This window comes from Blastococcus sp. SYSU D00868, assembly GCF_054050575.1.
Genome location: NZ_JBJGZO010000001.1, coordinates 229,129 through 341,826, shown reverse-complemented (window position 1 = coordinate 341,826; position 112,698 = coordinate 229,129). Strand labels below are relative to the sequence as shown.

The 112,698-nt window shown below is 73.6% G+C and carries 122 protein-coding genes, 4 tRNA genes and 1 pseudogene (1 of these 127 only partly in view); 97 read left to right on the top strand and 30 right to left on the bottom strand.

From position 1 onward, the window contains the following. The coding region (locus tag ACI79F_RS01725; protein WP_456578860.1) for a chorismate-binding protein at positions 1-844 on the bottom strand (844 nt) is incomplete at its 3' end. Between the two features lie 35 nt (positions 845-879). On the opposite strand from ACI79F_RS01725, the gene ACI79F_RS01720 reads away from it, so the two are divergent. From ACI79F_RS01720 to ACI79F_RS01625, 20 genes are all read left to right on the top strand, one after another. Continuing rightward, positions 880-1,599, top strand: a complete 720-nt coding sequence (locus ACI79F_RS01720) for a demethylmenaquinone methyltransferase (RefSeq protein ID WP_456546271.1) — start codon at positions 880-882, stop codon at positions 1,597-1,599. Between the two features lie 181 nt (positions 1,600-1,780). Continuing rightward, the gene (locus ACI79F_RS01715; protein ID WP_456546270.1) at positions 1,781-1,924 is read left to right on the top strand and encodes a hypothetical protein; all 144 of its coding nucleotides are present in this window, start codon (positions 1,781-1,783) and stop codon (positions 1,922-1,924) included. 29 nt (positions 1,925-1,953) lie between these two features. Further along, positions 1,954-2,598, top strand: a complete 645-nt coding sequence (locus ACI79F_RS01710) for a phosphoribosyltransferase (RefSeq protein WP_456546269.1) — start codon at positions 1,954-1,956, stop codon at positions 2,596-2,598. Positions 2,599-2,722: 124 nt separating this feature from the next. Further along, positions 2,723-4,006, top strand: coding sequence for a geranylgeranyl reductase family protein (locus tag ACI79F_RS01705; protein ID WP_456546268.1), 1,284 nt, complete (start codon positions 2,723-2,725; stop codon positions 4,004-4,006). A gap of 87 nt (positions 4,007-4,093) precedes the next feature. Then, entirely contained in the window at positions 4,094-4,456 is a 363-nt protein-coding gene (locus ACI79F_RS01700; protein ID WP_456546267.1) for an NADH-quinone oxidoreductase subunit A, read from the top strand. 22 nt (positions 4,457-4,478) lie between these two features. Beyond that, entirely contained in the window at positions 4,479-5,171 is a 693-nt protein-coding gene (locus ACI79F_RS01695; RefSeq protein ID WP_456546266.1) for a NuoB/complex I 20 kDa subunit family protein, read from the top strand. After that, positions 5,168-5,917 (top strand): NADH-quinone oxidoreductase subunit C, encoded by a 750-nt coding sequence (locus tag ACI79F_RS01690; protein WP_456546265.1) that lies wholly within the window; start codon positions 5,168-5,170, stop codon positions 5,915-5,917. Before ACI79F_RS01695 ends, ACI79F_RS01690 begins: the two co-directional genes overlap by 4 nt. A 10-nt stretch (positions 5,918-5,927) precedes the next feature. After that, entirely contained in the window at positions 5,928-7,250 is a 1,323-nt protein-coding gene (locus tag ACI79F_RS01685) for an NADH-quinone oxidoreductase subunit D (protein ID WP_456546264.1), read from the top strand. Continuing rightward, positions 7,247-8,296, top strand: a complete 1,050-nt coding sequence (gene nuoE / locus ACI79F_RS01680) for an NADH-quinone oxidoreductase subunit NuoE (RefSeq protein WP_456546263.1) — start codon at positions 7,247-7,249, stop codon at positions 8,294-8,296. Before ACI79F_RS01685 ends, nuoE begins: the two co-directional genes overlap by 4 nt. 1 nt (position 8,297) lies before the next feature. Continuing rightward, positions 8,298-9,626: an NADH-quinone oxidoreductase subunit NuoF gene (gene nuoF / locus ACI79F_RS01675; protein ID WP_456546262.1), complete on the top strand. Its 1,329-nt coding sequence runs from the start codon at positions 8,298-8,300 to the stop codon at positions 9,624-9,626. Beyond that, positions 9,623-12,091, top strand: a complete 2,469-nt coding sequence (locus ACI79F_RS01670) for an NADH-quinone oxidoreductase subunit G (RefSeq protein ID WP_456546261.1) — start codon at positions 9,623-9,625, stop codon at positions 12,089-12,091. The genes nuoF and ACI79F_RS01670 overlap by 4 nt, the downstream gene beginning before the upstream one ends. 73 nt (positions 12,092-12,164) lie before the next feature. Beyond that, positions 12,165-13,676, top strand: a complete 1,512-nt coding sequence (gene nuoH, locus ACI79F_RS01665) for an NADH-quinone oxidoreductase subunit NuoH (protein ID WP_456546260.1) — start codon at positions 12,165-12,167, stop codon at positions 13,674-13,676. Continuing rightward, on the top strand, positions 13,669-14,295 hold the full coding sequence (nuoI, locus tag ACI79F_RS01660) for an NADH-quinone oxidoreductase subunit NuoI (protein ID WP_456546259.1): 627 nt from the start codon (positions 13,669-13,671) through the stop codon (positions 14,293-14,295). The genes nuoH and nuoI overlap by 8 nt, the downstream gene beginning before the upstream one ends. Continuing rightward, positions 14,292-15,128, top strand: a complete 837-nt coding sequence (locus ACI79F_RS01655) for an NADH-quinone oxidoreductase subunit J (RefSeq protein WP_456546258.1) — start codon at positions 14,292-14,294, stop codon at positions 15,126-15,128. Before nuoI ends, ACI79F_RS01655 begins: the two co-directional genes overlap by 4 nt. Further along, positions 15,125-15,424, top strand: a complete 300-nt coding sequence (gene nuoK, locus ACI79F_RS01650; protein ID WP_456546257.1) for an NADH-quinone oxidoreductase subunit NuoK — start codon at positions 15,125-15,127, stop codon at positions 15,422-15,424. Before ACI79F_RS01655 ends, nuoK begins: the two co-directional genes overlap by 4 nt. Positions 15,425-15,443: 19 nt before the next feature. Beyond that, a complete protein-coding gene (nuoL, locus tag ACI79F_RS01645) occupies positions 15,444-17,357 on the top strand; it encodes an NADH-quinone oxidoreductase subunit L (protein WP_456546256.1) in 1,914 nt (637 codons plus the stop codon). A gap of 33 nt (positions 17,358-17,390) precedes the next feature. After that, a complete protein-coding gene (locus ACI79F_RS01640) occupies positions 17,391-19,064 on the top strand; it encodes an NADH-quinone oxidoreductase subunit M (protein WP_456546255.1) in 1,674 nt (557 codons plus the stop codon). After that, positions 19,064-20,602, top strand: a complete 1,539-nt coding sequence (gene nuoN, locus ACI79F_RS01635; RefSeq protein WP_456546254.1) for an NADH-quinone oxidoreductase subunit NuoN — start codon at positions 19,064-19,066, stop codon at positions 20,600-20,602. The genes ACI79F_RS01640 and nuoN overlap by 1 nt, the downstream gene beginning before the upstream one ends. Further along, positions 20,602-21,660, top strand: a complete 1,059-nt coding sequence (locus ACI79F_RS01630; protein WP_456546253.1) for a polyprenyl synthetase family protein — start codon at positions 20,602-20,604, stop codon at positions 21,658-21,660. Before nuoN ends, ACI79F_RS01630 begins: the two co-directional genes overlap by 1 nt. A gap of 12 nt (positions 21,661-21,672) precedes the next feature. Beyond that, a complete protein-coding gene (locus ACI79F_RS01625; RefSeq protein WP_456546252.1) occupies positions 21,673-22,884 on the top strand; it encodes a PQQ-dependent sugar dehydrogenase in 1,212 nt (403 codons plus the stop codon). A gap of 57 nt (positions 22,885-22,941) precedes the next feature. Here the strand turns inward: ACI79F_RS01625 and ACI79F_RS01620 are convergent, their stop codons facing one another. Together ACI79F_RS01620 and ACI79F_RS01615 are read right to left on the bottom strand one after the other, a co-directional pair. Next, the gene (locus ACI79F_RS01620; protein ID WP_456546251.1) at positions 22,942-24,033 is read right to left on the bottom strand and encodes a 2-oxoacid:ferredoxin oxidoreductase subunit beta; all 1,092 of its coding nucleotides are present in this window, start codon (positions 24,031-24,033) and stop codon (positions 22,942-22,944) included. Further along, positions 24,030-25,961, bottom strand: a complete 1,932-nt coding sequence (locus ACI79F_RS01615; protein ID WP_456546250.1) for a 2-oxoacid:acceptor oxidoreductase subunit alpha — start codon at positions 25,959-25,961, stop codon at positions 24,030-24,032. Before ACI79F_RS01615 ends, ACI79F_RS01620 begins: the two co-directional genes overlap by 4 nt. Positions 25,962-26,206: 245 nt before the next feature. On the opposite strand from ACI79F_RS01615, the gene htpX reads away from it, so the two are divergent. Continuing rightward, complete coding sequence (htpX, locus tag ACI79F_RS01610) at positions 26,207-27,085, top strand: zinc metalloprotease HtpX (protein ID WP_456546249.1); 879 nt, start codon at positions 26,207-26,209, stop codon at positions 27,083-27,085. A 19-nt stretch (positions 27,086-27,104) separates the two neighbouring features. After that, complete coding sequence (locus ACI79F_RS01605) at positions 27,105-27,902, top strand: SGNH/GDSL hydrolase family protein (protein WP_456546248.1); 798 nt, start codon at positions 27,105-27,107, stop codon at positions 27,900-27,902. Between the two features lie 8 nt (positions 27,903-27,910). On the opposite strand, the gene ACI79F_RS01600 is transcribed toward ACI79F_RS01605, so the two are convergent. Beyond that, entirely contained in the window at positions 27,911-28,333 is a 423-nt protein-coding gene (locus tag ACI79F_RS01600) for a cupin domain-containing protein (protein ID WP_456546247.1), read from the bottom strand. An 81-nt stretch (positions 28,334-28,414) separates the two neighbouring features. On the opposite strand from ACI79F_RS01600, the gene ACI79F_RS01595 reads away from it, so the two are divergent. Further along, positions 28,415-29,311, top strand: a complete 897-nt coding sequence (locus ACI79F_RS01595) for a sigma-70 family RNA polymerase sigma factor (RefSeq protein WP_456546246.1) — start codon at positions 28,415-28,417, stop codon at positions 29,309-29,311. Positions 29,312-29,362: 51 nt separating this feature from the next. Here ACI79F_RS01595 and ACI79F_RS01590 read toward each other — a convergent pair whose 3' ends face one another. Further along, complete coding sequence (locus ACI79F_RS01590) at positions 29,363-29,854, bottom strand: YajQ family cyclic di-GMP-binding protein (protein ID WP_456546245.1); 492 nt, start codon at positions 29,852-29,854, stop codon at positions 29,363-29,365. A gap of 91 nt (positions 29,855-29,945) precedes the next feature. Between ACI79F_RS01590 and ACI79F_RS01585 the strand changes: the two genes are divergently transcribed. Further along, positions 29,946-30,027, top strand: a tRNA-Tyr gene (locus ACI79F_RS01585). A 68-nt stretch (positions 30,028-30,095) separates the two neighbouring features. Here ACI79F_RS01585 and ACI79F_RS01580 read toward each other — a convergent pair. Then, positions 30,096-30,533 (bottom strand): pilus assembly protein TadG-related protein, encoded by a 438-nt coding sequence (locus ACI79F_RS01580; RefSeq protein WP_456546244.1) that lies wholly within the window; start codon positions 30,531-30,533, stop codon positions 30,096-30,098. 589 nt (positions 30,534-31,122) lie between these two features. On the opposite strand from ACI79F_RS01580, the gene ACI79F_RS01575 reads away from it, so the two are divergent. From ACI79F_RS01575 to ACI79F_RS01450, 26 genes are all read left to right on the top strand, one after another. Beyond that, positions 31,123-33,660, top strand: coding sequence for a putative bifunctional diguanylate cyclase/phosphodiesterase (locus ACI79F_RS01575; RefSeq protein WP_456546243.1), 2,538 nt, complete (start codon positions 31,123-31,125; stop codon positions 33,658-33,660). Between the two features lie 77 nt (positions 33,661-33,737). Then, positions 33,738-33,810, top strand: a tRNA-Thr gene (locus ACI79F_RS01570). Positions 33,811-33,841: 31 nt separating this feature from the next. Then, positions 33,842-33,915: transfer RNA gene (locus ACI79F_RS01565), tRNA-Met, on the top strand. A 97-nt stretch (positions 33,916-34,012) separates the two neighbouring features. After that, positions 34,013-34,177: a 50S ribosomal protein L33 gene (rpmG, locus tag ACI79F_RS01560; RefSeq protein WP_091941123.1), complete on the top strand. Its 165-nt coding sequence runs from the start codon at positions 34,013-34,015 to the stop codon at positions 34,175-34,177. 36 nt (positions 34,178-34,213) lie between these two features. Beyond that, positions 34,214-34,660 (top strand): FAS1-like dehydratase domain-containing protein, encoded by a 447-nt coding sequence (locus ACI79F_RS01555; protein WP_456546242.1) that lies wholly within the window; start codon positions 34,214-34,216, stop codon positions 34,658-34,660. Further along, entirely contained in the window at positions 34,657-35,085 is a 429-nt protein-coding gene (locus ACI79F_RS01550) for a MaoC/PaaZ C-terminal domain-containing protein (protein ID WP_456546241.1), read from the top strand. The genes ACI79F_RS01555 and ACI79F_RS01550 overlap by 4 nt, the downstream gene beginning before the upstream one ends. A 181-nt stretch (positions 35,086-35,266) precedes the next feature. Further along, a tRNA-Trp gene (locus tag ACI79F_RS01545) sits at positions 35,267-35,339 on the top strand. 111 nt (positions 35,340-35,450) lie between these two features. Beyond that, positions 35,451-35,996 carry a preprotein translocase subunit SecE gene (secE, locus tag ACI79F_RS01540; RefSeq protein WP_456546240.1) on the top strand — a complete coding sequence of 182 codons (546 nt, stop codon included), beginning with the start codon at positions 35,451-35,453 and terminating at the stop codon, positions 35,994-35,996. Positions 35,997-36,041: 45 nt separating this feature from the next. Continuing rightward, positions 36,042-36,929 (top strand): transcription termination/antitermination protein NusG, encoded by an 888-nt coding sequence (gene nusG / locus ACI79F_RS01535; RefSeq protein WP_456546239.1) that lies wholly within the window; start codon positions 36,042-36,044, stop codon positions 36,927-36,929. Between the two features lie 42 nt (positions 36,930-36,971). Beyond that, positions 36,972-37,403 carry a 50S ribosomal protein L11 gene (gene rplK / locus ACI79F_RS01530; RefSeq protein ID WP_091213447.1) on the top strand — a complete coding sequence of 144 codons (432 nt, stop codon included), beginning with the start codon at positions 36,972-36,974 and terminating at the stop codon, positions 37,401-37,403. A 136-nt stretch (positions 37,404-37,539) separates the two neighbouring features. Continuing rightward, positions 37,540-38,259, top strand: coding sequence for a 50S ribosomal protein L1 (gene rplA, locus ACI79F_RS01525; RefSeq protein WP_456546238.1), 720 nt, complete (start codon positions 37,540-37,542; stop codon positions 38,257-38,259). Positions 38,260-38,660: 401 nt separating this feature from the next. Then, positions 38,661-39,269 carry a 50S ribosomal protein L10 gene (rplJ, locus tag ACI79F_RS01520; RefSeq protein ID WP_456546237.1) on the top strand — a complete coding sequence of 203 codons (609 nt, stop codon included), beginning with the start codon at positions 38,661-38,663 and terminating at the stop codon, positions 39,267-39,269. Positions 39,270-39,287: 18 nt separating this feature from the next. After that, complete coding sequence (gene rplL / locus ACI79F_RS01515; protein ID WP_073421315.1) at positions 39,288-39,683, top strand: 50S ribosomal protein L7/L12; 396 nt, start codon at positions 39,288-39,290, stop codon at positions 39,681-39,683. A 289-nt stretch (positions 39,684-39,972) separates the two neighbouring features. Then, positions 39,973-41,100 (top strand): ABC transporter ATP-binding protein, encoded by a 1,128-nt coding sequence (locus ACI79F_RS01510; RefSeq protein WP_456546236.1) that lies wholly within the window; start codon positions 39,973-39,975, stop codon positions 41,098-41,100. Further along, on the top strand, positions 41,097-41,912 hold the full coding sequence (locus tag ACI79F_RS01505) for an MlaE family ABC transporter permease (protein ID WP_456546235.1): 816 nt from the start codon (positions 41,097-41,099) through the stop codon (positions 41,910-41,912). Before ACI79F_RS01510 ends, ACI79F_RS01505 begins: the two co-directional genes overlap by 4 nt. A 2-nt stretch (positions 41,913-41,914) precedes the next feature. After that, positions 41,915-42,781: an MlaE family ABC transporter permease gene (locus ACI79F_RS01500; RefSeq protein ID WP_456546234.1), complete on the top strand. Its 867-nt coding sequence runs from the start codon at positions 41,915-41,917 to the stop codon at positions 42,779-42,781. A gap of 5 nt (positions 42,782-42,786) precedes the next feature. Further along, positions 42,787-44,166 carry an MCE family protein gene (locus ACI79F_RS01495; protein WP_456546233.1) on the top strand — a complete coding sequence of 460 codons (1,380 nt, stop codon included), beginning with the start codon at positions 42,787-42,789 and terminating at the stop codon, positions 44,164-44,166. After that, the gene (locus ACI79F_RS01490; protein ID WP_456546232.1) at positions 44,163-45,200 is read left to right on the top strand and encodes an MCE family protein; all 1,038 of its coding nucleotides are present in this window, start codon (positions 44,163-44,165) and stop codon (positions 45,198-45,200) included. Before ACI79F_RS01495 ends, ACI79F_RS01490 begins: the two co-directional genes overlap by 4 nt. Beyond that, the gene (locus tag ACI79F_RS01485; RefSeq protein WP_456546231.1) at positions 45,200-46,231 is read left to right on the top strand and encodes an MCE family protein; all 1,032 of its coding nucleotides are present in this window, start codon (positions 45,200-45,202) and stop codon (positions 46,229-46,231) included. The genes ACI79F_RS01490 and ACI79F_RS01485 overlap by 1 nt, the downstream gene beginning before the upstream one ends. Then, on the top strand, positions 46,228-47,487 hold the full coding sequence (locus ACI79F_RS01480) for an MCE family protein (RefSeq protein ID WP_456546230.1): 1,260 nt from the start codon (positions 46,228-46,230) through the stop codon (positions 47,485-47,487). Before ACI79F_RS01485 ends, ACI79F_RS01480 begins: the two co-directional genes overlap by 4 nt. Then, the gene (locus ACI79F_RS01475; RefSeq protein ID WP_456546229.1) at positions 47,484-48,740 is read left to right on the top strand and encodes an MCE family protein; all 1,257 of its coding nucleotides are present in this window, start codon (positions 47,484-47,486) and stop codon (positions 48,738-48,740) included. The genes ACI79F_RS01480 and ACI79F_RS01475 overlap by 4 nt, the downstream gene beginning before the upstream one ends. Continuing rightward, the gene (locus ACI79F_RS01470; protein ID WP_456546228.1) at positions 48,737-50,023 is read left to right on the top strand and encodes an MCE family protein; all 1,287 of its coding nucleotides are present in this window, start codon (positions 48,737-48,739) and stop codon (positions 50,021-50,023) included. Before ACI79F_RS01475 ends, ACI79F_RS01470 begins: the two co-directional genes overlap by 4 nt. Positions 50,024-50,064: 41 nt before the next feature. Next, a complete protein-coding gene (locus ACI79F_RS01465) occupies positions 50,065-50,874 on the top strand; it encodes a hypothetical protein (RefSeq protein ID WP_456546227.1) in 810 nt (269 codons plus the stop codon). Between the two features lie 421 nt (positions 50,875-51,295). Further along, positions 51,296-51,814 (top strand): hypothetical protein, encoded by a 519-nt coding sequence (locus ACI79F_RS01460; RefSeq protein WP_456546226.1) that lies wholly within the window; start codon positions 51,296-51,298, stop codon positions 51,812-51,814. A 372-nt stretch (positions 51,815-52,186) separates the two neighbouring features. Next, positions 52,187-55,690: a DNA-directed RNA polymerase subunit beta gene (gene rpoB, locus ACI79F_RS01455; protein WP_456546225.1), complete on the top strand. Its 3,504-nt coding sequence runs from the start codon at positions 52,187-52,189 to the stop codon at positions 55,688-55,690. A 93-nt stretch (positions 55,691-55,783) separates the two neighbouring features. Continuing rightward, the gene (locus ACI79F_RS01450) at positions 55,784-59,689 is read left to right on the top strand and encodes a DNA-directed RNA polymerase subunit beta' (RefSeq protein ID WP_456546224.1); all 3,906 of its coding nucleotides are present in this window, start codon (positions 55,784-55,786) and stop codon (positions 59,687-59,689) included. 257 nt (positions 59,690-59,946) lie between these two features. Here ACI79F_RS01450 and ACI79F_RS01445 read toward each other — a convergent pair whose 3' ends face one another. The 3 genes from ACI79F_RS01445 to ACI79F_RS01435 form a co-directional block, all read right to left on the bottom strand. Then, a complete protein-coding gene (locus tag ACI79F_RS01445) occupies positions 59,947-60,990 on the bottom strand; it encodes an LLM class F420-dependent oxidoreductase (protein ID WP_456546223.1) in 1,044 nt (347 codons plus the stop codon). A 61-nt stretch (positions 60,991-61,051) separates the two neighbouring features. Next, positions 61,052-61,267 (bottom strand): hypothetical protein, encoded by a 216-nt coding sequence (locus ACI79F_RS01440; RefSeq protein ID WP_456546222.1) that lies wholly within the window; start codon positions 61,265-61,267, stop codon positions 61,052-61,054. 48 nt (positions 61,268-61,315) lie between these two features. Beyond that, a complete protein-coding gene (locus ACI79F_RS01435; RefSeq protein ID WP_456546221.1) occupies positions 61,316-62,308 on the bottom strand; it encodes a hypothetical protein in 993 nt (330 codons plus the stop codon). Positions 62,309-62,824: 516 nt separating this feature from the next. On the opposite strand from ACI79F_RS01435, the gene rpsL reads away from it, so the two are divergent. The 37 genes from rpsL to truA all read left to right on the top strand — a co-directional run bounded on the left by rpsL (position 62,825) and on the right by truA (position 86,097). Continuing rightward, entirely contained in the window at positions 62,825-63,199 is a 375-nt protein-coding gene (rpsL, locus tag ACI79F_RS01430; RefSeq protein ID WP_012950487.1) for a 30S ribosomal protein S12, read from the top strand. 1 nt (position 63,200) lies between these two features. Further along, positions 63,201-63,671 carry a 30S ribosomal protein S7 gene (gene rpsG / locus ACI79F_RS01425; RefSeq protein WP_091213426.1) on the top strand — a complete coding sequence of 157 codons (471 nt, stop codon included), beginning with the start codon at positions 63,201-63,203 and terminating at the stop codon, positions 63,669-63,671. A 97-nt stretch (positions 63,672-63,768) separates the two neighbouring features. Continuing rightward, entirely contained in the window at positions 63,769-65,868 is a 2,100-nt protein-coding gene (gene fusA / locus ACI79F_RS01420) for an elongation factor G (RefSeq protein ID WP_456546220.1), read from the top strand. A gap of 99 nt (positions 65,869-65,967) precedes the next feature. After that, positions 65,968-67,161, top strand: coding sequence for an elongation factor Tu (gene tuf / locus ACI79F_RS01415; protein WP_456546219.1), 1,194 nt, complete (start codon positions 65,968-65,970; stop codon positions 67,159-67,161). A 130-nt stretch (positions 67,162-67,291) separates the two neighbouring features. Next, positions 67,292-67,597: a 30S ribosomal protein S10 gene (gene rpsJ / locus ACI79F_RS01410; protein ID WP_014742859.1), complete on the top strand. Its 306-nt coding sequence runs from the start codon at positions 67,292-67,294 to the stop codon at positions 67,595-67,597. Between the two features lie 9 nt (positions 67,598-67,606). Next, positions 67,607-68,272 (top strand): 50S ribosomal protein L3, encoded by a 666-nt coding sequence (rplC, locus tag ACI79F_RS01405; protein WP_456546218.1) that lies wholly within the window; start codon positions 67,607-67,609, stop codon positions 68,270-68,272. Continuing rightward, positions 68,269-69,204 carry a 50S ribosomal protein L4 gene (gene rplD / locus ACI79F_RS01400; RefSeq protein ID WP_456546217.1) on the top strand — a complete coding sequence of 312 codons (936 nt, stop codon included), beginning with the start codon at positions 68,269-68,271 and terminating at the stop codon, positions 69,202-69,204. The genes rplC and rplD overlap by 4 nt, the downstream gene beginning before the upstream one ends. After that, positions 69,201-69,503, top strand: a complete 303-nt coding sequence (gene rplW / locus ACI79F_RS01395; protein WP_113838249.1) for a 50S ribosomal protein L23 — start codon at positions 69,201-69,203, stop codon at positions 69,501-69,503. Before rplD ends, rplW begins: the two co-directional genes overlap by 4 nt. 46 nt (positions 69,504-69,549) lie before the next feature. After that, positions 69,550-70,383: a 50S ribosomal protein L2 gene (gene rplB, locus ACI79F_RS01390; protein WP_456546216.1), complete on the top strand. Its 834-nt coding sequence runs from the start codon at positions 69,550-69,552 to the stop codon at positions 70,381-70,383. Positions 70,384-70,406: 23 nt separating this feature from the next. Continuing rightward, entirely contained in the window at positions 70,407-70,688 is a 282-nt protein-coding gene (rpsS, locus tag ACI79F_RS01385) for a 30S ribosomal protein S19 (RefSeq protein ID WP_456546215.1), read from the top strand. A gap of 18 nt (positions 70,689-70,706) precedes the next feature. Further along, a complete protein-coding gene (gene rplV / locus ACI79F_RS01380) occupies positions 70,707-71,171 on the top strand; it encodes a 50S ribosomal protein L22 (protein WP_456546214.1) in 465 nt (154 codons plus the stop codon). Further along, the gene (gene rpsC / locus ACI79F_RS01375; RefSeq protein WP_456546213.1) at positions 71,171-72,076 is read left to right on the top strand and encodes a 30S ribosomal protein S3; all 906 of its coding nucleotides are present in this window, start codon (positions 71,171-71,173) and stop codon (positions 72,074-72,076) included. The genes rplV and rpsC overlap by 1 nt, the downstream gene beginning before the upstream one ends. Before the next feature lie 3 nt (positions 72,077-72,079). Then, positions 72,080-72,496 (top strand): 50S ribosomal protein L16, encoded by a 417-nt coding sequence (gene rplP, locus ACI79F_RS01370; RefSeq protein WP_409328739.1) that lies wholly within the window; start codon positions 72,080-72,082, stop codon positions 72,494-72,496. Further along, a complete protein-coding gene (gene rpmC / locus ACI79F_RS01365) occupies positions 72,496-72,729 on the top strand; it encodes a 50S ribosomal protein L29 (RefSeq protein ID WP_091929105.1) in 234 nt (77 codons plus the stop codon). The genes rplP and rpmC overlap by 1 nt, the downstream gene beginning before the upstream one ends. Then, positions 72,726-73,037, top strand: a complete 312-nt coding sequence (gene rpsQ, locus ACI79F_RS01360) for a 30S ribosomal protein S17 (RefSeq protein ID WP_456546212.1) — start codon at positions 72,726-72,728, stop codon at positions 73,035-73,037. The genes rpmC and rpsQ overlap by 4 nt, the downstream gene beginning before the upstream one ends. A gap of 239 nt (positions 73,038-73,276) precedes the next feature. Continuing rightward, positions 73,277-73,645 (top strand): 50S ribosomal protein L14, encoded by a 369-nt coding sequence (rplN, locus tag ACI79F_RS01355; protein WP_029433456.1) that lies wholly within the window; start codon positions 73,277-73,279, stop codon positions 73,643-73,645. A 2-nt stretch (positions 73,646-73,647) separates the two neighbouring features. After that, positions 73,648-74,007: a 50S ribosomal protein L24 gene (gene rplX, locus ACI79F_RS01350; RefSeq protein ID WP_456546211.1), complete on the top strand. Its 360-nt coding sequence runs from the start codon at positions 73,648-73,650 to the stop codon at positions 74,005-74,007. Between the two features lie 5 nt (positions 74,008-74,012). Beyond that, entirely contained in the window at positions 74,013-74,597 is a 585-nt protein-coding gene (gene rplE, locus ACI79F_RS01345) for a 50S ribosomal protein L5 (protein ID WP_456546210.1), read from the top strand. 34 nt (positions 74,598-74,631) lie between these two features. Continuing rightward, positions 74,632-74,817 (top strand): type Z 30S ribosomal protein S14, encoded by a 186-nt coding sequence (locus ACI79F_RS01340; protein ID WP_012950469.1) that lies wholly within the window; start codon positions 74,632-74,634, stop codon positions 74,815-74,817. 173 nt (positions 74,818-74,990) lie between these two features. Continuing rightward, on the top strand, positions 74,991-75,395 hold the full coding sequence (rpsH, locus tag ACI79F_RS01335; protein ID WP_456546209.1) for a 30S ribosomal protein S8: 405 nt from the start codon (positions 74,991-74,993) through the stop codon (positions 75,393-75,395). Between the two features lie 15 nt (positions 75,396-75,410). Continuing rightward, a complete protein-coding gene (gene rplF / locus ACI79F_RS01330) occupies positions 75,411-75,950 on the top strand; it encodes a 50S ribosomal protein L6 (RefSeq protein WP_456546208.1) in 540 nt (179 codons plus the stop codon). Continuing rightward, a complete protein-coding gene (gene rplR / locus ACI79F_RS01325) occupies positions 75,950-76,357 on the top strand; it encodes a 50S ribosomal protein L18 (RefSeq protein WP_456546207.1) in 408 nt (135 codons plus the stop codon). The genes rplF and rplR overlap by 1 nt, the downstream gene beginning before the upstream one ends. Before the next feature lie 37 nt (positions 76,358-76,394). Beyond that, on the top strand, positions 76,395-77,009 hold the full coding sequence (rpsE, locus tag ACI79F_RS01320) for a 30S ribosomal protein S5 (RefSeq protein WP_026857030.1): 615 nt from the start codon (positions 76,395-76,397) through the stop codon (positions 77,007-77,009). A gap of 1 nt (position 77,010) precedes the next feature. Continuing rightward, on the top strand, positions 77,011-77,190 hold the full coding sequence (rpmD, locus tag ACI79F_RS01315; protein WP_409328745.1) for a 50S ribosomal protein L30: 180 nt from the start codon (positions 77,011-77,013) through the stop codon (positions 77,188-77,190). 13 nt (positions 77,191-77,203) lie between these two features. Continuing rightward, positions 77,204-77,647 (top strand): 50S ribosomal protein L15, encoded by a 444-nt coding sequence (rplO, locus tag ACI79F_RS01310; protein WP_456546206.1) that lies wholly within the window; start codon positions 77,204-77,206, stop codon positions 77,645-77,647. A 176-nt stretch (positions 77,648-77,823) separates the two neighbouring features. Continuing rightward, positions 77,824-79,134, top strand: coding sequence for a preprotein translocase subunit SecY (secY, locus tag ACI79F_RS01305; protein WP_456546205.1), 1,311 nt, complete (start codon positions 77,824-77,826; stop codon positions 79,132-79,134). Further along, positions 79,134-79,745, top strand: coding sequence for an adenylate kinase (locus ACI79F_RS01300; protein ID WP_456546204.1), 612 nt, complete (start codon positions 79,134-79,136; stop codon positions 79,743-79,745). The genes secY and ACI79F_RS01300 overlap by 1 nt, the downstream gene beginning before the upstream one ends. A 68-nt stretch (positions 79,746-79,813) precedes the next feature. Then, positions 79,814-80,617 (top strand): type I methionyl aminopeptidase, encoded by an 804-nt coding sequence (gene map, locus ACI79F_RS01295; RefSeq protein WP_456546203.1) that lies wholly within the window; start codon positions 79,814-79,816, stop codon positions 80,615-80,617. A gap of 223 nt (positions 80,618-80,840) precedes the next feature. Beyond that, entirely contained in the window at positions 80,841-81,062 is a 222-nt protein-coding gene (infA, locus tag ACI79F_RS01290; protein ID WP_012950459.1) for a translation initiation factor IF-1, read from the top strand. A 74-nt stretch (positions 81,063-81,136) separates the two neighbouring features. Continuing rightward, complete coding sequence (gene rpmJ, locus ACI79F_RS01285; RefSeq protein WP_012950458.1) at positions 81,137-81,250, top strand: 50S ribosomal protein L36; 114 nt, start codon at positions 81,137-81,139, stop codon at positions 81,248-81,250. Between the two features lie 15 nt (positions 81,251-81,265). Further along, positions 81,266-81,646 (top strand): 30S ribosomal protein S13, encoded by a 381-nt coding sequence (gene rpsM / locus ACI79F_RS01280; RefSeq protein WP_456546202.1) that lies wholly within the window; start codon positions 81,266-81,268, stop codon positions 81,644-81,646. Positions 81,647-81,749: 103 nt separating this feature from the next. Continuing rightward, on the top strand, positions 81,750-82,157 hold the full coding sequence (gene rpsK, locus ACI79F_RS01275; RefSeq protein ID WP_014377968.1) for a 30S ribosomal protein S11: 408 nt from the start codon (positions 81,750-81,752) through the stop codon (positions 82,155-82,157). A gap of 35 nt (positions 82,158-82,192) precedes the next feature. After that, on the top strand, positions 82,193-82,819 hold the full coding sequence (rpsD, locus tag ACI79F_RS01270) for a 30S ribosomal protein S4 (RefSeq protein ID WP_456546201.1): 627 nt from the start codon (positions 82,193-82,195) through the stop codon (positions 82,817-82,819). Positions 82,820-82,974: 155 nt separating this feature from the next. Beyond that, on the top strand, positions 82,975-84,039 hold the full coding sequence (locus ACI79F_RS01265; protein WP_456546200.1) for a DNA-directed RNA polymerase subunit alpha: 1,065 nt from the start codon (positions 82,975-82,977) through the stop codon (positions 84,037-84,039). A gap of 177 nt (positions 84,040-84,216) precedes the next feature. Further along, positions 84,217-84,861, top strand: coding sequence for a 50S ribosomal protein L17 (rplQ, locus tag ACI79F_RS01260; RefSeq protein ID WP_456546199.1), 645 nt, complete (start codon positions 84,217-84,219; stop codon positions 84,859-84,861). After that, on the top strand, positions 84,858-85,238 hold the full coding sequence (locus tag ACI79F_RS01255; RefSeq protein ID WP_456546198.1) for a hypothetical protein: 381 nt from the start codon (positions 84,858-84,860) through the stop codon (positions 85,236-85,238). The genes rplQ and ACI79F_RS01255 overlap by 4 nt, the downstream gene beginning before the upstream one ends. Before the next feature lie 4 nt (positions 85,239-85,242). Then, complete coding sequence (gene truA, locus ACI79F_RS01250; RefSeq protein ID WP_456546273.1) at positions 85,243-86,097, top strand: tRNA pseudouridine(38-40) synthase TruA; 855 nt, start codon at positions 85,243-85,245, stop codon at positions 86,095-86,097. Here the strand turns inward: truA and ACI79F_RS01245 are convergent. Together ACI79F_RS01245 and mobA are read right to left on the bottom strand one after the other, a co-directional pair. Continuing rightward, on the bottom strand, positions 86,084-86,746 hold the full coding sequence (locus ACI79F_RS01245) for an NAD(P)H-binding protein (RefSeq protein WP_456546197.1): 663 nt from the start codon (positions 86,744-86,746) through the stop codon (positions 86,084-86,086). The genes truA and ACI79F_RS01245 overlap by 14 nt on opposite strands. 30 nt (positions 86,747-86,776) lie before the next feature. Continuing rightward, positions 86,777-87,373: a molybdenum cofactor guanylyltransferase gene (mobA, locus tag ACI79F_RS01240; protein WP_456546196.1), complete on the bottom strand. Its 597-nt coding sequence runs from the start codon at positions 87,371-87,373 to the stop codon at positions 86,777-86,779. A 52-nt stretch (positions 87,374-87,425) separates the two neighbouring features. Between mobA and fdhD the strand changes: the two genes are divergently transcribed. Then, positions 87,426-88,253 (top strand): formate dehydrogenase accessory sulfurtransferase FdhD, encoded by an 828-nt coding sequence (gene fdhD / locus ACI79F_RS01235; protein ID WP_456546195.1) that lies wholly within the window; start codon positions 87,426-87,428, stop codon positions 88,251-88,253. A gap of 164 nt (positions 88,254-88,417) precedes the next feature. Here fdhD and ACI79F_RS01230 read toward each other — a convergent pair whose 3' ends face one another. Genes ACI79F_RS01230 through moeA form a run of 3 tightly spaced genes read right to left on the bottom strand, consistent with a single transcriptional unit; the run spans position 88,418 to position 90,572 of the window. After that, positions 88,418-88,912 carry a MogA/MoaB family molybdenum cofactor biosynthesis protein gene (locus tag ACI79F_RS01230; RefSeq protein ID WP_456546194.1) on the bottom strand — a complete coding sequence of 165 codons (495 nt, stop codon included), beginning with the start codon at positions 88,910-88,912 and terminating at the stop codon, positions 88,418-88,420. Further along, positions 88,909-89,382, bottom strand: coding sequence for a cyclic pyranopterin monophosphate synthase MoaC (gene moaC, locus ACI79F_RS01225; protein WP_456546193.1), 474 nt, complete (start codon positions 89,380-89,382; stop codon positions 88,909-88,911). The genes ACI79F_RS01230 and moaC overlap by 4 nt, the downstream gene beginning before the upstream one ends. Continuing rightward, positions 89,379-90,572: a molybdopterin molybdotransferase MoeA gene (moeA, locus tag ACI79F_RS01220; RefSeq protein ID WP_456546192.1), complete on the bottom strand. Its 1,194-nt coding sequence runs from the start codon at positions 90,570-90,572 to the stop codon at positions 89,379-89,381. Before moeA ends, moaC begins: the two co-directional genes overlap by 4 nt. A gap of 69 nt (positions 90,573-90,641) precedes the next feature. Here moeA and ACI79F_RS01215 point away from each other — a divergent pair, with 69 nt between their 5' ends. The 6 genes from ACI79F_RS01215 to glmS all read left to right on the top strand — a co-directional run bounded on the left by ACI79F_RS01215 (position 90,642) and on the right by glmS (position 96,763). Next, the gene (locus ACI79F_RS01215) at positions 90,642-91,130 is read left to right on the top strand and encodes a beta-class carbonic anhydrase (RefSeq protein WP_456546191.1); all 489 of its coding nucleotides are present in this window, start codon (positions 90,642-90,644) and stop codon (positions 91,128-91,130) included. Next, on the top strand, positions 91,127-92,326 hold the full coding sequence (locus ACI79F_RS01210) for a DUF7373 family lipoprotein (RefSeq protein ID WP_456546190.1): 1,200 nt from the start codon (positions 91,127-91,129) through the stop codon (positions 92,324-92,326). The genes ACI79F_RS01215 and ACI79F_RS01210 overlap by 4 nt, the downstream gene beginning before the upstream one ends. Positions 92,327-92,546: 220 nt before the next feature. Then, entirely contained in the window at positions 92,547-92,990 is a 444-nt protein-coding gene (gene rplM, locus ACI79F_RS01205; protein WP_456546189.1) for a 50S ribosomal protein L13, read from the top strand. Continuing rightward, complete coding sequence (gene rpsI, locus ACI79F_RS01200; RefSeq protein WP_456546188.1) at positions 92,987-93,406, top strand: 30S ribosomal protein S9; 420 nt, start codon at positions 92,987-92,989, stop codon at positions 93,404-93,406. The genes rplM and rpsI overlap by 4 nt, the downstream gene beginning before the upstream one ends. A gap of 19 nt (positions 93,407-93,425) precedes the next feature. Further along, a complete protein-coding gene (gene glmM / locus ACI79F_RS01195; RefSeq protein WP_456546187.1) occupies positions 93,426-94,778 on the top strand; it encodes a phosphoglucosamine mutase in 1,353 nt (450 codons plus the stop codon). Positions 94,779-94,873: 95 nt separating this feature from the next. Continuing rightward, positions 94,874-96,763, top strand: coding sequence for a glutamine--fructose-6-phosphate transaminase (isomerizing) (glmS, locus tag ACI79F_RS01190; RefSeq protein ID WP_456546186.1), 1,890 nt, complete (start codon positions 94,874-94,876; stop codon positions 96,761-96,763). A gap of 237 nt (positions 96,764-97,000) precedes the next feature. On the opposite strand, the gene rpsO is transcribed toward glmS, so the two are convergent. The 15 genes and pseudogenes from rpsO to rimP all read right to left on the bottom strand — a co-directional run bounded on the left by rpsO (position 97,001) and on the right by rimP (position 109,807). After that, a complete protein-coding gene (gene rpsO, locus ACI79F_RS01185) occupies positions 97,001-97,270 on the bottom strand; it encodes a 30S ribosomal protein S15 (protein WP_014742314.1) in 270 nt (89 codons plus the stop codon). Between the two features lie 117 nt (positions 97,271-97,387). Continuing rightward, complete coding sequence (locus tag ACI79F_RS01180; RefSeq protein ID WP_456543626.1) at positions 97,388-98,344, bottom strand: bifunctional riboflavin kinase/FAD synthetase; 957 nt, start codon at positions 98,342-98,344, stop codon at positions 97,388-97,390. Between the two features lie 2 nt (positions 98,345-98,346). Then, positions 98,347-99,486 (bottom strand): branched-chain amino acid aminotransferase, encoded by a 1,140-nt coding sequence (locus tag ACI79F_RS01175; RefSeq protein WP_456543627.1) that lies wholly within the window; start codon positions 99,484-99,486, stop codon positions 98,347-98,349. 106 nt (positions 99,487-99,592) lie between these two features. Continuing rightward, entirely contained in the window at positions 99,593-99,931 is a 339-nt protein-coding gene (locus ACI79F_RS01170; protein WP_456543628.1) for an antibiotic biosynthesis monooxygenase family protein, read from the bottom strand. Between the two features lie 82 nt (positions 99,932-100,013). After that, on the bottom strand, positions 100,014-100,931 hold the full coding sequence (gene truB, locus ACI79F_RS01165) for a tRNA pseudouridine(55) synthase TruB (RefSeq protein ID WP_456543629.1): 918 nt from the start codon (positions 100,929-100,931) through the stop codon (positions 100,014-100,016). A gap of 31 nt (positions 100,932-100,962) precedes the next feature. Next, a complete protein-coding gene (locus ACI79F_RS01160) occupies positions 100,963-102,246 on the bottom strand; it encodes an MATE family efflux transporter (protein ID WP_456543630.1) in 1,284 nt (427 codons plus the stop codon). Positions 102,247-102,340: 94 nt separating this feature from the next. Continuing rightward, positions 102,341-103,387: a DHH family phosphoesterase gene (locus tag ACI79F_RS01155; protein ID WP_456543631.1), complete on the bottom strand. Its 1,047-nt coding sequence runs from the start codon at positions 103,385-103,387 to the stop codon at positions 102,341-102,343. Next, entirely contained in the window at positions 103,384-103,629 is a 246-nt protein-coding gene (locus tag ACI79F_RS01150) for a hypothetical protein (RefSeq protein ID WP_456543632.1), read from the bottom strand. Before ACI79F_RS01150 ends, ACI79F_RS01155 begins: the two co-directional genes overlap by 4 nt. After that, positions 103,626-104,114 carry a 30S ribosome-binding factor RbfA gene (gene rbfA, locus ACI79F_RS01145; RefSeq protein WP_456543633.1) on the bottom strand — a complete coding sequence of 163 codons (489 nt, stop codon included), beginning with the start codon at positions 104,112-104,114 and terminating at the stop codon, positions 103,626-103,628. Before rbfA ends, ACI79F_RS01150 begins: the two co-directional genes overlap by 4 nt. 105 nt (positions 104,115-104,219) lie before the next feature. Then, positions 104,220-104,513, bottom strand: a complete 294-nt coding sequence (locus tag ACI79F_RS01140) for a DUF503 domain-containing protein (protein WP_456543634.1) — start codon at positions 104,511-104,513, stop codon at positions 104,220-104,222. A gap of 82 nt (positions 104,514-104,595) precedes the next feature. Then, entirely contained in the window at positions 104,596-106,428 is a 1,833-nt protein-coding gene (gene infB, locus ACI79F_RS01135; RefSeq protein ID WP_456543844.1) for a translation initiation factor IF-2, read from the bottom strand. Between the two features lie 1,005 nt (positions 106,429-107,433). Next, positions 107,434-107,580: pseudogene (locus tag ACI79F_RS01130) on the bottom strand (translation initiation factor IF-2 N-terminal domain-containing protein); the annotation flags it as partial. Positions 107,581-107,640: 60 nt separating this feature from the next. After that, the gene (locus tag ACI79F_RS01125; protein WP_456578864.1) at positions 107,641-107,979 is read right to left on the bottom strand and encodes a YlxR family protein; all 339 of its coding nucleotides are present in this window, start codon (positions 107,977-107,979) and stop codon (positions 107,641-107,643) included. 77 nt (positions 107,980-108,056) lie between these two features. After that, positions 108,057-109,163 (bottom strand): transcription termination factor NusA, encoded by a 1,107-nt coding sequence (gene nusA / locus ACI79F_RS01120; RefSeq protein ID WP_456578859.1) that lies wholly within the window; start codon positions 109,161-109,163, stop codon positions 108,057-108,059. A gap of 8 nt (positions 109,164-109,171) precedes the next feature. Continuing rightward, positions 109,172-109,807 carry a ribosome maturation factor RimP gene (gene rimP, locus ACI79F_RS01115; RefSeq protein ID WP_456543637.1) on the bottom strand — a complete coding sequence of 212 codons (636 nt, stop codon included), beginning with the start codon at positions 109,805-109,807 and terminating at the stop codon, positions 109,172-109,174. A gap of 206 nt (positions 109,808-110,013) precedes the next feature. On the opposite strand from rimP, the gene ACI79F_RS01110 reads away from it, so the two are divergent. The 3 genes from ACI79F_RS01110 to ACI79F_RS01100 all read left to right on the top strand — a co-directional run bounded on the left by ACI79F_RS01110 (position 110,014) and on the right by ACI79F_RS01100 (position 111,857). Further along, positions 110,014-110,505 carry a hypothetical protein gene (locus ACI79F_RS01110; protein ID WP_456543638.1) on the top strand — a complete coding sequence of 164 codons (492 nt, stop codon included), beginning with the start codon at positions 110,014-110,016 and terminating at the stop codon, positions 110,503-110,505. Positions 110,506-110,529: 24 nt separating this feature from the next. Then, the gene (locus ACI79F_RS01105) at positions 110,530-110,997 is read left to right on the top strand and encodes a ferritin-like domain-containing protein (protein WP_456543639.1); all 468 of its coding nucleotides are present in this window, start codon (positions 110,530-110,532) and stop codon (positions 110,995-110,997) included. Between the two features lie 128 nt (positions 110,998-111,125). Beyond that, positions 111,126-111,857: a hemerythrin domain-containing protein gene (locus tag ACI79F_RS01100; protein ID WP_456543640.1), complete on the top strand. Its 732-nt coding sequence runs from the start codon at positions 111,126-111,128 to the stop codon at positions 111,855-111,857. A gap of 10 nt (positions 111,858-111,867) precedes the next feature. Here the strand turns inward: ACI79F_RS01100 and ACI79F_RS01095 are convergent, their stop codons facing one another. Then, positions 111,868-112,698, bottom strand: the 3' portion of a protein-coding gene (locus ACI79F_RS01095) for a penicillin-binding transpeptidase domain-containing protein (protein WP_456543845.1). It continues 1,068 nt past the right edge of the window; only the last 831 of its 1,899 coding nucleotides appear in the window; its start codon lies beyond the right edge, outside the window; the stop codon is at positions 111,868-111,870.

The following is a 112,698-nucleotide window of genomic DNA, read 5'->3' as shown; positions in this document are numbered from 1 at the left end:
CCCCCCCCCCCCCCCCCACCGCCCCCCCCGGCGGGCGCGGGTCCTCGCGGTGCAGGGGCGCCGCCCCCCCCCCCCCCCCCCCCCCCCCCCCCCCCCCCCCCCCCCCCCCCCCCCCCGTCCCGGCGAGCACGCGGGAGGACAGCTGCCGGCCGGTGCGGCGCAGCAGCAGCTCCGGCGTCGCGCCGAGCAGGCCGTCGACGGCGAAGGTCCAGCAGTCGGGGAACCGGGCGGCCAGCCGGCCGAGCAGCCGGCGCGGGTCCAGCGGCACGTCGGCGGTCACCAGCAGGTCCCGCGCCAGCACCACCTTGTCCAGCTCGCCCGCGCCGATCCGGCGCACCGCCGCGGCCACCGCCGCGCACCAGTACACCGGGTCCAGCGCGCCGTCGGCGTAGCGCAGCCGGCCGGGCGCCGGCGCCGGCTCGTTGTGGACCGGCAGCGGGGCGGGGTCCGGGTGGGTCGGGGAGGCGATCGTCGTCATCCAGGCCACGCCCGCGCGCCGCCCGACGACGACCTCGGGGACGACGAACACCGACGTGCCGGCCGCGGGGTCGAACGCGACGCTGGCGAAGGCGACCGGCCCCGAGCCGGGGACGCCGACGGGATCCGCCGCGGACAGCTCCGCCGACAGCCCGGCCCACCACCGCGCCGCCTCGGCCAGCGCGTGCGGGCCGGAGACCTCCAGGCGGGCGGCCTCGCCCCACCCGACCAGCCCCTCCCCGCGGCGCACCCAGGACAGCCCGCCGGTCGCGGGCAGCAGGCGCAGCAGCTCCGGGGAGTCGGGCAGCTCGACGGTCGTGACCGCGGACGCCGCGGCGTCCGGGGAGGTCAGCGCCGCCGTCGTCACGGGTCCAGAGTAGGCAGCCGGGTAGCGTCCCCGCCGTGGCAGACCGGCGAGACGACGCACACACCGCCGGGCTGCGGGCCGGTCTGGACAAGGCCCCCGCCGAGGTCGCGGCCATGTTCGACCGGGTCGCCCGCCGCTACGACCTGACCAACACCGTCCTGTCGGGCGGGCTGGACGCCGGCTGGCGCCGGGCCACCCGCGAGGCGGTCGGCGCGCGCCCGGGGCAGACGGTGCTCGACGTCGCGGCCGGCACCGCCGTCTCCACGGTCGAGCTGGCCGCCGGCGGCGCGACCGCGATCGCCTGCGACTTCTCCCAGGGGATGCTGCGGGCCGGCGCCGCCCGGCGGGTGCCGAAGGTGGCCGGGGACGCGATGGCGCTGCCGCTGGCCGACGCGAGCGTGGACGCGGTCGTCATCTCCTTCGGGCTGCGCAACGTCGCCGACCCCGACGCGGCGCTGCGCGAGTTCCTCCGGGTCACCCGGCCGGGCGGCACGCTGGTGGTCTGCGAGTTCTCCAGCCCGACCTGGGCGCCGTTCCGCACGGTCTACCTCGAGTACCTGATGCGGGCGCTGCCGCGGATCGCGCGGGCGGTCAGCAGCAACCCCGACGCCTACGTCTACCTCGCCGAGTCGATCCGGGCCTGGCCCGACCAGCCGACCCTGGCGGCGCGGGTGGCGGCCGCGGGGTGGGCCGACGTGGCCTGGCGCGACCTCACCGGCGGCATCGTCGCCCTGCACCGCGCCCGCCGCCCCTAGGCCGCCGCGCGCGGGAGGTCCCGTCCGCGGGTGGTGACACGGGCGATGTGCGCCGGAGGACCACTCGGGACCCGGACCGGTCCCGGACCGCACAGCGCCCGTGCGCGGGGAGCCCGGGAACCCGGACCGCCGGCGGCCGACGGCCCTGGTCCGGGCCCGCGGGCCGCCGTAGCGTCGGTCCATGACGTCACCGCCGATGCCCGAACCGCCCGGGCCCTCGCCCTCGCCGGTGGACCCGCTGTCCCCGCCCGGCCCCGCGCCGCTGCCGCAGCCGAGCCCCACCGACCCGACCGCCCCGCCGCCGACCGGGCCGCAGCCGGTCTGACGGTCGGGCCCGACCCCACGGGCGAGCGCATGCGCTTCGCCGACCGCGCCGAGGCCGGCCGCGCCCTGGCCCGCCGGCTCGCCGGGCGGGTGGGGCCGGACGCCGTCGTGCTCGGGCTGCCCCGCGGCGGCGTCGTCGTCGCCGTCCCGGTGGCCGCCGCGCTGCGGGCGCCGCTGGACGTGCTCGTCGTCCGCAAGCTCGGCCTGCCCGAGCACCCCGAGCTCGCCATGGGCGCGATCGCGGCGGTGGGGGACGTCGTCGAGACCGTCCGCACCCCCGAGGTCCTCGGCCCCGCCGGCGTGGCCGATGCGGACTTCGCCGCGGTGCGCGACCGCGAGCTGGCCGAGCTCCGCCGCCGCACCGACGCCTACCGCACCGGCCGGGTCCCGCCGCCGGTCCGCGGCCGCACCGTCGTGCTGGTCGACGACGGGCTGGCCACCGGCTCGACCATGCGCGCCGCCCTGGCCGCGCTGCGGCGGCAGGAGCCGGCCCGCGTCGTCGTCGCCGTCCCGGTCGCCTCGCCCCGCGTCGCCGCCGAGCTGGCCGCCGAGGTCGACGACCTCGTCTGCCTGGCCGCGCCCGCCGGCTTCCGCGCGGTCGGCCAGGCGTACGCCGACTTCTCCGCCACCTCGGACGACGCCGTGCGCGCGGCCCTCGCCGGCGCCTCCTCCTGACGCGGCCGCGTGAGGCTCGTCACGGGGGGCTTGTTCCCTGGCTCACACCGCGGCGTAGGCTCGGACCCGACGACTTCGTGAAAATGTTCACAAGCGCACCGGGAACCGCGGGAGGGGGATCGACGTGCCGAGCACGCTCGCCGCGGCGCCGCGCGGGGACGCCCTGCGCGCCGACGTGGTCGTCGTCGGCGCCGGGCCCGCGGGCTCGGCCGCGGCCCGCACGCTGGCCGCCGCGGGCCGCGACGTCGTCGTCCTCGAGAAGGCCGACTTCCCGCGGGAGAAGGTCTGCGGCGACGGGCTGACCCCGCGCGGGGTCAAGGCGCTCGACGACCTGGGCGTGGACACCACCGGCTGGGTCCGCCACCGCGGGCTGCGGGTCTTCGGCGGCGGCCAGGTCGTCGAGGTCGACTGGCCGCAGCTGCGCTGCTGGCCCTCCCACGGGCTGATCCGCACCCGCAGCGACCTCGACACCCTGCTGGCCGACCACGCCGCGGCCGCCGGTGCCCGGGTGCACACCGGCGTCCAGGTGACCGACCCCGAGCTGGACGACGCCGAGCGGGTCGTCGGCGTGCGGACCCTCGTCGGCCCGGGGAGGGAGCCGGCCACCTGGCGCGCGCCGCTGGTGGTCTCCGCCGAGGGGCTGTCCGGGCGGCTGGCCAAGTCGCTCGGCCTGGTCCGCCGCGAGGACCGCCCGCTGGGCGTCGCGGTCCGCCGCTACGTGCGCACCCCGCGCTCGGCCGACCCCTACCTCGACATCTCCTTCGACCTGTCCGCCGACGGGCCCAGCGCCGACTCGATGCCCGGCTACGGCTGGTCCTTCGGCATGGGCGACGGCACCGCCAACGTCGGCTTCGGCCTGCTGGACACCCGTCGCGGCACGGGCGCCGAGCCGCGCACCGTGCTGCGCCGGTGGCTGGCCACGCTGCCGCCGGAGTGGCAGCTGGACGACGAGCACGCGGTCACCCCGCTGCGCGGCGCCGGCCTGCCGATGGCGCTGCACCGCCAGCCCGCCTACACCCGCGGGCTGCTGCTGGCCGGCGACGCCGCCGGGGTGGTCAACCCGTTCAACGGCGAGGGCATCAGCTACGCGCTGGAGACCGGCGCGATGGCGGCCGAGACCGCGGTCGCGGCGCTGGCGCAGCCGGAGGGGCCGGCCCGCGAGGCGGCGCTGCGCCGGTACCCCGCGCGGCTGCGCGAGGAGTACGGCCGCCACCACCGGCTCGGCATCGGCTTCCTGGCCCTCCTCGACCGCCCGGAGGTCGTCCGCTTCGCCACCGCGCACGGGCTCAAGCGGCCCGCGCTGGTGAACCGGGCGCTGCGGCTGATGGGCAACCTCTCCGACGGCCGCGACGGCGACCGCTTCGACCGGGCGCTGGCCCTCCTGACCCGACTGACCCCGGCGGTGTGAGGCCGACATGACGATCCGATACCGAATCGACACGACGAGTGCCGGACGCGCACGTCCGGTGACCTCCGTCACCGTAGGGTGCCGCTGATGCTCTCGTCCTACGTGCCGATCGTCGGCCTGTTCGCCCTGGCCGCCGCGTTCGCGCTCTTCTCCGTCACCGCCGCCCCGTTCGTCGGCCCGCGCCGCTACAACCGCGCGAAGCTGCAGGCCTACGAGTGCGGCATCGAGCCGGTCGACCAGCCGCTCACCGGCGGCCGCTTCCCGGTCAAGTACTACCTCACGGCGATGCTCTTCATCGTCTTCGACATCGAGATCGTCTTCCTCTACCCGTGGGCCGTTGCCAACGACGCGCTCGGCGTCTTCGGGCTGGTCGAGATGGTCGTGTTCATCGGCACCGTCTTCCTCGCCTACGCCTACGTGTGGCGGCGGGGCGGACTGGAATGGGACTGAGCATGGGGCGGGCGGTCTAGTCATGGGTCTCGAGGAGAAGCTGCCCAGCGGCGTCCTGCTGACGACGGTGGAGAAGCTGGTCAACTGGACGCGCAAGTCGTCGTTCTGGCCGGCCACGTTCGGCCTGGCCTGCTGCGCCATCGAGATGATGGCCACCGGCGCCGGCCGCTACGACCTGGCCCGGTTCGGCATGGAGGTCTTCCGGGCCTCGCCGCGGCAGGCCGACCTGATGATCGTCGCGGGCCGGGTGAGCCAGAAGATGGCGCCGGTCCTGCGCCAGATCTACGACCAGATGCCCGAGCCGCGCTGGGTGCTCGCCATGGGCGTGTGCGCCAGCTCCGGCGGCATGTTCAACAACTACGCGATCGTGCAGGGCGTCGACCACGTCGTCCCGGTGGACATGTACCTGCCCGGCTGCCCGCCCCGGCCGGAGATGCTGATGGACGCGATCCTCAAGCTGCACTACAAGATCCAGCACGAACCGCTGGGCCCGAAGCGGGAGAAGGCGCTGGCCCGCGCCCGCGAGGACGGCACCGCGAAGGACCTGCTGGTGGAGATGCCCTCCAGCGTCCGCGTGGACAAGGCCGCCCGGCGCGCCTACGAGCAGGCCGCCGCCGAGGGGCGCACCGGCCAGTTCGCGATCGACCAGCGCGGCGGCAAGGCCGTCCTGCTGCCCGAGCCCTACGTGCGGAGCGAGCCCGGAGTGCAGCCATGAGCAGCGACGGCGGCTTCCCGACCCCGGGCCCGGACGGCGGCCAGCAGGGCATCGGCGGCGGGCCGGCCGGCGGCTTCCGCCGCGGCGCGTTCGGCGTCACCGGCAGCGGCGACACCTCCGGCTTCGGCGGGCTGGTCCGCGTCGAGCCGGGCGGCGCCGTCGCGCTGCACTCGACCGAGCGGCCCTACGGCGGGTGGTTCGACGAGGTCACCGACGCGCTGATCGAGGCGGTCGGGGAGGCCACGTACGCCGTCGCCGTCTCGCGGGTGCTGGTCGACCGCGGCGAGATCACCTACTTCGTGCCCCGCGAGCACCTGCTGACCCTGGTCCGGGCGCTGCGGGACGACGAGGCGCTGCGCTTCGAGCTGTGCAGCAGCGTCTCCGGCGTCGACTACCTCGACAGCGGCGGCCCGGCGGTCGCCCCCGGCCGGCCGCGGCTGCACGTCGTCTACCACCTGACCTCGATGACCTACCGCCGCCGCATCCGGCTGGAGGTGGCGGTGACCGCCGAGGACCCGCACGTGCCCTCGGTGACCGGCGTCTACCCGACGGCGGACTGGCACGAGCGGGAGACGTTCGACATGTTCGGCGTCGTCTTCGACGGCCACCCGTCGCTCACCCGGATCCTCATGCCCGACGACTGGGACGGCTTCCCCCAGCGCAAGGACTACCCGCTCGGCGGCGTCCCGGTGGAGTACTACGACGCGACCATCCCGCCTCCCGACACCCGCAGGTCCTACCGATGAGGGGCCACCGATGACCACCACGCAGGACCCCTACGCCGGCTCCCGCGAGACCACCGAGGGCCGCGTCTACACGGTCACCGGCGGCGACTGGGACCAGACCTTCGGCGGCGACCTCACCGGCGAGGAGCGCCTCGTCGTCAACATGGGGCCGCAGCACCCCTCCACGCACGGCGTCCTGCGGCTGGTGCTCGACCTCGAGGGCGAGACGGTGACCAAGGCGCGGGTGGTCATCGGCTACCTGCACACCGGCATCGAGAAGAACACCGAGTACCGCAACTGGACGCAGGGCACGACCTTCGTCACGCGGATGGACTACCTGTCCCCGCTGTACAACGAGGCCGGCTACTGCATGGCCGTGGAGAAGCTCCTCGGCATCGAGATCCCGCAGCGGGCGCAGACCATCCGCGTCCTCGTCATGGAGATCAACCGGATCGCCTCGCACCTGGTCGGCCTGGCCACCGGCGGCATGGAGCTCGGCGCGCTCACCGCGATGACCAACGGCTTCCGCGAGCGCGAGCTGTGCCTGGACCTCCTCGAGGAGATCACCGGGCTGCGGATGAACCACGCCTACATCCGCCCCGGCGGGCTGGCGCAGGACCTGCCGCCCGGCGCGGTGGAGCACATCCGCGAGTGGCTGGAGGTCATGCCCAAGCGGCTGGCCGAGTACCACCGGCTGCTCACCGGCCAGCCGATCTGGCAGCGCCGGCTGAAGGACGTCGGCTACCTCGACGTCACCGGCTGCGTCGCCCTCGGCGTCACCGGCCCGGTGCTGCGCGCCGCCGGCCTGCCCTGGGACCTGCGCAAGGTCGAGCCCTACCTCGGCTACGAGACCTACGACTTCGAGGTGCCGACCGCCGACACCTCCGACGCGTGGGGCCGGTACCTGGTGCGCATGGCCGAGATGCAGGAGTCGCTCAAGATCGTCGCCCAGGCGCTGGACCGGCTGGAGCCCGGCCCGGTCATGGTCGAGGACAAGAAGATCGCCTGGCCCGCGCAGCTCTCGCTCGGCGCGGACGGCATGGGCAACTCGCTGGAGCACGTGCAGCACATCATGGCCGGCTCGATGGAGTCGCTGATCCACCACTTCAAGCTGGTCACCGAGGGCTTCCGGGTGCCGGCCGGGCAGGTGTACGTGCCGGTCGAGTCCCCCCGCGGCGAGCTCGGCTACCACGTGGTCAGCGACGGCAGCACCCGGCCGTGGCGCGTCCACGTGCGCGACCCCAGCTTCGTGAACCTGCAGGCCACGGCCGCGATGAGCGAGGGCGGCATGATCGCCGACGTCATCGCGGCGATCGCGTCGATCGACCCGGTGATGGGAGGTGTCGACCGGTGAGCGCACTCCCCGGATCGGCCGAGGGGACGGCGGTGACCGGGCTGGACTCCAGCCCGGTGGAGGCCGACCCGCAGACCCTGGCCGAGCTGCCGCCGCTGACCGAGCAGACCCGGCTCGAGGCGCGGGAGATCATGGCCCGCTACCCGCAGCCACGCTCGGCGCTGCTGCCGATGCTGCACCTGGTGCAGTCGGTGCAGGGCTACGTCTCGCCCGAGGGCGTCGCGCTGTGCGCCGAGGAGCTGGGCCTGACCAAGGCCGAGGTCGGCGCGGTCGCGACCTTCTACACGATGTACAAGCGCCGGCCGACCGGCCGGCACTTGGTCAGCGTGTGCACCAACACCCTGTGCAACGTCCTCGGCGGGCAGCGGATCTACGAGGCGCTGTGCACCGACCTCGGCGTGCACCACGACGAGACCGCCGCCGACGGCTCGGTCACCCTCGAGCACGCCGAGTGCCTGGCCGCCTGCGACTACGCGCCCGTGGTCACCGTCGACTACGAGTTCTACGACCAGCAGGACGTCGACAGCGCCCGCGAGCTGGTGGCCGCGCTGCGCCGCGGCGAGAAGCCGCACCCCACCCGCGGCGCCCCGCTCACCGACTTCCGCGGCGTCTCCCGCCAGCTCGCCGGGTTCTCCCAGTGGGCCGACGCCGAGGCCGCGGACGCCGCCGTCGACGCGCCCTGGGAGGCCGGCCCGACCCTGATCGGCGTCCGGCTGGCCGAGGAGCGCGGCGAGACCGCGCCGCCGATGGCCGGCGCGGAGCCCGAGCCCGCCGACGCCGGCGAGCCGCGGGAGACCGTCCGCCCGTCCGGCCGGTCCGGCAAGGCGCCCGGCCTGGAGGCCGCCGACGCCCGCGTCGCCGCTGCCGACACCCCGGCCGAGCGGGCCGGCGCGGCCGGCTCGCACCCCGACGCCCCGGAGCCCGCCGGACGGCGGCTGCCCGACGGCACCACCGGCACCGACACCCCCGCGGGATCCGAGCCGGGGACCTCCGGCCAGGGTCCTGCCACCTCCTCGCCCGGCCCGAATCCACCCGGGAAGGCCTGACATGCCCCTCACCCCCGTCCTCACCGCGCGCTGGGGCGCCGACCAGCCCTGGCGGCTGTCCACCTACGAGTCGCTCGAGGGCTACGCCGCGCTGCGCACCGCACTGACGATGGCGCCCGACGAGCTGGTCACCCTGGTCAAGGACTCCGGGCTGCGCGGCCGCGGCGGCGCCGGCTTCCCGACCGGCATGAAGTGGAGCTTCATCCCGCAGCCCAAGCCGGGGGAGACGCCGACCGGCCCGGCGGCCAAGCCCAAGTACCTCGTGGTCAACGCCGACGAGGGCGAGCCGGGCACCTGCAAGGACCTGCCGCTGATGATGACCGACCCGCACTCGCTGGTGGAGGGCGTGATCATCTCCGCCTACGCCATCCGGTGCCACTTCGCGGTCATCTACGTCCGCGGCGAGGCGGTGCACGCCCACCGCCGGCTGGTCAGCGCGGTCCAGGAGGCCTACGCCGCCGGCTACCTCGGCAGCGACGTCCTGGGCTCGGGCTACGACCTCGAGCTCGTCGTGCACGCCGGCGCCGGCGCCTACATCTGCGGCGAGGAGACCGCGCTGCTCGACTCGCTCGAGGGCTACCGCGGCCAGCCGCGGCTCAAGCCGCCGTTCCCGGCCGTCGCCGGGCTCTACGGCGCCCCGACCGTGATCAACAACGTCGAGACGCTGGCCAGCGTGCCGTTCGTCGTCCGCGGCGGCGCCGACTGGTTCAAGGAGTTCGGACCGGAGAAGTCGCCCGGCCCGAAGATCTACTCGCTGTCGGGCCGCGTCGTCCGTCCCGGCCAGTACGAGGCGCCGATGGGGACGACGATGCGCGAGCTGCTGGAGATGGCCGGCGGCATCCGCCCGGGCCACGAGCTCAAGTTCTGGACGCCGGGCGGGTCCTCCACGCCGTACTTCACCGCCGAGCACCTCGACGTCCCGCTGGACTTCGACTCGGTCGCCGCCGCGGGGTCGATGCTCGGCACCACCGCGCTCATGGTCTTCGACGAGACCGACTCGATCGTCGAGGCCACCCTGCGGTTCACCGAGTTCTACGCGCACGAGAGCTGCGGCAAGTGCACCCCGTGCCGCGAGGGCACCTACTGGCTGGTCCAGATCCTCGAGCGGCTCGTCGAGGGCCGCGGCACCGCCGCCGACCTCGACCTGCTCACCGACACCTGCGACAACATCCTGGGCCGGTCGTTCTGCGCCCTCGGTGACGGCGCCACCAGCTGCATCGCCAGCTCGCTCAAGTACTTCCGGGACGACTACGTCGCGCTGCTGCCCCCCGAGGAGCAGGCGCGGCTGGGCCGTTCGCTCCGCCTCGAGCCCGTGGGGGCCGCCTCGTGACACTGACACCCACCAGCCCCGAGCCGGCGGCCGCGGTCCCGCCGGGCGCGCCCGGCCCGCACACCCCGCCGGACGCCGTCCGCTGCACCATCGACGGCTTCGACGTCGCGGTGCCCAAGGGGACGTTGATCATCCGTGCGGCCGAGATGATCGGCGTGCAGATCCCGCGGTTCTGCGACCACCCGCTGCTCGAGCCGGTCGGCGCCTGCCGCCAGTGCCTGGTCGAGGTGGAGGGCCAGCGCAAGCCGGTGGCCTCGTGCACCATGCCGGTGACGGAGGGCATGGTCGTGCAGACGCAGCTGACCAGCCCGGTCGCCGACAAGGCGCAGCAGGGCACGATGGAGCTGCTGCTCATCAACCACCCGCTGGACTGCCCGGTCTGCGACAAGGGCGGCGAGTGCCCCCTGCAGAACCAGGCGATGAGCAACGGCCGCGCCGAGAGCCGGTTCGTCGACGTCAAGCGCACCTATCCCAAGCCGCTGCCGATCAGCAGCGAGGTGCTGCTGGACCGCGAGCGGTGCGTGCTCTGCGCGCGCTGCACCCGCTTCTCCCAGCAGGTCGCCGGCGACCCGTTCATCGAGCTGTTCGAGCGCGGCGCGCTGGAGCAGGTGGCGATCTACGAGGACGAGCCGTTCGAGTCCTACTTCTCCGGCAACACCACCCAGATCTGCCCGGTCGGGGCGCTGACCAGCGCGCAGTACCGGTTCCGCTCCCGCCCGTTCGACCTGCGCAGCGAGGACAGCGTCTGCGAGCACTGCGCCTCGGGCTGCGCGCAGCGCACCGACTACCGCCGCGGCACGGTGCTGCGCCGGCTGGCCGGCGAGGACCCGCAGGTCAACGAGGAGTGGAACTGCGACAAGGGCCGCTGGGCCTTCCGCTACGCCACCGCCAACGAGCGGTTCACCACGCCGCTGGTCCGCCGCGACGGCGTCCTGCAGCCGGCCTCCTGGCCCGAGGCCTGGGCGGCGGCCGCCGCCGGGCTGGCCGCGGCGCGCGCCGCCGGCGGCGTCGGGGTGCTGCCCGGCGGCCGGCTCACCGTCGAGGACGCCTACGCCTACGCCAAGTTCGCCCGCGTGGCGCTGGGCACCAACGACGTCGACGCCCGCGCCCGCGCGCACTCCGCGGAGGAGGAGGCCTTCCTCGCCGCGCGCGTCGCCGGCCGCTTCCCCGGCGCCGGCGCCGTCACCTACGACGAGCTGGGCGACGCCCCGGCCGTGCTCCTGGCCGGCTTCGAGCCGGAGGAGGAGTCGCCGATCGTCTTCCTGCGGCTGCGCCGCGCGGTGCGCACCCGCGGGCTGCCGGTCTTCGACCTCGCCCCCTTCGCCACCCGCGCCGCGGTCAAGCTGCAGGCCACCGTGCTCGGCACCCTGCCCGGCACCGAGGCCCGCTCGCTGGCGGCGCTGGCCGCCGGCACCTGGGGCGGGCCGGCCGTGGAGGCGCTGCGGCAGCCCGGCGCGGTCGTGCTGGCCGGCGAGCGGCTGGCGGAGGTCCCCGGCGCGTTCAGCGCGCTGGCCGAGCTGGCCCGCACCACCGGCGCGCGCGTGGCCTGGGTGCCGCGGCGGGCCGGGGAGCGCGGCGCGGTCGAGGCCGGCGCCCTGCCCGGGCTGCTGCCCGGCGGCCGCGTCGTGACCGACCCCGCGCACCGGGCGGACGTCGCCGCACTGTGGGGCCTCGAGGAGCTCCCGGCCGCCCCCGGCCGCGACCTCACCGGCATCCTCACCGCCGTCCGGGACGGCGAGCTGGGCGGCCTGCTGGTCGGCGGCGTCGACCCGGCCGACCTGCCCGACCCGCGGCTGGCCGAGGCGGCGCTGTCCGCGGCCGGCTTCGTGGTCAGCCTCGAGCTGCTGCCCAGCGCGGTCACCGAGCACGCCGACGTCGTCCTCCCGGTGGCCGCGGCGCCGGAGAAGGCCGGCAGCTACCTGGACTGGGAGGGCCGGGTGCGGTCCTTCGACGCCACCCTGCACGGCACCGGCCAGCTGACCGACGGCCGGGTGCTGCACGGGCTGGCCGAGGAGCTCGGCGTGGACCTGCGGCTGCCCGTCGTCGAGGCGGCGCAGGCCGAGCTCGGCGCCCTCGGGCTGCCGGCCACGGTCGCGGCCGTGACCGGGCTGGACGTCGCCCCCGCCCCGGACGCGGCGCCCGGCGAGGACGAGGCGGTGCTCGCCTCCTGGCGGCAGCTGCTCGACGTCGGCACGCTGCAGCGCGACGAGCCGGAGCTGGCCGGCACCGCGCGCCCGCCGGTGGCGCGGCTCGGCCGCGAGGCCGCGGCCCGCCTCGGGCTCGCCGACGGCGACCGGCTCACCGTGACCGGCGCGGCCGGTGCGGTGACCCTCCCGGTGCGGGTGACCGAGATGCCCGACCGCGTGGTCTGGCTGCCGATGCGCTCGCCCGGCAGCGAGGTGCGCAGCCAGCTGGGCACCTCGCCCGGCGGCGTCGTCCGACTGTCGGCCGGAGGTGCCCCGTGAGCGAGCTCGCGAGCTCACCGGAGAACGCAGCAGCACCGGGAACGAAGACGACGAGCGCCAGCGAGGAGGCGAAGTGAGCGTCCTGGCCAGCCCCGAGCAGCCGACCCTCGAGGACTTCGGCAACGACGTCTGGTGGATCGTCCTCATCAAGATCGTCGGCGTCTTCGTCGTCCTGGTCGTGATGACGCTGTTCGCGATCGTCTTCGAGCGCAAGGTCGTCTCGCGGATGCAGCAGCGGATCGGCCCCAACCGGGTCGGCCCGCGCGGCTACCTGCAGAGCCTGGCCGACGGCCTGAAGCTGGCGTTCAAGGAAGACATCATGCCGGCGCTGGCGGACAAGCCGGTCTACTTCCTGGCGCCGGTGATCTCCGCCGTCCCGGCGTTCCTGGCCTTCTCGGTCATCCCGATGGGCCCGACCGTGAGCATCTTCGGCGAGCGGACGCCGCTGCAGCTCACCGACGCCCCCATCGGCGTGCTCGTCGTCCTGGCCTGCTCGGCGATGGGCGTCTACGGCATCGTGCTCGCCGGCTGGGCCTCGGGCTCGACCTACCCGCTGCTCGGCGGCCTGCGCAGCGCCGCGCAGATGGTCAGCTACGAGATCGCGATGGGGCTGTCGATCGTCGCGGTGTTCCTCTACGCCGGCACGATGTCGACCTCCGAGATCGTCGCCGCCCAGGCCGACGGCAACCAGGTCTCCTTCTTCGGGCTGGACTTCACCGGCCCGAGCTGGTTCGCGGTGCTGCTGCCGGTCAGCTTCGTCATCTACGCCATCGCGGTGGTGGGGGAGACCAACCGGGCGCCGTTCGACCTCCCCGAGGCCGAGAGCGAGCTCGTCGGCGGCTTCCACACCGAGTACTCGTCGCTGAAGTTCGCGCTGTTCTTCCTGGCCGAGTACATCAACATGGTCACCGTCTCCGCCCTGGCCGCGACGCTGTTCCTCGGCGGCTGGCGGGCCCCGTGGCCGCTGTCGATCTGGGACGGCGCCAACTCCGGCTGGTGGCCGATGCTGTGGTTCTTCCTCAAGGTCGTGCTGGCGCTGTTCGTCTTCATCTGGCTGCGTGGCACGCTGCCCCGGCTCCGCTACGACCAGTTCATGCGGTTCGGGTGGAAGGTCCTGGTCCCCACCGCGCTGCTGTGGATCCTCGCCGTCGCCACCATGCGCACCGTCTCCCGCGAGGCCGACCTCTCCACCGGGCAGGTGGCGCTGTTCGTCGGCGTCCCGATGGCGCTCGTGGTGCTCGGCGTCCTGTGGGCCGCCGGCCGGGTGGCCAACCGCGACACCCGGGTCATGGCGGAGGAGGCCGCGGCCGGGGCCGTCCACGCCACCGAGCCGGAGCCGGAGGTGCTGCCCCCGGTGGGCGGGCCGCGCCGCCGGCCGGCCCAGCGCACCGGCCCCAGCCGCGCCGAGGGCGGGTTCCCGATCCCGCCCATGGACCTGCAGGTCCCGCCGTCGCCGCGGCTGCGCCGCGGCGAGCCGGTCGGGGCGGCCAGCCGCGCCGACGGCGGGGTGGTCGCCACCGGCCGCCGCGGCAGCACCCGCACCGACGCCCCATCGACCAACGGCCTGGAGGACGGCGATGTCTGAGCCCACCACCGGCGGGACGGAGAAGGGCCTCGCCCAGGCCGCCCGCGGCGGTGAGGTCGAGCGGGCCGGGCGGCGGGCCGACGTCGTCCCCGCCGGCCGCCGCAGCCTGCTGCCGGCGCCGGGCCAGGGCTTCGGCGTCACCTTCGCGCAGATCTTCCGCAAGGTGACGACCGAGGAGTACCCCGAGGTCCCGAAGGTGACCAAGCCGCGCTACCACGGGCGGCACGTGCTCAACCGGCACCCCGACGGGCTGGAGAAGTGCGTCGGCTGCGAGCTGTGCGCCTGGGCCTGCCCGGCCGACGCCATCTACGTCGAGGGGGGCGACAACACCGAGGACGCCCGCTACTCGCCGGGCGAGCGCTACGGCCGCGTCTACCAGATCAACTACCTGCGCTGCATCTTCTGCGGGCTGTGCATCGAGGCGTGCCCGACCCGCTCGCTGACGATGAGCAACGACTTCGAGCTGGCCGACGACAACCGGCAGGACCTGATCTACACCAAGGAGCAGCTGATGGCCCCGCTGCTGCCGGGCATGGAGCAGCCGCCGCACCCGATGCGCCTGGGCGAGGACGAGAAGGACTACTACCTGGCCGCCACCCAGCGCGGGGAGCGGGCATGACGCCGCTGGCGGCGGCCGCCGACACGAGCGTCTCGCTCGGCACCGGCGAGGCCGTCGTCTTCTGGGTGCTCGCGCCGGTCGCGCTGGCGGGGGCCCTGGGCATGGTGTTCTCCCGCAACGCCATCCACTCGGCGCTGTGGCTGGTGACCACGATGCTCAGCCTGGGCGTCTTCTACGTCGTCCAGGAGGCGCCGTTCCTGGGCGCGGTGCAGATCATCGTCTACACCGGCGCGATCATGATCCTCTTCCTGTTCGTGCTCATGCTGGTCGGCCGCGACTCCTCGGACTCGGTGGTGGAGACGCTGCGCGGGCAGCGGGTCGCCGCGATCGTCCTCGGCGTCGGCTTCGCCGGCCTGGTCGGCGCCGGGATCGCCCGGGCCACGCAGGACCTCGTGGGCGACGGGCTGGCCGACGAGGGCGGCAACGGCAACATCCAGGCGATCGCCGAGCTGCTGTTCACCCGCTACCTGCTGGCCTTCGAGGTGACCAGCGCGCTGCTGATCACCGCGGCCGTCGGGGCCATGGTGCTCGCCCACATCGAGCGCGAGCCCGGCAGCCGGCGCACCCAGAAGGAGCTGTCGCGGGCCCGCTTCCTCACCGGCGACCGCCCGCAGACGCTGCCCGGCCCCGGGGTGTTCGCGCGGGCCAACTCCGTCGCCGCGCCGGCGCTGCTGCCCGACGGGCGCCCCGCCGAGGACAGCTTCGCCACCGGCATCGAGCCGCAGGAGGTCGACCAGATGCCGCGTCCGACCGGCCGCGCCCAGCTGGGCAGCCCCGACCACGCCCTCGGCACCCAGGACGGCGCCGCGCACGACGGGCGGGAACTCCGGTGACCCTCGCGCACTACCTGGTCCTCGCCGCGATCCTGTTCACCATCGGCGCCGTCGGCGTGCTGGTGCGGCGCAACGCGATCGTCGTGTTCATGTGCGTCGAGCTGATGCTCAACTCGGTGAACCTGACGCTGGTCACCTTCGCCCGGGCCACCGGCACCGTCGACGGCCAGATCATGGCCTTCTTCGTCATGGTCGTGGCCGCCGCCGAGGTCGTGGTCGGCCTCGCGATCATCATGTCGATCTACCGGACCCGCCGCTCGGCGTCCGTCGACGACGCCAACCTGCTGAAGTACTGACGAGACGGGACCCGCGTCGATGGACACCGTGCCCGCTGACGGGCTGATCTCCGCCTCCTGGCTGCTCGTCGCGCTGCCCCTCGCCGGCGCCGCGGTGCTGCTGCTCGGCGGCCGGCTCACCGACCGCTGGGGCCACCTGCTGGGCACCGGCACGGTGGTCGCGGCCTTCGTGGTCGCGGTGGGTTGCGCGCTGCAGCTCGACGGCCGGCAGGTCGCGGTCGACCTGTTCACCTTCGTCGACACCGGCTCCCTCGACGTCTCCGCCGGGCTGCTGGTCGACCCGCTGTCGGTCATGTTCGCGCTGCTCATCACCGGCGTCGGCGCGCTGATCCACGTCTACTCGATCGGCTACATGGCGCACGACCCGCGCCGCCGGCGGTTCTTCGCCTACCTCAACCTGTTCGTCGCGGCGATGCTGCTGCTGGTCCTGGGCGACAACTACGTCGCGCTGTACGTGGGCTGGGAGGGCGTGGGCCTGGCCTCCTACCTGCTCATCGCCTTCTGGCACGAGCGCCCGGCCGCGGCCACCGCGGCGAAGAAGGCGTTCATCATGAACCGGGTCGGCGACGTCGGCCTGGCCCTGGCGATCTTCATCATGTTCGCCCAGCTGGGCACCGTCTCCTACGAGGGCGTCTTCGGCGGGGCGGGGCTGCTGGCCGGCGGCACGGTCACGGCGATCGGGCTGCTGCTGCTCCTCGGCGCCTGCGGCAAGTCCGGCCAGTTCCCGCTGCAGGCGTGGCTGCCCGACGCGATGGAGGGCCCGACCCCGGTCTCGGCCCTGATCCACGCGGCGACCATGGTCACCGCCGGCGTCTACCTGATCGCCCGGTCGGCGCCGATCTACGACCTGACCGAGACCGCGCGCACCGTCGTCCTGGTCGTGGGCGCCGTGACGCTGATGATCGGCGCCATCGCCGGCTGCGCCTTCGACGACATCAAGAAGGTGCTGGCGTACTCGACGGTCAGCCAGATCGGCTACATGTTCCTGGCCGTCGGGCTGGGCCCGGCCGGCTATGTGGCGGGCCTGGCGCACCTGCTCACCCACGGCTTCTTCAAGGCCGGGCTGTTCCTCGGCGCCGGGTCGGTCATGCACGCCATGGACGACCAGGTGGACATGCGCCGGTTCGGCGGGCTGGCGCGCACGCTGCCGGTCACCTTCGTGACCTTCGGCCTGGGCTACCTGGCGCTGATCGGCTTCCCGTTCCTGTCCGGCTACTGGACCAAGGACGCGATCATCGAGGCCGCGCTCGACCACGGCGGCGCCTCCGGCTGGGTGCTCGGCGGGGTCGCGGTGCTCGGCGCCGGGCTCACCGCCTTCTACATGACCCGGCTGATGTTCATGACCTTCCTCGGCAAGCCGCGCTGGGCGCCGTCCGCGCCGGGCCGCCCGGTGCCGCACCCGCACGAGTCGCCGCCGGTGATGACGGTGCCGATGATCGCGCTGGCCGTGGGCTCGGTGGCCGCCGGCTTCCTGCTGGTGCAGGCCTTCCCGCTCGAGGAGTGGCTGGCGCCGGTGTTCGGCGAGCCCGAGGAGGCCGAGCACGTGGTCGCGCCGGCCGTCGTCGGCGTCGTCGTCACCGCGGTGATGCTGCTGGGGGTCCTCGCCGCCTGGCTGTTCGTCGGCCGCCGCGAGGTCCCGGTGGTCGCGCCCGCCCGGGTCTCGCCGGTCACCCGGGCCGCCCGCAGGGCGCTGTACGCCGACGCGATCAACGAGTCGCTCTTCATGCGCCCCGGCCAGTGGCTGACCCGGGCGCTGGTGTGGGTGGACAACCGCGGGGTGGACGGCGCGATCAACGGCCTGGCCGCGGGGCTCGGCGGCTCGTCGGCGCGGCTGGGCCGGGCGCAGACCGGCTTCGTCCGCACCTACGCGCTGGGGATGCTCGGCGGCGCGGTGCTGGTCGCCGGGGCGCTGCTCGCGGTGACGGCGGGCTGAGCGGGATGACGACGTACGGAGGGGCGCACGCTCGTGGATGACTTCCCGTTCCTGCTGCTCATGATCGCGGTGCCCGCGGTCGGCGCCGCGGTCGTGGCGGCGCTGGGGCGCGGCCGCGAGCTGCTGGCCAAGCAGGTCTCGCTGGGCGTGAGCCTGCTCGTGCTGCTGCTCGCCGTGCTGGCCACGGCCGCCTTCGACACCGACGGCCCGCGCTTCCAGTTGACCAGCTCGGTCTCCTGGATCGAGGACTTCGGGGTCTCCTTCGCCCTCGGCGTCGACGGCATCGCCCTGGTCATGCTGCTGCTGGTCGGCGTCCTGGTGCCGATCGTCATCGGCGCCTCCTGGGAGGACGAGCCCACCGGCGAGCGGTCGATGACGACGTTCTTCGCCTGGCTGCTGCTGCTCGAGGCGATGATGGTCGGCGTCTTCGCCGCGACCGACGTCTTCCTCTTCTACGTCTTCTTCGAGGCGATGCTCGTCCCGATGTACTTCCTGATCGGCAGCTTCGGCGGGCCGCGACGGCAGTACGCGGCGGTCAAGTTCTTCCTGTACAGCCTGGTCGGCGGGCTGATCATGCTCGCCGCGGTGATCGGCCTGTACGTGGTCAGCGCGCAGCAGGGCGAGGGCAGCTTCGCCTTCGAGGTGCTCAACGCCATCGACATCGACCCCGACGTGCAGAAGCTGCTCTTCCTCGGGTTCTTCGTCGCCTTCGCGATCAAGGCGCCGCTGGTGCCGCTGCACACCTGGCTGCCCGACGCCGGTGCCGAGGCGCCGATCGGCGGCGCCGTGCTGCTCGTCGGCGTCCTGGACAAGGTCGGCACCTACGGGTTCCTGCGCTACTGCCTGCCGCTGTTCCCCGACGCCTCCCGCGACCTCGCACCGTTCGTGCTCGTGCTCGCCGTCGCCGGCGTGCTGTACGCCGCGCTGCTGGCGATGGGCCAGAGCGACATGAAGCGGCTGGTCTCCTACACCTCGGTCGCGCACTTCGGCTTCATCGCGCTGGGCATCTTCGCGTTCACCACCGAGGCCCTCAGCGGCGCCGTGCTGTACATGGTCAACCACGGCATCGCGACCGGGCTGCTGTTCCTGGTCGTCGGCATGCTCATCGCGCGCGGCGGGTCCCGGCGGATCGCCGACTACGGCGGCGTCGCCGCCCAGGCGCCCGCGCTGGCCGGGGTGTTCCTGATCGCCGGCCTCGCCTCGCTGGCGCTGCCGGGCACCAACAGCTTCGTCAGCGAGTTCCTCGTGCTCATCGGCTCGTACCCGACCCGGCCGGTGTTCACGATCCTGGCCACCGCCGGGATCATCCTGGCCGCGCTCTACGTGCTGCTCATGTACCAGCGGACCATGCACGGCCCGCCGCGCGGGCTGATGGACGGCCGGGGGCTGGCCGGCGCCGGCGAGCCGCCGGCCGGTGCCCCGGCGGCGGACCCGGCCGGCCACGGCGCGACGGCGACGGCGACGGCGACGGAGACGGCCACCGCCGCGCCGGCCGAGGGGCGGCGCTGGCGTGACCTCAGCCGCCGGGAGGTCGCCGTGGCGGCCCCGCTGGTGGCGCTGATCGTCGTGCTGGGCGTGTACCCCCAGCCGCTCATCGACCTGGTCGAGCCGGCCGTCGCCGCGACGGTCTCCGACGTCGGCGGGGACCCCGGCGGGACGACGCCCGAGGTCGACAGCACCGGTGCCGAGACGGAGGCGGGGAACTGATGATCGAGGCACCGGACCTCTCGCTGGCGGCCCTGGCGCCGCTGCTGTTCGTGTTCGGCGCGGCCTGCATCGGCGTGATCGTCGAGGCCTTCGCGCCGCGCGACTCCCGCCACCCGGTCCAGGTCGCCCTCGCGCTCGTCGGCACCGTGGGCGGCTTCGTGAGCACGCTGCTCCTGGCCGGCACCGAGGAGGTCACCGCCGCCGGGGCGCTCGCCGTCGACGGCGCCGGGCTCTTCCTGCAGGCCACCATCGCCGGGCTCGGCGCCCTGTCGATCCTGCTGTTCGCCGAGCGCGCGCTGGACCCGGCGCGCTCGTCGTTCGTCGCCGAGGCCGCCGTCCCGGCCGGGAGCGTCCGCGACCGGGAGCTGCTCACCGCGACCCGGGTGCAGACCGAGGTCTACCCGCTGACCACGTTCGCGATCGGCGGCATGATGCTGTTCGTCGCGGCCAACGACCTGCTGGTCATGTTCGTGGCGCTCGAGGTGCTCAGCCTCCCGCTGTACCTGATCAGCGGCCTGGCCCGGCGCCGGCGGCTGCTGTCCCAGGAGGCGGCGGTCAAGTACTTCCTGCTGGGCGCCTTCGCCTCGGCGTTCTTCCTCTACGGCCTCGCGCTGGTCTACGGCGCCGCGGGCAGCGTCCGGCTGTCGACGATCTCCGAGGCGGTGACCGCCGAGGGCGGCGACGTCCTGCTCGTCCTCGGCCTGGGGCTGCTGATCGTGGGCCTCATGTTCAAGGCCAGCGTCGCGCCCTTCCACACCTGGACGCCGGACGTCTACCAGGGCGCGCCCACCCCGGTGACCGCCTTCATGGCCGCCTGCACGAAGGTCGCCGCGTTCGGCGCCATCCTGCGGCTGCTCTACGTCGGCTTCGGCACCGACGAGTGGACCTGGCGGCCGCTGGTCTACGGCATCGCGATCGTGTCGATGATCGTCGGCGCCGTCCTGGGGCTCACGCAGACCGACCTCAAGCGGATGCTCGCCTACTCCTCCATCGCGCACGCGGGCTTCCTGCTGACCGGCGTCATCGGCTTCGACGCCACCGGCGACAGCCCCGGCCTGGCCGCCACGCTCTTCTACCTGCTGGTCTACGGGCTGACCACGCTGGGCGCCTTCGCGGTGCTCACGCTGGTCCGCGACGGCGACGGGGAGGCCACCCACCTGTCGGCCTGGGCCGGCCTGGCGCAGCGCTCGCCGCTGGTCGCCGCGATCATGACGCTGTTCCTGCTCGCCCTGGCCGGCATCCCGCTCACCAGCGGCTTCACCGGCAAGTTCGCGGTGTTCCGGGCCGCGATCGACGACGGCGCCTGGCCGCTGGCCGTGGTCGCCCTGCTGGCCAGCGCCGTGGCCGCGTTCTTCTACCTGCGGGTCGTCGTCCTCATGTACTTCTCCGAGCCGGCGGCGGACGGCCCCACGGTCGGCGTGCCCGGGCTGCCCACCACGATCGTGCTCGCGGTGACCGCCGCGGCCACCCTCGTGCTGGGGATCGTGCCCGGGTCGGTGCTCGACCTCGCAGGCCAGGCGGCTAGATTCGTCGGCTGATGACCGGAGCCCGCGCCGCAGTCGACGCCACGCCGCCCGCCCAGGTGTGGCACCGGGCGTCCGCCCCGGCGTCCACGATCGGCACCTGGCTCCCCGAGGGAGCGCTGGGCGAGTCCCTCGCCGACGGGCTCGCCCGGGTGGAGGCGGCGCTGACGGCGTCCGTCGACAGCCAGCACGCGTTCGTGCGGGAGGCCGCCGCCCACCTCATGGCCGCCGGCGGGAAGCGCTTCCGGCCCGTGCTGACGCTGCTCGCCGCCCAGCTCGGCGACCCCGCCGCGCCCGGCGTCACCGAGTCGGCGGTCGTCTGCGAGCTCACCCACCTCGCGACGCTGTACCACGACGACGTCATGGACGAGGCCGCCGTCCGGCGCGGCGCCCCCAGCGCCAACACCCGCTGGACCAACAGCGTCGCCATCCTGACCGGCGACTTCCTCTTCGCGCGCGCCTCCGACCTGCTCGCCGACCTCGGCCCGGAGGCCGTCCGGGTGCAGGCGCGGACGTTCGAGCGACTGGTCACCGGGCAGATCCGGGAGACCGTCGGCCCCGCGCCCGACGACGACCCCATCACCCACTACCTCGAGGTGCTGGCCGACAAGACCGGGTCGCTGGTGGCCACCGCGGCCCGCTTCGGCGCCTCGTTCGCCGGTCTGGACGCGGCCCTGGTGGAGTCGCTGACGGCGTTCGGCGAGGAGGTGGGCGTCGCCTTCCAGCTGTCGGACGACCTGCTGGACATCGTCAGCGAGGGCGGCGCCTCCGGGAAGTCGCCCGGCACCGACCTGCGGGAGGGCATCGCCACGCTGCCCGTGCTGTTCGCGCTCGCCGGCGACGACCCGGCCGAGGCCCGGCTGCGCGAGCTCGTCGCCGCCCCGGTGACCGACGACGCCGAGCACGCCGAGGCGCTGGCCCTGCTGCGCTCGTCGGCCTCCCTGGCGCGCGCCACGCAGGTGCTGGGGGAGTACGCCGACCGGGCGCGGGCCCGGCTGGACGAGGTGCCCCCCGGCGAGGTCCGCGAGGCCCTCTCCGCGCTGTGCGACTACGTGGTGACGCGCACCAGCTGAGGAAGGACCCCCATGCCCCCCACCGCTCGCAGGCTCGCGGTGGGCCCCTGCATGGCGGCCGCGCTCCTGCTGGCCGGGGCGTGCACGGGGGACGGCGGCGGGTCCGGCGCCGCCGACGGGTCGGCCACCGGCGGGGCGCCGGGCACCGCCGAGCCGGGCGCGCCCGCCCTGCGCGTCGAGACCGTCCTCGAGGGCCTCGACCACCCCTGGGACGTCGCCCAGGCCCCCGACGGCACCCTGCTGGTCGACGAGCGGTCCGGAGGGCTGACCGCCGTCCGCCCCGACGGCGAGGTCGTCGAGGTCGCCGCCGACTTCGACGACCTGTACGCGCAGGGGGAGACGGGCCTGATGGGCCTGGTGCTCGACCCGGCGTTCGACGCCACCCGGCGGCTCTACACCTGCCAGGGCGTCGAGGAGGACGGCGGGGTGGAGATCCAGGTGATCGCCTGGACGATCGACCCCGCGTGGACGGCGGCCACCCGCGTCGCCGACCCCCTGGTCGGCGACCTGCCCGCGAACGCCTCCAGCGGCCGGCACGGCGGCTGCCGGCTGCGGTTCGACCCCGACGGGGCGCTGCTCGTGGGCACCGGGGACAACGCCGTCGGCTCCTACGCCCAGGACCTCGCCGTGCTCGGCGGCAAGGTGCTGCGCGTGGACCCCGCGACCGGCGGGCCCTGGCCGGGCAACCCGTTCGCGGGGCGCCCCGGCGCCTCGCCGCTGGTGTGGACCTACGGGCAGCGCAACGTGCAGGGACTGGCCGTGCGGCCGGGCTCCGGGCAGGTCTACGCCGTCGAGCAGGGCACCGACCGCGACGACGAGGTGACCCTGCTGTCGCCGGGCGCCAACGGCGGCTACGACCCCGACGGGGAGGACGGCGGCTACGACGAGAGCGTGCCGATGACCGACCCCGCCCTGCCGGGCGTCGTCCCGGCGACGTGGGCCTCGGGCGACCCGACGATCGCGACCTCGGGCGCCACCTTCCTCGCCGGTGGGCAGTGGGGCGGCTACGAGGGCCTGCTCGTCGTCGGCGTGCAGAAGGACACCGGGCTGCTGGCGCTGGAGATCGACGCCGACGGCGGGCTCGTCGCGCAGTTCCGCGTCCCCGAGCTGGAGGACGCCCACGGCCGGATCCGCACCCCGCAGCTGGGCCGGGACGGCGCCCTGTACGTCACCACCGACAACGGCGACGGGGAGGACCGGCTGCTGCGGGTCACGCCCGCCTGAGACGACGCAGGGCCGGACCCCCGAGGGGGACCGGCCCTGCGTGTGGCGCCGCGACCGTCAGGCGCTGACGGTCCAGGTGTCGCCGCCGGCGAGGAGCGCGTCGAGGTCGGCCGACCCCTCCGCGGTCGCGGCGTCCAGCTGCTCGGTCATCATCCGGTCGTAGGTCGGCTTCTGCACGGAGCGGAAGACGCCCATCGGCGTGTAGCGCAGGTCCTGGCTGGACAGCCGGGACAGCGCGAACGCGTACGCCGGGTCCTCCCGGTGCGCATCGTGGACGACGATCTCCTCCGGGCGCACCTGGTTGGTCTCGGCGATCCGCAGGCCGCCCCACTCGTCGCGGACGACGCAGGAGGCGCCCTCGGGCCCGAACACCAGCGGCTGGCCGTCGACCAGCGGGATCGACCACTGCACCCCGGTCGACGGGTCCTTGAGCAGGTCGAAGGCGCCGTCGTTGAAGATGTTGCAGTTCTGGTAGATCTCCACCAGCGCCGTGCCCTGGTGCTCGGCCGCCTGGCGCAGCACGTCGGTCAGGCCCTTGCGGTCGGAGTCCATGGCCCGGCCGACGAAGGTGGCCTCCGCGCCGATCGCCAGCGACACCGGGTTGAACGGGTGGTCCAGCGAGCCCATCGGCGTGGACTTGGTGACCTTGCCGACCTCGGAGGTGGGCGAGTACTGGCCCTTGGTCAGCCCGTAGATCCGGTTGTTGAACAGCAGGATCTTGATGTTGACGTTGCGGCGCAGCGCGTGGATCAGGTGGTTGCCGCCGATCGACAACGAGTCGCCGTCCCCGGTCACCACCCACACCGACAGGTCGGGGCGGGAGGCGGCCAGGCCGGTGGCGATCGCCGGCGCGCGGCCGTGGATCGAGTGCATCCCGTAGGTGTTCATGTAGTACGGGAAACGGGAGGAGCAGCCGATCCCGGACACGATGACCATGTCCTCGCGGGCGATGCCCAGGGCCGGCAGGAAGCTCTGGACCGCGTTGAGGATGACGTAGTCACCGCAACCCGGGCACCAGCGCACCTCCTGGTCGGTCTTGAAGTCCTTGGCCTTGAGCGCGGTCTGCTTCTCCCCGTTGGTCGCCACCGATGACGCGATGGCGTCGGCGATGGGGCCCTCGAGCGGCATGCCGAGGTCGATGGTGCTCACTGGGTGCCTCCGGTGCTGGCAGACGGAGTGGTGGAGTCGATGACGTCCTGGACGACGGCGGCGAGCTCGGCGGCCCGGAAGGGCAGCCCGCGCACCTGCGTGTGGCTCTGGACGTCGACCAGGTACTTCGCGCGCAGCAGCATCGCGAGCTGGCCGAGGTTCATCTCGGGGCAGATCACGCGGTCGTAGCGCCGCAGCACCTCGCCGAGGTCCGCCGGGAAGGGGTTGAGGTGGCGCAGGTGGAGCTGCGCGACCTTGCGGCCGGACCGCCGGATCCGCCGGCAGGCGGCCCCGATCGGCCCGTAGGTCGAGCCCCAGCCGATGACGGCCACGCGCGCGTCGCCGTCGGGGTCGTCGACGTCGGTGGGCGGGATCGTCGCGGCGATGCCGTCGATCTTCGCCTGCCGCGTGCGGGTCATGAAGTCGTGGTTGGCGGGGTCGTAGGAGATGTTGCCGGTGCGGTCGGCCTTCTCCAGCCCGCCCACGCGGTGCTGCATGCCCGCGGTGCCGGGGATGGCCCACGGCCGGGCCAGGGTCTCCTCGTCGCGCAGGTAGGGGAGGAACTCGCCGTCCTCGCCGTTGGGCGTCGTGGCGAACTCCACCCGCAGGTCCGGCAGCTCGTCGCTCCTGGGGACCGCCCACGGCTCGGCGCCGTTGGCCAGGTAGCCGTCGGACAGCAGGATCACCGGGGTGCGGTAGGTGAGCGCGATCCGCGCGGCCTCGATGGCGGCGTCGAAGCAGTCGCCGGGGGAGCGCGGGGCGACGACGGGCAGCGGCGCCTCGCCGTTGCGGCCGAACATCGACTGCAGCAGGTCCGACTGCTCGGTCTTGGTCGGCAGGCCGGTGGAGGGCCCGCCGCGCTGCACGTCCACCACGACCAGCGGCAGCTCGATCATCACCGCCAGGCCGATGGCCTCGGACTTGAGCGAGATGCCCGGGCCCGAGGTCGTCGTCACGCCGAGCGCGCCGCCGAAGGAGGCGCCGATCGCCGACGCGACGCCGGCGATCTCGTCCTCGGCCTGGAAGGTGCGGACACCGAAGGCCTTGTGCTTGGACAGCTCGTGGAGGACGTCCGACGCCGGCGTGATCGGGTAGGCGCCGAGGAAGACCGGCAGGCCCGAGCGCTGACCGGCCGCGACGAGGCCGAGGGACAACGCCTGGTTGCCGGAGATGTTGCGGTAGGTCCCCGGCGCCATCGGGGCGGGCTTGATCTCGTAGGAGACCGCGAACGCCTCGGTGGTCTCGCCGTAGTTGTAGCCGGCCCGGAAGGCGGCGATGTTGGCCGCGGCGATCTCGGGCTTGCGGCGGAACTGGCGCTCGAGGAAGCGGATCGTGCCCTCGGTCGGCCGGTGGTACATCCACGAGAGCAGGCCGAGCGTGAACATGTTCTTGCTCCGCTCGGCCTCCTTCTTGCCCAGGCCCGAGTCGGCGAGCGCGTCCAGCGTCATGCTGGTCAGCGGCACGCTGACGGTCTGCCACCCCTCGAGCGACCCGTCCTCGATCGGGTTGGTCGCGTAGCCGACCTTCGCCAGGTTGCGCGGGGTGAACTCGTCGGAGTCGAGGATGAGCAGCCCGCCGCCGGGCAGGTCGGCGAGGTTCGCCTTGAGCGCGGCCGGGTTCATCGCCACGAGGACGTCGGGGGCGTCGCCCGGCGTCATGATGTCGTGGTCGGCGAAGTGCAGCTGGAAGCTGCTGACCCCCGGCAGGGTCCCCGTCGGCGCGCGGATCTCGGCGGGGAAGTTGGGCAGCGTCGACAGGTCGTTGCCGAAGGACGCGGTCTCGCTCGTGAAGCGGTTGCCGGTCAGCTGCATCCCGTCGCCCGAGTCACCGGCGAGCCGGATGACCACACGGTCGAGTTCGACGACGCTCTTCACGAGGCCGCCAGGAGCCGAGCTGCCCGCCGTCACGGCCGGGTCGGTCGCAGTCATCAGTGGTCTACCTCCACCGGGCGAGGTTACGTGTAGGTGACGTACCGGAGGTGTGGAATCGCACACTCTCGATCGCTGCGTCACGCATGGCGAGATCCTGTCACGCGAACCGAGACAACGGGAGTCCCTCTCCTGATTCTATGCGCAGATATCCGTGCTGGGGAGGGGTGGCGGCGCACGGGAGAGCGGTACCCCGGGGCCGGTCGGCGGGGAACGGCGTCCTCCCGGACGGCGTTGACCCGGGCGTGCACCGCTGGAACAACGCGCTGAAGACGGCCCTGTTGCTGGGCCTCATGGGCGGGCTCATCCTCGCCGCCGGCGCCCTGATCGGCGGCCGCGGGGGGTTGGCGATCGCCCTGGTGATCGCCCTGGCCGTGAACGGCTTCGCCTACTTCAACTCCGACAGACTGGCGCTGCGCGCGATGCGGGCGTTCCCGGTGACCGAGACCCAGGCCCCGCAGCTCTACGCCATCGTCCGGGACCTGGCCACCGAGGCCCGCCAGCCGATGCCGCGGCTGTACGTCAGCCCCACCGACCAGCCCAACGCCTTCGCCACCGGGCGCAACCCGCGCAACGCGGCGGTCTGCTGCACCCAGGGGATCCTCGAGCTGCTGGACCGGCGGGAGCTGCGCGGGGTGCTCGCGCACGAGCTGTCGCACGTCTACAACCGCGACATCCTGATCAGCTCCGTCGCCGGCGCGATGGCCACCGTGATCACCTACCTGGCGCACATGGCGATGTTCGCCTCGCTGTTCGGCGGCCGGTCCGAGGACGACCGCGGCGGCGGCAACGCCCTCGGCGCGCTGCTGCTCGTGTTCCTCGGCCCGCTGGCCGCCGGGCTCGTGCAGATGGCCGTCAGCCGCAGCCGGGAGTACCAGGCCGACGCCACCGGCGCCCAGCTCTCCCAGGACCCGCTGGCGCTGGCCTCGGCGCTGCGCAAGATCGAGCGGGGCGCGGGTGCGCGGCCGCTGCCGCAGGACGACCGGCTGGTCACCCAGAGCCACCTGATGATCGCCAACCCGTTCCGCGGCCAGGGTCTCGCCTCCTGGTTCTCCACCCACCCACCGATGCCCGAGCGGATCGCCCGGCTGGAGCAGATGGCCCGGGAGCAGGGCCAGCTCTGACTGCCTACCCTGGCTCGCCGTGCGGACGGCGGACGGTGCGGTGCGGTACGTGGCGGTCGGGGACAGCTTCACCGAGGGGGTCGGGGACGAGCTCGCCGACGGCGCCGTCCGCGGCTGGGCCGACCTGGTCGCCGGTGGGCTCGCCGCGGCCACCGACGGGCCGGTCGGGTACGCCAACCTCGCCGTCCGCGGCCGGCTGCTCGAGCCGATCGTCACCGACCAGGTCCCCGCGGCGCTCGCGCTGGAGCCGGCTCCCACGCTGATGACCTTCAACGGCGGCGGCAACGACATCATGCGGCCCGGCGTCGACGCCGCCCGGCTGGTCGAGCTGACCGAGCAGGCCGTCCGCCGGGTCGTCGGGGCCGGGGTCCGGCTGGTGCTGGTCAGCGGCGCCGACCCCTCCGACCGGTTGCCGTTCGGCCGGACGATGCGCCGCCGCGCCGCCCAACTCACCGACGCGCTGGAGGACGTCGCGGCGCGGCCCGGGGTGACGTTCGTCAACGCCTTCGCCGACACCGAGCTGCACCGTGCGGCCTACTGGTCGCCCGACCGGCTGCACCTGGGCCCGGCCGGCCACCGCCGCGTCGCCTCGCTGGTGCTCGCCGCGCTCGGCCACGACGTCGCCGCCTCCGCCGTCGACCCGGGCCCCGACGCGCCGCGCCGGGTGCTGGTCGAGGCCCGGTACTACCGCGAGCACGTGCTGCCGTGGGTGGGGCGCCACCTGCGCGGCCGGTCCTCCGGCGACGCCCGCACCGGCAAGCACCTCGGCTGGGTGCCGGTCACGCCGGTGCCCGCCGACGCCGCGCCGCTGGCCTGAGCCCCGGGTCACCCCAGCCGGTCGAGGAGCTCGCGGGGGATCGGCGGCCCGAGCGGCACCACCTCCGGCAGCGGCCCCAGCGCCCACGGCGGCGGCTCGGTCCCCGTCGCGCGCGCGGCCGCCCGGGCCAGGGAGCGCTCGAACCCCGCGGGCGTGCACACGAGCAGGTACCGCGCCGGCTCGTCGCGGCGGTTGGCGAGCGCGTGCGGGACGCCGCGCGGGGCGAAGGCCAGCTGCCCCGCCGTGCGGGTCAGGAGCTCGTCGCCGACCCGGAAGACGAGCTCGCCGCGGAGCAGGTAGAAGGCCTCGTCGAAGTCGTGGCGGTGCAGCGGTGGCCCCGCGCTGAGCGCCGGGACGACGTTCTCGGCGACGGCGACGGCGCCGCCGGAGTCCTCGCTGCGCAGGAGCACGGTGCTCTGGAGGCCGGGCACGGCGGTTCTCCTCTCCTCGATCGTGACGGGCCGGGCGGCGCCGTCACCTCCCTGACGCGCCGCGGCGCGAGGATGTGACGGGTGGGCGCAGACGCGACGCGGGCCGACCGGCTGCTCGCCGAGCAGTTCGAGGCGCACCGCGCGCACCTGCGGGCGGTGGCGCACCGCGTGCTCGGCTCCCCGGACGAGGCGGACGACGCCGTGCAGGAGGCGTGGCTGCGCCTGCAGCGGACGGGGGCCGAGGGCGTCGTCGACCTCGGCGGCTGGCTGACCACCGTCGTCGGCCGGATCTGCCTGGACGTGCTGCGGCGCCGCGGCGCCCGGCGCGAGGAGCGGCTGGGCCCGGGGGCGGCGGACGCGCACGGCGGGCCCGAGCCGGAGGCCGAGGCGGTGCTCACCGACTCCGTCGGCCGGGCGCTCGCCGTCGTCCTGGACGCCCTCACGCCGCCGGAGCGGCTCGCCTTCGTGCTGCACGACCTCTTCGCCGTGCCATTCGAGGAGGTCGCCGGCGTCCTCGACCGCAGCCCGGCCGCCGTCCGGCAGCTGGCCAGCCGCGCCCGGCGGCGGGTGCAGGCCGCGGCACCGGACGGGCGGGCGGACCCGGCCGGCCCGGCCGACCTCCGGCGCCGGCAGGAGGTGGTCCGCGCGTTCCTGGCCGCGGCGCGCGGTGGCGACCTCGCGGGCTTGCTGCGCGTGCTGGACCCGGGCGTCGTGCTCCGCGCCGACGGCGCCATCCCGGCCCTCGGCGGGGTCGACCGGCTGCGCGGCCGCGACGCGGTCGCGCGCGCCTTCCTCGGCGCCGCGCGGGCCGCTCGCGCGGCCCTGGTCGACGGCGCCCCCGGCGCCGTCTTCACCCCGGACGGCCGGGTGCGCGGGGCGCTGGAGTTCGTCGTCACCGGCGGGACGGTCACCGCCGTTGAGGTGGTCTCCGACCCGGCCGTCCTCGAGGCGCTCGACGTGGTGCTGCTCGAGCCCTGAGCGGGCCGCCGGCCCGGGCGCCCCGTCCGCGGGGGCCCGGGCCGCGCCGGCTCAGCGGTAGTTGTCGAACTGCAGGGCGACGTCGAGGTCCGCGCCCCGCAGCAGCTGCTGCACCGCCTGCAGGTCGTCGCGCTTCTTGCCGCTGACCCGCAGCTGGTCGCCCTGGATCTGGGCCTGGACGCCCTTGGGGCCCTCGTCCCGGATCAGCTTGGCGATCTTCTTGGCGACGTCGGACTCGATGCCCTGCTTGATGCGGGCGGAGATCTTGTACGACTTGCCGGAGGACTGCGGGTCGCCGGCGTCCAGGGACTTCAGCGAGATGTTCCGCTTGACCAGCTTCTCCTTGAACACCTCCAGCGCGGCGGTGACGCGCTCCTCGGTGTCGGCGCTGAGGGTGACGCCCTCCTCGCCGGCCCAGGCGATGGTGGCGTTGGTGCCGCGGAAGTCGAACCGCTGGGCGAGCTCCTTGCCCGCCTGGTTGAGCGCGTTGTCGACCTCCTGGCGGTCGACCTTGCTGACGACGTCGAAGGACGAGTCGGCCACGTCCCCTCCTCCCTCCTGCGGCCGGCGACCCGCCGGGAGCACCCGGCGGACGGGCCCGGCCCGTCTTGTACTCTCTTCCCGGTACCACCACGGCGGGTTGCCCGAGTGGCCAATGGGAGCGGACTGTAAATCCGTCGGCTTAGCCTACGAAGGTTCGAATCCTTCACCCGCCACCGGTACGTCAGCGGCCCCCGACCCTCGCGGTCGGGGGCCGCTCGCCGTCCGTGGCCGGCCGCGCCGCTCAGGGGACCGTCGGCGCCCGCGCGCTCGCCACGGCGGAGCGCTCCAGCGGCCGCCCCCCGAGGAACAGCCAGCCGAACGCGATCTCCACGTGCCGCGTGCACCGCACCGTGACCTCGACGCCGTCGGTCTCCGCCGACCAGGAGTCCAGGGCGGTGTCGCCGGCGGCCAGCGAGTCGGCGACGGCAGCCTGCGCACCGGCCCGCGTGAGGGGCAGCGTGCCGCCCCCGAGTCCGGCCGCGTAGACGGCGGCCTCGTCGGCCCGGTTGGCGGCGGCGAGGGCCGCCGCGTCGCAGACCGCCTGCACCGACTGCTGCTCGAGGAACGCGTCCGACGCGGCGACGGCGCCCAGCGCCATGAGCGCCGCGACCAGCCAGCAGACGAGGACCAGCGGCAGCGACGACCCGCGTTCGCCCGCCGACCCTCCAGCCTCCCGCACGCAGCGCAGCGTAGGTCGCCGTCCCCGTCCTGTGGATCCCGCTGGGGAGGGATGTGGACGGCCGCCGGCCACCCGCGGCGCCCCGCGGCGGGGCCTGTGGACGGCGGCCGGGACACAGGGGCACCACCCGTCACGCCAACGGGTGACCGATCCGTGAATATCCGTGACACACCGTGACGACATAACGGCGCGTCACGCCATCGTGATCGACGGTGCTTGCCCCGAACGAGTGACGGGAAGCAATGTCCCGGGTGCGGTCCGTACACCGACTGACGCTCTGCCCCCGCGCCCCGGGTGAAGCCCGCATCGAAGAGAGCCAAGTTCTTCATGCCTGAGGAGGCGTCATGAGCAGCAAGCGTGCGATGGGTTCGGCGTGGGGTCGCGGGTCGGCCTGGGGCCGGGGGTCCGCATGGGGCCGCGGGTCGGCGTGGGGGCGCGGGTCGGCCTGGGGTCGCTGACCGCCACCACATGAGTGCCCGGGGTGGGCGGCCGCCGGCCGCCCACCCCCTTCGGGTTGGATCCGTTCCTGGACCCCCGGAGCGCTGTTAGCCTCGGCGCCGCTCTCTCCCCTCCTCGCGAGCAGGTGCCGGTGACCAGGTTCGAGGCTGCGTGGGCGCGCCTCCCGGCGCCGCTCCCGCCTTCCGTGATCGCGGGTGGCGGCAGCGTGTTCGCGGCGCTGGTCTGCCTGCTCGTCTTCTCCGGCGCGCCCGGCGAGTTCCGCCTGGTGCCCTTCCTCTTCGTCGTCGTGGCCTTCGTCGTGGCCGAGCGGTGCGAGCTGCACATCGAGGTGCGGCAGCAGACGCACCGCTGGCAGGTCAGCGAGTTCGGGCTGGCGATCGCCCTCGTCGAGCTGGGCGGGGTGTGGGTCGCCCTGGCCCGCGCCGCGGCCCTCGCCGTCCTCTACGCGCTCCGGCCGTACTCGCCGGCCAAGGCCGTCTACAACCTGGCGGTCTACGGCGTCGAGGCCGCGGTCGCGGTGGCGCTGCTGCAGCTGCTGCCCTTCACCGAGCTGACCGACCCGGTCTCCTGGCTCTCGCTGGTCGTGGCGGTCGGCGCCGCGGACGTGGCCAGCACGGTCATGGTGGCCGCGGCCATCCGGCTGAGCGGCGGCCCGTCGGCGGCCAGCGTCCGCACCGAGCTGCTGCTGCCGATCGCCGTCGTGGGGCCCTTCGCCGTCTCGGTCGCGGTCGTGACGATGCTGCTGCTGCCGCTCACGGCCTGGGCGGCCCTGCTCATGCTGCCGGTGGTCGCCGCCGTCGTCCTCCTCTTCCGGCGGTTCGCGGCGGTCTCCCACGAGCGGCGGACGGTCGAGCAGGTCTACGACTTCGCCCGGCGGGTGGAGGCGCTCAGCCCCGACGATGCCGGCGTGCGGGAGATGGTCGCGGCGGTGCGCGAGCTGCTCAACGCCGAGCGGGTGGCCCTGTGGCTGCCGCCCTACCTGGAGCAGGAGCCGCGGCTGATCGTCGACGCCGAGGACGGCGCGGCCTGGTACGACGGCCCGGGGGACTCCGAGGACCTCGTGCGCCGGCGCGCGGTCGACCCGCGCTCGTCGGGAGCGGTGCTCATCTCCGCGGCCCGCGCGGACGAGGCGGAGATGGCGGCCCTGGCGCGGCGCGGCGCCGCCGAGGTGCTCGGCGCGCCGATCGTGACCGCGGCGGGGGAGCCCGGCTACCTCGAGGTGTGCGACCGGCGCAGCGACCTCGTCACCTTCGCCGACGGCGAGCGCGCGGCGCTGGACTCGATGCTCACGCACGTCAACGCGGCCATCCGGCAGCAGCAGCTGCTCATCCAGATCCGCTACGACGCCGACCACGACCGGCTCACCGGCCTGCCCAACCGCCAGCGGCTGGTCGCCGAGATCGACCAGCTGCTGGCCGCGGACCCGGCGACCACGCGCGCCGGCCTGATCCTCGCGTCGCTGGACAACCACACCGAGATCGTCGACACCCTCGGCCACGCGGCCAGCGACGAGCTGCTGCTGGTCACCGCGGGGCTGCTGCGCGAGCACGCGCCGCCGTCGGCGGTGCTGGCGCGGATGGAGGGCGAGCAGTTCGCCGTCCTGCTGCCCGGGCTGTCGCTGGCCGCGACCGAGCGGGCGGCGCGCCGGCTGCGCGAGGCCACCTCCACCCGGGCCCGGGTCGCCGGGCTGGACCTGGAGGTCACGCTCACCATCGGCGTCGCCGCCGCGCCGGTGCACGGCGCCGACTCGGGGACGCTCATGCAGCGGGCCGACGTGGCGCTGCTGGCGGGCGCCCCCGGCAAGGGCGTCGCCAGCTACCACCCGGTGCTGGACCAGCAGAGCCTGCGCCGCCTGCAGCTGGGCACCGAGCTGGAGCAGGCGATGGCCGAGGGGCAGATCAGCGTCGTCTTCCAGCCGATCATCGACGCGCGGACGTCGGACATCGTCTCGGTGGAGACCCTGGTCCGGTGGGCCCACCCCCGCTACGGCGCCGTCGCCCCGGACGAGTTCATCCACCTCGCCGAGCAGATCGGCCGGATCGGCCCGCTGACCGACCACGTGCTCGACCTCGCCCTGGCCCGCTGCCGCCGGTGGCTGGACCAGGACATCTCGCTGTCGGTCGCGGTCAACCTCTCCGCCCGCTGCCTCACCGAGCCCGACCTCGTCGAGCGCGTCGCCCGCGCGCTGCGCCGGCACGGCGTGCCCGGCGAGCTGCTCACCCTGGAGCTCACCGAGGGCAGCGTGGTCGACGACTCGGTGCGCAGCAGCACCGTCCTGGCCGACCTGCACGCGCTGGGCCTGCGGCTGTCGATGGACGACTTCGGCACCGGCTACTCGTCGCTGTCCCAGCTGCGGCAGCTGCCGATCGACGAGGTCAAGATCGACAAGTCCTTCGTGCTGAGCATGTCGACCAGCCAGGGGGAGTCCTTCATCGCCCGGTCGATCATCGAGCTGGCGCACAACCTCGGGCTGCGGGTGGTCGCCGAGGGCGTCGAGGACGAGCTCACCCGCAACGCGCTGGCCGAGATGGGCTGCGACAAGCTGCAGGGCTTCCTGGTGAGCCGGCCGCTGCCCGACGACCGGCTGGAGAGCTGGCTGCTGGCCCGGGCGGGTGTGCGCTCGGCCGCCCCGGGCGCCACCCACCGGCGGCTGTTCGTCCGCGCCTGACGCGCCGGACCCGCCGGTGCCCCCCGCCGACAGGGCCCCCGCGGCGTCGGGTACAGTTCTCGCTGGCTCCGGCCACCGCCCCTTTAGCTCAGTCGGCAGAGCGTCTCCATGGTAAGGAGAAGGTCTACGGTTCGATTCCGTAAAGGGGCTCGCAGCAAGACCAGGACCGCATGGTCCTCCCGGCGGTGTAGCTCAGCCTGGTAGAGCAAGCGGCTCATAATCGCTGTGTCACCGGTTCAAGTCCGGTCACCGCTACTCCTGACGGACCCCACCCCGGGGTCCGTCGTCGTGTGGGCACCCCCGCCCGCACCCGGGCCCACCGGCCCGCCCGACAAGGCTGGGAGAGCACCCCATGGCAGCCACCGACGTCCGTCCGAAGATCACCCTGGCCTGCCAGGAGTGCAAGAACCGGAACTACATCACCCGCAAGAACCGGCGCAACGACCCCGACCGGCTCGAGCTGAAGAAGTACTGCCCGCACGACCGCAAGCACACCGTGCACCGCGAGACCCGCTGACGCGGTAGCTCGAGCACTGCCGGGAGGGCGGGGAGCATGGCGCTGGACGCAGGACTGGTCGGGCGCAGCTACCCGCCCTCCGCCGTGTACGAGGTCGGGCGGGTGAAGATCGCCGAGTTCGCCGCCGCGCTCGGCTCGGCCGACCCGGTGCACACCGACGTGGACGCCGCCCGGGCCGCGGGCCACCCCGACGTGATCGCCCCGCCGACCTTCGCCATCGCGCTCACCCTCTCCGCCGCCGGCGTGGTCGTCGAGGACCCCGACGTGGCCCTGGACTACAGCCGGGTCGTGCACGGCGAGCAACGCTTCGTGCACCACCGGCCCATCCGCGCCGGGGACCGGCTGGTCGCCACCCCGACCATCGAGGCCGTGCGCAGCGTCGCCGGCAACGACCTGCTGACCACGCGGGTCGACGTCGCCACCGAGGAGGGCGAGCCGGTCTGCTCGGCCACCTCGATGCTGGTCGCCCGGGGCACCGCGTGACCGCCCGCGTCCGCGCGGCCGACGTCGCCGTCGGCACCGAGCTGCCCGAGCGCGTGTACCCGGTCACCCGCGCCGACCTGGTCCGCTACGCCGGCGCCTCCGGCGACCTCAACCCCATCCACTGGAGCGACCGGGTGGCCATGGCGGTCGGCCTGCCCGGCGTCATCGCCCACGGGATGCTCACGATGGGGCTGGCCGGCCGGGCGGTCTCGGACTGGGCGGGGGACCCGGGCGCCCTCGTGGAGTACCAGGTGCGGTTCGGCCGGCCGGTGGTGGTCCCCGACGACGACACCGGTGCCGAGGTCACCGTGCGGGGCCGGGTCGCCGCCGTGCTGGACGAGCAGCGGGTCCGCGTCGACCTCACCGTCACCAGCGGCGGGGAGAAGGTCCTGTCGCTGGCCCGGGCCGTCGTCCGCCTCGGCTGAGGGTCGCGGACGGGCCTCCGGCAGCGGGGTGTTCGCCCGGCCCCTCCCCGGTCCCGTACACTTGGTGTCCTGGGGTGATCGACCCCGCCACCGGCGTGCCCCGGGATCCCCTCGGGGGCCCGGTACCCGTCCGGGGCGAGGCGCTCCCCGGGCCCAGCTCAGGGCAGCCGTCCCGGGCACTAGGGGTGTAGCTCAATTGGCAGAGCAGCGGTCTCCAAAACCGCAGGCTGCAGGTTCAAGTCCTGTCACCCCTGCCCGTGCCGCCGGCGACGTCGCCGGCGATCAGCACACATGACCAGCACCACCGCACGACACCGGCCGCGGCCCCGCGGCCCGGGCTCCGATCACGAGGGCAGCGAGGCGCAGTGAGCGACGAGAAGCGCGGACGCGAGGACGACTCCCGCTCCGTCTCCGACGCGACCGACGAGCAGCTCGACCGCGAGGCCCCCGGGGTCGACGACGCCGCCGAGCTGGAGGCCGCCGAGGCCGCCGTCGCCGAGGAGGCCGAGGCCGAGGAGGACAAGGTCGTCCCCCGCTCCGCGCGCCGCCGGGGTGGCCGGATCACCGCGGCCTCCGACGACGAGGACGACGACGAGCCGGTCGCCCGCCGCACCCCCCGCCCGGCGCGCGAGCGGAGCTCGAGCCGTCCCGCCGGCCGCTCCGCCGAGACCCAGGGCACCCGCTCACGGGCCGCGGCCGAGCGCGCGCGAGCGTCGGAGCTGCGCGAGCGGCGCAACCTGCGCCGGTTCCTCCGCGAGGTCGTCGCCGAGCTCCGCAAGGTCATCTGGCCCGGCCGTCGCGAGCTGATCACCTACACGACGGTCGTCATCGTCTTCGTGGCCTTCATCGTCGCGCTGGTGGCGGGCCTGGACCTCCTCTTCGCGCAGGGCGTGCTCGCCGTCTTCGGCTGACCGACCCCCGCCCCGCCGCATCCGAGCCGCAAAGGAAGCAACCCCGTGACCGACCCCCGCGAGCCCTTCGAGGCCGACTCCGCCGTCCCGTCCATCGACCTCGACGACGCCCGTGTCGACGAGTTCGGCAGCGTGGACCTGGAGACCGGCGTCGGCGAGACCGGTGCGGCCGAGGGCAGCTCGGACACCGTCGACCAGGACACCGCCACCGAGGTGGCCGACGAGGTGCCCGCCGTCGAGGACGGCGACCCCGACACCCTCGCCTCCGACCCGCTGGCCGCCCCGGCGGTGGACGCCGTCGCGGCCGCCGACGAGGAGACCGACCCGGTCGAGGCGCTGCGGAGCCGGCTGCGCGGCCAGTTCGGCGACTGGTACGTCATCCACTCCTACGCCGGCTACGAGAACAAGGTGAAGACCAACCTCGAGTCGCGCATCCAGTCGCTGGACATGGAGGACTACATCTTCCAGATCGAGGTGCCCACCGAGGAGGTCACCGAGATCAAGAACGGCAAGCGGACGCAGGTCAACCGGAAGAAGCTGCCCGGCTACCTGCTGGTGCGGATGGACCTGAACGACGAGTCGTGGGGCGCGGTGCGCAACACCCCCGGCGTGACCGGCTTCGTCGGCGCCACCTCGCGGCCCTCCCCGCTGTCGATCGACGAGGTCGTCAAGCTGCTCGCCCCGCCGGTCGCGCCGCAGGCCGCCAAGGTCGCCGAGACCGGTGCCCCCGCCGGTGCCGCCGCCGCGGCCCCGACGACGCTGGTCGACTTCGAGATCGGCGAGTCGGTGACCGTCATGGACGGCCCGTTCGCCACCCTCCCGGCCACCATCAACGAGATCAACGCCGAGCAGCAGAAGCTCCAGGTGCTGGTCTCGATCTTCGGGCGCGAGACGCCCGTCGAGCTGTCGTTCACCCAGGTCAGCAAGATCTGACCCGGGTCCCCCGTACCTGACACACCAGAGAAGAAGGAAGCCATGCCCCCCCGGAAGCGGTTGACCGCGGTCATCAAGCTCCAGATCAACGCCGGTGCGGCCACCCCCGCGCCGCCCGTCGGTCCGGCGCTGGGCCAGCACGGCGTCAACATCATGGAGTTCTGCAAGGCGTACAACGCCGCGACGGAGTCGCAGCGCGGCAACGTCATCCCGGTCGAGATCTCGGTCTACGAGGACCGGTCGTTCACCTTCGTCACCAAGACCCCGCCGGCGGCGCGCATGCTGCTCAAGGCGGCCGGTGTCGAGAAGGGCTCGGGCGAGCCGCACAAGACCAAGGTCGCCACGGTCACCCGCGACCAGGTCCGCGAGATCGCGCAGACCAAGATGCAGGACCTCAACGCCAACTCCCTGGACGAGGCCGAGAAGATCATCGCCGGCACCGCCCGGTCGATGGGGATCACCGTCCAGGGCTGATCCCCGCCCGGCCCTCTCCAGGGCTTCGCCCCGAGCGTGCGAGGGGTGGGGAGGAGAGGGTCCTTCATCTGTGGGAGGGCCCGCCAGGCCCGTGGACCACACGAACCCCGCCCGCGGGCGGAGGAGAGGAACCACCATGGCGAAGCACGGCAAGAAGTACCGCGAGGCGGCCGCGAAGGTCGACCGCGAGGCGCTGTACAGCCCGCTGCAGGCGGCGGGGCTGGCGAAGGAGACCTCGCCGACCACCTACGACGCGACCGTCGAGGTGGCCATGCGGCTGGGTGTCGACCCGCGCAAGGCCGACCAGATGGTCCGCGGCACGGTCAACCTGCCCCACGGCACCGGCAAGACCGCCCGCGTCATCGTCTTCGCGACCGGTGACCGCGCGGCCGAGGCCGAGTCGGCCGGCGCCGACGTCGTCGGCTCCGACGACCTGATCGAGCGCATCCAGGGCGGCTTCCTGGACTTCGACGCGGCGATCGCCACGCCGGACCAGATGGCCAAGGTCGGCCGGATCGCCCGCATCCTCGGCCCCCGTGGCCTGATGCCGAACCCGAAGACGGGCACGGTGACCGCCGACGTCGCCAAGGCCGTCAACGACATCAAGGGCGGGAAGATCAACTTCCGCGTCGACAAGCAGGCCAACCTGCACCTGGTCATCGGCAAGACCTCGTTCGACGAGGCCAAGCTGGTGGAGAACTACGCCGCGGCCCTCGACGAGGTGCTGCGCGCCAAGCCGGCCGCCGCCAAGGGCCGGTACCTGAAGAAGGTCACCATCTCCACCACCATGGGCCCCGGCATCCCGGTCGACCCGAACCGCACCCGCAACCTGACGGTGGACGAGCCCACCGCCTGACGCGAGTCGGCCCCCGAGGGCCCCGCAGCGCACCGCGCTGCGGGGCCCTCGCGCGTCCGGGGTCCGGGCCGCCCCGCCGAGATCTGCACACTCGTCGGCATCAGCGGTCGATCGCGACGAGTGTGCAGATCTCGTCGACGCAGGGGGGTGCGGCGGGGGCGGCGCTGAACGCGTGTACCCTTGTCGACGTTCCCCCCACGACCGCTGGTCGTCGCACGTCCGCGTGCGATCGAAGGTCCCGGATCCCCGGGCGGCCCGCGCAGGAGGACGGTTCGATCGCGGGCGCCCGTCGCGCCTGCCCTCGCCCCGTGCGCCTGCGCCGGGGCGTTCCTCGTCTCCGGGCCCCGATCGCCCGAGGTCGCGCACCGGCCGGTGGTCGCCCGTCAGACGAGAGGAGGCCCATGCCCACGCAGGCCAAGGCCGCGGTGATCGACGAGATCACCGAGCGGTTCCAGAAGTCCAGCGCGGCCGTGCTCACCGAGTACCGCGGGCTGACCGTGGCGCAGCTGACCCAGCTGCGTCGTTCCCTCGGTGCGGGCAGCAGCTACGCCGTCGTCAAGAACACCCTGACGAAGCGGGCGGCGGACTCGGTCGGGCACACCGACCTCGGCCCGCTGCTGAACGGCCCGACCGCCATCGCCTTCATCGAGGGCGACGTCGTCGAGGCCGCCAAGGCCATCCGTGACTTCGCGCGCGCCAACCCGCTGCTCGTCGTCAAGGGCGGCGTGGTCGAGGGCCGCACGGTCTCGCCCGCCGAGGTCACCGCCCTCGCCGACGTCGAGCCCCGCGAGGTGCTCCTGGCCAAGCTGGCCGGCGCGATGAAGGGCAACCTGACCAAGGCCGCCGGCCTGTTCCAGGCCCCGTTGTCGCAGGTCGCCCGCCTGGCCGCCGCGCTGCAGGAGAAGAAGGAGTCCACCGAGGACGCCGCCGCTCCGGCCGCCGACACCGCTGCTGCCGACACCACCACCGACACCGCTGACGCCGCCGACGCCGCGGCCAGCACCGACTGACCCCCAGAAGGAGAGATCATGGCCAAGCTGTCCACCACGGAGCTGCTCGACGCGTTCAAGGAGATGACGCTGCTCGAGCTGTCCGACTTCGTGAAGCAGTTCGAGGAGACCTTCGAGGTCACCGCTGCTGCCCCGGTCGCCGTCGCGGCCGCCCCGGCCGCCGGCGGTGCCGGCGACGGTGGCGCCCCCGCCGCCGAGGAGCAGGACGAGTTCGACGTCATCCTCGAGAGCGCCGGCGACAAGAAGATCCAGGTCATCAAGGAGGTGCGCGGCCTGACCTCGCTCGGCCTCAAGGAGGCCAAGGACCTGGTCGACGGCGCGCCGAAGCCGGTCCTGGAGAAGGTCGCCAAGGACGCCGCCGAGAAGGCCAAGGCCGCCCTCGAGGGCGCCGGCGCCACCGTCACCGTCAAGTGACCCCCGCCCGGCGGCGGTCCGCCGCCGGGTAGCGCCACCGCGCCACCGCACCACCGCACCACCGCAGAGGCCGTCCTCCCCCCGGGGAGGGCGGCCTCTGCGCGTCCCGGGAGACCCGCGTCACGCGCTCGGCGTGAGCCACGTAACCTCTCGCCCGGCCGCTCGTTACTCGCTGGTAGGTCCGGGATGTTGGGCGTCTGACGTGCGGAGCGTCACCCCAGGCCCCACAATCTCGGAGCCCGGTGATCTTGACCGGGTGCCGGCAGCGCAGCTGGGAGAGGGAGGTCGCGTGGGCGTCGAGGTCCGGGTCGAGGGGCTGACGAAGTCGTTCGGCAGCCAGAACATCTGGAGCGACGTCACGCTCACCCTGCCCCCCGGCGAGATCTCGGTGCTCCTGGGCCCCTCGGGCACCGGCAAGTCGGTCTTCCTCAAGTCGCTCGTCGGGCTGCTCAAGCCCGAGCGCGGGTCGATCGTCATCACCGACACTGACATCGTCCGGTGCAGCGAGCACAAGCTCTACGAGGTGCGGAAGCTGTTCGGCGTCCTCTTCCAGGACGGCGCCCTGTTCGGCTCGATGAACCTGTTCGACAACATCGCCTTCCCGCTGCGCGAGCACACGCGCAAGAGCGAGAGCGACATCCGCCGCATCGTCCTCGAGAAGATGGACATGGTCGGCCTGCAGGGGGCCGAGGGGAAGCTGCCGGGGGAGATCTCCGGCGGCATGCGCAAGCGCGCCGGGCTCGCCCGGGCCCTGGTCCTCGACCCCGAGATCATCCTGTTCGACGAGCCGGACTCCGGGCTGGACCCGGTCCGCGTCGCCTATCTCAACCAGCTGATCGTCGACCTCAACGCGCAGATCGACGCCACCTTCCTCATCGTCACCCACGACATCGGGACGGCGCGGACCGTGCCGGACAACCTCGGCCTCCTCTTCCGCCGGCACCTGGCCATGTTCGGCCCGCGCGAGCAGCTGCTCACCAGCCAGGAGCCGGTGGTCCGGCAGTTCCTCAACGGCCGGCGCGAGGGCCCGATCGGGATGAGCGAGGAGAAGGACGTCGCCCAGGTCGAGGCCGAGATGGCCGCCCTGGAGGCGCGCGGCGGCGACCAGCACAACGGCGTCGGCCCCAAGGGCGCCACCGGCGGGGACGCCGTCCCCCCGCAACTGGACCCCTCCCCGGGGCTGCCCGAGCGGCGCGCGCAGCGGCGCCGGCAGGAGCGCGTCGCGCGGATGCTGCACGAGTTCGACCCGACCACCGCCGAGGCCATCCGTGCCTCCCTGCCCGAGGACCTGCTCGCCCAGGCCGACGCCGGCGTCTTCGCGCCCTCGCCCGGCGCCGACGGCCGCCCCTGGGACCCGCAGGCCTCCCCGGTCGGGGCGCACTCCGCGGCGCTGCCCGGGCCGCGGGGCCGGTCGTGACGGCGGCGGAGAAGCCGAAGGCCCCCGGGCTCCTCGACGGCAAGCTGTCGCCGCTGCGGCCCCTGCGGGCCAGCGGCAACCTGTTCGCCTTCGCCCTCGACGTCGCCCGGTCGCTGCCGCGGCGCCCGTTCCAGTTCCGCGAGTTCGTCCAGCAGACCTGGTTCGTCGCCAGCGTGACGATCCTGCCGACGGCGCTGGTCGCCATCCCCTTCGGCGCCGTCATCGCGCTGCAGCTGGGCTCGCTGACCCGCCAGCTCGGCGCCCAGTCGTTCACCGGCTCGGCGTCGGTGCTCGCCGTCCTCCGCGAGGCCAGCCCGATCGTCACCGCGCTGCTGATCGCCGGCGCCGGCGGCTCGGCGATCTGCGCCGACCTCGGCGCCCGCAAGATCCGCGACGAGATCGACGCGATGGAGGTGCTGGGCATCAGCCCGATCCAGCGCCTGGTCGTGCCCCGCGTGCTCGCCGCGATGCTCGTCGCCACGCTGCTCAACGGGCTGGTCAGCGTCGTCGGCGTGGCCGGCGGCTACTTCTTCAACGTCGTCCTGCAGGGCGGGACGCCGGGGGCCTACCTGGCCTCCTTCGGCGCGCTCGCGCAGGTGGAGGACTTCTGGTCCGGCGAGATCAAGGCGCTGGTCTTCGGGATGATCGCGGGCATCGTCGCCTCCTACAAGGGGCTGCGGGCCGGAGGTGGGCCCAAGGGCGTCGGTGACGCGGTGAACCAGTCGGTGGTCATCACCTTCCTGCTGCTGTTCGCGGTCAACTTCGTCATGACGGCCGTGTACTTCCAGCTCGTGCCGCCGAAGGGGCAGTGACGATGGCGCTGCTCAACCCCGTCGACCGCCTCCGGGTGGGGGTCCGCAAGGCCCGCACGCTGTACCGGCGGCCGCTCACCACCCTCGACGACCTCGGCGACCAGCTCGGCTTCTACGGCCGTGCCCTGGCCTGGACCCCGCGCACCCTGCGCCGCTACAAGAAGGAGGTCGCCCGGCTGCTGGCCGAGGTCACCTTCGGCACCGGGGCGCTCGCGGTCATCGGCGGCACCGTCGGCGTCATCGCCTTCCTGTCGTTCTTCACCGGCACCGAGGTGGGGCTGCAGGGCTACGCGGCCCTGGACCAGCTGGGCACCTCCGCCTTCACCGGCTTCCTCTCGGCCTACTTCAACACCCGCGAGATCGCGCCGCTGGTCGCCGGGCTCGCCCTGTCCGCCACGGTCGGCTGCGGCTTCACCGCCCAGATCGGCGCCATGCGGATCAACGAGGAGATCGACGCCCTGGAGGTCATGGGCGTCCCGTCGCTGCCGTTCCTCGTCACCACCCGCATCGTCGCCGGCTTCATCGCGGTGGTCCCGCTGTACGTGATCGGCCTGCTGAGCTCCTACTTCGCCACCCGGACGATCACCACCCAGGCCTACGCCCAGTCCGCGGGCACCTACGACCACTACTTCAACCTGTTCCTGCCGCCGCAGGACGTCCTCTGGTCGTTCGTCAAGGTGCTCGTCTTCGCCGTCGTGATCATCCTCAGTCACTGCTACTACGGCTACCGCGCCGCCGGCGGCCCGGCCGGCGTCGGGCTGGCGGTGGGCCGCGCCGTCCGCTTCTCGATCGTGGCGGTGATGGTCATCGACCTGTTCCTGTCCCTGGCCATCTGGGGCTCGACGACGACCGTCCGGATCGCGGGGTGAGCGGCATGGCACGGGGAGCGGTGGTCCGCCGGCGCCTGCAGGGGCTGGCCTTCCTGGTCGTGCTGGCCCTCCTGCTCGGGCTGACCGTGGCGCTCTACAACAAGGCGTTCGTCGACGTCGCCCGCGTCACGCTGGAGACCGACACCGCGGGCAACCAGCTGCAGGAGGCCTCGGACGTCAAGGTGCGCGGGATGATCGTCGGCGAGGTCCGCGACGTCCGGGCCAGCGCCGAGGGCGCCACCATCGAGCTGGCGATCCGGCCGCAGTACCTCGAGCAGATCCCGGCCGACGTGACCGCCCGGCTGCTGCCCAAGACCCTGTTCGGCGAGCGGTACGTCTCCCTCGTGCTGCCCGAGGACGCCTCGGGGGAGCGGCTGGCCGACGGCGACGTGATCGGGCAGGACCGCACGGAGAACGCCATCGAGCTGCAGCGGGTGATCGACGACCTGCTCCCGCTGCTGCAGGCCGTGGAGCCGCAGGACCTCAGCTACACGCTGGCCGCGGTGGCCGACGCGCTGCGCGGGCGGGGGGAGTCCCTCGGCGAGAACCTGGCCTCGGTCGGCGACTACGTGGAGGAGATCAACACGGTGCTGCCGGACCTGCAGGCCGACATCTCCTCGCTGGCAGACTTCGCCGACACCTACGAGTCGGCCGCCGAGGACCTGCTCGCGGTGCTGGACAACATCTCGGTCACCGCCGACACCCTGGTCGACCAGCGGGAGCAGCTGCGGCGCACCTTCACGGTCGTCGACAGCTCCTCGACGACCGCGGCGGAGTTCCTCGAGCGCAACGAGTCCGACCTCATCTCGCTGGCCGCCACCTCCCGGCCGGTGCTCGGGCTGTTCGCCGAGTACTCGCCGGTCTACCCGTGCCTGCTCAACGGGCTCGCCCGGTTCAACCCGATGATCACCGAGGCGTTCGGCGGGGACGGCGACCCCGCGCTGAACCTGAACATCGTGGTGGCCCTGCCGCCGCGCAACCCCTACCAGCCCGGCGACCAGCCGGAGTACCTGGACTCCTCCGGCCCGGACTGCCAGGGGCTGGACGACATCGACGCCATCATCGCCGCGGCCGAGCAGGGCGAGTACTACTGCCCGACCCCGCCCGAGGACGGCGTGGACTCCGTCGACAACCCCTACTCGGGCAACCCGAACTGCCTCGGCGGCCGCGGCCCCGACGACGTCCCGGACGGCGCCGGCGACCCCAACCCCGGCGGGACGGCGGGGGACACGGTGCCCGACCAGATGTCCGGCTCCACCGCGGAACTGGACTTCGTCCGCAGCCTGCTCGGCTACCAGACCGGCACCGACCCCGACGACGTGACCGACCTGGCCGCCTCGGCCCTGGCGCCGCTGCTGCGGGGGAACCAGGTGCTGGTGCCGTGAAGTCACTCGCCGGGCCGCTCACCAAGCTGGCCGTCTTCGCGCTGGTCACCATCCTGGCCAGCTACGTGCTCGTCGCCACGATCACCAACGCCGGCTACGGCGAGCAGGTGGCCTACCGGGCCCAGTTCACCGACGTCGCCGGGCTGGTCGAGGGCGACGAGGTGCGCATCGCCGGCGTCCGCGTCGGCCAGGTCACCGGCATCGGGCTGGCCGAGGGCCGGGAGACGCCGGTCGCCGAGGTGGAGCTGGAGGTCGACGCCGACATCCCGCTGCCCTCGGGCGTGCAGGCCACCATCCGGTACCGCAACCTCGTCGGCCAGCGGTACGTCGCGCTGACCGAGGGCGAGGGTTCCGCCGGGGGCCGGCTGGACGAGGGCGACACCATCCCGCTGGCGCAGACCCGCCCGGCGCTGGACCTGACCACGCTCTTCGGCGGCTTCCAGCCGCTGTTCCAGGCGCTGTCGCCGACCGACGTCAACCGGCTGTCCTACGAGATCATCCAGGTCTTCCAGGGCGAGGCCGGCACGGTCGAGAGCCTGCTCGGCCACGTCGCCTCGCTGTCGAGCTCGCTGGCCGACCGGGACGCGGTCATCGGCAGCCTCATCGACAACCTGACGACGGTGATGGGCACCGTGGCCGCGCGCGACGAGCAGCTGTCCTCGCTCGTGGTCAGCCTGCAGCAGTTCGTCACCGGCCTGTCCGAGGACCGCGACGCGATCTTCGACTCGCTGCAGACCATCGACACGCTCGCCGTCGCCACGACCGACCTGCTCGAGCAGGCGCGCCCGCCGCTGGCGGCCGACATCGAGGCGCTCGGCGACCTGGCCGGCAACCTCGCCGACACGGGGGACATCGTGGAGGACTTCCTGCAGCTCGCCCCGACCAAGATCGACCTGATCACCCGCACCGCGGTGAACGGCAGCTGGTTCAACTTCTACCTGTGCGGGGCGTCGGGCTCGGTCGTCCTGCCCGGGGAGACGGAGCCGTCGGAGATCCCCGCCGGCGGGTTCTCCAGCGGATCGGAGGGCTGCTGATGGCCCGCCACCCGAAGCCCTTCCGCGACCGCAACCCCGTCGTCATCGGGGCGGTCAGCCTCGGCGTGATCGCGGCGCTGGTGCTGCTGGCGTTCAACGCGCAGTCGCTGCCGTTCATCGGCGGGGGCACCGTGTACTCCGCGCAGTTCTCCGAGGCGGCCGGCCTCAAGCCCGACGACCCGGTCCGCATCGCCGGCGTGAAGGTCGGCCAGGTGGAGGAGCTGCGGCTGGAGGACGGCGCGGTCACCGTCGAGTTCCGGGTCGAGGACGCCTTCGTCGGCGACCGGTCGCAGGCGGCGATCCGCATCGAGACGGTGCTCGGCGCGAAGTACCTGGCGCTCGTGCCGCGGGGGAGCGAGGAGCTCGACCCCGACGACCGGATCCCGCTGGAGCGGACCGCCTCGCCCTACGACGTCGTCGAGGCGTTCGCCGACCTGTCCAGCACGGTGGAGCAGATCGACACCCAGCAGCTGGCCACGTCGTTCGAGGTGCTGGCCGACACCTTCGCCGAGACGCCGGACGAGGTGCGCACCTCGCTGCAGGGCCTGGCCCGGCTGTCGGACACCATCGCCTCCCGCGACGCCGAGCTCGAGCGCCTGCTGTCGGCCACCCGCGACGTCACCGACGTCCTCGCCGACCGCAACGGCGAGTTCACCCGGCTGATCATCGATTCCAACACGCTGCTGCAGGAGGTGCAGGAGCGCCGGCAGCTGATCGACGCCATCCTCACCAACACGCAGCTGCTGTCCGACCAGCTGACCGGCCTCGTCGCCGACAACCGCGAGGCGCTGACCCCCGCGCTGCAGCAGCTGGCCACGGTCACCGACATCCTGTCCCGCAACCGCACCGCGCTCGGGGAGACCGTGCAGAACCTCGCGCCGTTCGTCCGGGTCTTCACCAACACGCTCGGCAGCGGGCGCTGGTTCGACAGCTTCGTGGAGAACCTGCTGCCCGGCTCCGTCGCCTCGGTGGTCTGCGGCGGCACCGAGCAGGTCCCCGGTGGCCTCATCACCTGCGACGGTGGCGCATGAGCGGGTCGCTGCAGCGCGGGGTGGCGCTGGCCGCGGCGCTGGTGCTGGTCGGCGCGATCGGCTGGACGGTCCTGCGGCCGGCCGACCAGTACCGGGTCACCGCGTACTTCACCCAGGCGGTCGGCATCTACGAGGGCGGCGACGTCCGCGTCCTCGGCATCGACGTCGGCGAGATCACCGGCGTCGTCCCGATGGGCGACCGGGTGCGGGTGGAGATGCTGGTCGACGAGGGCTACGACATCCCGGCCGACGCCGACGCCGTCATCCTGGCGCCCTCGCTGGTCTCCGACCGGTACGTGCAGTTCGCCCCCGTCTACAGCGGCGGGCCGACGATGGCCGACGGCGCCGAGCTCGGGCTGGACCGCACCGGCACGCCCGTCGAGCTGGACGCGGTCTACGGCGCGCTCGACGAGCTCTCGGCGGCCCTCGGCCCCACCGGCGCGAACGCGGACGGCGCGCTGGACGACCTGCTGGAGACCGGCGCGGCGAACCTGGACGGCAACGGCGAGGCGCTCAACCGCACGCTCACCGGCTTCTCCCAGGCGGTCGAGACCCTCGCCGAGAACCGGGACGACCTCTTCGGCTCCATCGACTCGCTGCAGACGTTCACCACGGCGCTGGCCACCATCGACGCCCAGGTCGGCCAGTTCAACGACAACATGGCGGCGGTGGCCGACCAGCTGGAGGCCGAGCGCGCGGACCTCGCCGCCGCGGTGCAGCTCCTGTCCTCCGCCCTCGGGGAGATCGCGACCTTCGTGCAGACGAACACCGACCTGCTCACCACGAACGTCGACCGGCTGGCCGACGTCACGCTCACCCTCGTGCAGCAGCGGCAGGCGCTGGCCGAGGTCCTCGACGTGGCCCCGGCGGCGCTGGGCAACATCGCGCACGCCTACAACCCCGACTACGGGACCCTCGACACCCGCGACAACTCGCTCGGGTCGACCAGCCCCGAGGTCGTCGTCTGCCAGCTGCTGGGCGCGGCGGGCCGGCTCAACGTCGCGGGGACCCCGCTGAACACCCTCCCCGACTTCCTGAGCCTGCCGCCGACCGACCAGATCTGCCTGCGGCTGCTGTCCGGCGACCCCGGCAACGACGGCACCCTCGACGACCTCAACGGCAACGGCGTGCCCGACCTCGAGGAGCTGCTCGGCGAGCTGTTCGGCGGCGGCGCCGCCGGCGGCGGGACCGGCACGCCGGGCGCGGCCGGCGGCGGGGTGCTGGGGCTGCCCGTCCTCACCGGGAGCGGGCAGTGAGGGCCGGCGTGCGGCGGGCGTCCGCGCTGGCGGCCGGCGTGCTGCTGCTGTCGGGCTGCGGTTTCCGCGGGGCCTACTCGCTGTCGCTGCCCGGCGGCGCGGACCTCGGCGACGACCCGTACACGGTGCAGATCCAGTTCCTCGACGTCCTGGACCTGGTCCCGCAGGCCGGCGTCCGGGTCGCCGACGTGGCCGTCGGCCGGGTGGAGGACATCGAGCTCTCCGACGACTGGACGGCGCTGGTCACCGTCGAGGTCAACGGCGACGTCGAGCTCCCCGGCAACGCGGTGGCGATGATCCAGCAGTCCTCGCTGCTGGGGGAGAAGTACGTCGAGCTGGCGGCGCCGGGCACCGAGGAGCCGCAGGGGCGGCTGGAGGACGGCTCCCTCATCACGCTGGACCGGACCAACCGCAACGTCGAGGTCGAGGAGCTGCTGGGCGCCCTCTCCCTCGTGCTCAACGGCGGCGGGCTGGCCCAGCTGCAGACCATCAGCCGCGAGCTCGGCGTCGCCCTCGAGGGCCGCGAGGAGGCCATCCGCGACACGCTGGACTCCCTCGACGTGCTGATCGGCGGGCTGGACCAGCAGCGCGAGGAGATCGGCCGGGCGCTGGACAGCGTGAACGCGCTCGCCGAGACGCTGGCCGGGCGGACCGCGACGATCGAGACGGCGCTGGACAGCATCGGCCCGGGCCTGGACGTCGTGAACCAGCAGCGCGACCTGCTGGTCTCGATGCTCGACAGCCTGGCCCGGCTCGGCGAGGTCGGCACCCGGGTCATCAACCAGGCCGGGCAGAACACGGTGGAGGACCTGCGGCTGCTGCAGCCGGTCCTCAGCCAGCTCGCCGCGGCCGGCCCGGACCTGGCCAACTCCCTCGACCTGCTGCTCACGTATCCCTTCCCGGCCAGCTCGGTCGAGGGCTGCCTCACCGGTGACCCGTGCGCGTTCAACCCGCGCTACGACGCCCGCACCGGCGGCTACGGGCTGTTCACCAACATGACGGCGAGCCTGTCGTTCGACCTGCGCGAACTGCTGTGCCGCTACGTCGTCGACCCGGTGACCGGCGGCCTGGAGGTCCTCGACCCGCAGACCCTGGTCGGCACCTCCTGCGGCGTGCCCGGCACGCCGCCGGGCAACCAGGCCGGGGCCGCGTCGACCGGTCAGCCGGCGTCCGGCGGGCAGGCGCCGCCGGCTCCGGACGGCGGGTCCTCCGTGGCCGGGGACCTCCCCGGGATCGTGGGGGGCACGCCGTGATCACCCGCAAGACCAAGCTGCAGCTGATCGCCTTCGCCGCGGTCGCCCTGCTGGGCATCTCCTACGTCGGCTTCAACTACGTGGGCCTGGACCGGCTGCTGCTCGGCACCGGCTACGACGTGGACGCGGACTTCGCCGACTCCGGCGGCATCTTCGTCAACGCCGAGGTGACCTACCGCGGTGTCGCCGTCGGCCGGGTCAGCGACATGCAGCTGACCGAGGACGGCGTCCGGGTCACGCTCACCATCGACCCCGACGCCCCCGACATCCCCGCCGACACCGAGGCCGTCGTCGCCACCCGCAGCGCGGTGGGCGAGCAGTACGTCGACCTGCGTCCCGCCGACGACGACGGCCCCTACCTGGAGGACGGCGCGGTCATCCCGGTCGAGCGGACGGCGATCCCGATCCCGGTCGAGCAGCTGCTGCTCAACGTCGACGAGCTGGTCAACTCGGTCGACCCCGAGGACCTGCGGGTGGTCGTGCAGGAGCTCGGCGACGCCTTCGAGGGCGCCGGCGACGACCTGGCCCGGCTGATCGACAACGGCGACCTGCTGCTGGCCCGCGCCGAGGAGTCGCTGCCGCAGACCCTGGCGCTGATCACCGACGGCCGCACGGTGCTCGACACGCAGGTCGCCAGCCGCTCGGCCATCGAGCAGTGGGCGAGCGACCTGCGGGCCGTCAGCGACACCCTGGTCGACATCGACCCGGACCTGCGCGGGCTGCTGGTGAGCGCCCCGGACGCCGGCGACGCCCTGCAGCAGCTGGTCGACCGCGCCGGGCCGGGCCTGGGCTCGCTGGTGAGCCACCTCGACGTCCTCAACGGGGTGTACATCCCGCGGCTGGGCGGGGTCGAGCAGCTGCTGGTCACCTACCCCGACGTCGTCTCCGGCGGGTTCACCGTCGTGCGCAACGACGGCGGGGTGATGCGCGCGCACTTCGGGTTCGTGCTCAACTCCGACGACCCCCGGGCCTGCACGAGCGGCTACGTCTCGACCGGCGCCGCCGGCAGCCCGGACGACATCCTGCGGATCGACACCGACGCCGTCCGCTGCGACGTCGTCAACGGCGTCGACCCGAACCCGGGCGACGGCGTGGACGAGACCGGCTCGGACCTGCGCGGCGAGCAGAACATCGGCCGCAGCGGCGGCGTCGGCTCGCCCGGCCCGCAGGGGCAGCAGGGCTCCCTGCCCCCGGCCCTGGCGACGATCGACGACGTGCTGACCGGCATCCTGGGGGGCCTGCCGTTCGCCGACACCCTGGGCGCCGTCCCGGGGGCCGGATGACCGCCGCCCGCCCCGCCCCGACCGACCGAGAGGACCCGCCCGTGAGCGACACCGACCGGCCGCGCCCCAGCGCGCGCCGGCGTGCGCCCGCCCCCGGGACGGAGGACGCGGAGACCGCCGGCGCGCGGACCACCACCGTCACCGAGCCCGCCCCCGCGGGACCCGGCGGCCCGGAGGACGCCGCCGACCGGACCGTGGCCGACGAGGACGCGGCCGGGGCCCCCGCCCGCCGGTCCCGGCTGCGCCGGCGGCACGCCGCCCCGGAGGCAGAGGACCGGCCGGCGCCCACGGCCCCCGCGGGCCGGACGGACGACGACCCGGCCGACGACGACCCGGAGCCGGCGCACGCCCGGCGGCGGATCAGCGTGCCGCTCGTGCCCGCGCTGGCGGTGCTGCTGTTCCTCCTGCTGGTGCTGAACGGCGTCCTGCTCGCCCCGTGGCTGTCCCGCGAGGAGTCCCCGGTGCGCACGGACACCTACGTCGACGTGCTGCAGGCGGCGCGCTCCAACGTCGTCGACCTGACCTCCTTCGACCACCTGACGATCGACGCCGACATCGAGCAGGCCCGCCGGGTCACCACCGGCGACCTGCGCGAGGAGTCGGTCGCCGGGCTCGAGCGGGTCCGCCAGCAGCTCGTCGACGGCCAGGCCGTGAGCAGCACGGAGGTGGTGGGCGCGGGGGTGACCCGGGCGACCGAGGACGAGGCGACGGTCGTCATGGTCATCGCGACCACGCGCCAGGCGGCCGGCGTCCCGGCCCAGGTGCGCCGCGACCGCATCGAGGTGGACCTGCAACGGGAGGGCGAGCGCTGGCTGCTCTCCGCGATCCGAGGGACGGGACCCGATGACTGACGGCCCCGACGAGCGGCCCCGGCCCACGCCGCGGCCCCGGCCCGCCGCCGGCCCGCGGCCCAGCCCCCGGCCCCGCGTGGCCGGCAGCCGCCGGGAGCGCGACGAGGCGCCGGCGCCGGAGGCCGGCACCCCGCCGCGGGCCCGGGCCCCGCCCCCCCCCCCCCCCCCCCCCCCCCCCCCCCCCCCCCCCCCCCCCCCCCCCCCCCCCCCCCCCCCCCGGACCGGTGCCCGGGCCGAGGACGGCCCCGAGACCCGGGCCGAGGCACGCACCGAGACCCGGGCCGAGGCACGCACCGAGACCCGGGCCGAGCGACGCACCGAGACCCGGACCGAGGCACGGGCCGACCGCGCGCCTGCGGCGCGCCGCCGGGGGAGCGCACCCGCGGTGCCGGCGGCAGGCCGGCGGCTCCTGTCCCCGGTCGTGGTGACCCTGTCCGTGCTGTGCCTGCTGGCAGCTGGCGCCGCCGTGGGCCTGTACCTGCTGCTCTGGACCCAGGGCCGCGACTTCGTGGACCCTGACATCATCGACGCGGCCGAGGAGAACGTGCGGGCCGTCTACGCCTACGACTACCGCGACTCCGACGGCAGCGTCGCCGGCCAGCTCGCCGTCCTCACCGGGGACCTGCGCAGCCAGTACGAGGCGGAGGCCGAGGGCGCGCTCATCGACACCTACGAGCAGGTGTCGGCGACCATCCGCTACGACGTGCGCGACGTCGCCGTGCAGCAGGTCGACGACGAGCAGGACGAGGCGACGCTGGTCGTGTTCGGGCAGCTGGTCGCGAAGTCGGTCACCACGGGCACGGAGCCGGCGCCCGAGGGCAGCGAGTGCGTCGTCACGCCCGAGGGCGAGCAGTCCTGCGTGCGCACCGTGCAGATCCGGATGGTCCAGGTGGAGGACGACTGGCGGATCAGCGAGCTGACGGTGCTCACCACGGGCTGAGATCGCCGGCCCCGCGAGGGGGCCGGCCCGGCGTGGCGGCTGACCCGGAGCCCCCGGAGTGGCATCATGGCCGCGTCGGTCCCGCCCCCCTCGGGCGCCGCTGTTCCTTCCCGGGCGTCGTGTCGGCCGTCACGACCCCCGACGTGGACAGTGCGCTGGAGCAGGGGTAGGGTTCCCTGTTGCGCTGCCTCCTTACTGCATGCCCGCCGAGACGGGTCACGAGGGGTGCCCGGGGGAACCCTCCCGAGCCTCCTGCCGACCGTACGGCCGGGCCTCGTCGCAGGCCAGGGGCAGCCCCGCCGATACCGACGACGACCCAGGACGACCCGCACCCACCGCCCGCACGTCGTGAGGTCCTTGGAAGGACGCATCTTGGCAGGCTCTCGCCCCACCAGCATCTCCGCCAGCACCACCGAGTCACCCACCCCGCAGAGCACCACCCCGCAGTCCGGCCCCCGCACCGGCGAGGCCGACCAGCAGAAGATCCCCGGCGCCCCGCTCCGCGTCTCCTTCGCCAAGATCAACGAGCCGCTCGAGGTCCCGGACCTGCTGGCCCTGCAGACCGCCTCGTTCGACTGGCTGATCGGCAGCCCCGAGTGGCGGGCCACCCTCTCGCCCGAGGAGCAGGCCGCGGCCGTCGGCGGCCTCGCCGAGATCCTCGAGGAGATCTCCCCGATCGAGGACTTCAGCGGCTCGATGTCGCTGTCCTTCTCCAACCCGCGCTTCGAGGACGTCAAGGCGTCCCTCGAGGAGTGCAAGGACAAGGACATGACCTACGCGGCGCCGCTGTTCGTCACCGCCGAGTTCATGAACAACACCACGGGCGAGATCAAGAGCCAGACGGTGTTCATGGGCGACTTCCCGATCATGACGAGCAAGGGCACCTTCGTCATCAACGGGACCGAGCGCGTCGTCGTCTCGCAGCTGGTCCGCAGCCCGGGCGTCTACTTCGACAAGACCCTGGACAAGACGTCGGACAAGGACGTCTTCAGCGCCAAGGTCATCCCCAGCCGTGGTGCGTGGCTGGAGTTCGACGTCGACAAGCGCGACACCGTCGGCGTCCGGATCGACCGCAAGCGCCGCCAGCCGGTCACCGTGCTGCTCAAGGCCCTCGGCTGGACCGAGGACCGCATCCGCGAGCACTTCCAGTGGTCGCCCACCGTGCTGGCCACCCTGGAGAAGGACCACATCGCCGGCCAGGACGAGGCGCTGCTGGACATCTACCGCAAGCTGCGGCCGGGCGAGCCGCCGACGCGGGAGAGCGCCCAGGCGCTGCTGGAGAACCTCTTCTTCAACCCGAAGCGCTACGACCTGGCGAAGGTCGGCCGCTACAAGGTGAACAAGAAGCTCGGCGTCGAGGTGCCGCAGAGCACCCTCACGCTGACCGAGGACGACATCGTCGCGACCATCGAGTACGTCGTCCGGCTGCACGCCGGCGAGCCGGACCACGGCGTCGACGACATCGACCACTTCGGCAACCGCCGCCTGCGCACCGTGGGCGAGCTGATCCAGAACCAGATCCGGGTCGGCCTCTCCCGCATGGAGCGCGTCGTCCGCGAGCGGATGACGACCCAGGACGTCGAGGCGATCACGCCGCAGACCCTGATCAACATCCGGCCGGTCGTCGCCTCCATCAAGGAGTTCTTCGGCACCAGCCAGCTGTCGCAGTTCATGGACCAGACCAACCCCCTCGCGGGCCTGACCCACAAGCGCCGCCTGTCGGCGCTGGGCCCCGGCGGTCTGTCCCGTGAGCGGGCCGGCATGGAGGTCCGCGACGTGCACCCGAGCCACTACGGCCGGATGTGCCCGATCGAGACCCCCGAGGGTCCGAACATCGGCCTGATCGGCTCGCTGTCGTCGTTCGGCCGGGTCAACGCGTTCGGCTTCATCGAGACGCCGTACCGCCGCGTCGAGAACGGCCGGGTCACCGACCAGATCGACTACCTGACCGCCGACGAGGAGGACCGCTTCGTCGTCGCCCAGGCCAACTCGCCGCTGGACGCCCAGGGCCGGTTCGCCGAGGACCGCGTCCTGGTCCGCACCAAGGGCGGTGAGGTCGACTACCTGTCGCCCGAGAACGTCGACTACATGGACGTCTCGCCGCGGCAGATGACCTCGGTCGCGACGGCGATGATCCCGTTCCTCGAGCACGACGACGCCAACCGCGCGCTCATGGGCGCCAACATGCAGCGCCAGGCCGTCCCGCTGCTGCGCAGCGAGGCCCCGCTGGTCGGCACCGGCATGGAGCTGCGCGCCGCCGTCGACGCCGGCGACGTCGTCGTGGCCGAGAAGGCCGGCGTCGTGGAGGACTCCACCGCCGACTACGTCACCGTCATGGCCGACGACGGCACCCGGCAGACCTACCGGCTGCTGAAGTTCCGCCGCTCGAACCAGGGCACCTCGATCAACCAGACCCCCGTCGTCGACGAGGGCCAGCGGGTCGAGGTCGGCCAGGTCATCGCCGACGGGCCGTGCACCGACCAGGGCGAGATGGCGCTGGGCAAGAACCTGCTCGTCGCCTTCATGCCGTGGGAGGGCCACAACTACGAGGACGCGATCATCCTGTCGCAGCGCCTCGTGCAGGACGACGTCCTGTCCTCGATCCACATCGAGGAGTTCGAGGTCGACGCCCGCGACACCAAGCTCGGTGCCGAGGAGATCACCCGGGACATCCCGAACGTCTCCGAGGAGGTCCTCGCCGACCTCGACGAGCGCGGCATCATCCGCATCGGTGCCGAGGTCGTCCCCGGCGACATCCTCGTCGGCAAGGTGACGCCCAAGGGCGAGACCGAGCTGACCCCCGAGGAGCGGCTGCTGCGCGCGATCTTCGGCGAGAAGGCCCGCGAGGTCCGCGACACGTCGCTGAAGGTCAAGCACGGTGAGTCCGGCAAGGTCATCGGCGTCCGCGTGTTCTCGCGCGAGGACGGCGACGAGCTGCCCGCCGGCGTCAACGAGCTGATCCGGGTCTACGTCGCCCAGATGCGCAAGATCTCCGACGGCGACAAGCTCGCCGGGCGCCACGGCAACAAGGGCGTCATCGCGAAGATCCTGCCGCAGGAGGACATGCCGTTCCTCGAGGACGGCACCCCGGTCGACATCGTGCTCAACCCGCTGGGCGTGCCCGGCCGGATGAACGTCGGCCAGGTGCTGGAGACCCACCTCGGGTGGATCGCCAAGCAGGGCTGGGAGGTCGAGGGCACCCCGGAGTGGGCGGCCAAGCTGCCCGAGGGCGCCCGGGCCGCGGCGCCGGGCACCCGGACCGCGACGCCGGTGTTCGACGGAGCCAAGGAGGACGAGATCATCGGGCTGCTGGGCTCGACGATCCCGAACCGCGACGGCGACCGGATGGTGCAGGAGACCGGCAAGGCGCGGCTGTTCGACGGCCGCTCGGGGGAGCCCTTCCCCGAGCCGATCTCGGTGGGCTACGTCTACATCCTGAAGCTGCTGCACCTGGTGGACGACAAGATCCACGCCCGGTCGACCGGCCCCTACTCGATGATCACGCAGCAGCCGCTGGGTGGTAAGGCGCAGTTCGGTGGCCAGCGCTTCGGCGAGATGGAGTGCTGGGCGATGCAGGCCTACGGCGCGGCCTACGCGCTGCAGGAGCTGCTCACCATCAAGTCCGACGACATCCTCGGCCGGGTCAAGGTCTACGAGGCCATCGTCAAGGGCGAGAACATCCCCGAGCCGGGCATCCCCGAGTCGTTCAAGGTGTTGCTCAAGGAGCTCCAGTCGCTCTGCCTCAACGTCGAGGTGCTGTCCGGCGACGGGCAGGCGATCGAGCTGCGCGACACCGACGACGAGGTGTTCCGGGCCGCGGAGGAGCTGGGCATCGACCTGTCCCGCCGCGAGCCCTCCAGCGTCGAGGACGTCTGATCGGCCGCCGGCCGGCCCGGGGCACCGGGCCGGCCGGCGCCATCCACTCGACAAGACAAACAGCAGTAACCGAGCCCCGGGAAAGGGGTCCCCTTGCTCGACGTCAACTTCTTCGACGAGTTGCGCATCGGTCTGGCCAGTGGCGACGACATCCGCCAGTGGTCGCACGGTGAGGTGAAGAAGCCCGAGACCATCAACTACCGGACCCTCCGTCCGGAGAAGGACGGTCTCTTCTGCGAGAAGATCTTCGGTCCCACGCGGGACTGGGAGTGCTACTGCGGCAAGTACAAGCGGGTCCGGTTCAAGGGCATCATCTGTGAGCGCTGCGGCGTCGAGGTGACCCGGGCCAAGGTCCGCCGCGAGCGGATGGGCCACATCGAGCTCGCCGCGCCGGTCACCCACATCTGGTTCTTCAAGGGCGTCCCCTCGCGCCTGGGCTACCTGCTCGACCTGGCGCCCAAGGACCTCGAGAAGATCATCTACTTCGCGGCCTACCTGATCACCTCGGTCGACGACGAGTCGCGCCACCGCGACCTGCCGACCATCGAGGCCGAGATCAGCGCCGAGAAGTCGAACCTGGAGAACCGCCGCGACGCCGACGTGGAGGCCCGCCAGCAGAAGCTGGAGGCCGACCTCGCCGAGCTCGAGGCCGAGGGCGCCAAGTCCGACGTGCGCCGCAAGGTGCGCGAGGGCGGCGAGCGCGAGATGCGCCAGATCCGCGACCGCTCGCAGCGGGAGATCGACCGCCTCGAGGAGGTGCTCGACACCTTCCGCAAGCTCGAGGTCAAGCAGCTCATCGCCGACGAGGGCCTCTACCGCGAGCTGCGCGACCGCTTCGGTGAGTACTTCGAGGGCGGCATGGGCGCCGCGGCGCTGCAGAAGCTGCTCGCGGACTTCGACCTCGACGCCGAGGCCGCCTCGCTGCGCGACACCATCCGCAACGGCAAGGGCCAGCGCAAGCTGCGCGCGCTCAAGCGGCTCAAGGTCGTCGCGGCGTTCCAGCAGACCCGCAACTCGCCCATGGGCATGGTGCTGGACTGCGTCCCGGTCATCCCGCCGGACCTGCGCCCGATGGTGCAGCTCGACGGTGGCCGCTTCGCCACCAGCGACATGAACGACCTGTACCGCCGGGTCATCAACCGGAACAACCGGCTCAAGCGGCTGCTGGACCTCGGCGCGCCCGAGATCATCGTGAACAACGAGAAGCGGATGCTGCAGGAGTCCGTGGACGCGCTGTTCGACAACGGCCGCCGCGGCCGGCCGGTCACCGGCCCGGGCAACCGCCCGCTGAAGTCCCTGAGCGACCTGCTCAAGGGCAAGCAGGGCCGGTTCCGGCAGAACCTGCTCGGCAAGCGCGTCGACTACTCCGGCCGGTCGGTCATCGTCGTCGGCCCGCAGCTGAAGCTGCACCAGTGCGGTCTGCCCAAGCAGATGGCCCTGGAGCTGTTCAAGCCGTTCGTCATGAAGCGGCTCGTGGACCTCAACCACGCGCAGAACATCAAGTCCGCCAAGCGGATGGTGGAGCGCGCGCGGCCGGTCGTGTGGGACGTGCTCGAGGAGGTCATCACCGAGCACCCGGTGCTGCTGAACCGCGCGCCGACCCTGCACCGCCTGGGCATCCAGGCCTTCGAGCCGCAGCTGGTCGAGGGCAAGGCCATCCAGATCCACCCGCTCGTCTGCACCGCGTTCAACGCGGACTTCGACGGTGACCAGATGGCGGTGCACCTGCCGCTGTCGGCCGAGGCCCAGGCCGAGGCCCGGATCCTGATGCTGTCGAGCAACAACATCCTCAGCCCGGCCGACGGTCGCCCGATCACCGCGCCGACGCAGGACATGGTGCTCGGCCTGTACCACCTGACGACCCTGGTGCCGAGCCGGCACGAGGCCGACGGTGGCCGCCCCGCGGCGTTCGCCTCCGCGTCCGAGGCCGTCATGGCCTTCGACAAGGGCGCGCTGGGCCTGCAGGAGCGGGCGCTGATCCGCCTCGACGAGGTGTTCGGCGTCGACAACGGCAAGGTCAACCCCGCGTGGGAGCAGCCGGAGGACTGGACCCCCGGTGCGCCGGCGCTGGTCGAGACCAGCCTGGGCCGGGTGCTGTTCAACGAGGCCCTGCCCGAGGACTACCGCTTCGTCAACTACCAGGTGCCGAAGAAGGAGCTCGGGGCGATCGTCAACGACCTCGCCGAGCGCTACCCCAAGGTGCAGGTCGCGGCGACGCTGGACGCCCTCAAGTCGGCCGGCTTCCGCTGGGCCACCCGCTCGGGCGTGACGATCGCCATCGACGACGTCGTCACCCCGCCGGCCAAGCAGGAGATCCTCGACCGGCACGAGGCCGAGGCGCGCCAGATCGAGAAGCAGTACGAGCGCGGCGTCATCACCGACGCCGAGCGTCGTGGCGAGCTCATCGAGATCTGGACCCGCGCGCGGGCCGAGGTCAGCCAGGCGATGGTGGACAACTTCCCGACCACCAACCCGGTCTGGGTCATGGTCAACTCGGGCGCCCGAGGCAACATGATGCAGATCAGCCAGATCGCCGGCATGCGCGGCCTGGTGGCCAACCCGAAGGGCGAGATCATCCCGCGGCCGATCAAGGCCAACTTCCGGGAGGGTCTGTCCGTGCTGGAGTACTTCATCTCCACGCACGGTGCCCGCAAGGGTCTGGCCGACACCGCGCTGCGGACCGCCGACTCCGGGTACCTCACCCGCCGGCTGGTCGACGTCTCGCAGGACGTCATCATCCGCGAGGAGGACTGCGGCACCGACCGTGGCGTGATCATGCCGATCGGCACGGTCGTCGACGGCAAGGTCACCCGGGACGCGCACGTCGAGACCAGCGTGTACGCCCGTGCCCTGGCCACCGACGTGGTGGCCGAGGACGGCACGCTCGTCGCGCAGGCCGGTCAGGACCTCGGTGACGTGCTCATCGCGGCGCTGATCGACGCCGGTGTCGCGGAGGTCAAGGTCCGCTGCGTCCTGACCTGCGAGTCGCTGCTGGGCACCTGCGCCACCTGCTACGGCCGCTCGCTGGCGACCGGCAAGCTGGTGGACGTCGGCGAGGCGGTCGGCATCATCGCCGCCCAGTCGATCGGTGAGCCCGGCACCCAGCTGACGATGCGCACCTTCCACACCGGTGGTGTCGCGGGTGAGGACATCACCCACGGTCTGCCGCGTGTGGTGGAGCTCTTCGAGGCCCGCGTCCCCAAGGGCAAGGCGCCGATCGCCGAGCTGGCCGGCACCGTCCGCATCGAGGACGGCGAGCAGTTCCGGAAGCTCACGATCACCCCGGACGACGGCTCCGACGAGGTCGTCTACGACAAGCTGTCGCGCCGGTCGCGGCTGCGGGTCGAGGACGGTGCGCACGTCGAGGTCGGCGAGCAGCTCACCGAGGGTGCGGTGGACCCGCACGAGGTGCTGCGGATCATGGGCCCGCGCGAGGTGCAGCTGCACCTGGTCCGCGAGGTCCAGGAGGTCTACCGCAGCCAGGGCGTGTCGATCCACGACAAGCACATCGAGGTGATCATCCGCCAGATGCTGAAGCGGGTGACCATCATCGACTCGGGCGCCACCGAGTTCCTGCCCGGTGCGCTGGTCGAGCGGACGCTGTTCGAGACCGAGAACCGCCGCGTCGTCGCCGAGGGCGGCGAGCCGGCCTCGGCCCGTCCGGTGCTCATGGGCATCACCAAGGCCTCGCTCGCGACCGAGTCGTGGCTGTCGGCCGCCTCCTTCCAGGAGACGACCAAGGTGCTCACCGACGCCGCGATCCAGGGCAAGAGCGACAGCCTGCTCGGCCTCAAGGAGAACGTGATCATCGGGAAGCTGATCCCGGCCGGTACCGGCATCAGCCGCTACCGGAACATCACGGTCGAGCCGACCGAGGAGGCCCGCGCCGCCGTCTACACGATGGCCGGGTACGACGACGGGCAGTACTACAGCCCCGACGTCTTCGGCTCGGGCTCCGGCGAGGCCGTGCGCCTGGAGGAGTACGACTGGCGGGGCTGACGCCCCGGTAGACGCGAAGGGCCCCGCAGGTCACCGACCTGCGGGTCCCTTCCGCGTCCGGAGCCGGGATCAGGTGACCTGATCGTGCGGCGTCTCCCCTCAGCTCCTGCGGTGAGGGAGGACGCGTCCCGGTGAGGGAGGACGCGCCACCGCGGGGGAGGACGCCGGCGCCGGCCCCGACACGCTGAGGGCCCCGCAGGTGTCCCACCTGCGGGGCCCCCTGCGCGTCACGTGACGCAACGACCGGGACGCCGGGGTTACCGGTCGCAGAGCTCGCGCATCTTCGCCACCGTCTTCAGCCGGTTCTCCCGGCTGTCGTCCAGCGGCTGTAGCGCCAGCGTGGTGACGCCGGCCTCCGCGAACGCGGCGATCCGCTCGGCCACGTACCCCTCGGGGCCGATGAGCGAGACCGCCCGCACCAGTTCCTCGGGGAGCGCCGCCGCGGCCTCGTCCTTGCGGCCCGACAGGTAGAGGTCCTGCACGGTCTCCGCGGCGTCGGCGAACCCGTAGCGGCGGGCCAGGTCGTTGTAGAAGTTCTTGCCCCGCGCACCCATGCCGCCGACGTAGAGGGCCAGGTGCGGCCGCACCAGGTCGTGCAGCCCGTCGACGTCCTCGCCGATCGCCACCGGGACCCCGGTGACGACCTGCAGCTCACCGAGCGAGGGGTCCCGTTTGGCCCTGCCGGCCGCGAGGGCCTCGCCCCAGACGTCGGCGGCCCGCTCGGGCATGAACCAGATGGGCTCCCACGCCTCGGCGATCTCGGCGGCGAGCTCGACGTTCTTCGGCCCGAGCGCGGCCAGCATGACCGGCACCCGCTTCCGCACGGGCGTGTTGATGAGCTTGAGCGGCTTGCCCAGGCCGGTGCCCTGGTCGGCCGGCAGCGGGATCGTGTACTTCTGCCCGGCGTGCTCCAGCCGCTCCCGCCGCCACACCGTGCGGCAGATCTCGACGATCTCCCGCGTGCGCTGCAGCGGCGCGTCGTAGGGGACGCCGTGCCAGCCCTCGATCACCTGCGGCCCGGAGGCGCCCAGGCCGAGGGTGAACCGGCCGTCGGAGACGAAGTCGAGGCCCGCCGCGGTCATCGCCAGCAGCGCCGGGGTGCGGCTGTAGATGGGGAAGATCGCGCTGAGCAGCTCGACGCGCTCGGTGACCGCGGCGAGGTAGCCCAGCTGGCTCACCGAGTCGAAGGTGTAGACCTCGGCGACCGTCGCCACGTCGAGCCCGGCGGCCTCGAGGTCGCGGATCTCCGCGGCGGTCTCGCGGAAGCCCCCGCTGTAGCTGGCCTGGATGCCGATGCGCACGTGCCCTCCCGGGGTCGTCGGCGCCCTCGTCGGCGCCGGGGAGGACCGTATCGGCGCGCTCTCAGAGCGGCCGGACCACCCCGACCACCTGGGTCACCACGCGCACGCCGTCGACGTCGCTGGGCACGCGCCGGGCGGCCCCCGGGTCGGCGAGGTCCACCTTGACCACGTAGCCGGACCCGCGGCGGGCGAGGCCGATGCCGACCACCTCCGGCACCGCCGAGAGCTGCTGGCTCAGGGCGCTCTTCGCGGCGCGGGCGGAGGCTCGGTCGGACACCCCTCCATGGTGCGCCACTCCCGGCTCCGGGGACAGGCCCCGGAGGGGTCAGATCGCGCCGGACAGCCACTCCGCGCCGAGGACGTCGAGCACCGTGGCCAGCGGACTGGCGAAGGTGACCCCGCCGCCCTGCGCCCCGCCGACGTCGCTGCCGGCGAACAGCAGCGCCAGGGGCGTGCGGTCGCTGCTGCGCCAGATGACCGAGCCGCTGTCCCCGCCGGCGCTGAACGCCCCGGCGGTCCCCTCGATCTCGACCTGCCCGTCGAAGGTGTGCACGGCGTCGTCGTACTGCACCGCGACGCCGTCGACCTCCACCGCGGTCACCCGCCCGCGGGTGTGCCCTGTGGTGCGGCCGACCTTCTCCACGAGCTCGTCCGGGTCCACCTCCTCGCCGGTGGCCGGCGTGGCCCCCAGCGGCCCGCCCGGGTACGCGCCGGGGTCGGCCTCCACCCCCTCGTCGAGCGCGGCCACCGCGGCGTCGACGAGGTTCGCGCCGTCGGTGAACCGCTCGAACGCGGTGAGGGTGGCCACGCGGTCGTCGGCGCGGCCGCCGTCGGCGGGGCCGGGCTGCAGCACCGGGTCCCCGGGGACGGCGGCGTCGCTGGCCGCGAGGACGTGGTTGTTCGACAGGATCGCGGGCCGCCCGCCGACCCGGACGAAGCCGCCGAGCGTCCCCGCGGTCACCGCGGGGTGGGCGACCGAGAGGCCGGGCCGCAGCGGCCGCACGCGCCGCTGCAGGTCCGCGGGCGCGACCGCGGGGGCGCCGGTGGGGGAGTGCAGCGCCCGGACCGGCCCGATGACCCGCACGTCCACCTCGGCGCGGACGGCGTCGGACACCCCGTCGAGCAGGATCGCGGCGTCGGCCGGCGTCGCGACGCGGATCGCCAGCCGCACCTGCCCCGGCACCAGCGGCGCGAGCCCCAGGGCCGGGCGGAACCACGCCCGCCCGGGCGCCAGCCCGTGGGCGCTCACCGGCCCGGTCCAGCCGGCCATCCGGGCCCCCAGCCGCGCCTTCAGCTCCCGCGCCGAGTCGACCTGCACCGTCCCCCCTCGCTCCCCGGCCCGTCGCCGAGGGTGTTCGTCCTGGCACCGACGGTAGGCCGCGGGTGCGACAGTCCGGGAGCTCCCGCCGGGCGGCCGCGCCCGGTACAGTCGCCGCCGACCCACCGTGCCGGCCGGTCCGGCGCCCGGGGAATGAACCGGCGGGCGGGGCGTTGGTACCGGTGGTCGCTGCTGTGAGCGGCGCCGCCTGGTCGACTTGGGGACCCGGTTTGCACCGGTCTCCGAGGCGCGGGTATCGTGGTCAGCCGTGCCCAGGGTGCCCTGGGCCTGCTCCCGTTCGCGGTGCGCTCGCCGACAGGTAGGTGGCGCCGAGTCGCGGGGGGCGACCGATCCGGTTGGCAACGCCGACCGGTCCCGGGAAGGGCGACACGCCCGACCGCGGGGACCGGTGGTGGACCACGGCCTGGACGGGCTCGACCCGAGCAGGACCGGCACCCGGCACGACAGAGACCGACCACAGCACGACCCAGCGCAGGTAGGAGATCCAGGCCCCCCATGCCCACGATCAACCAGCTGGTCCGCAAGGGCCGCGAGGACAAGGTCGAGAAGACCAAGACCCCGGCGCTGAAGGGTTCCCCTCAGCGCCGTGGCGTGTGCACCCGCGTGTACACGACGACGCCGAAGAAGCCGAACTCGGCGCTGCGGAAGGTCGCCCGCGTCCGCCTCACCAGTGGCATCGAGGTCACCGCCTACATCCCGGGCGTCGGCCACAACCTGCAGGAGCACTCGATGGTGCTCGTGCGCGGTGGTCGCGTGAAGGACCTCCCGGGTGTGCGCTACAAGATCATCCGCGGCTCGCTGGACACCCAGGGTGTCCGCAACCGCAAGCAGGCTCGCAGCCGGTACGGCGCGAAGAAGGAGAAGAGCTGACATGCCCCGCAAGGGTCCCGCTCCCCGCCGTCCGCTCGTCGCCGACCCGGTGTACCAGTCGCCGCTGGTCACCCAGCTGGTGAACAAGGTCCTGGTCGACGGCAAGCGCTCGGTCGCCGAGGCGATCGTCTACGGCGCCCTCGAGGGCTGCCGCGCCAAGACCGACACCGACCCGGTCGTCACGCTCAAGCGCGCGCTGGACAACGTCAAGCCGGCCCTCGAGGTCCGCAGCCGCCGTGTCGGTGGCGCGACCTACCAGGTCCCGGTCGAGGTCCGCGCCTCCCGCAGCACCACCCTCGGGCTGCGCTGGCTGATCCAGTACAGCCGGGCCCGCCGCGAGAAGACGATGACCGAGCGCCTGATGAACGAGCTGCTCGACGCGAGCAACGGTCTGGGAGCCGCGGTCAAGCGCCGCGAGGACACCCACAAGATGGCCGAGTCGAACAAGGCCTTCGCGCACTACCGCTGGTAGTCGCCCCCCGCTGGTGACACCCGTCCACCAGCACGCCGCGGCCCGTCCCGGGCCACCCCCGGGACGCCGACGCGGACCCAAGCACTGAGGAGTGGAAATGGCCGACAGCAAGGGCCAGCTCGCCAAGACCCGCAACATCGGGATCATGGCGCACATCGACGCCGGCAAGACCACGACGACCGAGCGCATCCTCTTCTACACCGGTATCAACTACAAGATCGGTGAGGTCCACGACGGCGCGGCCACGATGGACTGGATGGAGCAGGAGCAGGAGCGCGGCATCACCATCACGTCGGCCGCGACGAAGTGCACCTGGAACGACCACGACATCAACATCATCGACACCCCCGGGCACGTCGACTTCACCGTCGAGGTGGAGCGGTCCCTGCGGGTGCTCGACGGTGCGGTCGCGGTCTACGACGGCGTCGCCGGCGTCGAGCCGCAGACCGAGCAGGTGTGGCGGCAGGCGGAGAAGTACGGCGTCCCGCGCATGTGCTTCGTCAACAAGCTGGACCGCACCGGCGCGGACTTCTTCCGCTGCGTCGACATGATGGTCGAGCGGCTGGGCGCCAACCCGGCCGTGCTGCAGCTGCCGATCGGTGCCGAGGCCGACTTCATCGGCGTCGTCGACCTGGTCGGGATGCGCGCGCTCACCTGGCGCGGTGAGACCAAGATGGGCGAGGACTACGCCGTCGAGGAGATCCCCGCCGAGCTCGCCGACCAGGCCGCCGAGTACCGCGAGAAGCTGCTCGAGACCATCGCCGAGACCGACGACGACCTCATGGAGGCCTACCTCGGTGGCGAGGAGATCTCCGTCGAGCGCCTGAAGGCCGCGATCCGCAAGGCGACCATCGCCGCGCAGGTCAACCCGGTCCTCACCGGCACCGCGTTCAAGAACAAGGGCGTGCAGCCCCTGCTCGACGCCGTCGTCGACTACCTGCCCAGCCCGCTGGACATCGAGGCCATCATCGGGACCGCCCTCGACGGCGAGACCGAGGTCATCCGGCACGCCGACGAGGACGAGCCGTTCTCGGCGCTGGCGTTCAAGATCCAGACCGACCAGCACCTGGGCAAGCTGACCTACGTCCGCGTGTACTCCGGGAAGCTCTCCTCCGGTTCGCCGGTGCTCAACAGCACCAAGGACCGCAAGGAGCGGATCGGCAAGATCTACCAGATGCACGCCAACAAGCGCGAGGAGCGCGAGGGCGTGGGCGCCGGCCAGATCGTCGCCGTCGTCGGCCTGAAGCAGACGACCACGGGTGACACGCTCTCCGACCCGCAGAACCCCGTCATCCTCGAGTCGATGACCTTCCCCGCCCCGGTCATCTCGGTCGCCATCGAGCCGAAGACCAAGGGCGACCAGGAGAAGCTCGGCACCGCCATCCAGAAGCTCGCCGAGGAGGACCCGACCTTCCAGGTCCGCCTCGACGAGGAGACCGGCCAGACGGTCATCTCCGGCATGGGCGAGCTCCACCTGGAGATCCTCGTCGACCGCATGCGGCGCGAGTTCAAGGTCGAGGCCAACGTCGGCAAGCCGCAGGTGGCCTACCGCGAGACGATCCGCAAGGCCGTCGAGAAGGTCGACTACACGCACAAGAAGCAGACCGGTGGGTCGGGCCAGTTCGCGAAGGTCCAGGTCACCCTGGAGCCGCTGGAGATCAGCGGCGACTCGGCGACCTACGAGTTCGTGAACGCCGTCACCGGTGGTCGCATCCCGAAGGAGTACATCCCCTCGGTCGACCAGGGCATGCAGGACGCCATGCAGTACGGCATCCTCGCCGGCTACCCGATGGTCGGCGTCAAGGCCACCCTGATCGACGGCCAGTACCACGAGGTCGACTCCTCGGAGATGGCGTTCAAGATCGCCGGCTCGATGGTCTTCAAGGAGGCCGCCCGCAAGGCCAGCCCGGCCCTGCTCGAGCCGATGATGGCCGTCGAGGTCGTCACGCCCGAGGACTACATGGGTGACGTCATCGGCGACCTGAACTCCCGGCGCGGCACCATCCAGGCGATGGAGGAGCGCTCCGGCGCCCGCGTCGTCCGGGCCCTGGTCCCGCTCTCGGAGATGTTCGGCTACGTGGGCGACCTGCGCAGCCGCACCCAGGGGCGGGCGAGCTACACCATGGTGTTCGACTCGTACGCCGAGGTCCCGCAGAACGTCGCCAAGGAGATCATCGCCAAGGCGACCGGCGAGTAACCGAGACCGACCCCGCCGGCGGGCGAGCCAGCCCGCCGGCCCCAGCAAGCCCACCCCAGAGTTCGCGCACGACAGCGACACCACGAGGAGAGGAACCCAGTGGCCAAGGCCAAGTTCGAGCGGACCAAGCCGCACGTCAACATCGGCACCATCGGGCACATCGACCACGGCAAGACGACGCTGACCGCGGCGATCACCAAGGTCCTGCACGACAAGTACCCGGACCTCAACGAGGCGTCGGCCTTCGACCAGATCGACAAGGCGCCCGAGGAGAAGGCCCGCGGCATCACGATCTCGATCGCCCACGTCGAGTACCAGACGGAGAACCGTCACTACGCGCACGTCGACTGCCCCGGGCACGCCGACTACATCAAGAACATGATCACGGGTGCGGCGCAGATGGACGGCGCCATCCTCGTGGTCGCCGCCACCGACGGCCCGATGCCGCAGACCAAGGAGCACGTCCTCCTGGCCCGCCAGGTCGGCGTCCCCTACATCGTCGTGGCGCTCAACAAGGCCGACATGGTCGACGACGAGGAGATCCTCGAGCTCGTCGAGCTGGAGGTCCGTGAGCTGCTGTCCGAGTACGAGTTCCCGGGCGACGACGTCCCCGTGGTCCGCGTCTCGGCGCTCAAGGCCCTCGAGGGCGACGCCGAGTGGGGCGACCGCCTCATGGAGCTGATGAACGCCGTCGACACCGCGATCCCGGAGCCGGAGCGCGACATCGACAAGCCGTTCCTCATGCCCGTCGAGGACGTCTTCACCATCACCGGCCGCGGCACCGTCGTGACCGGTCGCGTGGAGCGCGGCATCGTCAAGGTGTCGGAGGAGGTCGAGATCGTCGGCATCCGCCCGTCCTCGACCAAGACCACCGTCACCGGCGTCGAGATGTTCCGCAAGCTGCTCGACCAGGGCCAGGCCGGTGACAACGTCGGTCTGCTCCTGCGCGGCATCAAGCGCGAGGACGTCGAGCGCGGCCAGGTCGTCGTGAAGCCGGGTTCCATCACCCCGCACACGAACTTCGAGGCCTCGGTCTTCATCCTCTCCAAGGACGAGGGTGGCCGGCACACGCCGTTCTTCAACAACTACCGTCCGCAGTTCTACTTCCGGACGACGGACGTGACGGGCGTCGTGACCCTGCCCGCCGGCACCGAGATGGTCATGCCCGGCGACAACACCGAGATGACGGTCGAGCTGATCCAGCCGATCGCCATGGAGGAGGGCCTGAAGTTCGCCATCCGCGAGGGTGGCCGGACCGTGGGCGCCGGTCGCGTCACCAAGATCCTCAAGTAACACCCCGCGGACGGGCGGCGGCCGGATCGGCCGCCGCCCGTCTCCCGGGTCCGGACTCGGATCCGGACCCACGGGGCCCGCACCCGGGCCTCCCACAGACATTCACGATCGGCAGGAGCGAGAACAGGCGATGGCGGGACAGAAGATCCGCATCCGGCTGAAGGCCTACGACCACGAGGCCATCGACGCCTCGGCGCGGCGCATCGTGGACACGGTGACGAAGACCGGAGCGCGCGTCGTCGGCCCGGTGCCGCTGCCGACGGAGAAGAACGTGTACTGCGTCATCCGGTCCCCGCACAAGTACAAGGACTCGCGGGAGCACTTCGAGATGCGCACGCACAAGCGGCTCATCGACATCCTCGACCCGACGCCGAAGACGGTCGACGCGCTCATGCGCATCGACCTGCCGGCCTCGGTCGACGTCAACATCCAGTAAGGGGGAGTCATGGCGAGCAACTTCCGCGGGCTCCTCGGCGAGAAGCTGGGCATGACCCAGGTCTTCGACGAGAACAACCGCATCGTGCCGGTGACCGTCGTCAAGGCGGGGCCGTGCGTGGTCACCCAGGTGCGCACCCCCGAGGTCGACGGCTACTCGGCCGTCCAGCTCGGCTTCGGTGAGATCGACCCGCGCAAGGTCAACAAGCCCGAGGGTGGCCACTTCGCCAAGGCCGGCGTGACGCCGCGCCGCCACGTGGTGGAGCTGCGCACCAACGACGCCTCCACCTACACCGTCGGCCAGGAGCTGACGGCCGAGGTGTTCGACGGCGTCGCCAAGGTCGACGTCATCGGCACCAGCAAGGGCAAGGGCACCGCGGGTGTCATGAAGCGGCACGGCTTCAAGGGCCTCGGCGCCGCGCACGGCACCCAGCGCAAGCACCGGTCGCCCGGTTCCATCGGCGGGGCCTCGACCCCGGGCCGCGTCTTCAAGGGTCTGCGCATGGCCGGCCGCATGGGCGCGGTCAAGACGACGACGCTCTCGCTGGCGGTCCACAAGGTGGACACCGAGCGCGGGCTGCTGCTGATCAAGGGCGCGATCCCCGGTCCGAAGGGCGGCCTCGTGCTCGTCCGCTCGGCCGTCAAGGGCGGCCCCGTGGGGAGTGACACGAAGTGACCCAGTCCACCGAGGCGCGGGCCGACCGTCAGGTCGACGTCCGCACGCCGGCGGGGGAGACCTCCGGCAGCGTGACGCTGCCCGGTGAGCTCTTCGACGCCAACGCCAACGTCTCGCTCATGCACCAGGTCGTGGTGGCCCAGCTGGCCGCCGCGCGCCAGGGCACGCACGCGACCAAGACGCGCGGCAAGGTCAGCGGCGGTGGCGTGAAGCCCTACCGCCAGAAGGGCACCGGCCGCGCCCGCCAGGGCTCGATCCGCGCGCCGCAGTTCACCGGCGGTGGCACGGTCCACGGCCCGCAGCCGCGCGACTACACCCAGCGGACCCCGAAGAAGATGAAGGCCGCCGCCCTGCGTGGTGCCCTCTCCGACCGGGCCCGCGAGGACCGCGTGCACGTCGTCACCACCTTCGTCGAGGGCGACGCCCCGAAGACGAAGGAGGCGCTCAAGGCGCTGGACGCCGTGACGCAGGCCAAGCGGGTGCTCGTGGTCCTCGACCGCGACGACGTCCTCAACTGGATCAGCCTGCGCAACGAGCCCCGGGTGCACCTGCTCGAGGCCGGCCAGCTGAACACCTACGACGTGCTGCTCGCCGACGAGGTCGTCTTCACCGAGGCCGCGCTCGCCGAGTTCGTCGCGGGCCCGGCGCGCGGCTCGGTCAAGCCCGACCTGTCGACGCACGAGACGCCGGGCGGCGTCCCGTCCATCGCCCCGGCCGAGGGCGAGGGCACCGTCGAGGTGTCCGGCTCCGCCGGTGCCGCGTCGGTCGCCGCCCCGAAGCGGGCCGTGCCGGCCGACGACCCGGCGCCGGCCACCCCGGCCGAGGCCGCCTCGGCCCCGGCCGAGCAGGCCGAGGCCGCCAACGCCGGCCCGGACGCCACCGCGCCCAGCGAGGACGGCACCACCGACACGACCGCGGAGGAGAAGGCGTGACCTTCCACGACCCCCGGGACGTCCTGCTCGCGCCGGTCATCTCGGAGAAGAGCTACGGGCTCCTGGACGAGAACCAGTACACGTTCCTGGTCCACCCGGACGCCAACAAGACGCAGATCAAGATCGCCGTGGCGCAGGTCTTCAACGTGAAGGTCCTCGACGTCAACACGATCAACCGTCAGGGCAAGAAGAAGCGCAGCCGGGGCAACCGGATGGGCAAGCGCCCCGACACCAAGCGCGCCATCGTCTCGCTCGCCCCCGGCGACCGCATCGAGATCTTCGGTGGTCCCGGCGCCTGACGCGCCGGACCGTTTCGGACCAGAGATATAGAGGACTGAGTCAGCAATGGCTATCCGCAAGTACAAGCCGACGACGCCGGGCCGCCGCGGCTCCAGCGTCGCCGACTTCGCCGAGGTCACCCGCGACCATCCCGAGAAGTCGCTGGTCCGGCCGCTGCACGGCCGTGGCGGGCGCAACGTGCACGGGAAGGTCACCGCTCGCCACCAGGGCGGCGGTCACAAGCGCGCCTACCGCGTGATCGACTTCCGCCGGGCCGACAAGGACGGTGTGCCGGCCAAGGTCGCGCACATCGAGTACGACCCGAACCGGACGTCGCGCATCGCGCTGCTCCACTTCGCCGACGGCGAGAAGCGCTACATCATCGCGCCGGCCCGCCTCAAGCAGGGCGACACGGTGGAGTGCGGCCCCTCGGCCGACATCAAGCCGGGCAACAACCTGCCGCTGCGGAACATCCCCGTCGGCACCGTCGTTCACGCCATCGAGCTCCGTCCCGGTGGCGGCGCGAAGATCGCCCGGTCGGCGGGGACCAGCGTCCAGCTGGTCGCCCGTGAGGGCCGGTTCGCCCAGCTGCGCATGCCGTCGGGCGAGATCCGCAACGTCGACGTGCGCTGCCGCGCGACCGTCGGCGAGGTGGGCAACGCCGAGCAGTCGAACATCAACTGGGGCAAGGCCGGCCGCATGCGGTGGAAGGGCAAGCGCCCGACCGTCCGCGGTGTCGCCATGAACCCGGTCGACCACCCGCACGGTGGTGGTGAGGGCAAGACCTCCGGTGGTCGCCACCCGGTGAACCCGAAGGGCAAGCCCGAGGGCCGCACGCGCAAGCGCAAGGCCTCGGACTCCATGATCGTGCGCCGCCGGCGTACCAACAAGAAGCGCTGAGCGGGTAGAGGAGCTCGACAGACATGCCACGCAGCCTGAAGAAGGGCCCGTTCGTCGACGACCACCTGCTCGCCAAGGTGGACGCCCAGAACGAGAAGGGCACCAAGAACGTCATCCGCACCTGGTCGCGGCGCTCGACGATCATCCCCGACATGCTCGGGCACACGATCGCCGTGCACGACGGCCGCAAGCACGTCCCGGTCTTCGTGACCGAGTCGATGGTCGGGCACAAGCTCGGCGAGTTCGCGCCCACCCGGACCTTCCGTGGGCACGTCAAGGACGACCGCCGGTCGCGGCGCGGCTGACGGCGAGGAGAGACTCGAATGACTTCCCAGTTGGGGCAGGAGACGCCGGTCGCCCGGGCCACCGCCCGGTTCGTCCGCGTCACCCCCATGAAGGCACGCCGGGTGGTGGACCTGATCCGCTACCTGCCGACCGACGAGGCCCTGGCCCTGCTGCGCTTCGCGCCGCAGGCCGCCAGTGAGCCGGTCGCCAAGGTGGTGGCCAGCGCCGTCGCCAACGCCGAGCACAACCTGCAGCTCGACCGCAACGCGCTGGTCGTCAGCGCCGCGTTCGTCGACGAGGGCCCGACGCTGAAGCGGATCCGTCCGCGCGCCCAGGGCCGGGCGTTCCGCATCAACAAGCGGACCAGCCACATCACCGTCGAGGTGAGCGAGGTCGCCGCGAGCGCCGAGCTCGCCCAGAAGTCGCGCAAGGCGCGCCGGGACACCGGCCAGTCCGGTCCCGCGACCCAGCAGAAGAGCAACACGAGGGGAGGGACCCGCTAGTGGGTCAGAAGGTCAACCCGCACGGGTTCCGGCTCGGGATCACCACCGACTACAAGTCCCGGTGGTACGCGGACAAGCTGTACAAGGACTACGTCAAGGAAGACGTGGCCATCCGCAAGCTCATGAGCAAGGGCATGGAGCGCGCCGGCATCTCCAAGGTGGAGATCGAGCGCACCCGTGACCGGGTCCGCGTCGACATCCACACCGCCCGGCCGGGCATCGTCATCGGCCGCCGCGGCGCCGAGGCCGACCGCATCCGCGGTGAGCTGGAGAAGCTGACCGGCAAGCAGGTGCAGCTGAACATCCTCGAGGTGAAGAACCCCGAGGCCGACGCGCAGCTCGTCGCCCAGGGCGTCGCCGAGCAGCTGTCCAGCCGCGTCAGCTTCCGCCGCGCCATGCGCAAGGCCATGCAGTCGGCCCAGCGCAGCCCGCAGGTCAAGGGCATCCGGGTGCAGTGCTCCGGTCGCCTCGGCGGCACGGAGATGAGCCGGTCGGAGTTCTACCGCGAGGGCCGGGTGCCGCTGCACACGCTCCGCGCGAACATCGACTACGGCATCTACGAGGCCCGCACCACCTTCGGCCGCATCGGCGTCAAGGTGTGGATCTACAAGGGTGACGTGAGCGGCTCCCGCGCCGAGCGCGAGGCCCTCGAGGCCCTGGCCGCCCGCCAGCAGCGCCGCGAGCGCGCGCAGCGCCCGCAGCGTCGGTCCGGCTCCAGCGGCACCACCGCCGGTGGCACCGAGGCCGGCCGCGCGGCCGCCGAGTCGACCGGGCCGGTGGACACCACCGAGGCCGTCGTCGCGCAGACCTCCGGCGAGGCCCCGGAGACCACGGTCGCCGAGCTGGCCGGTCCGGAGGCCACCGCGGCCGCCGAGACGACCGCCACCGAGAACACGGAGAGCTGAGCCATGCTCATCCCACGGCGCGTCAAGCACCGCAAGCAGCACCACCCGAGCCGGTCCGGCCGGGCCAAGGGCGGCACCGCGATCAACTTCGGTGACTACGCCATCCAGGCCCTGGAGCCGGCGTACGTGACCAACCGGCAGATCGAGTCCGCCCGTATCGCCATGACGCGGCACATCCGCCGTGGCGGCAAGGTGTGGATCTCGATCTACCCGGACCGCCCGCTCACCAAGAAGCCGGCCGAGACCCGCATGGGCTCCGGCAAGGGCTCGCCCGAGTGGTGGGTCGCCAACGTGAAGCCGGGCCGGGTGCTCTTCGAGCTCTCCGGTGTGGCCGAGCCGGTCGCCCGCGAGGCCATGCGCCGCGCGATCCACAAGCTGCCCATGAAGTGCCGCTTCATCACGCGTGAAGGAGAGGTGTGATGGCCGCCGGTCTGACCGCTCCGGAGCTGCGCGAGCTCTCGGTCGACGAGCTCGCCTCGCGGCTGCGCGAGTCCAAGGAAGAACTGTTCAACCTGCGGTTCCAGGTGGCCACCGGCCAGCTGGACAACAACCGGCGGCTGCAGACCGTCCGCCGCGACATCGCGCGGATCTACACGATCATGCGTGAGCGCGAGCTGGGCCTGTCGGTCGCCCCGAACGAGGGTGTGGCATGAGCGAGAGCCAGTCGGCGACCGCCAACGACGCGACGGCGACCGGCCCCGGTCTGGCCGGCCGTGGCTACCGCAAGGTCCGTGAGGGCCTCGTGGTCAGCGACAAGATGGAGAAGACCATCGTCGTCGAGGTCGAGGACCGCGTGAAGCACGGCCTCTACGGCAAGGTCATCCGCCGGACGAGCAAGCTGAAGGCGCACGACGAGCAGGGGGTCGCCGGCATCGGCGACCGCGTGCAGATCATGGAGACCCGGCCCACGTCGGCCACCAAGCGGTGGCGGCTGGTCGAGGTCCTCGAGAAGGCCAAGTAGTCGCACCACCGTGGCCGGGTCCCGTCGCGAGGCGGGCCCGGCCGACCGGCCCTCCGGGGCCGTGTCCGGAGCAGGTACTCTGGACGACTGGCGCCCCCTCGGGTGCGCGCCGCATCCCGGTACCCCGCGCGACGGTGAGCACCGGCGGCCCAGCCGCCGGTGCGTCCGCACGTGGGTACCGGACAGCCGGTTCACCGTTCCGGCCCGGCTGTCACCACTGAGATCTGGGAGTAAGAGACGTGATCCAGCAGGAGTCGCGACTTCGGGTCGCCGACAACACGGGTGCCAAGGAGATCCTCTGCATCCGTGTCCTCGGCGGATCCGGGCGACGCTACGCGGGCATCGGTGACGTCATCGTCGCCACCGTGAAGGACGCGCTGCCGGGTGCCGGTGTGAAGAAGGGCGACGTGGTCAAGGCCGTCGTCGTCCGCACCGTGAAGGAGCGCCGTCGTCCGGACGGCTCCTACATCCGCTTCGACGAGAACGCCGCCGTCATCATCCGCGACAGCGGCGACCCGCGCGGCACGCGCATCTTCGGCCCCGTCGGCCGGGAGCTGCGCGACAAGCGCTTCATGCGGATCATCTCGCTCGCTCCGGAGGTGCTGTGAGCATGGCTGCCCACAAGAACGACCCCGGCACCAAGAAGGCGCCGTCGATGAAGGTCAAGAAGGGCGACACCGTCGTCGTGCTGTCCGGCAAGGACAAGGGCGCGAAGGGCCGGGTCATCGCCGCCTACCCGCAGACGCAGAAGGTGCTCGTCGAGGGCGTGGGCCGGGTCAAGAAGCACACCCGGGTCAGCTCGAACCAGCGCGGCGCGCAGCAGGGCGGGATCGTCACCCAGGAGGCTCCCATCCACGTGAGCAACGTGATGGTGATCGACTCCGAGGACAAGCCGACCCGGGTCGGTTACCGCAAGGACGAGGAAGGCCGCAGCATCCGGGTCTCGCGGCGCACCGGTAAGGACCTGTGAGCTTCATGAGCGCACCCACCCGTGAGCTGCCCCGCATCCTGGCCCGGTACCGCGAGGAGATCGTGCCGGCGCTGCAGTCGGAGTTCGGCTACGAGAACGTCATGCAGATCCCGCGGCTGACCAAGATCGTCGTCAACATGGGCGTCGGCGAGGCCACCCGCGACGCCAAGCTGATGGACGGCGCGGTCCGCGACCTCACCGCGATCACCGGCCAGAAGCCGGCCGTCGTCCGCGCCCGCAAGTCCATCGCGCAGTTCAAGCTGCGCGAGGGCATGCCGATCGGCGCGAAGGTGACCCTCCGCGGCGACCGCATGTGGGAGTTCCTGGACCGGCTGCTGTCGCTGGCCCTGCCCCGCATCCGTGACTTCCGCGGCCTGAACGCCAAGCAGTTCGACGGCCACGGCAACTACACGTTCGGCCTGACCGAGCAGTCGATGTTCCGCGAGATCGACGTCGACAAGATCGACCGGCCGCGCGGCATGGACATCACGCTGGTCACCACCGCCACCAACGACGACGAGGGTCGCGAGCTGCTCCGCCTGCTCGGCTTCCCCTTCGCCGGCCAGCCCGTCGTCCCGACGACCCGCTGAGCCCGGGCCTTCGAGAGAGGTACAGGAGACCGAGATGGCCAAGAAGGCCCTGATCAACAAGGCGGCCCGCAAGCCGAAGTTCGCGGTCCGCGGCTACACCCGCTGCCAGCGCTGCGGCCGCCCGCACTCCGTCTTCCGCAAGTTCGGCCTCTGCCGGATCTGCCTGCGGGAGATGGCGCACGCGGGCGAGCTCCCCGGCGTGAGCAAGTCCAGCTGGTGAAGGACCCCGGTGCCCCCCACAGCACGCTCCGCGCGCTGCGGGTCCCTGCACCGGGGCCGTTCCGGACTCACCCGAGTCCGCCGGCGCACCATCCGTAGCACCACCGATCGCCGAGAGGCCCACGCGAGGTCCGCGTGCGGAACCGCGGCGAGAGAGGCACGACACCCATGACGATGACCGACCCGATCGCGGACATGCTCACGCGCATCCGCAACGCCAACCAGGCGTACCACGACTCGACGACGATGCCGTCCTCCAAGCTGAAGACGCACATCGCCGAGATCCTCCAGCAGGAGGGGTACATCGCCGGCTGGAAGGTCAACGAGGTCGAGAAGGACGGCGCCACCCGCAAGGAGCTGGTCGTCGACCTCAAGTACGGCCCCAACCGTGAGCGCAGCATCGCCGGTGTCCGGCGGGTGTCGAAGCCGGGCCTGCGGGTCTATGCGAAGTCCAACGCGCTGCCGAAGGTGCTCGGCGGCCTCGGGGTGGCGATCATCTCCACCTCGACCGGCCTGCTCACCGACCGCCAGGCGAACAAGAAGGGCGTGGGCGGGGAAGTCCTCGCCTACGTCTGGTAAGAGGAGCGAGCAGAGATGTCACGGATCGGACGACTCCCGATTCCGGTGCCCGGTGGCGTGGACATCGCCATCGAGGGCCAGACCGTCAACGTGAAGGGCCCCAAGGGGACCCTGTCCCACACCGTCGCGGCGCCGATCACGGTGTCCCGCGGTGAGGACGGCACGCTGCAGGTGGCCCGGCCGGACGACGAGCGGGAGAGCCGCGCCCTGCACGGGCTGTCGCGCACCCTCATCGCCAACATGATCACCGGCGTCACCGAGGGGTACACGAAGACCCTCGAGATCGTCGGCGTCGGTTACCGGGTCCAGGCCCGCGGGTCGGACCTGGAGTTCGCCCTCGGGTTCAGCCACCCGGTTCCCGTCAAGGCGCCGGAGGGCATCACGTTCACCGTCGAGTCACCGACCCGCCTGCGGGTGGCCGGCATCGACAAGCAGCAGGTGGGCCAGGTCGCGGCCAACATCCGCAAGCTGCGTCGCCCCGACCCGTACAAGGGCAAGGGCGTGCGCTACCAGGGTGAGGTCGTCAAGCGCAAGGTCGGGAAGACGGGTAAGTGATGGCACAGACCGAGAAGGCCGCTCGGGTGCACACCCCGGTCGGCACCGACATCAGCACCGCGCGCCGGGTCTCCCGGCTGCGGCGGCACAACCGGCTGCGCAAGCGGGTCTCCGGCACGCCGGAGCGCCCGCGCCTGGTGGTCAAGCGCAGCTCGCGCCACATCCACGCGCAGGTCGTGGACGACACCGTGGGCCACACCCTGGTCAGCGCCTCCACGCTGGACGCCAGCCTGCGCAGCGCCGAGGGCGACAAGTCCGCCCTGGCCCGCCAGGTGGGCGCCCTCGTGGCCGAGCGGGCCAAGGCCGCGGGCATCACCGCGGTGGTGTTCGACCGCGGCGGCAACCGCTACCAGGGCCGGATCGCCGCGCTCGCCGACGGCGCGCGCGAGGGTGGTCTGGACTTCTGATGACGAGCACGCACATCGAGATCGAGAGGGACGTCTGATGCCAGGACCACAGCGACGCGGCGGCGGCGCCGGCGGCGGTAACGACCGCCGCGACCGTCGTGACGGCGGCCGGGGGCCGGGCGGCGCTCCTGCCGAGAAGAGCAACTACATCGAGCGCGTGGTGGCCATCAACCGCGTGTCCAAGGTCGTCAAGGGTGGTCGGCGCTTCAGCTTCACCGCCCTGGTGATCGTGGGCGACGGCGACGGCACCGTGGGCGTCGGCTACGGCAAGGCCAAGGAGGTGCCCGCGGCGATCGCCAAGGGCGTCGAGGAGGCCAAGAAGCACTTCTACAAGGTGCCGCGCATCGCCAGCACCATCCCGCACCCCGTGCAGGGTGAGGCGGCGGCCGGCGTCGTGCTCCTCAAGCCGGCCAGCCCCGGTACCGGTGTCATCGCCGGTGGCCCGGTGCGCGCCGTCCTGGAGTGCGCCGGCATCCACGACGTGCTGTCGAAGAGCCTCGGCTCCTCGAACCCGATCAACATCGTCCACGCGACCATGCAGGCGCTGAAGGACCTCGTGCGTCCCGAGGAGATCGCGGCGCGCCGCGGTCTGCCCCTCGAGGACGTCGCCCCGGCCGCCATGCTGCGGGCGCGTGCGGGTCAGGGGGTCTGACATGGCTCAGCTGAAGGTCACCCAGATCCGGTCGGCGATCGGCACGAAGCCCAACCAGCGGCAGACGCTGCGCTCGCTGGGCCTCAAGCGGATCAACGACTCGGTCGTGCAGGAGGACCGTCCCGAGATCCGCGGGATGGTCGCCACGGTGCCGCACCTGGTCACCGTCGAAGAGATCTGAGCAGGGACTCACCATGACTCTCAAGGTCCACCACCTGCGCCCGGCCAAGGGCGCCCACACCCCCAAGACCCGCGTGGGTCGCGGCGAGGGCTCCAAGGGCAAGACGGCCGGCCGCGGGACCAAGGGCACCGGCGCGCGCGGCAACACCTCCGCGCGCTTCGAGGGCGGGCAGACGCCGCTGCACATGCGGCTGCCCAAGCTGTCGGGCTTCAAGAACCCGAACAAGGTCGTCTTCCAGGTCGTCAACCTCGACCGGATCGCGGCGCTGTTCCCGCAGGGCGGCACCGTCGACGCCGACGCGCTGGTCGAGGCGGGCGCCGTCCGCCGCGGCCAGCCGGTCAAGGTGCTCGGCACCGGCGACCTCGGCGGCATCGCGGTGGACGTGCACGCGCACGCCTTCTCCTCGTCCGCCGTGGAGAAGATCGCCGCCGCCGGGGGCAGCACCACCCTCGTCTGACGAGCCGATGACCCCCGGGGCGCACCTCCTGACGGGAGGTGTGCGCCCCGGGGGTCGTCTGCTGCCCGGCCCCCGCCTCGTCTCCGGTCCGTCCGGAGCCGGCGCCCGCCCGCGAGCGCTGCGGAGAGCGGGGACCTCCGATTGCTAACCTCACACGACCGACTCGGGGAGGGCACGTGCTGCAGGCGTTCGCCGCGGCGTTCCGGACGCCAGACCTCCGGCGCAAGATCCTGTTCTCCCTGGGGATCATCGCCGTCTACCGGCTGGGGGCCGCGGTCCCCGGCCCCGGTGTCTCCGTCGAGGCCATCAACAACTGCCTCGAGCTCGCCCAGGCCTCCGACCAGCGCGACGTCTACTCGCTGGTCAACCTGTTCTCCGGCGGCGCGCTGCTCCGGTTGTCGGTCTTCGCGCTCGGCATCATGCCGTACATCACGGCGAGCATCATCGTGCAGCTGCTCGTCGTGGTCATCCCGCGGTTCGAGCAGCTGAAGAAGGAGGGGCAGGCGGGCCAGCAGAAGCTGACCCAGTACACCCGCTACCTCACGATCGCGCTCGCCGTCCTGCAGAGCACCGGCATCATCGCCCTGGCGCGCAGCGGCCAGCTCTTCCCGAACTGCGCGGAACAGATCATCCCGTCCGACTCCATCTGGACGACCGTCATCCTGGTCATCGCGCTGACCGCCGGCACGGCCGTGATCATGTGGCTCGGCGAGCTGCTCACCGAGAAGGGGATCGGCAACGGCATGTCCGTGCTGATCTTCACCTCCATCGCGGCCCGCATCCCCGCCGAGGGCGGCTCGATCCTGCAGACCCGCGGCGGCGTCGTCTTCACCCTGATCTGCCTCCTCGCCGTGGTGATCATCGCCTCGGTGGTCTACGTCGAACAGGCCCAGCGCCGGATCCCGGTGCAGTACGCCAAGCGGATGGTCGGCCGCCGCATGTACGGCGGGACGTCGACCTACCTGCCGCTGAAGGTGAACCAGGCCGGCGTCATCCCGGTCATCTTCGCCTCGTCGCTGCTGTACCTCCCGCAGCTCATCACGCAGCTGCAGGGCGACGAGACGGGCCCGGTCCGACGGTTCTTCGAGAACTACGTCATCGACCAGAGCAGCTGGGCGCACATCGCGATCTACTTCGGCCTGATCGTGTTCTTCACGTACTTCTACGTGTCGATCACGTTCAACCCGGAGGAGCGCGCCGACGACATGAAGCGCTACGGCGGCTTCATCCCCGGCATCCGGCCCGGGCGCCCGACGGCGGAGTACCTGCAGTACGTGCTGTCCCGCATCACCCTCCCCGGCTCGATCTACCTGGGGCTCGTGGCAGTCTTGCCCAACCTGTTCCTCTCGGTGACGCAGGAGGGGCAGAACCAGAACTTCCCGTTCGGCGGGACCGCGGTGCTCATCATGGTCGGAGTGGGGTTGGAGACGGTGAAGCAGATCGAGACGCAACTCAACCAGCGCAACTACGAAGGGTTCCTGAAGTAGTGCGCGTCGTCCTGCTCGGCCCTCCCGGCGCGGGCAAGGGGACCCAGGCGCAGTTCATCGCCGCGGAGCTGGGCGCGCCCGCCATCTCCACCGGCGACATCTTCCGCGCCAACGTCAGCGGGCGGACCGAGCTGGGCATGAAGGCCAAGGCCTTCATGGACGCCGGCGACCTGGTGCCCGACGAGATCACCGTCGCGATGGTGCGCGACCGGCTCGGCGAGCCCGACGCCAAGGCCGGCTTCCTGCTCGACGGGTTCCCCCGGACCATCGCGCAGGCCGAGCAGCTGCGGGCGTCGCTGGCCGAGCTCGGCCACGGCCTCGACCGCGTGCTCGAGCTCGTCGTGGACGAGGACGAGCTGGTGCGCCGGCTCTCCGGCCGCCGGGTGCTCGTCGACGGCGAGTGGGTGCAGCGCGACGACGACAAGCCCGAGACCGTGCGGCACCGCCTGCAGGTCTACCGGGAACAGACCGCGCCGCTGTCGGGGTTCTACGAGGGCGAGGGGCTGCTGGCCCGCATCGACGCCATCGGCAGCGTCGAGGAGGTCACCGCGCGGGCCCTGCGGGCACTCGGGCGGACCCCCGGCGCGGTCGGGCAGCAGGACGCCGAGTAGGCGCACGGCAGACCATGTCGGCCGGGATCCTCACCCGCCTGCCCCTCCTGGCGAAGTGGAGTGGACGGATGATCCAGATCAAGACCCCGCACGAGCTCGAGCTCATGCGGGCGGCCGGCCTCGTCGTGGCCCGGGCGCTCGGGGCCGTGCGCGCCGCGGTGCGTCCCGGCGTCACCACCGGTGAGCTCGACGCCATCGCCGAGGACACGATCCGCAGCGCCGGCGCCATCCCGTCCTTCCTGGGCTACCACGGCTTCACCGGCAGCATCTGCGCGTCGATCAACGACGAGATCGTGCACGGGATCCCGAACCCGGCGCGGGCGCTCGCCGAGGGCGACAACATCTCGATCGACTGCGGGGCGATCCTCGACGGCTGGCACGGCGACTCCGCCGTGACGGTGACCGTGGGGGAGCCCTCGGCCGAGGACGCCGCCCTCATGGCGGTGACCGAGCGGTCGATGTGGGCGGGGCTGGCGGCGGCCGTGGCCGGCAACCGGCTCACCGACATCAGCCACGCGGTCGAGCAGGTCATCGCCGCCGAGGCGCACCCCTACGGGATCGTCGACCACTACGGCGGGCACGGCATCGGCACCGAGATGCACCAGGACCCGCACGTGCTCAACTACGGCCGCCCCGGCCGGGGCCCGCGGCTGGTCCCCGGACTGGCGCTGGCCATCGAGCCGATGGTCACGGTCGGCGACCCCGCGACCGTGGAGCTCGAGGACGGCTGGACCGTCGTCACCAAGGACGGGTCCCGCGCCGCCCACTTCGAGCACACGGTCGCCGTCACCCCCGAGGGCCCGTGGGTCCTCACCGCGGAGGACGGCGGCGTGGCCGGCCTGGCCCCGTTCGGGATCACCCCGCGCCAGTAGCACCGGCGGCCCGGGTTCCGTTGTGACGGAGGCCGGGTTGGAGGGCCCCGCTGCGGCGGGGTACAGTGAACGACGGCGTTCGCGCCGCCCTGTCGTCGTGCTGTGGCCGCACGACCCAGGGCGCCCTCGCGAGGACGTCCGTGCACCATCTGTTCCACAAACCACCACCGTCGCGCCGGGTCCCGGCGTGGGCGGAGACCGAGTCAGGGAGGCCGTGTAGGGCATGGCGAAGAAGGACGGGGCCATCGAGGTCGAGGGTCGCGTCGTCGAGCCGCTGCCCAACGCGATGTTCCGGGTGGAGCTGCAGAACGGGCACCGGGTGCTCGCCCACATCAGCGGCAAGATGCGGCAGCACTACATCCGCATCCTGCCCGAGGACCGAGTGGTCGTGGAGCTCTCGCCCTACGACCTGACCCGCGGTCGCATCGTCTACCGGTACAAGTAACCGCCGCGTCGCGGCGCCCGATCCCGGGCGGGCCGCGACCGGCTCACGATCGACAGGAATGAGGGGCGGCACCGGTGAAGGTCCAGCCGTCGGTGAAGAAGATCTGCGACAAGTGCAAGGTGATCCGCCGGCACGGCCGGGTCATGGTCATCTGCGACAACGCCCGCCACAAGCAGCGGCAGGGCTGAGGGAGTACCTGAGACATGGCACGACTGGCCGGCGTCGACCTGCCCCGCGAGAAGCGGATGGAGATCGCGCTCACCTACATCTACGGCATCGGCAAGGCCCACGCCAAGGAGACCCTGGCCGCGACGGGCGTCAGCCCCGACCTGCGCGCCAAGGACCTCAGCGACGAGGACCTGCTGAAGCTGCGCGACTACATCGACGAGCACTTCCGCGTCGAGGGTGACCTGCGCCGCGAGGTGGCCGCCGACATCCGTCGCAAGGTGGAGATCGGGTGCTACCAGGGGCTGCGTCACCGCCGTGGGCTCCCCGTCCACGGGCAGCGCACCCGCACGAACGCGCGCTCGAGCAAGGGCCCGCGCAAGACCATCGCCGGCAAGAAGAAGGCCGGCAAGAAGTAAGCCACGCAGCGCGCGCCGTCGCGGCGACCCGTGAGGGCGGGAGCGACGGCGCGCTGCGTGTGCCGCATCTGGCCACTGAAAAGCTGAAGGAAACCGGAGAGACATGCCTCCCAGGGCTCGCGCCGCGGCTGGTGCCAAGAAGGTCCGCCGCAAGGAGAAGAAGAACGTCGCCCACGGTGCCGCGCACATCAAGAGCACCTTCAACAACACGATCGTGTCGATCACGGACCCCAACGGGAACGTGATCAGCTGGGCCTCCGCCGGGCACGTCGGGTTCAAGGGCTCCCGCAAGTCCACGCCGTTCGCCGCGCAGATGGCCGCCGAGAACGCCGCGCGCAAGGCGCAGGAGCACGGCATGCGCAAGGTCGACGTCTTCGTGAAGGGCCCTGGCTCCGGCCGGGAGACCGCGATCCGCTCCCTGCAGGCCACCGGCCTCGAGGTGGGTCAGATCCAGGACGTGACGCCGCAGCCGCACAACGGCTGCCGCCCCAAGAAGCGCCGCCGGGTCTGACCGGCCACTCACGAGACTGACGAGGAGTACCTGACGTGGCCCGTTACACCGGAGCCGACTGCCGCATGTGCCGGCGCGAGAAGATGAAGCTGTTCCTCAAGGGCAGCAAGTGCGAGTCCCCGAAGTGCCCGATCGAGATTCGGCCCTACCCGCCGGGCGAGCACGGTCGCGGCCGCAGCAAGGACAGCGAGTACCTCCTGCAGCTGCGGGAGAAGCAGAAGGCCCGCCGCATCTACGGCGTCCTCGAGAAGCAGTTCCGCGGCTACTACGAGGAGGCGAACAAGAAGTCGGGCAAGACCGGTGAGGTCCTGCTGCAGATCCTCGAGTCGCGCCTGGACAACGTGGTCTACCGGGCCGGCTTCGCCGAGTCCCGCGACATGGCCCGCCAGCTGGTGCGCCACGGCCACATCCGGGTGAACGGCCGCAAGGTCGACATCCCGTCGTTCCGGGTCAGCGCCAACGACATCATCGAGGTGGCGGAGAAGTCCCGCACCATGATGCCGTTCGAGGTCGCCCAGGCCCGCGCCGGCGAGCGCCCCGTGCCGCCGTGGCTGGAGGTCATCAGCAACCAGCTGCGCGTGCTCGTGCACAGCGTGCCGGCCCGCCAGGTGATCGACACCCCCGTGCAGGAGCAGCTGATCGTCGAGCTCTACTCCAAGTAGGTCGAAGGACCCCGTCCTCCTCACCCCTCGCACGCTCGGGGCGAGCCTCGGGACGGGGCCACGGCTCCGGCGGGCGGACCGATGTCCGCCGGAGCCAGCACCACCCCCTCACGGCGTCATATGGCGGTCGCCGGAGGACACGAAGGAGAACGACCGTGCTCATCGCACAGCGCCCCACCCTGACCGAGGAGACGATCACCGAGCAGCGCTCGCGGTTCGTCATCGAGCCGCTCGAGCCGGGCTTCGGCTACACCCTCGGCAACTCCCTGCGTCGCACCCTGCTGTCGTCGATCCCCGGAGCCGCTGTCACCAGCATCCGGATCGAGGGCACCCTGCACGAGTTCACCACCGTGCCGGGCGTCAAGGAGGACGTCACCGAGATCATCCTCAACCTCAAGGGCCTCGTGGTCAGCTCCGACTCGGACGAGCCGGTGACCATGTACCTGCGCAAGCAGGGCCCCGGTGAGGTCACCGCCGCGGACATCGCGCCGCCGGCCGGTGTCGAGGTGCACAACCCCGAGCTGCACATCGCGACCCTGAACGGCAAGGGCCGGCTGGAGATCGAGCTGGTCGTCGAGCGGGGCCGCGGCTACGTGCCGGCGCCGCAGAACAAGCAGCCCGGCCAGGAGATCGGCCGCATCCCGGTCGACTCGATCTACTCGCCGGTCCTCAAGGTGACCTACGCGGTCGAGGCGACCCGCGTCGAGCAGCGGACCGACTTCGACCGCCTGGTCGTGGACGTCGAGACCAAGCCGTCGATCGCCCCGCGCGACGCCATCGCCAGCGCCGGCTCCACGCTGGTCGAGCTGTTCGGCCTGCTGCGCGAGCTGAACCTGGACGCCGAGGGCATCGAGGTCGGGCCCAGCCCGGCCGAGGCCGCGGACATCGCGAACTTCTCGATGCCGATCGAGGACATGGACCTCACCGTCCGGTCCTACAACTGCCTCAAGCGCGAGGGCGTGCACACCGTCGGTGAGCTCGTCACCCGCTCCGAGGCCGACCTGCTCGACATCCGCAACTTCGGTGCGAAGTCGATCGACGAGGTCAAGATGAAGCTGGCGGCCATGGGCCTGGCGCTCAAGGACAGCCCGCCCGGGTTCATCCCCAGCTCCATCGAGAGCTACGACGAGGGGTACGAGACCGACGCGTACCAGACCACCGGGTACGCCGACGGCGCCGACTACGGCGACGCCGCGTACCAGGAGACCGAGCAGCTCTGAGCACTCCGGCGCCGGACGGCGGGACACCCCGCCGTCCGGCGCCGTCTCGGGAGCCGCCACACTGGTTCCCGAGGCACCCCAGCGCAGCCACCCTCCGCCCGAGCGGGCGAGGTGAGGCGACGACAGCAGCACGGATGCAGCCGGCACGCCCGCCCGGCCGCCTGAGGAAGGACCGACATGCCCACCCCCACCAAGGGCCCCCGTCTCGGCGGTTCCCCGTCGCACGAGCGGCTGATGCTGGCGAACCTGGCCACCTCGCTGTTCGAGCACGGCCGGATCACCACCACCGAGGCGAAGGCCAAGCGGCTGCGCCCGCTGGCCGAGAAGCTGGTGACCTTCGCCAAGCGCGGTGACCTGCACGCCCGTCGCCAGGTCATGACGACGATCCGGGACAAGGACGTCGTCCACCACCTGTTCGCCGAGATCGGGCCCCGCTACGAGAACCGGCCCGGTGGCTACACCCGGATCACCAAGGTCGGCCCGCGTAAGGGCGACAACGCCCCCATGGCGGTCATCGAGCTGGTGGAGGCCCTGACCGTCGGCCAGCAGGCCGTCGGCGAGGCCGAGCGCGCCCGCGGCACCCGCTTCGCGTCCGGCGCCGGCGCGGCCGCCGCCAGCGGCGAGGTCACCGCGGACGCCCTCGAGACCACCGCGCCGGCCGAGGCCGACGCCGACGCCCCGGCCGACGTCGACCCGTCGGACGAGACCGCGGACGTCGTGGACGAGACGGCCGCCGAGACCGCCGACGCCACGGAGGCGGGCGCCGAGGCGGCCGACGAGCCGGCCGAGGGCAACGACCCGGACGCGGACGGCGCCAGGTGACCGAGCCGGGCAGCCCCGGCGCCTCCGGCGTCCCCGTCGGCGGGGGCGACCAGGGGGCCACCGTCGAGGGCGAGACCACCGGGCCCGGCGGCGACACCTCGCCCGCGGTGACCGCATCCGACCCCGCCCACCCCACGGTCGACCCCGAGGCCCAGGAGGTCGTCACCGACCTCTACAACCCCGACGGCGAGCGCCAGGACACCGCCGCGGTGGAGGGCGAGCCGCACCGGCAGAACGTCGCCGTCGTCGACGACCCCACGCTCTCCCCGGAGGTCGCCGACGCGGCCGCCGCTGAGATCGAGGCCGCCGAGCTCGGTGACGCCGCCACCGCGAGCCAGCAGTACGAGGGCGGCGACTCCGCCCCCGACCCGCAGTGACGCCCTGAGCGCCCAGCACGCCGACGAGCCCGCCACCGGAACCGGTGGCGGGCTCGTCCGTCTCCGGTTCGACATCGCCTACGACGGGACCGCGCTGCACGGCTGGGCCCGCCAGCCCGTGGCGCACGGGCGCACCGTGCAGGCCGACCTCGAGGAGGGGCTGGCGCGGGTGCTGCGCCGCCCCGTGTCGCTGACCGTCGCCGGCCGCACCGACGCCGGCGTGCACGCCACCGGGCAGGTCGCCCACGCCGACGTCCCGCGCGAGGCGTGGGAGGAGCAGCACGCGAAGCTGGTCCGCCGGCTGCGCGGCGTGCTGCCCGCCGACATCGCCGTGACCGCGGTCCGCGAGGTCCCCGCCGCCTTCGACGCCCGCTTCGGCGCCCTGGCCCGCCACTACGTCTACCGGCTCGCCGACGCCGACGCCGGGCCGCCCCCGCTGCGCCGCGCCGACACGGTCGGCTGGCCCCGCCGGCTGGACGCCGAGGCGATGGACGCCGCCGCCCGGCTGCTGGTCGGCATGCGCGACTTCGCCGCCTTCTGCCGCCGCCGGGAGGGCGCCACGACCATCCGCACGCTGCTCGAGCTCCGCGCCGAGCGCGACGGCGACCTGGTGCAGGTGTTCGCCACGGCGGACGCGTTCTGCCACTCGATGGTGCGCAGCCTGGTCGGCGCGCTGACGGCGGTGGGGGAGGGGCGGCGCCCGCCGGAGTGGCCGGCCGGCCTGCTGTCGGCGCGGGAGCGCTCCAGCGAGGTGCCGGTCGTCCCGCCCGGCGGGCTCACCCTCGTGGCGGTCGACTACCCGCCCGACGAGGAGCTGGCCGCCCGCGCCGAGCGGACGCGCGCGCTCAGGACGAGCTGACCGCCTCGGCGACCGGCGTCGGTCCGGACACCAGCTCCAGCACGGCGCCGTCGCGCGGGGCGTCGAGCAGGGCGGCCAGGACCGCGGCGACGTCGTCCCGCGGCACCGAGCCCCGGTCCACCGAGGGCGCCAGGGTGACCCGCCCGGTGCCGGGCTCGTCGGTCAGCCCGCCGGGTCGCAGGACGGTGACCGCCAGCGCCGGGCGCGCCAGGACGGTCTCCTCGGCGGCCAGCTTCGCCCGCAGGTAGGCGGTGAAGACCTCGTCCACCCCCTCGGGCGTCGCCCCGCCGGCCACCCGGTCGACCCCCATGGACGAGACGAGCAGGTAGCGACGCACCCCGGCCCGCTCCGCGGCGTCGGCGAGCAGCACCGCGGCGGCCCGGTCGACGGTGTCCTTGCGGGGGATGCCGCTGCCCGGGCCGGCGCCGGCCGCGAAGACGACGGCGTCGGCGCCCCGGACGACCGCGGCCACGTCGTCGACGGAGGCGGACTCGAGGTCCAGCACCGCCGGCTCGACGCCGTCGGCGCGGAGGTCCCCGGCGTGGGCCGCGTTGCGGACGATCCCGACGACGGTGTCCCCGCGGGCCGACAGCAGCCGGCCGAGGCGGCGGGCGACCTGACCGTGGGCACCGGCGACGACGACGCGCATGCCCGGGCCCCTACCCGTGCGGCCGCGGGCTCACCCCGCCGGCACCTGACCCGCCGCGGCGGCCCGGGCCCGGGCCAGGTCGGCGGGGGTGTCGCAGTCGGTCCACGGGGCCGGCCGGCCGGGGGCCACCTCGGGGCGCCAGCGGGTGACGGTCAGCGGGGCCAGCACCCGGCGCACCGGCGCGTGGGCGGCCGCCCCGGCGAGCGCGGCCCGCAGCGCCGCCGTCCGCCAGACGCCGAGCAGCAGCTGGTCGCGGCCGGCGCCGTCGACGACCAGGACGCCGTCCCCGGTCAGCCGCTCCCGCAGCCCCGCCACGACCGCCCCGGTGAGGAACGGCAGGTCGCCGGCCAGCACCGCGACCACGTCGGCGTCCACCCGCGCCAGGCCGGCGCGCATCGCCGCGACCGGGCCGCCGCCCGGCGGGTCCTCCCGGAGGACGACGACGGCGTCGGGCACCGGCTGCGGCGGCCCGACCACCACCCGCGGCGCGGCGTCGGCGACCGCGGCGAGGACGGCGGCGAGCATGGAGCGCCCGCCGACGGACAGCTGCGGCTTGGCCTGGCCGCCCAGCCGGGCCGCGCGGCCGCCGGCGAGGACGACGGCGGCGTAGGGCGGCAGCGGGGGCACGGGACGACCGTAGGACGCGCGGAGCGCCGCGGCGTGGGTACCGTCGCCGGACGTGGGACGAGTCACGAGCCGGACGCCGGTGCTGCGGATCCGCGGGGAGCACCGCACGACCCGGCCGGACACCGTGGCGGCCGAGGAGCCGCTGGAGATCCGGCTGTCGGGCACCCCGCTGGCGGTCACCATGCGCACGCCCGGCGACGACTTCGACCTGGTGCACGGCTTCCTCGCCACCGAGGGCGTCATCGCCTCCGAGGCCGACGTCCTGGCGCTGCGCTACTGCGACTCCGTGGACGCCGACGGGCGCAACACCTACAACGTCGTCGACGTGGACCTGGCGCCGGGCGTCGAGGCGCCGGACACCGCGCTGGACCGCAACTTCCTGACCTCGAGCTCCTGCGGCGTCTGCGGCAAGGCGAGCATCGAGGCGATCCGGACCCGGACCCGGCACGACGTCGCCGGGGACCCGGCCCGGCTGCCGCTGGCCACCCTGCTGGCGCTGCCCGACCGGCTGCGCGCCGCCCAGCAGGTGTTCGACAAGACCGGCGGCCTGCACGCGGCGGGGCTGTTCACCGCCGACGGCGAGCTGGTCGCGCTGCGGGAGGACGTCGGCCGGCACAACGCCGTGGACAAGGTGGTGGGCGACGCCGTCCGCACCGGGCGGCTGCCGCTGGCCGGGCACGTGCTGGTGGTCAGCGGCCGGGCCAGCTTCGAGCTGACCCAGAAGGCGGCGATGGCCGGCATCCCGGTGCTGGCGGCGGTGTCGGCGCCGTCGTCCCTGGCGGTGGAGCTGGCCGAGGACGCCGGCATCACCCTGGTCGGCTTCCTCCGCGGCGACGGCTGCAACGTCTACACGCGGACCGAGCGCATCACCGGGGTGTGAACTCGTCACGACGAGTGGGGGCCGGAGGCCTCCGCGAGGAGTGACGGAGGGGGCTCAGCGCAACAGGGGACGGCACCTGGCCGCGGTGTCGCCCGGAGGGCGACGTCAGGCAGGGGACGGCACCTGGCCGCGGTGCGACGCGGAGCGCCGCAGTGTCATCGACGTCAGGCGTGGTCGCCGCCGCGGAGCTGGCTGACGACGTGGGGGAGCAGCGGCCCGAGGACGGCGAGGCCGTCGCGCACGCCGCCGGTGGAGCCGGGCAGGTTGACGATCAGCGTCCGCCCGGCGGTGCCGGCCAGGCCGCGGGAGAGCACCGCGGTGGGCACCTGCGGCGCGCCGTAGCGGCGGACCGCGTCGGCGATCCCCGGCGCCTCGCGCTCCAGCACGTCGCGGGTGGCCTCGGGGGTGACGTCGGTGGGGGAGAGGCCGGTGCCGCCGGTGGTGAGGACGACGTCCGCGCCCGACGCCACCGCCTCGCGCAGCACCCCCGCGAGCGCCGCCCGGTCGTCGGGCAGCACGTGCGGGCCCTCGACGGCGAAGCCCAGCCCGCGCAGCCCCTCGGCCAGCACCTGCCCGCTGCGGTCCTCGTAGACCCCCGCCGACGCCCGGTTGGACGCGGTGACCACCACCGCCCGCGCCCCCTCCGGCAGCGGCGTCACCGCCGCCACTCCCCGCTCTTGCCGCCGGACTTGGCCAGCAGCCGCACGTCGGTGATCGAGGCCCGCGGGTCCACCGCCTTCACCATGTCGATCATGGTCAGCCCGGCGACCGCGACGGAGGTGAGCGCCTCCATCTCCACGCCGGTGCGGTCGGCGGTGCGCGCGGTGGCGGTGATCTCGACGGCGTCGTCGGTGACCTCGAGCTCGACGGTCACGCCGTGCAGCGCGATCGGGTGGCACAGCGGGACCAGGTCCGGCGTCCGCTTGGCCCCGGCGATGCCGGCGATCCGCGCCACCGCCACGGCGTCGCCCTTGGGCACGCCCTCGCCGCGCAGCAGCGCGACCACCTCGGGGCTGACCAGGACCCGGCCGGCGGCGGTGGCCTCCCGGGCGGTCACCGCCTTCGCCGAGACGTCCACCATCCGGGCGGCGCCGGACTCGTCGACGTGCGTCAGTCGCTGCTCTGTCACTGGAGGGCTCCCTCGATCAGCACGACGTCCACGGAGGCGCCGGCGGGCAGTTCGGTGACGTCCTCGGGGACGACGACCAGGCAGTTGGCGCGCGCGAGGTGGGCGACGAGGTGGGAGCCGGGCCCGCCGACCTGGGAGACCCGCCCGCCGTCGTAGCGGCCGCGCAGGAACTGGCGGCGGCCGGGCGGGGAGCGCAGCGGGTCGGTGAGCACGGCGGGTGCGTGCAGCCGGTCGGGCGTGGCGTGGCCGAGCGCCCGGCGCAGCGCGGGCCGGACGAACACCTCGAACGAGACGAACGAGCTCACCGGGTTGCCGGGCAGCGTCACGACCGGGACGCCGTCCACCGTGCCCGCGCCTTGCGGCCCGCCGGGCTGCATGCCGACCTTGACGAACTCGACGGTGCCCAGCGCGGCGAAGGCGTCCTTGACCACCTCGTAGGCGCCCGCGCTCACCCCGCCGCTGGTGATCAGGAGGTCGGCCGTGGCCAGCTCGGCGCGGACGGCGGTGAGGAACTGGTCGACGTCGTCGGGCACGAAGTGCAGCGTCCGGGCGGTCCCGCCGGCGTCCACCACGGCGGCGGCCAGCAGCGCCGAGTTGGACTCGTAGATCTGCCCGGGCAGCAGCTCCGCGCCGGGCTCGACCAGCTCGCTGCCGGTGGACAGGACGAGCACGCGCGGCCGCCGGGCGACGGGCACCTCGCGGTACCCGACCGCGGCGGCCAGGCCCAGCTGCGCCGCACCCAGCGGCGTGCCGGCGGGCAGCGCGACGCTGCTGGCGGCGATGTCCTCGCCGGCCCGGCGCAGGTGGGTGCCGGCGGCGGGGCAGTCGCGGATCTCCACGACGTCGGTGCGGGCGTCGGTGAGCTCCACCGGCACCACCACGTCCGCGCCGTCCGGCAGCGGCGCCCCGGTCATGACCCGCTGGACCGTGCCCGGCGCCAGGGGGCGGACGTCGGTGCGGCCGGCCGGGACGTCGTCGGCCACCGGCAGCCGTGCGGGCAGCTGCGCCAGCTCGGCGGCGCGGGCGGCGTAGCCGTCCATCGCCGAGTTGTCGAAGCCGGGCAGCGCCACCAGCGCGGGCAGGTCCGCGGCCAGCACCCGGCCGTGCGCCTGCGCCAGCGGCACCCGCTCGGCCGTCATCGCCGGCAGCAGGCCGCCGACCACTGCCCGGTGTTCCTCGACCGTTCGCACCCCGCCATCCTGGCCGACGGACCGCCGCTAGCCTCTATCCGCCCTGGCAGACGCGGAAGGAGACGGTGGATGGCCGAGTTCGAGGGGATGCTGGCGGCGAACGAGCGGTGGGCGGAGACCTTCGTCGGCGCCCTGCCCGTCGCCCCGGCGCGCAAGGTGGCGGTCGTGGCCTGCATGGACTCCCGGATGCCGCTGTTCCCGCTCCTGGGCCTGGCCGTCGGCGACGCGCACGTCATCCGCAACGCGGGCGGCGTCATCACCGACGACACCATCCGGTCGCTGACGATCTCCCAGCACGTCCTGGGCACCCGGGAGATCGTGCTGGTGCACCACACCGACTGCGGCCTGCAGAAGACCGACGACGCGTCCTTCGCCGACCTCGTCGAGCAGGCCACCGGCCACCGGCCGCCGTGGCCGGCGCGCACCTTCACCGACGTGGACGAGGACGTGCGGGAGTCCATCCGGCTGCTCCGGGAGAGCCCGTACCTGCTGTCCAAGGAGATCCGCGGCACCGTCTACGACGTCACCACCGGCCGCCTGCGCCAGGTCGAGGCGTGACCCGCCGCCGGCGGTCCCTGGCCGCGGGCCTGCTGCTGGCCGCCCTCGCCGGGTGCACCAGCACCGTGGAGGGCTCGGCGGCTCCCGCGAGCACCGCCGCGCCGTCGACCAGCTCGAGCGCGCCGGAGACCACCGAGCCGCCCGAGCCGGACATCGACGTCACCCCGCCGCCGGCGCCGGGCGTGGGCCTGCTCCTGGAGGCGCACCGGATCGCCTCGGTCACCGCGCTGGTGCAGACGAGCTTCCCCGACCGCACCGAGACCTGCTTCCCCTCGGGGCCCGCCACCTCGGCCGCGGGGCTGGAGGCCGGCTACTTCGTGGCCGACTCGGCGGCGCCGATCCTGGAGCGCTGGGGCTTCGTGACCGCCTGGGGGCAGTGCAACCAGACCGCCGACGGCACCTACGCCACGCTCACCCTCGCCATGGAGCTGTCCGACCCGGAGTCGGCCGCCCAGGCGGCCGAGGAGCTGGTCGAGGCGCAGGCGATCAACGGCTTCGAGCCGGTCGACGTGGACGTCGACGGCGGGGCGCTGCTGCTGCAGGACGGCTCCGACGCCACCGTCCAGGCCTTCGTGCCTGTCGGCCGGATGGTCGCCTACGTCTACCACGAGGGCCCCGCCGCCTCCGCCGGCGACGACATCACCCGCGTGCTGGGCGACCAGGTGACCCTGCTCGAGGGCTTCACGCCGACCCCGCAGGCCGACGTCCCCTCCCTGCCGACCGACCCCGACGGCCTGCAGTCGATGACGCTGGACCCGCCGGGGGACTTCAACGACTTCTCCGGCCCGTACGACTTCGAGGGTTACCTGCGGATCGCGATCGACCCGGCGCGCGAGCGCGACCTGCTCGGCGCCAACGGGTTCTCCGGCTTCTACGCCAAGCAGTCCGAGGAGGGCAGCACGCTCTACGCCGTCGCGGTCTACCGGTTCGGTACCGTCGACCAGACCAACGCCGTCTACAACGGGTTCCGCGAGCTGGAGACCACCGCGTTCGGCGGCACCCCGTTCGTGCTGCCGGCCATCCCGGAGGCCCCCTGCTTCGTCTTCGACACCGGGGACGGCGCGTTCTACCAGCGCTGCTACGTCGGCTTCCGGACCTTCCTGGCCAGCGTCGACGTCGGCGGGCTGGCGGCCCCGGACGACCACACCCGGATGAACGAGCTGCTGCCGGCCCAGCGGGACCTGATCGACGGATGAGGAAGGACCCCTCGCCCCCCGCCGCTCGCAGGCTCGCGGCGGGGCCCGGCGAGGGGGCCGTCCCAGGAGCCGGCGGCGGGCGGAGCCTCCGTTCCGTCAGCTGGTATCGTCGTCGGCTGGTGCGCGGCCGCCGGCTGGTGCGCGCGCGCCGTTTCCGTCTCCCGTGCTCGGTGAGGCGATCCCACCAGCCATCCCGACGACGACGGAGGACACGAGCGCCGTGCGCACGTACACCCCCAAGCCCGGAGAGGTCTCCCGGGCCTGGCACGTCATCGACGCCACCGACGTGGTGCTCGGTCGACTCGCCAGCCAGACCGCGATCCTGCTCCGCGGCAAGCACAAGCCCCAGTACGCCCCGCACGTCGACGTCGGTGACTTCGTCGTCATCGTGAACGCCGGCAAGGTGGCCCTGACCGGCTCCAAGCGCGACGAGAAGATGGCCTACCGCCACTCCGGCTACCCGGGCGGCCTCAAGGCGATCCCGGTCGGCCAGCAGCTGCGCACGCACCCCGACCGCGTCATCGAGCGCGCGATCAAGGGCATGCTCCCGCACAACAGCCTGGGCCGTCAGATGCTCAAGAAGCTGAAGGTGTACGCCGGGCCCGAGCACCCGCACGCCGCGCAGCAGCCCCAGACCTACGAGATCAAGCAGGTGGCCCAGTGACCAGCTCGCTGACCGTGACCGACGCCGAGGGGCGTCCCGTCCAGACCGTCGGCCGGCGCAAGGAGGCCGTCGTCCGCGTGCGGCTGCTGCCCGGCACCGGCCAGTTCAAGCTCAACGGCCGCACCCTCGAGGAGTACTTCCCGAACAAGGTGCACCAGCAGCTCATCCGTGAGCCGTTCGTGACGCTGGAGAAGGCCGAGCAGTACGACGTCGTGGGCCTGCTCAAGGGCGGCGGCGTCACCGGGCAGGCCGGCGCGCTGCGCCTGGCCATCGCCCGCGCCCTGATCCAGGTCGAGGCCGAGGACCGCCCGGCCCTGAAGAAGGCCGGCTTCCTCACCCGCGACGCGCGGGTCAAGGAGCGCAAGAAGTACGGCCTCAAGAAGGCCCGCAAGGCGCCGCAGTACAGCAAGCGCTGACCCAGGCGACGTCGATCCCATGGGGGGGAGACTCTTCGGGACCGACGGCGTCCGGGGTCGGGCCAACGACGACCTCACGCCGGAGTTGGCCCTGGCGGTGGCACGCGCCGCCGCAGGAGTGCTCGCCGACCGCGACGGGACCACGCGTCCCGTCGCGGTCGTCGGGCGCGACCCCCGCGCCAGCGGGGAGATGCTCGAGGCCGCGGTCGTGGCCGGCCTCTCGAGCGCGGGCGCCGAGGTGCTGCGCGTGGGCGTGCTGCCCACGCCCGCCGTCGCCTTCCTGACCGCGGACACCGGCGCCGACCTCGGCGTCATGATCTCCGCGAGCCACAACCCGATGCCCGACAACGGCATCAAGCTGTTCAGCCGCGGCGGGCACAAGCTCCCCGACGCCGTCGAGGCGGCGATCGAGCACACGGTCACCACGCAGCGCCGCCGCACCGACGGGCACCGGCCCGTCGGCGCCGGGATCGGCCGGGTGCGCGACCTCACCGACGGCCCGGCGCGCTACGCCGCGCACCTGCTCGGCACCGTCGACCAGCCGCTGGCCGGGCTCACGCTCGTCGTGGACTGCGCGCACGGCGCCGCCGCCGGCGTCGGCCCCGAGGTCTACCGCCGGGCGGGCGCCACGGTGCACGTCATCGGCGGCGAGCCCGACGGCTGGAACATCAACGACGGGATCGGCTCCACCCACCTCGGCCCGCTCACCGAGGCCGTGCGGGCGTTCGACGCCGACCTCGGCATCGCCCACGACGGCGACGCCGACCGCTGCCTGGCCGTCGCCGCCGACGGCAGCCTCGTGGACGGCGACGCGATCCTCGCCGTGTGCGCGCTGGGGCTCAAGGAGCGCGGCCGGCTGCGCCAGGACACCGTCGTCGCGACGGTCATGAGCAACCTCGGCTTCCACCACACGATGCGCAAGGCCGGGATCGCCGTGCAGACCACCGCCGTCGGCGACCGCTACGTGCTCGAGGCGCTGCGCCGCGGCGAGCTCAGCCTCGGCGGCGAGCAGAGCGGCCACCTGGTCTTCCTCGACCACGCGACCACCGGCGACGGGCTGCTCACCGGCCTGTCCCTGCTGGGCCGGATGCGCACCACCGGCGCCTCGCTGGCCGAGCTGGCCTCGGTCGTGGAGCGGCTGCCGCAGGTGCTGGTCAACGTGCCGGTGCGCGACCGGATCGCCGTCGTGGAGAGCGAGGCCGTCGCCAAGGCGGTCAACGCCGTCGAGGCGGAGCTCGGCGAGGACGGCCGGGTGCTGCTGCGGCCCTCGGGCACCGAGCAGCTCGTCCGCGTGATGGTCGAGGCGCCCACCCAGGAGCAGGCCGACGACGTCGCCCACCGCCTCGCCGAGGTCGTCGCCGCCGTCGGCTGACCGCACGGGGGCGCCCGCGTGATCCCCCTCTCCCGGGTGGGGCGGCGCGGTGTCACGGGACGGAGCGGTCCCCTTCCCCCGGTACCGTGGGGCGAATGTGCGGCATCGTGGGTTACGTCGGCCCGCAGGACGCCCTGGACGTCGTCCTGGAGGGCCTGCGCCGGCTGGAGTACCGGGGGTACGACTCGGCGGGCGTGGCCGTCCGGGTGGGGGACGGCGCGAGCGGTGAGCTCGCGGCGGCCAAGAAGGCCGGCAAGCTGGCCAACCTGGAGAAGGTGCTGGCCGACGCGCCGCTGCCGCCCTCCACCATCGGCATCGGGCACACCCGCTGGGCGACCCACGGCGGCCCGACCGACCGCAACGCCCACCCGCACCTGTCGGCCGACGGCCGGGTGGCGGTGATCCACAACGGCATCATCGAGAACTTCGCGGCGCTGCGGGCGCAGTGCCAGGAGCGCGGCGTCGAGTTCTCCTCCGACACCGACACCGAGGTCGCGGCCCACCTGCTGGCCGCCGCCTACGACGAGCTCCCCGCCGGGCCGGACCGCCTCGCCGAGGCCATGCGCGCGGTCTGCCGCCGGCTGGAGGGGGCGTTCACCCTCGTCGCCACCCACGCCGACGAGCCCGACACCCTGGTCGCCGCCCGCCGCAACAGCCCGCTGGTGGTGGGCGTCGGAGAGGCCGCGGACGGGACCCCCGAGTACTTCCTCGGCTCCGACGTCGCCGCGTTCATCGCACACACCCGCGAGGCCCGGGAGCTCGGCCAGGACCAGGTCGTGGAGATCGACCGCACCCGCGGGCTGACGGTCACCGACTTCTCCGGCGCCCCGGCCGAGCCCACGGCGTACACCGTCGACTGGGACGCCGCCGCCGCCGAGAAGGGCGGCTACGACTGGTTCATGCTCAAGGAGATCGCCGAGCAGCCGCGGGCCGTCGCCGACACCCTGCTGGGCCGGCTCGGCGAGACCGGCCAGCTGGTGCTCGACGAGGTGCGGCTGTCCGACCAGGACCTGCGCGACATCGACAAGGTGTTCGTCGTGGCGTGCGGCACCGCCTACCACGCCGGCCTGATCGCCAAGTACGCGATCGAGCACTGGACCCGGATCCCGGTCGAGGTCGAGGTGGCCAGCGAGTTCCGCTACCGCGACCCGGTGCTGGACCGCTCGACGCTGGTCGTCGTCATCAGCCAGTCCGGCGAGACGATGGACACCCTGATGGCGCTGCGGCACGCGAAGGACCAGAAGGCCCGCGTGCTGGCCATCTGCAACGCCAACGGCTCGACGATCCCGCGGGAGTCCGACGCCGTCCTCTACACCCACGCCGGCCCCGAGGTCGCCGTCGCCTCGACCAAGGGCTTCACCACCCAGGTCGTGGCCTGCTACCTGGTCGGGCTGTTCCTCGCCCAGGTGCGCGGGATCAAGTTCGAGGACGAGGTCGCCGCGATCGTGGAGGACCTGCGCGGCCTGCCGGACAAGGTCGCCGAGGTGCTCGAGCAGATGGAGCCGGTGCGCGAGCTCGGCCGCTCGCTGGCCGACGCGAACACCATCCTGTTCCTCGGCCGGCACGTCGCCTTCCCGGTGGCGCTGGAGGGCGCGCTCAAGCTCAAGGAGCTGGCCTACATCCACGCCGAGGGCTTCGCCGCCGGCGAGCTCAAGCACGGGCCGATCGCGCTGATCGACGAGGGGACGCCGGTGGTCGTCGTCGTCCCGTCGCCGCGCAGCCGGGAGTCGGTGCACGGCAAGGTCGTCTCCAACATCCAGGAGGTCCGGGCCCGCGGGGCGCGCACCATCGTGATCGCCGAGGAGGGCGACGAGGACGTCGTCCCCTACGCCGACCACGTGATCCGGGTGCCGCGCACGCCCACCCTGCTGGCGCCGGTGGTCACCACCGTGCCGCTGCAGGTGCTGGCCTGCGAGATCGCCGACACCCGCGGATACGACGTCGACCAGCCGCGCAACCTGGCCAAGTCCGTCACCGTCGAGTGAGCCCGCCCGCGGCCGGGATCAGCTGACCCGATCGTGGGGGGGGGGGGCGCCCCCCCCCCCCCCCCCGGGGGCCCCCCGCCGCCGCGGGGGGCGGCGCCCCCCCACCCCCCGCCCCCCCCCCCCGCCCCCCGCGGGGGGGGGCGGGGGGCGGGGGGGGGGGGGGGGGGGGGGGGGGGGGGGGGGGGGGGGGCGGGGGGGGGGGGGCCGCGGCGGGGGGCCCCCCCCCCCCTCGACGTGCTAGCGGCGCAGACCCAGCCGCTCGATGAGCGAGCGGTAGCGGTTGATGTCGGTCTTCGCCAGGTAGTTCAGCAGCCGGCGGCGACGGCCGACCAGCAGGAGCAGGCCCCGCCGGCTGTGGTGGTCGTGCTTGTGCTGCTTGAGGTGCTCGGTGAGGTCGCTGATCCGACGCGTGAGCATCGCGACCTGCACCTCGGGGGAGCCGGTGTCGTTCTCGACCGTGGCGTACTCGGTCATGATCTGCTTCTTGGTCGCGCTCTCGAGCGCCATGCGGTCGCCTCCCGGCGGGCAGGTGTGCGCCCCCGGTCTGCATCACGGGGGCAGGTGGACACACGGTCAGGTCCCAGACCTGACAGCTCATCGTACGCGGTCGGGTGGACCGGGGTGTCAGAGCCCCAGGAGGGCGCGGGCCTCGACCAGGTCCTGGTCCATCTGCGCGATGAGGTCCGGCATCCCCGTGAAGCGCACCTGGCCGCGCAGCCGGGCGGTGAACTCGACGCCGCAGTGCTCGCCGTAGAGGTCACCGTCCCAGTCGATGAGGTGGGCCTCCACGGTGCGGCGCGTGCCGTCGAAGGTGGGGTTGGTGCCGACGGAGATCGCGGCCGGGAACCGGGCGCCGCTGGCGCCCTCGACGTCGCGCAGCACGAAGTGCCCGACGTAGACGCCGTCGGCCGGGATGGCGGTGTACGGCGGGCTCTCGACGTTCGCCGTCGGGTAGCCCATCTGCCGGCCGCGGCGGTGCCCGCGGACGACGACGCCGTCCACCCGGTGCGGCCGGCCCAGCGCGGCGGCGGCCGAGCGCATGTCCCCGGCGGCGACGCAGGCCCGCACGTAGGTGGAGGAGATGGTCAGCTCGTCGGCCTCCTCGGCGAGGCTGGCCAGCCCCACGCCCTCGACCGAGAAGCCGAACCGGCGGCCCTCGGCGGTGAGCGTCGCGACGGTGCCGGCGGCCCGGTGGCCGTAGGTGAAGTTCTCCCCCACCACCACGTGCGAGGCGTGCAGCGTGGAGGCGAGCACCGTGTGGGTGAACGACTCCGGGGACAGCCGCATGAGGTCGGGGGTGAACGGCAGGACGCACATCGCGTCGACGCCCAGCCCCTCGACCAGCTCGGCCTTGCGGTCCAGCGAGGTGAGGATCGCCGGGTGCGAGCCCGGCCGCACGACCTCGGCCGGGTGCGGGTCGAAGGTCAGCAGCAGGCAGGGCCGGCCCAGGGAGCGGGCGCGGGCCACCGCGGCCCCGATCAGCTTCTGGTGCCCGCGGTGCACGCCGTCGTACATGCCGACGGTGACGACGGTGCGCCCGAGGTCACCCGGGACGGCCTCCAGGCCGCGCCAGCGCAGCACGCTCAGGCGACCCGGTGCAGCCAGCCGTGGGTGTCGGGCACCCGGCCGTGCTGCACGTCGAGCAGGTGCTCCCGCAGTCGCATGGTCAGCGGCCCCGGCGCCCCGTCGCCGACGGTGAAGTCGCCGGTCCGGGCCTTCACCTCGCCGACGGGCGTGATGACCGCGGCCGTGCCGCAGGCGAAGGTCTCGGTGACGGTGCCGTCGGCGACCCCCGCCCGCCACTCCTCGACGCTGAACTTGCGCTCGGTGACCCGGTGGCCGAGCTCCCGGGCCACGGTGATCAGCGAGTCGCGGGTGATGCCGGGCAGCAGGGTGCCGGTGAGCTCGGGGGTGACCAGCTCGGCGTCGTCCCCGGAGCCGAGGACGAAGAACAGGTTCATCCCGCCCATCTCCTCGACGTACCGCTTGTCGTGCGCGTCGAGCCAGACGACCTGGTCGCAGCCGGCGTCGATGGCCTGCTCCTGGGCGAGCAGGCTGGCGGCGTAGTTGCCGGCGCACTTGACGTCGCCGGTGCCGCCCGGCGCGGCCCGGATGTAGTCCTCGGAGAGGTAGACCGACACCGGGTGCACGCCGCGCGGGAAGTAGGCGCCGGCCGGGCTGGCGATGACCAGGAACAGGTACTCGTGCGCCGGCCGCACGCCGAGGAACGGCTCGGTGGCCAGCTGGTACGGGCGCAGGTAGAGGGTCTGGTCCGGGCCGGTGGGCACCCACTCGCGGTCGGCGTCGACGAGCGCGTCGACGGCGGAGAGGAACGCCTCCTCCGGCACCGGCGGCATGGCCAGGCGGCGGGCGCTGCGGGCGAAGCGCGCGGCGTTGGCCTCCGGCCGGAACGTGGCGACGCTGCCGTCGGGCTGCGCGTAGGCCTTGAGCCCCTCGAAGATCGACTGCGCGTAGTGCAGCGCGGCGGTCGCCGGGTCGACCTGCAGCGGCGCGTAGGAGGTCAGCCGGGCGTCGTACCAGCCCTCGCCGACGCGGTAGCGGGCCACGAACATCGAGTCGGTGAAGTAGCGACCGAAGCCCGGGTCGTCCAGCAGCTGCTGGCGCTCGGCGGCGGGGCGACGCCGGGGCTCCTCCACGACGACCGGTACGCCCTCGGTGAAGACCCGGGGGGAGGTACGGCTGTCGGCGAGGGTGTCGGTCATGGCTCCCACCTGCGTGTCGGGCGGTCCGCCGGTGCTGCGGACCGCCCGCTCACAGTAGTCCCGCCGCCGGGAGCCGCCGACGTCCGCCCGCGGCTCCCGGCGGGGCTCAGGCCTGGTTCTCCTGGTTCGCCTTCGGCCCGGCGTTCTCGATCACCTCGTAGGACCACAGGTGGGACGACTGCGCGGCCGCCGGGGCGAGCGTGTCCCCGCCGCCGGAGTGCGCGCGGTCGAAGTCCTGGCTGGACTGCCAGGCCTCGTAGGCCGCCTCGCTCTCCCACCGGGTGTAGACCAGGTACTGGTCGGTGCCCTCCAGCGGGCGCAGCAGCTCGAACCACTCGAAGCCGGGGGTGCTCTCGACCGCGCCGGCCCGTCCGCGGAAGCGCTCCTCGAAGCGCTCCTGCCGCTCCTCGGGCACGGTGATCGCGTTGATCTTGACGACGCTCATGCGGGTGCCTCTTCCCCGGCCCGGCCAGGACCAACCACGGAGGTCGGCCGTGGAGGTCGGCCCCGGAGGTCGACCACCGTGATCACCCGGGTGGGAAGCCGACCGCCACCCGCGCCGTGCTGCCGGCGTCCTCCAGGAGGGCGACCAGGCGCCCGTCCGGGTCGACCGCCGCGGCGAGCCCGGCCGCGCCGGTGGCGGCGATGCGCCGGCCGTGGCCGAGGTGGACGGCCTCCTCGGCGCTGACGGCCCGGGCCGGGAAGACCGCCGTCGCCGCCTCCGCGAGCCCGAGCACGCCCGGCCCGCCACCGGCCGCCAGCGCCGCCGCGGCCTCCTCCACCGGCGCCGCCTGCGCGGTGCCGAAGGGGCCGGAGGCGGTGCGCCGCAGCGCCGTGAGGTGCCCGCCCACGCCGAGCGCGGCGCCGGCGTCGCGCGCGATGGCGCGGATGTAGGTGCCGGCGGTGCAGACGACGGTCACGTCGACGTCGACCAGGTCGGGCTCCGGCCGGACGACCCGGTGCACCTCGAGGCGGTGCACGGTGACCGCCCGCGGCTCGAGGACGACGTCCTCGCCGGCCCGCACGCGGTCGTAGGAGCGCCGGCCGGCCACCTTGACCGCGCTCACCGACGACGGCACCTGCAGCAGCGGGCCGGTCTGCGCGGCCAGCGCGGCGCGCACGGCGTCGTCGTCCAGGTGCCCGGCGGGGGTGGTGGCCAGCACCTCGCCCTCGCGGTCGTCGGTGACCGTGCTCTGCCCGAGCCGGATCGTGGCCTCGTAGGTCTTGTCCGACCCGGCGAGGTGGCCGAGCAGGCGGGTGGCCGCGCCGACCCCCAGGACCAGCAGGCCGGTGGCCATGGGGTCCAGCGTCCCGGCGTGGCCGATCCGCCGGACCGAGAGCGCGCGGCGGGCGCGGGCGACGACGTCGTGCGAGGTCATCCCGCCGGGCTTGTCGACCAGCAGGACCGCGGGGGCGACGTCGGCGTCCGGACGGCGGGGGCTCACCGCGGGGTCCCCGCGGAGGTGTGGGGTGCGCTCACACGCTCACCGTCGCAGGTGCGGTCAGCCACCGGTCCCCCGCCACCCGGACGACGACGGCGACCAGGCGCAGCGCGATGAACAGCGTCAGCCCCGTCCAGATGCCGGCGAGCCCGAGGCCGAGCGGGCCGGCCAGCAGCGACAGCGGCAGGAAGCCCACCACGGCCGCGCCGATGGTGACCGTGCGGAGGTACCCGACGTCGCCGGCGCCCATGAGCACGCCGTCGAGGGCGAAGACCACCCCGGCGAGGGGCTGGAAGCCGGCGAGGAACCACCACACCAGCTCGGCCTGGTCGCGCACGGCCGGGTCGCCGGTGAACAACGGGACGAGCACGTCGCGCAGGGCGAGCAGCAGCGCCGCGACCGCCACACCGGTGCCCAGCCCCCACCACGCCACGCGGGCGGCGGTGGCCCGGGCCTCCGCCGGCCGGCCGGCGCCCAGCGCGTGCCCGACCAGCGTCTGGGCCGCGATGGCGTAGGCGTCGAGGACCAGCGCGAGGAAGAAGAACAGCTGCAGCGCGATCTGGTGGGCGCCCAGCTGCGCCTGCCCCTCGCGGGCGGCGACCCCGGCGGCGACGAGGAAGGCCAGCTGCAGGACCGCCGCCCGCAGCAGCAGGTCGCGGCCGAGCAGCAGCTGGGCGCGCACGGCCCGGGGGCGCGGCCGCCAGCCCGCGCCCTCCCGGACCAGGGCCCGCACGAACAGCGCCGCGGTCAGCGCCTGGCCGAGCACGTTGGCGACCGCCGACCCGGGCAGACCCCAGCCGGCGGCGTGCACCAGCAGCGGGCAGAGCACCAGGCTGGTGAGGCTGCCGGCCAGGACGTACCGGACCGGGCGGCGCAGCTCCTGCACCCCGCGCAGCCAGCCGTTGCCGGCCAGCGACACCAGCAGCAGCGGGGCGCCGAGCGAGGCGATGCGCAGCCACTGCTCCCCCGCCTCGGCCACCGCTCCCCCGCCGCCGGCCAGCAGGCGGGTCAGCGGCCCGGCCAGCAGCTGGAACAGCAGCAGCACGCCGGCGCCCAGGGCGAGGGCCAGCCAGGTGGCCTGCACGCCCTCGGCGACGGCTCCGGCGCGGTCCCCGGCCCCGGCCCGCCGGGCGGCGCGGGCGGTGGTGCCGTAGGCGAGGAAGTTCAGCAGCGCCGTGGCCCAGGCCAGCAGCCCACCGCCGACGGCCAGCCCGCCCAGCGGCACGGTGCCGAGGTTGCCGACGACCGCCGTGTCGACCAGCAGGTACAGCGGCTCGGCGGCCAGCACCACGAGCGCGGGGACGGCGAGGGAGAGCACGGACGGGCCCCGGCGCGGGGTCCCCCGCGGTCCACGGACGCCCCGTTGCGGGGGCCGGAGGCCTCCCGACGCGGTGGCCGGCTCGGGCTCCGCGTCAGCCGGAGACGGCACGTGGAGGCGGTTGGAGGCCGGAGGCCGACAGTGCGCCCAGCGCGGCGCGGATCGCGGCCATCGTGTCCTCGCGGCCGGCGTGCGAGGTGAACCCGGCCGCCGCCCGGTGCCCGCCCCCGCCGAGGGCCATCGCGACCCGGGCGACGTCGGTGGCGCCGCGGGAGCGCAGCGAGACCGACCAGCTCCCGTCGTCCTGCCCCTTGAGCACGCAGGCGACGTCGGCCTCCTCGGTGGAGCGGACGACGTCGACCAGCGCCTCCAGCTGCTCTCCGGGCAGGCCGTGCTCGGCCGCCTCGGCGGTGCTGGACCAGGTCCACACCAGCCCGGCGCCGACGCCGGCCTCCAGCTGCGCCCGGCCGGTGACCAGCGACAACAGCCGCAGCCAGCCGAAGGGGGCGGTGTCGAACAGCCGGCGGCTGATGTCGGCGTGGTCGATCCCGGTGTCGAGCAGCCGCGCGGCCAGCACGTGCGTGTCGGGCCGGGTGCTGCCGAACCGGAAGGAGCCGGTGTCGGCGGCCAGCCCGGCGTACAGGCAGGTGGCCAGGGTGGCGTCCAGGGTCACGCCGAGGTCGTCGAGCAGGTCGGCGACCAGGGTCACCGTCGCGGGGGCGCCCGGGTCGACGATGCGCACGTCGCCGAAGCCGGGGTTGCTCGCGTGGTGGTCGAGGACCACGGAGGTGCCGGCCCGCTCGAGCAGCGGCGCGAGCTCACCCAGCCGGCCGGGCGAGGCCGCGTCGAGGCTGACGAAGACCTCCGGCGAGGACGGCACCTGCGATGAGGGCACCAGGCCGGCGGCGCCCGGCAGCCAGCCCAGCGACACCGGCAGCACGAACGGCTCCGGGAACGTGGCCAGCACGCGCGCGCCGCGGCGGCGCAGCGCCTCGGCCAGCGCCAGGGTCGAGCCGAGCGCGTCGGCGTCGGGCTGCACGTGCGCGCACAGCACGACCGTGGCGCGCGCGGCGGCGGCCTCGGCGAGGACGCCGGCCGCCGTCCGTGCGGTCTCGGGTGCCGGTCTCGGGGCCGCGGTCACGACCCCGGGCCGGGGTCGGCCACCGGCGGGGCGTTCGGCTCCTCGCGCACGTCGCCGCCGCCCACCGGGATGGGCGGCCCGCCGTCGTCGGGCTCGTCGGCCGCGATGCTCGGCGCCTCCCCGATCTGGCCGGTCCTGCCCCCGTCGGTCGGGTCGCCCTCGGCCGGCATGGGCTTGCCGCCGAGCTCGCTGCGTCCCTGGCCCTGGTCGGGCAGGTTCGGGTCCGGGTCGTTCTCGCTCATGCGGTGGCGCTCCTGCTCTCGGCCGGGTGGTCGGCGTCGGCGTCGAGGTCGGCCTCGTCGTCGTCCTCGGCGGGGTGCCGGTAGGGGTCGGGCTCGCCGGCGTAGGTGGCGTGCTCGCGCAGCCGGGCCAACTCGGCGTCGGCGGAGCGGACCCGCTCGAGGGCGGCGTCCAGCTCCCGCGCGGTGTCGGGGACGGCGTCGGCGACGAAGGTCAGCGTCGGCACGAACTTGATGCCGGTCTGCCGGCCGACGGTGGACCGCAGCACGCCGGTGGCGCTGGCCAGGGCCTTCGCCGAGTCCTCGACCTGTACGGCGTCGCCGTAGACGGTGTAGAAGACGGTGGCCTCGCGCAGGTCGCTGGTCACCCGGGCGTCGGTGATGGTCACCATGCCCAGCCGGGGGTCCTTGATCTGGGACTCGATCGCCGCGGAGACGATCTGTCGGATGCGCACCGCGAGCTTGCGGGCGCGGGCCGGGTCGGCCATCGGACCTCCTTGGGACAGCCAGGTGCCTACCTGGGTCAGGCTCGGCGGCCCCCTCGCAGGGGCCCACCGCGAGCGTGCGGGCGGTGGGGGCGAGGGGGTCCTTCTTCAATCCGTGTCGCTGAACAGCTGGCGGTGCGTCGACAGCAGCGTCACCTCCGGCCGGTCGGCCAGCAACCGCTCGCACGCGTCGAGCACGTCGCCGACCTGCCGAGCGTCCCCGGCGACGGTGGCGATGCCGACCTGCGCGCGGCGGTGCAGGTCGGTGTCGCCGACCTCGGCGGCGGCCACCGCGAACCGGCGCCGCAGCTCGGCCACGATCGGCCGCACCACGGCGCGCTTGCCCTTGAGCGAGTGGACGTCGCCCAGCAGCAGGTCGGCGGTCAGCGACCCCGTGAACATCCGGTCCCCCGTCCCGCCGCCGTCGGAGGGGGCCGTGGCCGGGTGTACCCGGCCACGGCCCCCTCGACTCGTGCTGTCTCGCCTAGTCGCGCGGCTTCTCGCGGACCTCGAACGTCTCGATGACGTCCTCGACCTTGAGGTCGTTGAACGACCCCAGGCCGATGCCGCACTCGTAGCCCTCGCGGACCTCGGTGACGTCGTCCTTGAACCGGCGCAGCGACTCGACGGTCAGGTTGTCGGCCACCACGACGCCGTCGCGGATCACCCGGGCCTTCGAGTTCCGGGTGATCGTGCCCGACCGGACGATCGAGCCGGCGACGTTGCCGATGCGCGGCACGCGGAAGACCTCGCGGATCTCCGCACTGCCGAGCGCGACCTCCTCGAACTCCGGCTTGAGCATGCCCTTGAGGGCCGACTCGATCTCCTCGATCGCCGCGTACAGCACCGAGTAGTACCGGACGTCGACGCCCTCGCGATTGGCCAGCTCGGTGGCCTGCCCCTCGGCCCGGACGTTGAAGCCGATGACGATGACGTCGTCGGCCAGCGCCAGGTCGATGTCGCTCTTGCTGATCGCGCCGACGCCGCGGTGGATGACCCGCAGCGAGACGTCGTCGCTCACCTCGATCTTCATGAGCGCGTCCTCGAGCGCCTCCACGGTGCCCGAGTTGTCGCCCTTGATGATCAGGTTGAGCTGACGGTTCTCCTTCAGCGCCGCGTCGAGGTCCTCCAGGCTGATCCGCTTGCGCATCGAGGCGTTCTGCGCGTTGCGGATGCGGGCCTGGCGACGGTCGGCGATCTGCCGGGCGACGCGGTCCTCCTCGACGACGAGGAAGGTGTCGCCGGCGCGGGGCACCGAGGTGAGACCCACGACCTGCACCGGTCGGGCCGGCAGGGCCTCCTTCAGCTTGGCGCCGTGCTCGTCGAGCAGCGACCGCACGCGGCCGAAGGCGTCACCGGCGACCAGCGAGTCGCCGACCCGCAGCGTGCCGCGCTGGACCAGGACGGTGGCCACGGGGCCCCGGCCGCGGTCGAGCTTGGCGTCGATGACGACACCCTGCGCGTCCATCTCGGTGTTGGCCCGCAGGTCCAGCGACGCGTCCGCGGTGAGCAGGATCGCCGCGAGCAGGTCGTCGAGGCCCTGCCGGGTGACCGCCGAGACGTCGACGAACATCGTGTCGCCGCCGTACTCCTCGGCCACCAGGCCGTACTCGGTGAGCTGCTGGCGGATCTTGGCGGGGTTGGCCCCCTCCTTGTCCACCTTGTTCACCGCGACCACGATCGGCACCTCGGCCGCCTGGGCGTGGTTGAGCGCCTCGACCGTCTGCGGCATGACGCCGTCGTCGGCCGCGACCACCAGGACCACGATGTCGGTCACCTTCGCGCCTCGGGCACGCATCGCGGTGAACGACTCGTGACCCGGGGTGTCGATGAAGGTGATCGCCCGCTCCTGGCCGTCCAGCTCGGTGTCGATCTGGTACGCGCCGATGTGCTGGGTGATGCCGCCGGCCTCCCGCGCCACCACGTTGGTGTTGCGGATGGCGTCCAGCAGCTTCGTCTTCCCGTGGTCGACGTGACCCATGACGGTGACGACCGGCGGGCGGATCTCCCAGTCCTCCTGGTCACCCTCGTCGCCGAAGGTGAGGTCGAAGGTCTCGAGCAACTCGCGGTCCTCGTCCTCGGGCGAGACGACCTGGATGTCCCAGCCGATCTCGGCGCCGAGCAGCTGCAGCGTGTCCTCGTTGACCGACTGCGTCGCGGTGACCATCTCGCCCAGGTGGAACAGGGCGGTCACCAGCGCGGCCGGCTGGGCGCCGATCTTCTCGGCCAGGTCGGTCAGCGAGGCACCCCGCGGGAGCCGGACGCTCTGCCCGTTGCCGCGCGGCAGGCTGACGCCGCCCATGCTGGGCGCCGCCATCTGGTCGAACTCCTGGCGCCGCTGCTTCTTGCTCTTGCGCCCGCGGACGGGACCACGCCCGCCCGGACGGCCGAACGCACCCGCGGTACCGGCACCGGAGCCGCCGCGACCGCGACCGCGGCCACCGCCGCCACCGCGGAAGCCGCCGCCGGCCGGCGCACCGGCGCCGCCCCCACCGGGGGCACCGCCGCCACCGCCGGGACGGAAGCCGCCGCCGCCACCGGGACCACCCGGACGGCCACGGCCGCCCGGACCGCCGGGACCGCCGCCGGGACGGCCGGCACCGGCCGGCCGCGGCGGCATCATGCCCGGCGAGGGGCGCGGCGGCATCATGCCCGGGTTCGGGCGGGGACCGCCGGCGCCGGGGCCGGGACGGGGACCGCCCGGACCGGCCGCGGGACGCGGGCCACCGGCACCGGGACCCGGACGGGGACCGCCCGGACCGGCCGCGGGACGCGGGCCACCGGCACCGGGACCCGGACGGGCACCGCCGGGACCGGCCGCCGGGCCGGGACGCGGGCCACCGGCCGCGGGGCCGGGACGCGGCGCGCTGCTGAAGGGGTTGTTGCCCGGTCGCGGAGCCGGCCGGGGGCCGGGACGCGGACCGGCGCCGGGGCCACCGGCGGGAGCGGGGCCCGGACGGGCGCCGCCCGGGGCACCACCGGGGGCACCGCCGCCGGCCGGGCGCGGGCCGGGGGTCGGAGCACCCGGGCGCGGGGCACCGGGACGCGGTCCGGCCGGGGCCGGCGGGGCGGCCGGAGCCGAGGCGGCGGGCGCCTGCGGAGCCGGGGCGGCGGGCGCCTGCGGAGCCGGGGCGGCCGGCCGCGGGCCGGGCGTCGGGGCACCGGGACGGGGGCCGGTCTGAGCCGGCGGGGCGGCCGGAGCCGAGGCGGCGGGCGCCTGCGGAACCGGGGCCGGACGCGGGCCGGGGGCCGGGGCACCCGGGCGCGGACCGGCGGGTGCCGCGGGGGCGCCGTTGCCGGCACCGGTGCTCGCACCGAGGGCCTCCCGCAGCCGCCGGGCCACGGGGGCCTCGACGGTGGAGGAGGCGGACTTCACGAACTCGCCCTGCTCCTTGAGCTTGGCGAGCACGGTCTTGCTGTCGACACCGAACTCCTTGGCGAGTTCGTGTACGCGGGCTTTGCCTGGCACGGATCTCCTCTGGTGAGGCCGGCGGCGGGCCCGCTCGACCTCTTCGTCAGTGGTGCATGGTCATCGTGGGGACTTCACGGCTGGCTCATCCGACGACGTCCTGCTCTCGACGTGCCGGCCCGGCGAGGTGCCGGGCGCGGCTGTGGGAACTGCGGTCTGTCGTTCGTTGTCGCCCGCCCCGAGCACGTGGGCCCGGAGCGGACCGGCCTCCACCGGGGTGCTGCAGCGCAGCGCCCGGGGGAAGGCCCGGCGTCTCTCGGCCGCGTGCAGGCACTCCGGGGTGGGGTGCAGAGACGCTCCCCGGCCGGGGAGCACCCGCCGTGGATCGGGGACCAGAGCCCCGTCCACCACGACGACACGCAGCAGTTCGGTGACCGGCGACCTCGTCCGGCACCCCACACAGGTGCGGACCGGCTTCGGCTTCTCGGCCACCCTGCACTCTAGCGCGCCCGAGCGCGCGGTTGTTCCGGGCTCGGTCAGCGACGCACCCGCCCGGGGTCCCGGCCGCCCGGCCCGCCCCGGCCGGAGCCGCCCCCACCAGGGCGGCCGCCGGGTGCGGGCGCCCCGCTGCCCGACCGCAGCGGCGGCCGCCCCACCCCCGGGGAGGGCGTGGCCTCGTCCGGCTGGGCGTCGCTGCGGATGTCGATGCGGCAGCCGGTCAGGCGCGCGGCCAGGCGGGCGTTCTGCCCCTCCTTGCCGATGGCCAGCGACAGCTGGTAGTCGGGGACGACGACGCGCACGGCCTTGGCCTGCGGGTCCACCACCCGGGCGCTGCTCACGCGGGCCGGGCTCAGCGCCGAGGCGACGAACGTGGCCGGCTCGTCGGACCAGTCGACGATGTCGATCTTCTCGCCGTGCAGCTCGCTCATGACGTTGCGCACACGCTGACCCATCGGCCCGATGCAGGCCCCCTTGGCGTTGAGCCCGGGCACCGAGGTGCGGACGGCGATCTTCGACCGGTGCCCCGCCTCCCGGGCGACGGCGACGATCTCCACGCTGCCGTCGGCGATCTCGGGGACCTCCAGGGCGAACAGCTTGCGGACCAGGTTGGGGTGGGTGCGCGAGATCGTGACCTGCGGCCCGCGGAAGGTGCGGGAGACCGAGACCACGTAGGCCTTGAGCCGGCTGCCGTGCGGATAGGACTCCCCCGGCACCTGCTCGGCGGACGGCAGCACGGCCTCCACCTTGCCGATGTCGAGCAGCACCGCCCCCTGGGCGTTGCGCCGCGCGTCGGCCTGGACGACGCCGCTGACGATGTCGCCCTCCTTGCCCGCGTACTCGCCGAAGGTCTGCTCGTGCTCGGCGTCGCGCAGCCGCTGCACGATCACCTGCTTGGCGGTGCTCGCGGCGATCCGGCCGAAGTCGGAGGGGGTGTCGTCCCACTCGCGCACGACGTCGCCGTCGGGCCCGAGCTCCTGGGCCAGGACGACGGCCTCACCGGTCTTGCGGTCGATGTGCACGCGCACGTGCTTGGCCGCGCCGTCGGCGTGCCGGTAGGCGGTCACCAGGGCGGACTCGATGGCCTCGATGACCGTGTCGGCGGGGATGCCCCTCTCCCGCTCGACCGCCCTGAGGGCGGTCACGTCGATGTTCACTGTCCGTCCTCGTCGTCTGTGTGGCCGGTGCCGTCGTCGTCCACGGCGTCGTCGTCGGTGTCGTCGGGGACGTCGTCGGTGTCGTCCTGGTCGTCGTCGGCGGGGTCGTCGTCCTTCGCGCGGCCGAACTCGACCTGCACCCGGCCGGCGCCGAGCTCGGCCCACGGGACCTGCCGGACGGTCGGCGGCCGCCTGCGGGCACCGGGCTTGCCCGGCGCCTCCACGGCCAGGGTGACGCCCTCGTCGCCGACCGCCTGCACGCGGGCGGTGACCTGCTCGGTCGCGCCCTGCGGGCCGACGGCGACGGTCACCAGGCGCCCGGTGTTGCGCCGCCAGTGCCGGTGCTCGGTGAGCGGCCGGTCCACGCCGGGGCTGGTGACCTCCAGCACGTAGGGCGCCCGCCCCAGCTCGCCGTCGTTCTCGTCGAGCGCCGTGGACACCGCCCGGCTGACCTCGGCGATGTCGTCGAGGGTGACGCCCTGGTCGCGGTCGACCACGACGCGGACCACGCTGCGCCGGCCGGCCGGGGTGACCACGAGCTCCTCGAGGTCGTAGCCGGCCGCGTCGACGACCGGCTGGATCCAGCCGGTCAGCCGGGCGGCGGCGGGATCGGCGCGGCGACTGGTGGACACGGGCTCCCTCCCTGCTGACGACGTCGGGGCAGGTGCCCTGCGGACCCGCTCCCCGGTCCCCGTGGCCCCTGCCGGGCCCGACCGGGCGGATCGTCAGGTTACCGCCCGGGCGGGGAGGGCGAGACCCGGCGGCCGGGCCGTCCCGACCGGCGGGCGTCCGGAGCGGCGGCTGGGCGCCCCGGCGGGCGGCTGAGAGGATGGCGGCGATGCTCCCCCCGCCCGCCTCCCGCTCCCCCGGCCTCTCCCGGCGGACCTTCCTGGCAGGCACGGTCGGCGCGGCCGGGCTGGCGCTGCTGGCCGGCTGCACGGGCGACGACGGCGCGGACGCCGACGCGCTCACCCCGGAGCAGGCCGACCGGCTGGCCGCGCAGGTCGGCGTCCAGGAGGCCGCCGTGGCGGCCTACGCCGCGGCGGCGGCCGCCGACCCCGCCCTGGGCGGTCAGGTGGCCGCGCAGGCCGAGCAGGCCATGGCGCAGCTGGACCGGCTGCGCGCCGCGGCGCCGGGCGCGACCTCGTCGGCGCCGGCGGAGGCGGGGGGTCCACCGCCCGGCGGCGACGTGCGGGGCTGGCTGCGCGAGCAGCTGGCCGCGGCGGCGGGCGCCCACGAGGCCGCCTGCGCCGACCAGGTCGCCGCGCGGGCCGCGCTGCTGGGCTCGGTGGCCGCCGGCCTGCGCGGCCAGGAGGCGGTGCTGGCATGAGGACGCGCACGGAGGGGGGACCCCGTGGCTGACGACGGCGAGGCGGGCGGGGCGGATCCGGCCGAGGACGGCGCCCTGCGCGCGGTCGTGGCCGCCGAGCACGCCGTGGTGTGGGGCTACGGCGTGGTCGGCGCGGCGCTCCCGCCGGCCGACCGCGGGCCGGCGGCCGAGGCCGAGAACGCGCACCGCGCCGTGCGCGACCGGCTTGCGGCGCTGCTGGACGAGCGGGGCCTGGACGCCGTCCCGGCCGAGGCCGGCTACGAGCTGCCGTTCCCGGTGCTGTCGCCGGTCGACGCCGCCGCCCTGGCCGCCGTGCTGGAGGGCGGGGCGAGCGCCGCGTGGGTGGCGCTGCTGGCCGACGCGGTCGAGCCGGCCACGCGCACGCTGGCGGTGCAGGAGCTCGGCGCCGCCGAGGTGCGCGCGGTGCGCTGGCGCGCCGCCGCGGGGCAGACCCCGGCCACCACGCCCTTCCCGGGCCTGCCGGCCGACTGACGCGGCCGGCGCGACGCGGTCGGCGAGCGGCCTTCAAGGCGGCTGCAAGGGGCGGTCAAGCGGACGGGCCCACGGTGGTCCCGCCGGAGCCGCTGGGGCCCGGCGACAGCCTCCCGGGAGCACCCGCCATGACCACCGGAACCGCCGTCCGTCCCGCCGCCCGTCCGCAGGTGGACCTGCCCGGGCAGACCTGCGTCGCCGAGGGCCCGCACGACCTGTCCGGCCTGTACCTGGCCCACCACGCGTTCCGCCGCGACCTGCGCGACTTCGCGGCCGCCGCCCGCCGGACGCCCGTGGACGCCGCCACCACCTGGGCGGCGCTGGCGCGCCGCTGGGAGCGTTTCGCGACGGTGCTGCACCACCACCACACCGTCGAGGACACGACGCTGTGGCCGCAGCTCCTCGAGCTGGTCGACGCCACCGGGGATGCCGCCGGGCGGGCCACGCTGGAGGCGATGGAGGCCGAGCACCAGCTGATCGACCCGCTGCTGGCCGCCTGTGCCGAGGGCTTCGCCGCGATGGCGACCGCGCCCACCGCCGCCACCGCCGAGCGGCTGGCCGAGGACACCGCCGCCGCCCGCGACACCCTCGCCGCGCACCTGCGGCACGAGGAGACCGAGGCGCTGCCGCTGCTGCAGGCGCACCTGTCGGCGGCGGGCTGGCAGCGCGTGGAGGACGCGGCCGGCGAGGGCACGAGCCCGCGGGACCTGCCCTTCGTCGTGCCGTGGGGCGCCAAGGGCCTGGACGACGCCGCGCTGGCCCGCGTGGTCGCCCTGTTCGGCCGGCCGATGCAGCTGGTGCTGTGGGCCTTCCGCGGCCGGTTCGAGCGCGGCGAGCGGACCGCCTTCCGGTTCGTGTGACCGGGCGGGGCTACCCGAGCCCGCCGAGGAAGGCGTCGGTGACGCCGACGGCGACCCTGCTGGACTGCCCGGCCTCGACGAGGACGGCGAACGCGACGTCGCCCTGCGGGCCGGCCAGCTGGTAGCCCATGAACCAGCCGTGGGACTCCGGCGGGGTGGCCGTGCCGAACTCGGCGGTGCCGGTCTTGCCGTACACCTCGCCGCGGCCGGCCAGCGCCGTGGCGGTGCCGGAGAGCACCACCTCGCGCATCATCGGCCGCAGCGCGTCGAGCACCGCGGGCGCCGGGCCGGCGGGCGCGGCCCCGGCCGGGTCGGCACCGACCACCTCGACGGGGGCGGCCGGGGTGCCGCTGGCGATCCCGGCGGCGACGAGGGCCAGCTGGGCGGGGCTCATGAGCACCTGGCCCTGCCCGATCGCGTCGGCCGCCTTCGTCGTCCCGGTGCTGTCGGCCGGGACGCTGCCGCCGAAGACGTCGACCGGCAGCTGCCAGTCCGAGCCGACGCCGTAGGACGCCGCCGCGGCCGCGAGCGCGTCGTCGGGCAGCTGCAGCGCCTGCTGGATGAAGGTCGTGTTGCACGACTGGGCGAAGGCCTCGGTGAACGGCACGGTGCCCAGGTCGAACTGGTCCTGGTTCTCGAACTCGCGGCCCTCGACCACCGTCGTCCCGGGGCAGGGCACCGGCGTCTGCGGGGTGAGCGCGCCGGTGCCGAGCAGCGCGGTCGCCGTGATCGTCTTCATGCTCGAGCCGGGCGGGAACTGCCCGGACAGGGCGTTGGCCGGGTTGCCCGCCTGGTTGGAGGCGACGGCGAGCACCTCCCCGGTGCCCGGGCGGACGACGAC

Bases quoted from the DNA above. Each gene is read 5' to 3' on its own strand.
- ACI79F_RS01715 (WP_456546270.1), top strand. From the start codon at position 1,781: ATGACGTCACCGCCGATGCCCGAACCGCCCGGGCCCTCGCCCTCGCCG.
- ACI79F_RS01710 (WP_456546269.1), top strand. From the start codon at position 1,954: ATGCGCTTCGCCGACCGCGCCGAGGCCGGCCGCGCCCTGGCCCGCCGG.
- ACI79F_RS01700 (WP_456546267.1), top strand. From the start codon at position 4,094: ATGCTCTCGTCCTACGTGCCGATCGTCGGCCTGTTCGCCCTGGCCGCC.
- ACI79F_RS01695 (WP_456546266.1), top strand. From the start codon at position 4,479: ATGGGTCTCGAGGAGAAGCTGCCCAGCGGCGTCCTGCTGACGACGGTG.
- ACI79F_RS01690 (WP_456546265.1), top strand. From the start codon at position 5,168: ATGAGCAGCGACGGCGGCTTCCCGACCCCGGGCCCGGACGGCGGCCAG.
- ACI79F_RS01685 (WP_456546264.1), top strand. From the start codon at position 5,928: ATGACCACCACGCAGGACCCCTACGCCGGCTCCCGCGAGACCACCGAG.
- nuoF (WP_456546262.1), top strand. From the start codon at position 8,298: ATGCCCCTCACCCCCGTCCTCACCGCGCGCTGGGGCGCCGACCAGCCC.
- nuoI (WP_456546259.1), top strand. From the start codon at position 13,669: ATGTCTGAGCCCACCACCGGCGGGACGGAGAAGGGCCTCGCCCAGGCC.
- ACI79F_RS01655 (WP_456546258.1), top strand. From the start codon at position 14,292: ATGACGCCGCTGGCGGCGGCCGCCGACACGAGCGTCTCGCTCGGCACC.
- nuoL (WP_456546256.1), top strand. From the start codon at position 15,444: ATGGACACCGTGCCCGCTGACGGGCTGATCTCCGCCTCCTGGCTGCTC.
- nuoN (WP_456546254.1), top strand. From the start codon at position 19,064: ATGATCGAGGCACCGGACCTCTCGCTGGCGGCCCTGGCGCCGCTGCTG.
- ACI79F_RS01630 (WP_456546253.1), top strand. From the start codon at position 20,602: ATGACCGGAGCCCGCGCCGCAGTCGACGCCACGCCGCCCGCCCAGGTG.
- ACI79F_RS01625 (WP_456546252.1), top strand. From the start codon at position 21,673: ATGCCCCCCACCGCTCGCAGGCTCGCGGTGGGCCCCTGCATGGCGGCC.
- ACI79F_RS01615 (WP_456546250.1), bottom strand. From the start codon at position 25,961: ATGACTGCGACCGACCCGGCCGTGACGGCGGGCAGCTCGGCTCCTGGC.
- rpmG (WP_091941123.1), top strand. From the start codon at position 34,013: ATGGCAGCCACCGACGTCCGTCCGAAGATCACCCTGGCCTGCCAGGAG.
- ACI79F_RS01555 (WP_456546242.1), top strand. From the start codon at position 34,214: ATGGCGCTGGACGCAGGACTGGTCGGGCGCAGCTACCCGCCCTCCGCC.
- rplK (WP_091213447.1), top strand. From the start codon at position 36,972: ATGCCCCCCCGGAAGCGGTTGACCGCGGTCATCAAGCTCCAGATCAAC.
- rplA (WP_456546238.1), top strand. From the start codon at position 37,540: ATGGCGAAGCACGGCAAGAAGTACCGCGAGGCGGCCGCGAAGGTCGAC.
- rplJ (WP_456546237.1), top strand. From the start codon at position 38,661: ATGCCCACGCAGGCCAAGGCCGCGGTGATCGACGAGATCACCGAGCGG.
- rplL (WP_073421315.1), top strand. From the start codon at position 39,288: ATGGCCAAGCTGTCCACCACGGAGCTGCTCGACGCGTTCAAGGAGATG.
- ACI79F_RS01500 (WP_456546234.1), top strand. From the start codon at position 41,915: ATGGCGCTGCTCAACCCCGTCGACCGCCTCCGGGTGGGGGTCCGCAAG.
- ACI79F_RS01495 (WP_456546233.1), top strand. From the start codon at position 42,787: ATGGCACGGGGAGCGGTGGTCCGCCGGCGCCTGCAGGGGCTGGCCTTC.
- ACI79F_RS01485 (WP_456546231.1), top strand. From the start codon at position 45,200: ATGGCCCGCCACCCGAAGCCCTTCCGCGACCGCAACCCCGTCGTCATC.
- ACI79F_RS01480 (WP_456546230.1), top strand. From the start codon at position 46,228: ATGAGCGGGTCGCTGCAGCGCGGGGTGGCGCTGGCCGCGGCGCTGGTG.
- rpsL (WP_012950487.1), top strand. From the start codon at position 62,825: ATGCCCACGATCAACCAGCTGGTCCGCAAGGGCCGCGAGGACAAGGTC.
- rpsG (WP_091213426.1), top strand. From the start codon at position 63,201: ATGCCCCGCAAGGGTCCCGCTCCCCGCCGTCCGCTCGTCGCCGACCCG.
- fusA (WP_456546220.1), top strand. From the start codon at position 63,769: ATGGCCGACAGCAAGGGCCAGCTCGCCAAGACCCGCAACATCGGGATC.
- rpsJ (WP_014742859.1), top strand. From the start codon at position 67,292: ATGGCGGGACAGAAGATCCGCATCCGGCTGAAGGCCTACGACCACGAG.
- rplC (WP_456546218.1), top strand. From the start codon at position 67,607: ATGGCGAGCAACTTCCGCGGGCTCCTCGGCGAGAAGCTGGGCATGACC.
- rplB (WP_456546216.1), top strand. From the start codon at position 69,550: ATGGCTATCCGCAAGTACAAGCCGACGACGCCGGGCCGCCGCGGCTCC.
- rpsS (WP_456546215.1), top strand. From the start codon at position 70,407: ATGCCACGCAGCCTGAAGAAGGGCCCGTTCGTCGACGACCACCTGCTC.
- rplV (WP_456546214.1), top strand. From the start codon at position 70,707: ATGACTTCCCAGTTGGGGCAGGAGACGCCGGTCGCCCGGGCCACCGCC.
- rplP (WP_409328739.1), top strand. From the start codon at position 72,080: ATGCTCATCCCACGGCGCGTCAAGCACCGCAAGCAGCACCACCCGAGC.
- rpmC (WP_091929105.1), top strand. From the start codon at position 72,496: ATGGCCGCCGGTCTGACCGCTCCGGAGCTGCGCGAGCTCTCGGTCGAC.
- rpsQ (WP_456546212.1), top strand. From the start codon at position 72,726: ATGAGCGAGAGCCAGTCGGCGACCGCCAACGACGCGACGGCGACCGGC.
- rplX (WP_456546211.1), top strand. From the start codon at position 73,648: ATGGCTGCCCACAAGAACGACCCCGGCACCAAGAAGGCGCCGTCGATG.
- rplE (WP_456546210.1), top strand. From the start codon at position 74,013: ATGAGCGCACCCACCCGTGAGCTGCCCCGCATCCTGGCCCGGTACCGC.
- ACI79F_RS01340 (WP_012950469.1), top strand. From the start codon at position 74,632: ATGGCCAAGAAGGCCCTGATCAACAAGGCGGCCCGCAAGCCGAAGTTC.
- rpsH (WP_456546209.1), top strand. From the start codon at position 74,991: ATGACCGACCCGATCGCGGACATGCTCACGCGCATCCGCAACGCCAAC.
- rplF (WP_456546208.1), top strand. From the start codon at position 75,411: ATGTCACGGATCGGACGACTCCCGATTCCGGTGCCCGGTGGCGTGGAC.
- rplR (WP_456546207.1), top strand. From the start codon at position 75,950: ATGGCACAGACCGAGAAGGCCGCTCGGGTGCACACCCCGGTCGGCACC.
- rpsE (WP_026857030.1), top strand. From the start codon at position 76,395: ATGCCAGGACCACAGCGACGCGGCGGCGGCGCCGGCGGCGGTAACGAC.
- rpmD (WP_409328745.1), top strand. From the start codon at position 77,011: ATGGCTCAGCTGAAGGTCACCCAGATCCGGTCGGCGATCGGCACGAAG.
- rplO (WP_456546206.1), top strand. From the start codon at position 77,204: ATGACTCTCAAGGTCCACCACCTGCGCCCGGCCAAGGGCGCCCACACC.
- map (WP_456546203.1), top strand. From the start codon at position 79,814: ATGATCCAGATCAAGACCCCGCACGAGCTCGAGCTCATGCGGGCGGCC.
- infA (WP_012950459.1), top strand. From the start codon at position 80,841: ATGGCGAAGAAGGACGGGGCCATCGAGGTCGAGGGTCGCGTCGTCGAG.
- rpsM (WP_456546202.1), top strand. From the start codon at position 81,266: ATGGCACGACTGGCCGGCGTCGACCTGCCCCGCGAGAAGCGGATGGAG.
- rpsK (WP_014377968.1), top strand. From the start codon at position 81,750: ATGCCTCCCAGGGCTCGCGCCGCGGCTGGTGCCAAGAAGGTCCGCCGC.
- rplQ (WP_456546199.1), top strand. From the start codon at position 84,217: ATGCCCACCCCCACCAAGGGCCCCCGTCTCGGCGGTTCCCCGTCGCAC.
- ACI79F_RS01245 (WP_456546197.1), bottom strand. From the start codon at position 86,746: ATGCGCGTCGTCGTCGCCGGTGCCCACGGTCAGGTCGCCCGCCGCCTC.
- ACI79F_RS01215 (WP_456546191.1), top strand. From the start codon at position 90,642: ATGGCCGAGTTCGAGGGGATGCTGGCGGCGAACGAGCGGTGGGCGGAG.
- glmM (WP_456546187.1), top strand. From the start codon at position 93,426: ATGGGGGGGAGACTCTTCGGGACCGACGGCGTCCGGGGTCGGGCCAAC.
- glmS (WP_456546186.1), top strand. From the start codon at position 94,874: ATGTGCGGCATCGTGGGTTACGTCGGCCCGCAGGACGCCCTGGACGTC.
- rpsO (WP_014742314.1), bottom strand. From the start codon at position 97,270: ATGGCGCTCGAGAGCGCGACCAAGAAGCAGATCATGACCGAGTACGCC.
- ACI79F_RS01175 (WP_456543627.1), bottom strand. From the start codon at position 99,486: ATGACCGACACCCTCGCCGACAGCCGTACCTCCCCCCGGGTCTTCACC.
- ACI79F_RS01170 (WP_456543628.1), bottom strand. From the start codon at position 99,931: ATGAGCGTCGTCAAGATCAACGCGATCACCGTGCCCGAGGAGCGGCAG.
- ACI79F_RS01150 (WP_456543632.1), bottom strand. From the start codon at position 103,629: ATGAGCGAGAACGACCCGGACCCGAACCTGCCCGACCAGGGCCAGGGA.
- rbfA (WP_456543633.1), bottom strand. From the start codon at position 104,114: ATGGCCGACCCGGCCCGCGCCCGCAAGCTCGCGGTGCGCATCCGACAG.
- ACI79F_RS01140 (WP_456543634.1), bottom strand. From the start codon at position 104,513: ATGTTCACGGGGTCGCTGACCGCCGACCTGCTGCTGGGCGACGTCCAC.
- infB (WP_456543844.1), bottom strand. From the start codon at position 106,428: ATGGCGGCGCCCAGCATGGGCGGCGTCAGCCTGCCGCGCGGCAACGGG.
- ACI79F_RS01110 (WP_456543638.1), top strand. From the start codon at position 110,014: ATGCTCCCCCCGCCCGCCTCCCGCTCCCCCGGCCTCTCCCGGCGGACC.
- ACI79F_RS01100 (WP_456543640.1), top strand. From the start codon at position 111,126: ATGACCACCGGAACCGCCGTCCGTCCCGCCGCCCGTCCGCAGGTGGAC.